A 104,191-nucleotide genomic window follows, 5' to 3' on the forward strand; every position below is an offset into this window, starting at 1 on the left:
GGGCCTGATCGTCTATGCCGCATTGGGTCCGAACTACCTCGAGATCGGGAGCCACTTCGTTGCTGGCGTCAATGCTTTGGCGAAGGAGGACTGAAATGCCGAAGAAGAAAACCCATTACGTTCTCGTCCGTGTGAGCGCCCCGGAGGACATGGGCGCCACTCAGGTTCGCAAAGAGGTGCGCAGCCTTATCAATGATCAATGCAACCATTCGGCAGACGAAGGTGACATTCGTGCTGCCAAAGTGTCGGCCGTGCCGAAAAGCTGGGTTGGCGATAAAGAATAGGAAAGAAAACATGGATAGAAACATTCGCAAATTCCATCTTGCTGTTGACCGCTCGAAGCTGGCGAGCACCATTGTCGAAGCCACGGATGGCCCTGATCTGGCAAAAATTATTGGTCGCGCACTCGGCGAACTGATCGAACACCAGCGCCTGGATGAGGGGTCTTCCGACTTCTTGACCGCGTGTGGTATCACTACCTTCCGACTAGGTAAGGGCACTGACTTTAGAGAAATTAAAGTAGACTATAATAAGCTGTCTGCCTGCTTGGAAGTTAAACGCGCCTTCACACCAAAGCCCTTCGACTCCATCGGCCGACGCATTGTCGCGGCATTTTTGACGGAGTCCAACTTTCAGATTCCGAACACAGGTATCTCACTCGCCTACCTACCAGCACACGAGGCCGTTTAAGGCACAAAAGCAAGACCGAGAACTCTAAGGCGCCACATCGCTAGGGTTCTCGGTATTCTGCATATTTAGCAATCCTTAGTCACAGTTTAACGACATCTATGTAGTGTTCTCCGCAAGACATTTTTCTCTGGAGACTTACAGATGGACACCAACGAACGCGCTATTGAAGGATCTGTTACCCAGATCAAAAAAGCATGCGTCATCAGACCTACAGCACTAATTGAAGGCGCCTGCACCCGAAAGGTAGATGAACCATTAGACGCCGAGAACTGGCAGTACCTAGCTCCCGGTGAGTGCCTTGATATCACAGCGGGGAAAGCGTTCATCTTAAAAAATGGCCACAATTGGATGCTAGCACAGTTTTACGCTGATGGCAGATTTACAGGACCAATCGCTTTCTCTGATACCCAAATTGAAGATCCCCTGAAAGTCTGGGAAGAACACACCAGAGCAGGTTACAATGCATCAGAAATACGGGTAAGCCTATGCCAATTATTGCTTGCCGCCTTCATTTTGTCGTTAGCATTTTCTCTCAAAAATATAGATGCAACTGAGCTTCTATTCTGTGTAGTGGCCTTCGTGGTATTTACACTTCTTGGTGGCGTAAGACTTTGGGATACTTTACGGCGAGATGGTATCAGCGCATTTCGAGAATCCTTTCCATTGATCATACGGAACAGGAGCGCGGCTAGAAGATCAATTATTAAAGAGACCAAATCCAAGAAGATCAAGGTCAACAACCCAGTTTTCTTTGACCTCTGATTTGATATTCGCGCAGTCCCATAGGATTCACATAAGCCCCAATGGAACGAAAATTAAGGCATCCCGATAATCGGGATGCCTTAAAAAGCCAAATTGTAAGAAGACTTAGGCCTCGACAACGCCTTTCGGATTGGGGCCCCAGTCGATCTTCTTCGCTTCCCGCTCATCAAACATCTCTTTCGCATGCGCGATGAACTTCTTAGCGCGCTCATACCCTGCGTCACCCTCTGTATAGATAAGCATCGGCATGGGATCGAGCATCAGCCACCCCTTCGGCTGCTTGCCCAAGGCCATCGCGTTCTTGTTGCGATACTGCTCCTTGCTCATAGCATTGATTACGCGACGGGCCATGTCGACTTCTGCAATATTGAAGATAAACACGCAGTTGTATCGTTTGAGGCCGTACTTGATGCTGCCACTGAGGCGCGCGAGTTCGGTTGCATCGTAGAGACCACGACGTGCCTGAAGCGTGGCGCCAAACTCATACTCTGCCGCCCCCATGTACTCATAGTTGAAGCCGATGTTCTCGTCTTCCTTCAAACGCTGGCACAAAGTATAGTACATGGATACTCCAATGATTATCGTATTTGATGTCTGCATGCTTAACTCGATTAGCATGAATTGTCAACATTAGATCGCACTGAAGGCCAACGGACTGCCGGAAGGTGACACTTGCACCTGCCCTCAAGCTCACGCTATAAGAGAGCTTGGGGAGCCTCTCCTGGCCTGCTGCTGGGCCCAAGCGGGCATTTGATGGAAGACCTACCGTACATGTCGTGCAATCGACGTGGGGTAATCGGCAGCACCGCGTCTCAGGAACACGATATGACAGCAGTAAGAATTTGCCCGAAGACCATCAAACTCGTCAAAAGAGAACTTCAGAACTGGGCACCTGAGTTCAAGTCAGCACATCTGACGGAATCCCTGGCGGCCGGTCTAGGCTACAGTAAGCACGCATCCTTGGTCGCTGACTATCAGGATCCGCCTCGTTATCGGATCCTGTATATGCCCGATCTCGCCCAGCGCCTCGAAGAGCTTACTGACCTCGAGGTGAAAGATATCGATGACGATTTTTATTATCTGCTGGAGAGCCAAAACATCGAGGGTGTCATGCCACTTGGACGCGATACCCCGCATGTAAGAGACGCTCGCTCGATTGAGATTATGGCTTGGCGCCGTATTGCTGTGGCTGGCTTGAACCGAATGATTGAAGCAGGTCACTTTCACGTCCATCCCGGTCACCAGCCCTGGGATCTGGATCCTGCTACCCGTACGGTTGGCATCTATACTGTCATTCAGGCCATCCCTGCATATTGCATGATCTCTGATGCCGGGCATGGTGAGACCCACCTTCGGGTCGTGCTGTGGCCAACCAAGGATGTTGAAACGGAAGCCCGCATGGTGATCTTCGACGACCAACAGGCTCTACGCTCTGGCCACGTCGTCGCTGATACTTGGGTGCAACGGGAAAACTCTCTCTATCTGGCGACACCGAACCTGCACGCTTCCCCGGGGATGCAATCCAGGATCCTGAGAGAAGTGGTGCTTGAGCGCCCAAAGGGATTTGGCCCCGACACAATCTATGATGATGTCATTGAGTTTGAGAGAGACCTGACATCTGGGTCCTGATAGCTCCAGAAATATGAATGGCGGACCGAGATATTCTTCGGCCGCCATTCAAGAATTAGTGTCAGATCCCTGATTTAAGGAGCCGGTGCGCTGGGCGTCTCTTCTACAGGTGTCACCGAACCTAAGGCAGTATCGAAGCTGCCGTCTGGCTTTTTTACCGTCTCCATCTGAGCAATGACTTTCGTGAACTCTATGCCGTTGAAGGTTATCTCTCCCTCACCAGAAAACTCAACGTTCTCGTCGATGTAGCACTTGATGCCATCGAACAAAGCACCCGAATTCAGGGACTCATTGTTAAGCTCTAGACCACGTACCTCATGTGACTGATTGGTCTTCATGAAAACGCTGCCATCTTGCATGCAAACCATATCGTATTCGATATCTCCAAGTTCCCCGGTTTGCATCGTGAACGTTGCTCGCCTCGAGATCGCCTGGCCATCGATATACCAATCGCTGTCCGTAACAGGATCGTTGGCCGCACTCTTGTACGAAGCAAACTCGTTAACGATCTCTTCGGCGATTACTGCGCCCCAATCTTTATCCATTTTTATAGTCTCCTTTTTCATATTTTTTAGCGCAGGCCCGGCATACTAGCACCCGGTGCAAGCTCATTGACAAGATCCACCATAGGCGACACCAAATCGCTTATAGGGCCAGCCTTGAAGTTGATATCGGCGGCATAATTCTCTGGTGTGTGAAGGCGATCAGGCGCCCGAAGGATGGCTCGCGCATTATTACATACAGTGAGGATCCATAGATCTTCCGACTTAGACCAATCGTCCCCTGCCCCGCCCAGCGCGAAGCATGCCCTCGCAGAGCTGTAAGCAGTCTCACTTGCAAAGGATATGCTCTCAGGAATGATTGAAACCCCCTGCTCCTGTAAGGCATCAATAATCTCATCAGAGACATCTTCCAGTGGATCTCTGTCGACCATTCGGATGCCACCGGTTAACTCTGGGTGGGTCTTGTCGGAAAACTCTCGAGCTTGCGCATAGTTATACTTTAGCGTCGGCCCCTCGATCTCCTCAAGGAACATCCCGCGCTGGAGTTCCACTATACGACCGGCTTCCGGGTTCGCGCCGTAAGACTTCTCGAACAGACCCTTAGAAGGCACCATCTGAATATGATGAGTTTCCCCGGTGTCCGCACAGACATGATGAAGTCCTCCAACCAGGTCATGGATCTCGTCACCAGGCTGAGCGGTAGTCGATAGCAAAACTGGGGTGCATGCCCGGGATCGACCAATATAGGTGTTCGATGGGCTGCTTCCGACATTCTTCAAAATGCGAAAGTGGTCCTTCACCACAAAATACTTGTTACCAAAACCTGGCATGATGATCTCCACTCCAACCGTTAGTGAGAACATGTGAGGTTTAGAGCAAGCAACAATATGGGGTATTGCTTCCTTTATCATGGCAACAGGAACCCAGCTTTAATCTAATACTGGTACACTGGTGCTTGTCATCGAGCAGTGTGCGAAGGCTCTAGCATTAGTTTCTTGCTGCTGATGCTCGAGTACGCCACCGCAGCGTGTTGACCAAGTGCTTTTAAAGCATTCACCTCGGTCTGCTTGATGACGACCCTCTCTCAGTCGTGAGTAATCAGCATCAGGCGCTGCGTATGCAGCTGATATGAGTGATACCCTTAACCATGACTAAACATGCCTCTGGTAATGAATTTGGCACGAGCAATCGACATTTTCGTTACCAGCATTACAGGCTTTATTTTGACGGGCACACCTGACACACCGACATCTACCGGATGGACACATATCACGGGCTTCGTGCAAGGGCTCCGCCAGAGATGGCAAGCAAGGCAGAAGAGAGCGCAGGCTAAAGAGGAAGCGCGGTCTCCATCTGAAAGGCGCCGCCGCAAGTGGATTGCAAAAACAGCCTTCTACAGCCTAATGCTGTTTGCGTTCTTTCTTACAGGTGGTCCAAAAGGGTGGCGTCTCAACTACGATCTCGTCATGACAGGTATCGCTATTGGCGCTGTGATGGATGTCGAACTTGATGAAGCCGCGCGCAGAAAGGTTATACATGGCGCATTGCAGGCGCTTGACCGGAACTCTCGGGTCTTAAGTACGACGCATGAAGAGGTGGAGCGACGAGATAAAGAAGGTACCAAGGAAGGCAACCTAGGCTTCAGTGTGGCTAAATCCCCTCGCATTACGGTAACCAGTGTAAAACTCGGAGGCCCAGCAGACAGAGCGGGGTTAGAGGTGGGCGATACCATTATCGCTCTGGGAGACCTCACGCTAACCAATAAGATTATACGCCCTCAATCGGTCATAACTTATTATATTAGAACCCTGAATGAGGTTGATGAGATCGATGTAACCGTCGAGCGCGATGGAGCCCTCGTTAACCTCTTGGTTGCAATCGAAAAGTCACGTATAGATTGGGCACATCGAGTAGGGAACTTCGATGGCATCCTACAAATCTTAGTCACCAAATTTAGCCCAGGAATGACGGCTCAAGTTCGCCAAATTATTGATGCAGAACGAGTTAAAGCTCCGATACGAGGCGTTCTGTTCGACATGCGCGGCAATCCCGGCGGATGGTCTTCGGAGACGGCCGAGCTGGCATCTCTTTTTTTACCCGAGAGAACCGTGATCGCCCACAGGACAGGTCGAGCAATTCACTTCCCTTTAGATAGTGAAACAACCACCAGTGAGCCTGAAGCCTACCCTGATATCAAACAGGTAGGCGTGATCATCAATCGAAATTCCGCATCTGCTGCCGAGCAGTTCTCAGCCATGGTGAAGGACTACGAAATGGGGCCTGTAGTTGGTGAAGTCAGCTACGGAAAGGGATCCAGCCAAAAGCAATTCACCTACCCTGGCGGTCCCGTATTTAGGCTAACAACTGCGCGGTTTACTGGTCCAAAAGGCACATTAATCGACGGAGTGGGCGTCAAACCTGACGTCCTGCCGACATCAGAGGATGGCAAGGTCGAAAACTGGGATGAGGTTATAGAGAAAGCCCGACAAGATATGCTTGCCAAAACGCTCCCCTAGTGCATGTGGCGGTCAATTTTATGAAATGGCCATCTGCGGCCTGAGATATTCACATGCGGCCGTACCCGGCACCCCAACTAGGAAACCCATACTCTGCATTCGAGCCAGCTCTCGGCTTGGGTGCATCCTTGCCGAATCCGGTCTCTGCAAAATGATAAAGCTCGCCGTCTTCGTGATCCTCACTATATGTCTGCACTGTTCCGCCCTCGCCCCGCTTCCACTGATACTCTCGGCCCAAGTATTCGCTCATGATTATCTTGCTGACCGGATGCTGACACGCACTGTCAGCCGCGTGATTATTCTCAGCGACGTGCCATTTCAGGAGGTTGTCCTCCCCCATCTCGAGTGAGCAACCATAGAAATAGAAGCTGAGATCCTTATCGGTGGACTTTGGTTTTGGAAACGCGCTCTTGCGTGGCTTACACAGAGCACCGCCCTTACCTCTGAAAATTTCCCTGGACAATGACCAGAGATCTTCGCTTGTCAGGTACATTCTATTCGAGCAAGGGGAGTTCTTGCGTAATGTCATGCGGGATGGCTCCCATCCTCTACGAGCTTGAAAGCTTACAAGCTCTCTGGCACCGTTTGAGCTCTGCTTGGACTTTGGTAAGTCCTTGAGTTGCTCATATAACTCAAGCGCAAAACTGTAACGCAAGTCCTGCCAGTTCGCCTGCACATTCTTGATCTTCTTCATCACCTGGCGGGCGCCATTTTTAGTGAATTTGATGTATCCAGTTTCAGTTTGATTTGTCGACATTGTAAGACCTCCGCTTAGAGATTAAGTAACCCGACGTAAGAAATCTTCACCCCGCATTTTTATGAAGCCCTGTATTCCCTTAGTATCCGATCCTCAAGGCTTCTTGCAGTGCTCTAAGTTTTTGGCCGCGAAGTGTCCTGATGTGGACAGAGTGGAAGTGAGCGATACGGCCGGTGCAGTCCTGCGACTTTTGCAGTCTCCTTCAGACCTCCAGACCACAGAGGCGGCAATCACATCTAGGTTTGCAATCGAGCTACACGGCGCATATTGCACGCGTGACCATATACAAGACTGCACCTCTAACATGACCAGATTCCGTTTACTTTCGCTAGTAACCTAAGAAGTGCACTGTCAATCTTCATAAAACGAAAACACGTAGGCCGCATTAGCGAAGAAGAATACGGCAATCATCGCAGTGTCAGGGATAGAAATTTCTCCCTGCCCTGCACCGATCAAAATAATGATCAGATAACAAGCACCAACCACGCCCACCATCATCAACAGGATGTAATGTGCGATGGTTACCAAGAATACGAAAGGAGAGAGCAGAGTGTTTCGATCCGGTACGATGTAATCGTGACGCACTGCCATCACCCGCAGCATTGCAATCATCAGGACCAGTGAAGCCGCCATTGGAATGAAACCAATCATTCCCTCCATATATGCCATAGCTGCCCCTACAGGAATTACCAATGAAGCAGGTGGAAGGAGGAAACCAACCAAGTCTTTGAAGTAATCCTTAGTTCTCGACGCAACGCTCATAAAAACCTCCTCAAAACTCAATCATTATATAGCCTTAGCTAGAAAAGCGCTTCAAGACAAAAATTACTGATCAAAATCGCAGCGGAAAACCCGAACCACCTTAGCGTCTTCATCTGCCAGAAACGGGACCAACTCATCTTCGTTGTCGTTCAAGCTATATTTGTGGGATCCGTAATTGATCAGCTTCCCTGACTCGGCATCCTCCATCAAAGCTTTCGCGAGATTGAAAAAGATTGGAGACGTATAGTAGCCAAAAATATCCGTTTTGCGCTCAGCGATATCTCTAGCGGATCTCAGCGTTAGAGAACGAACGCCTGAAGGCAGCACCCCAGTATCGGTGTCCCAATCGTAGCCAGCTGTCCAGATACGCTTAATATCAGCGTTCATGACAAGCGCAAAGCGGCGGTATGCCTCCAGCACCTTACCCGCATCCAGCTTGTATTCCTCGACAGCACTGACAGTCGACCACGAATAGATATCGCCAATCTCCTCGTCACCGACGAAGTAATCCTCAATGAGAACCGCCTGCCCCATGTACTTTGAGATCAACTCTTCGCTGGGAACTTCGGTTTGAGGGCAATGACGGAAGTGACCAAGCGCATGATCCCCTGAGATAGTGACCCGATCATCTTTGATCAGACCCCGGCTTTCCAGAACACGCAATGCACGACCATCTACCTTTGCGGCAGGGTTGTGATACTTGGCTTTCAACTGGCTCTTCTGAAAAGGGGTCATAAATACTCCGAAATATATTCTTTGTATAAAAACAGTATGCTTTGACTATTCTTTTGTCAACATTCATTAATGTTCGGATTACACCAATGAAACATCGGTTTCTCTAAAAGTTCTTGTTGGGACGCACTCACAAGCATGCTGCTTTCACACCCAGCATCATGCAAACGACTGCCAAAATGGACAATACACAACATGGTTGCACAATTTACCGTGCAGTGTACGTTCGAAGGATATCGACGCCTACTAAGGAACATATTGTGGAAGCTACCAAAGAACGGACGAACCTGGCGCTGGAGACCGCACGCTTCAATATCAAGATGGCCTGCACTCTGCGGGACATGTCGCTATCTGACGTAGCAGAGAAGTCTGGCTTGGGTCGAAACGCTGTCTCTCAGTTTTGCTCGGGCAGGAGCGCTCTCACCTACCCGAATATGCTTGCTGTCTGCGAGACACTCCGCGTGCCGATCTCCATCATCCATCAAGAAGACTCCATCACACGAACGAATATCGCGAACTGGGATCGACTACAAAGAATGAGTGCGAAAGAACTGGAGCGCGTTCTGAGGATCGCTGATGCGGCCGATTAAGGTCCTTGATCAGTGCCGAACCAATGGATTGGCACCGACATCTAAATTCAGTCGCACCAAGACTTCTTGGGTGCGCAATCAGGGCATTCAGCAAAGCAGCTGGCGCAGTAAGAGCATCCGCATGCCTTGCAGTGTTTGGGCGGCTGCTTTTTCTTTGTCGTTACCTCAGCCATAGGACTCGACCTCGGCCATCTGCTCAAGGGTGTTAGCCATGAACTTTTCTGCCCGCTCTTTCCCGTCGCTGCCGTCCAGATAGCAGAGCATGGGAACCGGATCGAGGATCAACCAACCTGCGGGGGGCTTATCGTACATCATTGCGCCCTTATTGATATTTGTGCCATCAGCGAGCGCCCGCATGACCGGGATTGCTTTCTGCTCATCGCCATTTTTCATAATGAAGACACAGGAGACGCTGCGCTTACCCTCTTTGACCCGACCGGAAACCAAAACTGTCTCCTCAGCCTTCGCGAGATATACACGCGCCCGCCAATTGGCGCCGAACTCATACTCGGCCGATCCCATGTAGTCGTAATTGAAGCCGATATTCGGATCCTGGGTCAAACGCTGGCACAGAGTATACATTCGCTAATCTCCTGATGTCGAAATATATACATGATTAGTAATGAACACTACAACACTTGTCAACATTAGCTTTGCGTTGAGCATAGGTGACGTGTAGATACTCCACCAACCTAAGTGTCGGCCCCATCACTTGAAACTGATCGGGCCCTTTCTCTCCAGTAGAAGAAGATACCTGACCCAACACTTACACTCATCGCGATAGTAGCTCCTGCAACAGTGGAGTGCGCCCCGACTACGAGACCGAAAGAAAGCCATAGGACTTCCGCCAACGAGAATACCACTCTGTAGAGGTAAGGCCGATTTCTTGTCATAGGAACGAATGACTTCAGAAGATTACCACCGAACGCTAGGAGCATCGGCAGCCCCGACATCGAGATAAGGATAAATATTGAGGCGGTTACTGCCTGCCCGAAGCATAGGTGTCGAACAGACTTGTCGCTGGCCCATGCACCTCCCAAGAGAACGAAAATATAGGTAAGGGTCACAAACATTGGTCCCCATTGGGAGATCGATATAAAATATGCCACCCACATCGCGCTTGAAGCAGAACTGATCACCATAATCTGACGGGGACCCTTCCAGATATAAGCCAGCGCCCCTATTATGATCGCCATAATTCCCAATATTTCCATCTATTAAGGTTCCATACATCAGATTGTTTTGTGGATCCTGCACATTTTTGGTGCGAACCTTAGTTCGATGTAGGAGAATGAACTTAATGAAAGTGCATTAATCGAATAATTAATCGAATATGATCAAGATGTGGATTCTGAAAACTTATTGGGATCTGGCAAGGCATTATCAGTGCGCTCTCTCCAGTAGAAGAAGACGCCAGATACCACTATTGCACTCACCGAAAGAGCGGAGCCCGCAATAGTGGAGTATAAGCCCTCTACTATGCCGAACATGATCCAGCTTAGCTCTCCTGATGCGAAGGCAATTCGGTACAAATAGGGATGACGCCTCAGAAGTGATCCAAATGTCTTCAATAGGGTTCCGCAGATCACCAGCACCATAGGGATGCCTGACATCGTGAATAATAGGAATGGAAGGACGACTGCAAATCTCGCGGCGGCTATGTATCTCGCGGCGGCTATGTATTTCGCGGTCCTAGCCTGAGCATAAGCCCCTCCCAACAACACCAGGATGAAGGTGCAGGTGACGAACATTGGCCCCCATTGCGAGTGCGACATGAAGTACAAAACCCACGTTGCACTCGAAACGGCGCTGATCACCATAATTTGCTGTGGCCCCTTCCATATATAAGCCATGGCGCCAATCAGGATGGCTGCGAAGCCTATACTCTCCATATCCGGACCTTCCACCAACGCACTGATCAGTACGGGTGTACTTGTCAGGAAAATATGAATTACTGCTTAAACTCCAGTGGCTTTGGCATTCTAGACACCGACAAAACTTCAATATCGTCAGGATCTAGGACAACGCGTGTGGATGCGGAACCATCACTCTCGACAATCCAGAGCTGCCCAAATCCCTTATCAATCAACGCTACACGAATGCGATCATAAAATCTGATAGCCGCCTCTAAACCCTGATTGTCCTCGATGTCTCTCGCCTCATCGTGCGTCTTCATGAGCCACTGTAGGGGAACTTTTTTCACCGGTTTATCAGCGATCAGAAGCTCATAAATGAAGCCTTCATCCTCGGTGAATGTCGATGCGATATCAATGTCAGGTGTGACCCAGATGCCGAGACCACCATTACTTGACCGGCCTTTCTGACCAGCGGAAGCGAGAGTAAACTCCTCGAAGAATCTTCCTGATCCGTGATAGATGGATTGAGGCATATTAGCGACTGAGAGCTGTGGCTGGCTCATCGCTTTCCAGAGCCTCCAGGGCCGACATGACCTTCTCTTTCTGACCATTGAGGATGTCTTGATCCACCTTCAGCTTGCCTTCATGGACTGGTTTTAGGTCCTTCACGATAGCTCGTCCTGTCGTTGAGAGGATCTTCTCGAAATCATCCGGATATTTACACCAGCGGGGTTCCATTGTCGTAATACCCAGCGTGCCTTCTACGACGGGGATACCCTCAACGCGAAGCTGGAAGCATCCTTCATCTTCTCCGTTGTAGTAGAAGCCAAGATCATACGATGGCTCCTTACCCTCATAGTAGACGACATGAATATCATCACCTGGCTCAACACGGATATCTTGACGCTCGCAAAGACGGTCGATCTCTTCCTGAACAGATAGGGGTTGGCGGTTGATGAGATTTTTGCCCGCGATAAAGGCCCCCTTCTCAAGATCCACCGACCCGTTATCTACATCCAGACCAACGATAGCTTCACCGTAGGTTCCCGCATCATTCACGGCCTTGCTTGCGTCGGTCATAATTTTGAAAACATCACCAACAATACTACTGAGACTTTGGCTCATCTCCAGCTCTTCCGCGAGACCGTTCTCATCCACATCAGGGAGCGTGCTTCGGCTATGTCCGTCCAGCTCCTCGAAATCTTTAAATCCAACCATAATTTCATACCTTTTCTTTTATAGGTAACGAACCCTTCAGGGCTTCCACATTTCAAAATTTAATATAACCCGGGGAACGATAGTAACCATACGTTAGTAACCCGGAATGTACTTGCTATCCTTATACACTAGCAAAAGAAGCCTATCAATACGCAAAGGATAGACTGACTACTGAATAAAGTTACACTTGCCTTTATCTTATCTATTGACCCCTGCCCCCAAATTCGATACATCATTAGATGTGAACGGAATGCAGCTCTTAGAGCGTGGCACCTTCGGATCTTTTGATTGTTCACTAATTCGACTTTGCCGGGCTCATTGGACTGTCGGATTTCTACCTTCTTGCTGGATCTCCAGCACATACATCATACCGAACTCCTTTTTTCACAGGTGGGCGGAAATGAAGAGCCCAGTTTTATGCTTGCCTAGTAAAAGAAGGAAGACCGCTATGACGACTAATGACACCCTTATTGTGATGACTGCCGACCAATTGAAGGCAATCATCAATAAAACGCTCAAGAACGCCAAGAATGGCAAGGAGAGCAACCAGACCAGTCTGACTGACGCAGCCAAGTTGCTTGGCGTAGACGGTAACTGGGGCACAGCCCTTAGCAAAGGCTCAGTGATCGCCCCTGGCGTTGATCTAGCAAGCATCGCTGCACCCAGCGCACCAGCCCAGCCCTCCTCGTTTAAAGTCTACCTCAATGGCTTTGACCTTGATGGCAAATTTTCGATGTCGGCCCATGCCACCCAAGAAGCGGCTGATCGGGATGCTAGAAATTGGCTGAAGGGTCTCAAGAATGACTACCCAGAAGTCGACTATGATCAAGAATACGTTGATGATATCATCGAAGAGATGAGAGAAGTCAGCGATTACGCCATCCGGGTGATGCAGGAAAACTTTGAGTTGTCTCCTCCTCAGCAGGGCCCTGAGGCACCCGAGGATGGCCGCATCGAAGCAGAACAGAAGGCCATCGAAAATGGTGAGGTCGACTACTTGCAGTGCGATTTTATTCCCCAGGAGTTTTTCGGCCGGAAGGGTGATGACATCCGTGGTGTTGGGGTTTCCGAAGACGCTGAATGGAAGATGACTGTGGAGGAAGCTCTACAGCTCACGAACCTGTCGAGCGTCGAAGACATCCAAGAGAACTCGTACGATAGTGATCATCTCCGCCTGTCCCGTCATGCTCCCGAATGGGTCAGAGATTGGGATGGCCCCTTCGAAGTCGAGTTCGTCGTTCACAAAGCCACCCCTGCTCATGAAAGCATGACCGCTGAGGATCGCGTTCGTGATGCAGCCGATGATGCTTTCATCCATATTCAGGAAGCCGAAATGGACGAAGATCTGATGCGAGAGCTCGATATTACTAGTGACGCGTTCAGAAAGAAGGTCGTGGACGAATGGATGAAGCTATATGGCGACGATCTTGCGATGCGGATCGACTACGAAGGCGCACAGATCGTAAACGACCATGTTTATGATGGCTCCTATACTCTTATGGAAGACGAGCTTCAGGAGATGCTGGACGCCAAAAAAGCTAGCAATCCAGCTCCGTAAAAGAAACCAGGTAAGGGGTGAAAGCCCCTTACCTATCCCTATAGCGTCACCTTCCCCTCTATACTTGAGAAAGCACTAATACTTGACGAATAGACGCCGCCAATATAGACTAATACAAGAATAGGTATTCATATTAAGTGCTTTGCAGCATTTCATTTACCCTACGAGGCAAGAATGATCCCCACACGCTCCGTCACAGACGATGACATTCCCAAAACCTGGGACGACAAACCCGCAGAAATCTTGGTATCGTTCTTTTACGAAATGAAGGCTTCTCAGTTCATCGGTTCTGGATGGAGGCGACCACGTAAGGTACGCGGACAATGGGTCGTCAGAAAGTGGGCTGATCGAAAGCTGATGCTGCGCACCGACCGCACTGGTCTCACACAATTTGTGGTGTCGGTATGAAGTCCCTTTGGTGTCGCCTTTTCCATCAGCCCCATTATGGTTGGTGCCATTGGACCCCGGAACGACGCTCTGTAGCCCAGTGCCGATGCCGTCGCTGCGGGAACGAATACGAAATCAATGTAGAGTAAGTAGAGATGACCAAAAACTTACCTCCCGACATCACCCCTGAAACCCACCCCGACCACCATACAGTCGGGCAAAGGTTCCGTGCGTACAACATCAAATACGACAAGCCAGACACGTTCTATTGCGATAGCCACGATGCTTCGGGCTACAACATGAAGAGCGAAACCACTGATCACCGCACGAACATCAGCGAGCGTGCTATCGGCCGGACTTACCATCAAATTCACTGATCCCACCTAGACAGACCTAGACAGAAAAAGGCCCCGGAAAATCCACTCCGGGGCCTTCATATTTTTAACTTTACGTTGGCGGCCTTTAAGGCGCCGGGGCACCAGCCAGGTTAGCTTTCATCTCTTCGGCCGCTTTCTGCGCCATAGATGTGGGATCGAAATACTGAATGTCTTTGCGGCTGATGGCAACCGATCCGCCACCATAGGCGCCGATCTGGAAGCGGCTCGATGTCAGGGCATAATCCAAAATGATCACTTCATCAGAATTTGCTGCCTCGAGGATGTCTGAGATCATCGTCGCTGCAACCTCAATGCTCGCATTTTCGTCAGAAAAGACGACAACCTGTGATCCATCTGGGCCTTCAAAATCAACCTGGAAACCAAGCTCATCTTGGATCGCGCTGTTCTCTAGCGCACCTAACAGCTCCTCCGATAGAGAGTGATCCTCACCATCAAAATAGTTTTCTACATCACAAACAATGTTGTTTGCTGCATCTGAAATCTCTTTTCCTTCGGGAAGAGAGACGCAAAACTGCGTATAATTAGTAGCCATATTTTTCTCCTTAATGACTTCTATTAAATGCTTAGCTTGATGAAACCCACCATGCTCGATCAGGCATCTTCATCGTCTTTGAGGCGGTGGTAGTCCTTATCATCACACGTGATGTGGTATCTGTCCTCATCGACCAGAACTGTGTGACCAAGCTTATCCAAAGCCATCACCAGAAGGTCAGCAGGGCTGTAATTCCTACCACCCATGCAATAGGCAACTGCCGGTTTATTGATGATTTCCTTGCCGTCGATTAATACGCTACCACCTTCGGCAAAGTCGGTGCCACAAGTATCACACTCTGAGGTGTCTCTATTGGTTCTGATTTCGATCTTCATATTTTTGATATCCTTAGTTCAATCCTGCTCAACTTGAACGATCTCGAAGCCAATCTGGAGCAAGATCGCCTTCAACGTTTCCCAAACGTATAGACCCTGAAGTAGATGTCGTCAAATCTTTGATGTCTCGATTAATCCATTATTTCGTCTATTTAATATTGACGAAGCAACTACTGTTCGGTATCTATGCATGGCAACCTGCGTTCATTCTGGAGCGAGCGTTGGCTGCTTCTGTTTTGTTCACATCTCCAGATGCATTTGTATTAGCCGTCGATACAAATTAAGATAAAGTGTAGTCCATGGCGAAACTTAGGGCGGCCTATACTTCATATTTTATCGAGAAGACACTTCACATGTTCAAGCATCAGACCATTCCAACCACGAACGAGCGAACCATCAACAGCGTTGCTGACTTCAAGGATTACCACTTGAGCCACGATGGCAGTAGTATGAGTGCTTATGGTTGTGAGACAACAGCACTGGTCCTGAAGAACACCGTGTTCTTTGTACTGAAGGGTGACCATCGGGATGCAATGCAGGCGTTGGCCGAAAAAGACGGCCTACAAGGATGCTTTGATTACTTCCTAGAGAAACTGTCTCTCGCCCATAAAATTAGTGAGCACCACAACGTTGTGGCGGACAACGACCAGTTCAGCATCGCAAGCAACGCACGTAAGTACCTGGGACACGATAATATTACGCGCCTCAAGGAAGCTGCCCGCAAATTGAAAGAGGATCACTGAAAGGATTAATAATGCCTGAGAAAACATACCTTGAGCGCATGGAGGAAGCCAAGCGTCTCATTTGCGAAGCTCACGATCTTGTCGTGCCAGACGGTGATGTAGTCGACATGCGTTATAAGCTGTCCGACGCGCTGGCCCGCGTCCTGTCTGATGCGCTGGTCCGGGCCAACAGCGTCATCCAAGAGGAACGCGAAGCTCTCGAGGCCGAAAACAAACTCACGGCCAATTAAGATGTTTGGGGCGAGAATTTCAGACTTGATCGATGGCTTCTCGGCAACCGCAGATGACCTGATCCAATGGGCCTAAGAGTTCCAAACGGAAAACGCCGATTACGAAGACGAAAAGTAAGGAAGTAATATGTCACATGAATTTATTGATCGTATCGAGAAAGCTAAACGCCTCATTGGGGAAACTCTTGGGATCGTCGAGGCTGACTTGCCAGTAGAGCGGGATTTGATCGAAAGCCTATCTGACGCCTTGACCAGCTTGAAAGACATCGTGAAGGATGAGCGCAAGGTCCTTGAAGCCGAAAATGCCATCTTAGCTAACGATCCTAAGCCATAGGCTCCTGACATGACCGAAGAAACCTACAGCACTGACGGAGCGGAGTGCCCGTATTGTGGACATGTAGATGACGCCGACAACAGTGATGGCGCCCTTTACTCCGACGACATGGATGAATGGACATGCGGCTCCTGCAATAAACCGTTCAAAGTCTCCCTCTACATTCACTACACATGGACGGCCACTCCATACGATGACGTAGCCCATCCCGAAGATCCTGAGGGAGAGCATAATGACGCTTAAATTTGAGAGCGATATTCCGATTGAAGCTGCCGGTCTCATGCTGTGCAAAATCGTGGGAGAAGACGACCTTAAAATCTCGGAGACAGTGACCTTTCAGAACGGCCGTCCAGCGGTGATGGCCACCCTCAATCGAGCCAGCATTTCTGGCCATGTTGGAGGCAGCATCGACAAGAACACGCGGTTCTGGGCTGACGTCATTGATGAAAACGGTGATGGTATTGGTGAGATCAAGCTTGATCGGGGTAGCTGGACCGCCCTAAAGACAAAGTGGATGCCCTGCAAAATGCTAAGCTCCCAATAATCGAGAGCTGAAGACCCCCTAGCCCCTGTCAGAACCCCGGCGCCATTGCTGGTATCTCATATTCTATCCCTGCCTCGTCCAAGACCTCGTAGATCTCGTCATCTGTCATCGTTGCAATATGACTGCGAACAGCCCGCTGACGCAGTATGGGCTCCATCTGATCATATTTATTGGGCGCCAGATCATTGATGGCTGATAACCGGATGTCAGGAACATCGATCTCAATGACCTGATCGTGGTCGTTCACTTCATCTTCAGTGATCGCACGTTTGGGATAACGGGAAACAAACACGCTACGACAGGTCTCTGCGTCACGAGGATGGAGATCTTCTCGATCAAGAATGGCGGCTGGAAAATATACCTTCATGCTGACCTCAAGGCGCTGGGCTTGCGGGCCAGTCGACATCATCGACCAGATCGGAACGGTGCGCTTCCATGAAAGCCTTCAGCTCAGCGGTATCGAACTGAAATCCCCTTGTATAAACGTCTTCTATAATATGGGAATGCGATGGGTTTTCTGCCTGTTTCAGTGCGTCCAGCACCGTTTCTGCAAACAAACCCGGTTCTTCATACATCTCATCTACATCCCAACGATCTGCCATTTTCAAGTATGTGCCGATGTTGACCAGTGGACCGAGGTCACCAGTTCCAACGAGGAATACCGGAGTCGTACCAAGGGCTTCTTCAACGCTAAGCCAGAAGTAACCGTTCGGGAGATATACATCCTTGTGAGCGTCAGCCTCGAAAGGCACCTTTTCGTACAAAGCCATATTTGGATTCTTTAGGGCAACATGTACGGGCAACATCTGGTCACCCTTCTTATCAAGGATGTTGACCTCGCCTGCATCATTCATGTGCGCAATCATCCATCCAGACGCATGGTCAGGATCAGCAGCAAAAAAATTGCAGTGCATTTTGAAGTATTCTTTGGGGTCCTTCAGTAGCAGATCACGCTCTTTTTCCAGTTGACGAAGAGCGACTTGTTGGGCGGCAGCCAACTGGCTCTCATCATTGAAATCCAGATCCTCGTCTGTGCCAGCAGCAGTAATTGTGCCGTTTCTATCGTAGTGATGAGTTATATGTGTGCTATCGGGCATCTTGGGCATCCTTAAAGTATCTGTTTCTGTTGCGAGTCAGATACCCATACGGCATGCAAGTTTCCCGAAGGTTTAGGCGATCATATTTTTAGCGTGAGGCAACCACAGTCCCATCGTCGCGCACATCCTCAACCAAGACTTGATGCCATTTATCGCCTTCAGATTCCTTGATGCGGATCCATTTACCGGCTTTCATCTTTTTCTTGTCGGCGCCATGAACTAGAACGACCTTCGGGATCGTCCCCAATTTCATAGGCGTCAAATCTTTATCGTACCAGTTCACTTCAAAACCTATTGAATTAGAATGCCCAATATTAGCACATGAAAGAGGCCCTTATCAATGGAAATCCTTGATTACCTCAATATTTGAACTTACCCGGGGAAGAAGCGGCGCCCAACTCCATCTCGATACAACCTTCTAGAAGCGCATAGGATCCTCCCCCAAATGAGGCTACCTCATCGCAATAAGACTGGGTGGCTGCCGGAATACGTGACCAGGCACTCTTCAGGCCATTATACGCTGTCTGCTCCATGTCTATACAGCCATTATAAAGCATCGCAGACCCACCTCCAAAATCGGAAACCTCCTGACAATAAGCTTCCACACCATAACGAGGAATGCTGCCTGCTTCCGCCGCACTCGAGAAAGATAACAGGAGCCCCAAGCTTAATACCGATATCCCGGTCATCAAGTAATGGCGGCCTGTACTTAAATTGCAGTCTGTCATATTTTCTCCCCTGAAAGCTACTATATCTATTCGACCACCTGAAATTAGGCATGGCCTTCTGCATTGCGTTAAACGCACGATATTGTTGGAAGCAATCAATAAGGATGTCAACGATGCAACGAGAACCGAGAACCTTCTTTTCTGACTGCGTTGGCTGGCCCGATGAGCTTGTCGACGTACCTGGCGGTCTCTGCGATTGCCGTAGTGATGCCAATGACATGAGACCTCATGACTTTTTTCAGAATGTCGACATCGACACCATGACTGATCACGCCCATGCGCTGGGATACACCGGTCCCAGTAAGGCGTACAACGATCCCGAGCATCAAGATCACAACTCAGACAGCTATGGTAAATCAATGGAAGAAGACCCGGCAGTCGACTTCTTCAAAAGTGAGCTATTCGGCAAGACTGTGTACTTTTACCGTCATAGCGGCATCGAACACGTCTTCATTGAGCCCGGTTGGACGCCTTCACTTGAAGATGTTGACTGGGGCGATGAGCCGGATCAGGGTTCGGCGTTCTCCCCCTAAAACAAATTTATCTTGCGTAGGACCGATTAATTCATTAACTAACGAAGCTGAATAGTGCGCAGTCAAGGATAGCCTACTTTATCCTGTGCCCGTTCATACACCTATGTCCATGGCAAAGCCATGCTTTATGCAACCCTTTTTAAGGAGTATTCAACATGGCCCTGTCGCGCCGAGTCCTAATGATTATCGAAAAACCAAGTATGGTGCAGTACGTTGTACCACACTGGCTAGATCAATTCCCCCACGATCATATCCACCTTTTTTGCACCTTGCGCCGAGCAGCACTCCGGTTCAAGTTGAACAGAAATCTGCCGCTTTCCGCAGCCCCTCTTATTACAGAGCCTGTTCTTGAGAGAATTCCCTCTGAGGAATGCTACTACTGCAATGGCGACTTTGGCGAGGAGGCTAGAGCTGCGGACCATATTATTTGCGCTAACGGATTTGCCCCTCACCACAGTCGGAACCTTCTTGACCTAATGACAGAGCATGGCATTGAAACTCCACTGTCTGAAGTATCTTGGGTTCCCATTGAAGGGATTGATGCTGAGGAGATCAAATCCAAGATTAAACTGGGACTCCGAGCAGACCACCCCGACTTCACTCGTATGGCTTCTATTGGTCACGCGAGAAGGTATTTCAACTATCTTTATCTGGTTAACGCTTTGCCCGTCTTTGGTCTTGCGCTTAGGTCCGCAGGCATCGACACAACAGGTAATCTTGGCTTTATTTCAAAATATACTCTTCAGTCACTTCTACTGCTTGATCGGGCTGATCCAGGGCCGCTTCTCTGGAATGACATTGTAAAGCTCATGCGAAACAATCCTGCTTCAAAGACGCCTAGCCCGATTGGAACAGTATATTCGCGCGAAGCGCTCATTACTTGGCTTTGGGACAGCGGTTGCCTAACATCCGACAATGGAAAAAGGACCGGGCTTCTATCTTTGTCAGATCGTGGACGACGCCTTGCATCACTATTCCACAAGGACTGTTTCGACCCTCATTTGTCTAGCCGCTTCGAGGGGTGGGGTGAAAATTGGCCTGCCAGCAAACCCGCAATTGATCGGTATATCAGGAGCTTCTTTGGCAAAGAAAAAAGGTTCCTTCTCAAAAGAAGCTGACGTTAACCGTGCTGCACAGGCATCCCCTGAAAATTACAGGCAACTTGAGCTGTAGTTTTCAGGGCTTTTATTGAGACCCGTGTTCTAAAGTTGCCTGCTTAGGGCTCGATGAGACTACCTTGGCCATCTTTTAACATCTTCCCCGTCCTGAAGGACGAGGATTTTCGGCCTGGTCTACGCGACCTTCCGAGGAGTTGACGTTTCCGCACTAGACGACCCTAGACCGCCTAGCTCCACGTCCGTGGATACCGCGTGGTATCCCGACGGAGTGCTCCCCCGCCGTAGAATATACACCGCTGCATTTTAGCAGCGGTGTATTGGAAGCTTCAGTATGTACAGAGAGACAATCCTTGGTTTTCGCGACCGCCTATCTGCGTAAACTTCCACATGCTGTTCAGCATGTTTCGCTATGTCTACTGTAAATCAAATAGCTTGTAAAGAACAAAATGAGAACAAGGGCTACCTAAAAACGCATTCCTCCCTTCAGGGCAGGGAGGAATGCGGAGATTTTATGAGGCAATGCATCCAGAACCCCGAGATAGATGTAGTCCAACGAAATGCCGTATCTCTCGTGCAGGCGGATAGCACCGTCAACGGATACCCTGAAGTCACCGCTTTCCCATTGGCTGTAGGACTTAGGCGACACATTTGCCTGCTCTGCGTATTCTGCTGAGCCGAGATCATAGTACGCCCTCACCGCGCGCAATCTATGTGCAATATCAGCATACCTTCCGGTTACAACTTTTACTTCGCGCTTGGACATCTAATCCCTATTCAATCGCTAACTCTATCAGGCATTGATACCATCGAAGTTTGCCAAAGGAAATGCACCAGGCTACGCCGCACCGAGCTCATCTATCGAGGTGCAAACGTCACCGGCAAGTCGATGGAGGGAGCCCTTGCGTCCCTCCATCGTATAGCTCCATACTGTCAGAAATCGTCGCTTTCTTTATGATGTCTATTTTTCTTGGTGATCCTGGACTTCTTCAATGCACCAAATATTCTGACTATTCTATGTTTGGTATTAGAGGTAAAATACCAAAGGTTAATCATCGTATGAATAAGATCAATTATGGTTCCCGACGATAAATCCTGCGTGGAAAATATTCTCCATATGATGTAATTATACTCTGAATAATGCTCCCAAAACTTGATGACCGCATACAATAGTTTAATAATTTCGTAGAGCAAAATAATGCCTTTCGTTTTTCATTAGTGAAGGCCCTATTGCCTTCTATCTTGGTAGTTGCGAGCTCTGTCAAAAAACCAAAAAAGAAATCCAAGAAGCTTACGTTCGGGCACCCTCCGCCACCCAACTATGTGATTTACCCTAGCCCTATCCTTTGGTAGTTTTCGGCCATGAATATCAAAGTATCCGACACCCCGATTAAGCATGGCTCCTAGGTCGAGGATTGGCTCCCTCCAAAGGAGCTGAAGAAGTATGTTCGCAAGATGGGAAGACGGCTGATCGCCACCCAATCCAAGCGCATTGAGGAAAACCCCAACCTGAGGTTTGTGGCAGTCACCTCTTCTGACAAGCGGCCGACGGATGCCATGATCTTTCATTCCGATGACGGCATCACCTGGGTCGGCCAGCCCGGCCTAATCGAGGGCATCCAAGACTTCGCGCAGGTTTACCCGCAAGACTTCAACAAAGGTGCTGACCGCCTAGATGGGGATCCGGCAATTGACCACGCGCCGACCCGAAAGAACGCCCTGCTCAGACTTGGTGTAGGTGATCTTGTGCTCGGTGATGATGAAACCCTTCAGGCGTCCGTGGATCGTGAACTGAATGAGATGCGCGAGGAGATCGGTCATATTTTTGTTGAGGGAGCCAAGAGCGATGAAGGCAAAGTAGGCCGCGAAGCCACTCTGATGACGATCAATCGAACAATTGATGAGATCTCAGAAAGCCTGAAGGACACGGTTCCTCAAAAATATGAGCCCAGCGCCCCAAGCGGAGAACAGTATAAAGGTGCCTTTCTAAGAGACATGGAGGAGGCCAACGACCTTGCCGGGGAGTACGAGCTCTTCCTGGCAAAGAAGAGACACCCCTTTCTTCGCGATCTGGCACCTATGGGTGATGGACATAAGGAAACCAAGGCAGAGCGCAGGAAGCGCAAAGCTGGTTTCTGGGCTGATGCCTGTGGTCTGCCTCGAGATGCCCACCTCAAAGAGATTTACGGCCGCCTGATCGCGATCTCTAAAGGGCACCCTATCTTTGGTGATGATCACTTCAATCGCCTGGCCGGTCTCCTTCAGGAGTGCCTGGAGCGTGGGGAGCACGTGGTTCTACTGGGGGACCGCCTGTTTGTCCGGCGCGACGACCGGTGGAGGGCTGCTCATAGGGATGAGGAAGGGGCACCGACTTGGACAGAAGGCGTGGTCCGATCCAACAATCATGGCCGCCTGATTGTGCCTCCATTTTACAGGGACGGCGAACTACAAGACGGGTATACGCGCAACAGTGCCGGTGAAGGGAAATCCAAGCCACGTGCCGAACCTGTAATCTGGAAAGTTGCTCACCGAGAGCTTGCACCCAGTGATCTGGCTTGGATTCATGCGCTGCATGAGTGGGATCTAGGGCAACAGCCTAACGATAACGCGCAACGGCCTTAAATATCCGCTTACCTATAAACGCCATTTAAACCGGCACGTGAGAACTTCTCAGGGGATCAAAAGAGAGGCATGATTTCATGAGAGAATACGTAGAAATATTGAATGATTACCACGATATGCAAGAAAAGATTTCTGAAGCTATCAACTATCTCAATATTTACAAGAAAATTGGCAAGGCTATCCCCCCAGAAAAGGTTGACGGTTTTTACAAGATGCACCCTAGTTACATAGACGCAAAGGATTCTCTAGACAAGCAAATTGCAGTTTCCAAATATGTGGTAACACCAGAGCTCAATCACGCATTTGAAATATACAAAGCAGCTGGTGAGGCCCTTTTGGAAGGAATCAACTAGGCGCCGCCAGTTAACAATGGAAGACAAAATATGAGCCAACCACCTTTTGAACTAGGTGATCGAGTTGGACATGCAAAGATCGGTCTCGCGTCAGTGTGTGAGCCACCTGAGGGTGGACCAATCGTTTGGAAGGTCACAATTAGACCTGACGACCCCGATCTAACTGTCAAAACCATTATCCACGCGCGTGATCCCAAAGCAAGGTTCCTGAAACTAATCAGTTCACCGGATTGCAAAGGTGAGAGATACTGGCGCTTGAAGTATGAAGACTTGGTAGCTGCTGCGGAGGAAATCAGACAGAGGAAGACACTCTTTCTGAGACAGTCTTTCCGGAGCTGCGAACCTGGAGATTTTCTGAGTAAGCTGAAAGACCTTCAGAGCGAGGAAGCTGTGGCTGAAGAGGAAATCGCTGTGTTCATCAAAGATGATGAAGACGGGAAGCACCCTTAGCTTGGATGCTAATCATATTTTCTGGGAGCGGCCAACTAGCGGCCGCCCCAGATAGCTTTTGACGGCTTATGCAGTCTTAGCGGCAGAACGGATACCCTTGGGGTACACGGCACCTTTGATAAGGCGGCCAAGCTTTACGAGCGAGCCACGGAAGGCTTGTGCGCGAATGCGGTGAGCTTCTTGGATCATCAGGTTGATCTCATCCGCAGATGGTTGTTTAAATTCGATTTTCGATTGCATGATATTTTCCTTTGTGTCGCCATAGCGATCTATCTGATTGCGCTTGGTACATAGGAGGGGAACTCTGGGAATACTAATCATGTCCGACCTGCGTTTTTTGCAAGGCTTCAGATGCCGTTGCTAGCAAGCCTGCGACGTATATTTTCTACCCACCCGAAGACATGAAGACTGGACGCGATCTATTAATTGACGCCCCTGATCACTGAAGGCTAACTAAATGCATGACAAAGCTCGCCAAAACACTCTCCGATAAGATTGACCTGAACCCACGGATCGCCTCCTTGAAGACTGACCGGCGCGGCTTCCCAGTCCCCTTTATTGTGCTCCACGTAGAGGGCCGACCTCCTGATTTCACAGTCAACGATGGCCAGCTCACCGGAAGATGTGTGGAGGAAGGCCTATGTTCTATCTGCGGAGATCACCTAGGGAGCGATGTCTGGTTTGTTGGGGGCCCAGGTAGCGGCCTCGATCCCAGAGGGTCCTATCGCGATCCCCCAGTCCACCACCAATGCGGTACCTTTGCCCTACAGGTATGCCCTTATCTGGCAGTCCGCGCCTATACTGGCATGAAGCCGGAAGCCCGTGACAAGCTTCTGCGAAATATTGCCAGCACCGGCCAAGCAGCAGCATTCGCGGATAGAACGATCTCTGATGAGAAGCCTAAGCGGTTCATCTTTGCAAAAGCGACCGGGTATCACAGCTCGGGGCCCAGCCATGCATATTTGCTGACTCCAAACAGACCATTTGAGGAAATCGAAGAGTGGATCGACGGAAAGCTAGTTAATGCCGCGCGACCCGGTGATGTCGACTACGAAGACAAGTTGAAGTCTTATCGGGCCCAGGGCCTGCAAAATATGAAAAGAGATCGTGTCACGTTCTCGAAGCTCCCAGCGCATAAGAAGGCTGCCTGGTTGGGTAAGATAAAAGGAATCTTTCCGTGGCAATGACAAGGTTCGCACCAGATTTTTTCATATCTGAAACCTAGGTGTGATTATAATCAAGAGAACAAAAAGGTATTGAACATGAGCTACGGTGACAAACTCAAAGAAATCCACAAAATTTATGAAGAAGCCGGTGTTACACCAAGCGCAAAATACAGCCCAGATGAGCTGCTCGCGATCAAAGATAAAATCGAGCTTATGCTAGAAAGTCTGCGAGCAAAAATTACTGTCGCAATTGATGCGGGTGAAGTACCCACGATCAGGATGAATGACAGCAACGAGATGTCCTGGATGCTGGCCGCAGATCAAAGCAAAGGTCTCTACGCAACACTGTGGGCTGAAGAAAAAGAATGGTTTCAGTCCGAAGGACTCGACGTTGCGCTTTCGACTAAACACGATGTCGGAGGGATGAAAGAATGGTTGGTGGTCAAAGTGACACCTGCTGACCCTGTCCCCGTACCTCGCATGTAAAGGCCTACAACCTTAGAGTTCTTCTTAGTAATCCAGCCCAGCGCGTCCAAATAGGCTTTCTAATGGGGCGCTGGGTAGCAAGAAATCCTTCGATCTTATCCATCTCCGCCATGTACTTCTCATGCTCTCCGGCCGCCGGATTATAGGCAGGCTCATCGGGCTCCACCCAAGTATCTAGGTCATCAGGTGACGTTTTCTGATAGGTACGGCCTTTGTACTCGTGCTCAAACCATCTGACATCTTCCATCAGGTCTGGCGTAAGCTTTTCATTTATCAACTTGTAGAGGTGACCCGGTATTTTCTGATAGTAGGCGCCTGCAATACCTCCAGCGATACAAGCCACCGTATCCGCATCACCTCCAAGCGATATCGCAGTCTTGATCGTGTCTTCATAATTTTCGCAATGCAGAAAGCAGATGATCGCTTCAGGCACAGTCTTCTGACAGGAGACCTCAAAGTAGTAGCGCTCCCGAACCTCATCAGGGGTGCGTTCGAGATCGTACCCATAGATGCGTGAGATCGCGTTCTTGATCTCTGCCTTCGTCCAGCCTTCTAGAGCCATCCTACCGGCTACAGCGGTCGCCTGAGCCCCTCTGACGCCCTCTCAGTGGTTGTGAGTGATATCTGCGGACTGCTTCGCCAGATCGGCCGCATGAGCAATGCTGGTAGCAAAATATGGAACCGTAGAGACCCGCATGGCCGCACCATTACCCCAGCTCCCATAGGCTTCAGGTTTGTCCTCGATAACCCAGTGCAAGAAATCGAGACCATAGCCGCGTTCGAGATGTTTGATGCAGAGATCTTTCATTGTGCGGGCGAGATCGCCGTCACCTTGTAGCCAACGCGTTACAGCTATAGTGCAAACCGTGTCGTCAGTGAATTTGGATTGCGGATGGATCATCTGGATCGCAGATTTATCTTTCTCCGCCGCCCACTCGTATGGAGAGCCACAGATATCCCCGATTATTGCACCAATCATTCAATATCCCCCATTGGTTATGAACAGATTGCACTGAAAGGAATCATTGCAACAATAAATTTACGAAATCTCACTATGCTGCAAATTTATTGTTGACCTATGTTTGTGAGTGCATTAGATACTTAATTCTCAGGGGCCGATCTGAGTTTACTCATCCGGGCCTCGCCGTGGTCAGAAGTTGAAATGTCGTGATCGCAGAAAAGTCGCCCTGTATTGGCCGGGGCGGTGGTTCAATAGGAGGGTTGCTTACGTCATCCTCTAGGTCAATTATAGTGGGTTCCCCCATCTTGGGGCGGGGGGCTCATGTAATTAGGTTCCCAAGATGCTACTGTGTTGGTCGTCGGCATGGTTCAAGACAAAGTGGAGCCGAAGCGGCGAAGCTTAGGGCGGCCCAAATTTCTGCTAGCTTTATGCTTGCAGACACGAGGTCCGTCGCCGGGGATAGAGTCCCGGTCGGCCACCCTGATAGCTTGGCCCTTCAGCTTGACGGGATATAGGTGACAGCTTCCTGAAAGCTGCTTGTTGGGTCGGTAACTCTTCTAAGCCGCCACCCCGATAGAGTGGCCCCGGCTGTGGCAACCGGGAACTTCCTCCTCAGCTTAGCTCGATGATCCCTAGGTCATTCTTGTGCCTTTCAGGTTGCCTTCAAATCTTTATTGATGGAGGCAGTAAAATATGACGAACGACCCCTTTCCTATGGATGCAAGCGAACTTGCCGATCTGATCGACATCCCACTCGAACGCTGGCCTGGGAACTGTCATGGCATTGCCTTGGAAATCCTACACATGGTGCCGGTCGAAGGCATGAAGCTCGTACGCGGTCACTATCTTGGCTACGTGCATAGGGATTCCGTTTATGGAGGTGGCCCTCAACAACACAGCTGGCTTGAGCTCGAAGATGGAAGGATTTTGGATCCTACGCGCTGGGCAATTGAGAACCCCTCCAAGCCTTCGATCTATCTCGGGATCAATGACGGATATGATGCTTACGGCGCCCAACTGAATGCTTCCATCCCACCCGGATTTGGATCCCCTGGACAACACCTGATCCCGATCATCAAGAGGCTGTCTTCTGACCAGTTTGCTGGCATATTCCCTGGTGCGGAGAAGCCGAAGAAAGATGATGACCGTAGCTGGGAGAACTATGCCAGCAGACTGCACTTTGACATCAAAAAGGTGCCAGAACATCTGGAGTCCCCAGCTGAGTTTTATGGTGCCTTAGAACAAGCAGGGCTGAAGTATTTGATCCAGATCGATAAGTGGATCGATGTCATGCTGCCGGAGACCGTGACCTGCAAGACGGATGCGAACCGCTACTTTGATCTACCCCCTCGGGAAGAGCTGACGGATACGGCGGCCCTACAGAAGGTGTTCGACCGGTTCCTATGCATCGAAGACAGAGAAAATATCGAAGAGGAGCTGGAAGAGATTGGGTTCTCTTTAGAGAGAGACCTATGGGATCCTCTCAATAAGATGGATCGCTACTACAAGAACGAGCCTATTGAGACCCTGCCCGGCTCTGTGACCAACACACTATCTGTGATCGCCGGTGACCTACTTGGAAAGGGCTTCGGTAAGGAGCTTGAGGTTGAACGCTTTGCGAAATCTATTGGCTACCCCAGGAACGATCTTAAAGAACTCCTAGAGAAGTTTGGTCACCGCTGCGGCTACGACCTAAGCTGGTGAAACTGACTAGGGACATAGCTAACGTTGCTTAAAAAGGTCTCGTGTATGCTCTGAACTGTAATCCTAACTGAGACAGGCCACCCGATGACACCTAAGCGCTACAGATTATACTCAGGCCTCCTCCGGGCCGCTACATTTATCACCGTGATCGCTACGATGGGAGCCTCAGGATACTTCATGTTGGCGCCTGCTCTTGAGCTGGCAAAATAGTCTCACTATTCCGGTAAGGGCCACCAACCCTCAAGCCACTCATCAGGGAACCCGCCACGGCCCAAGGGACCTACATAACTCCAGCCCCGGATATCTCCGTAGCTCTGCATCACCGCGTGCAGACCGCAGAACAGATAGGTATCCCCGATACCATCGGATGAAACCCCAAACTCTGATAGGTCATCCTTCACCTTAACCAGAACGGGCGTGCCGTCCTTCGGGGCGTCAATCATGAGCTTCATCATCGCGCCATCCGATAAGTTGTGACGGTTTTGGTCTCACTCTTAATGTAACCGAGTTCCATACCTACTTTGATCCAGCCATCTCCCAGCCATTCAATCGGATCGGAATCTGTATGTCCGCTCCGGCTCTGCGCATGACTGACGGATTCCAACGCAACATCATAGATGTCCTCAAGACTATTGATATCGAACTCAGTGTCATACCTGGATGTACCATGCAGACCATTAGACCCATCCGTGATTTTCAGCGTTCCGTACTTCCCGGGAAGGCTGACCGAGTAGGTCACCAAATCATAGTCATCCAGACCCAGATCAACAGAAATGCCCCCTTCTGAGACCTTGATCAGCTGAAGCAGGATTGGGGGTACTTTTCGGTTCGTAAGGCTCATGAATATTACTCCTTGGTATTCTCTTCAGGCAGTTCGAAAACTCTCGTCAGGTACGATGCCTGTTCGGCCTTACCTGCGTCCTCATATTTTTTGACGGTAGCCCTCTGCTGATCGCGCATCGACTTGAAAGCTTCAGAGGCTTTTGACGGGCCCTTACCGCTCAACGCTTCGGGCGACCTTGCTTTGATCTTGATGGCTTTCATTACTGGGCACCTTGGTTCCGCTCAGCGAACTCGTGCTGGTCACAAACATCCATCTTCAGATGCCGTTCGCTATGAAGCAAACATGAGATTGCCTGGGTGCCGCGCTCACAGACACTCGCCGAATGTGCGCAGGTCACACACATCCTGGGAAGGGGGCCATTATACCGAACATCTTTAGTAGCCTTCATCTCATAGCTGCCTCCTTTTACACTGAGCATAAGAACGCGCCCGTCAAAGAGAGCGATATGCCAATTATGGGCAGCCATATTTGCGGCACGGCCGACGACATTGGGATGCTTTTCTCGCAGCTCACCCCACAACGCCTTCTCCTGCTCGGCCGCCATCCGCTTCGCATAGCGCACCCATGCCGAGAGCCTATGGTTTTCTGCACTATAGTTATTGCGGGTCTCTCGCACCTTATGAAGACGATCCGTCAGCTCACGGATCCGCTCATTGGCTTCATTCAAATTCAAAAGTTTCATATTTTCTTACCTTAAATCTTCATACCAGGGGCAGCATCAGGTTCATAGGCATCCGCCAATGCGCGTGCCTGATCCCAAGACAGAATGCACCCTGCCCGGTCACCATCTTTCCATGTTGAGGGTTCGGCGAGGTGGACATGCTTCATATGACGGATCGCGACACCTTCGATCTTGCAGTCGCTGACCTTCCCAGTCGCCATACCGTGACCCATGAAACCGCAAGGGAAGGCGCCACCAATAGGAGTGAAGCCAGGACCACCTTCCAGCAGAGTTAGACCTTCGTCTGTCTCCATAAAATCCAGAGTGAAGGAAAGATCATCACGCGGGAACTGATCCGCGATCTCCTTGATGGCCTTATGTTTGGCCGACCGTGCAAGTTCGATGTCCATCAACCTAGTCTGGATCCTCATATTCTTAGCTTCCGCCAAAATCTTTTCTGCTTGAGTGACAGCCTCAAAGGCGAAATGGCACGCTTCCGGCGTTGCTGCTTCCGTCCACGGGTAATAGCTCGAGACCCCAACTACCTTCCCGTGCTGGATGAAGACCCGCCACTCACATGGCCAGCGCCCAAAATCAGGCATGCCGGAACCTGCGCGATGAGGATCGACCCCTTCACGATGGCGACTGGCGGTAACCCAAGGGCGTGCCATAAAATGGATTTCGGATTTATGACCACCTGCGAACGTCTTGATGATCCGGTCATCCTTCGTGTCGATGCAGCGACGGTTGCCAAAGCTTACATAGCCGGGCCCTACCTTGATATTCTCATCAATTTCCATGTGTTCATCGGCACTCTCCAAAGTCCCTGTACCGGCCAGAGCTTTCAGCTGCGCACCACCAGAGAGATTGGACCGCACCATATAGCCCGAAGGAACGTCATCCATCGCGGTGTAGAGTTTATCGACTACACGGCTATACATCTGGTCATCTACCTCTTTTGGCTCTTGTTCCGCAGGCATCAGTTCATGCGCTTCGAGCTTCTTGCGAAGATTGTCGCGGATGAACTCAGGGATATGGATCTCACCACTCACCAAGCCGAACTCATCTTCGGAAAGTGTCAGAATTTGACGCGCTGGGATGGTAGGCACGCCAGCCTTTTCAGCCAACAGCAACCAAAACCGAAGATCGCAGGCATCAATCGGGTTTGGCTCCGTATCCGACAGTGTATCTGGATCCCGCCAACTTGCAGCCTCCTTGTCGTGAAGCTCGGCGATCTCGTTGAATACCGCCAGGGCCTCCAGTGCCTTCTCCTTGGGCTTGCGCAAGGTGGTAGCCGTAGACAGGGCCAGTTTACGCAGAGACTTCACCGCTGCTTCCTGACCGGCCGCTACAGTGATGCGACCTAGAAAATTATGAAGTGGGTTTTTGCTCACAAGGGATGGCCTCTGTTTGTTGCAGACAACTTATAGCATACCAATGGATAGTTCAAACGATACTTGAATTAATCATGCTTAAAATCCATTCGTTAGCATCTTGGGGCTTTTATCATCTGGATGGCGTAAGACTGAAAGTTGTTGCCTTAAATTCTATAAGTCCCTTAACCTGAGTCCAAATTTTAGGGGACTATTGAAAATGAGAAGCGATGATAACCAAGATGATCTGAAGCCAGACTACATACGAGGGAAATTAGCGGCGATTGATAGCCACTTGGCCTCGATTGCGTTATCAGATCGGAATGCAGGAAGGTACCTCATCGCAAGCTTTCTAGGCTTCACCGCAGTACTAGGGTTTGGAGTATACCAGTCAGGCAATATCGAGGAGGTCGTATCAAGCGCAAAGAAGGAAGTGCGAGAGATCGCGGGGACTATCCACCCAGACCATGTTGGTTTCGGACGCATTGAACCCGGGGATTCGAGAAAACTCGTATTTTTCCTGTCGATATATCGTTCTCGACCGAACGCGGAGTCGTGGCGAGTCCAACTTGAAACAAGTCCCTACGTAGAAGTTGAAGGAAATCGTGGGTCATTCATTGGGTGGAGATTTTCTCTGGAAGGTGAGCTTCTGGACTGGATCACAGGAAGCAATACTTTCAAATCGGGCCCCATGAGACCCGGAGAAGAAAAATACCTCGGATATCAGCGGGCTGATTGGGCCTTCGGCCGGGTATCCCTTCATAACTTTGGCGAAGATAACCCAATAACCGTGACCCTCATTCCAGGTAACCCATATTCGAACACTCTGACCCTTCATAAACCTTACGCAACCTGCGAAGAAGCTATTCATGTCGCTGAAATTCTCATGGAAGCTGATTTTTATGGTACTGGGGTTAACGGAATACACCTAGCACCGTTGGTCATCCAATACCCTGTCGAAGGGAAGCGGTTTCGTGCGGAAATAGTGCCTATTGGAGATTACGAAGGATTATGCAGCGAAGAACCTTCTGACGCGTCAAAAAAGATCGATGAGGCAGATCACATCTAAAGACTAGGAGAGGCAGATTCACTCTTCATAACTGGTGGAGAGGGAACATCTAGATCGAACGAGAACCGATCCACTCGCAACAAGAGACCAGTATCTAAAGGAATGTCAGCCCAAATCTGCTCTTCTTGCTCATCGCGAGCCTCGTCCCCAAAGAGGGTGTCATGGAATGGCACGAGGTCATATCCAGCATTAATGAGGTCTGCACGCCGGAACACGAAGACCCCACCTGTTTCATCATATTCCTCGCGCTGCATGACCGCGAAGTACTTTGCCACGTCCAGCGAACGGGTGAGACTTACACATTCGTAACCCAAAACCGCCCGCTCAAGCACTCCATCGCGAAGGATTTTGTCCGGCAAGCAAGTCCCGTGATATAGAAGGTCGCTATCAGTGCCCATAACGCTCACCGTGGCGCTGGACCGGGAGCAACTTCAGGTTCATCTGGAGTGCGCTCAAAAGACGCCGTGATAGCACGCTCATCGGCAAAATAGGCACCTTGCTGTGCCTTCCGAAGGAACTCCAACAGGAGTTCAGATGTGCTTACGGGAATATTTCGGCTCGCATAGATGCGCCACAGCAGGTTTTCGTCAGCCTCGTCTTTGGCAGCGATGTACCCCTTTTTGACATCAGACACGAGATGCACCCCGGCAACCATGCCTTCGACAGCGCCTTCCTCAATGTACCTACGAAGGCTTTCCTTCACATCAGAAATTTTGCGTTCGATTAGAGGGTTATGCTTGGTCATGCCAACTATCCTTAGAGTATAGGAATTTATTACCAACTATATAAACAAGTATCAATACCTAATCATCTCTTATTCTTAGCGTGGCGCGCGATCCGTACCTGGGGTCGATTTCTAGTACTCGTCACTTTCCTCTGAGATGCGTCTGGATCCGCTTCCTTAAGCGCTTCGTCTAACGGGACCCCGTGAAGCCCCTCCAGCTCATCGACAAAAGTAGACTGATTGCCCTTTCGGAATAGCAACTGCACTGAAAGTTTTGCGCGTGTTAGCGCTACGTATAAGATACGCCTCTCTTCGGCATAGCTAAAACTCTCTCGCTCAGGTAACACGCATTCCAATATTGGATCATTCTCTTTCATAGAGGGAAAACCTGATTTTCCCTTCTCGACACCAGCAATGATGACATGATCGGCCTCAAGTCCTTTTGATGCATGTATCGTCATGCATTTTATATTTGCACGACCCTCAAAACCCATAATGCATCCTGAGTAAGGCATAAGATATCTATATCTGAACAATATTAGTATAGAAGGCAAACTTTGTGATTGTGCATGTTTACAAAGAATCTCTGATATCAGAATCTCTATATTACTCTCTAAATCGCCATCGACGAAAGATACTAACCTAATCGGCAACCTATCGTCTTTCCTAAATGCGTCAACCGTTTTTGGTATCTGATCGCTGTTTCTCTCTATGAAGTTCTTGGCAACCCTACATATAGTCTCTGAGCATCTAAAGGATTTTCCGAGGTCGATAGTCTTATATACGCCGCTATCACCCAACAAAGAAACACCGAACTCATCCCCAAAGTTCTTCATAATGCTAACGTCAGAACCCGCAAATCGGTATATAGATTGCCAATCATCACCGACAGCGAAGAACTCACTACCTTTATATTGATCCTTAAGCGCATGGACTAATAAAGATCTGCTTCTTGAAATATCCTGAAACTCATCAACAATAATAGTACTATATACTGAATTAAAGAGCCCTTCATTGACATACATTGCAGCTTTCGATATCATATCTTCGTACTCAATTTCCTCCCCCATATACTCAGTATATTCCTTGTAGAAAGCTTCGAATATGGTCATAAAAAGGCTCGCTCGGGACTGGTTGAAGGTCTGATCTCGATACATAATTTCGGATCCTTCATCACTCATTTCGAGCATTTCAGGAGCCACCTTCATCTTGCACTCCTCCATGCTCATGCCGGACATTTTGAAATTATTCAAGAAATCCCCTATAAGCTTATTTAACGGCTTTACATCTAGGTGGCTATTTAAGTTGTCGAACAGTGATCCACTAAAATCTTCATTAATACACTCATATTCCATGACTTGACGCTTTAAGCTCTCTAAAAGTATTCCTTCCTGCCTTTCGTAACTGTACGTGCAAATAAGCTTTGTGCCCTTCTCAGCGTGAAGCTTCTTCTTCCACTCCATGTCTGAAATATATTTATCTCTATCGATGTCGCGTCTTGTTTCTAAAGAGAAACTTCCGTCATCGTTTATTTCTTTTCTTACTCCAAAATGCTCGATATAGACATTAGATCTTTCTAAAAAGAAGTCTGGTCGATACCTTTCATTTGAATCTGTCTTATACAATTCTTCATCTGGAGTTCTGTAATCAGCTTCGTATATGTATGGTACATTGTTAAAATATAACCAGTTCGCTATGAGGAGTTCCTCATAACTCTTCACAAGGTGACCCTTAACCGTTCTCAGCTCCTGCTTACTAACGTGATCATCATACGCTTGAATGGAATCTATGGAGTCGCCGCTCGACGGTATTTCGCGGTACATTTTGGAGGTTGTCAACCAGGTAAAAAGAGCATCTGTTATGCGATTATCCTTCTCCGAACATGACCTTAAGATATTGCCTATAACAGCGCTGAATCTTTTCGGATCGTTCGCATGATCGGTAAGTCTAGGTGCCACCCCTTCGACTTCTTTGATTATACTTCTCCCAATACCATGAAATGTATGAATCGTAGGAATTTCGTCGATTTTCTCCGACAATCTCTCCCTTAATTCCTCTGCGGCTTTTCGATTGTATGCTAAAACAAGGATTTCACGCGGATCTCTACCTAAATTTATCACGTTATGAGCAACTTTTGCCACTATCACGCTTGTCTTTCCGGATCCAGCGCCAGCAAGTACTAGACACGCATCATCACTTGTTAGCACCGCTGATCTCTGCTGTTTCGTTAACGGATTCGATTCTATTTCATCGAGAAACTTTTTGTGTGTTTCTTTCTGGACTTGCAGGTATCTAATCTCCCAAAACCTTTTCATCCCCAGAATGCAAACACCTTCGAAACTTAGTATTTTTCTATGAGCAGCCAGTTCATCCGAGTTAAATACATCCAGAGGTACATTTTGAATCAAAACATCACTATACTGTTTTATATCGCAATCTAAATTATCAATTATATAAGATGATGGATAAACAAAACCTTTCTGTAAATCATGCAGCTGTTTTTTTATCTTCCCCTGTACTTTAGATAGATTATACCTAAGATGCGCCCATTGCGCGATTAAAAGAGTCTCAAACTCATACGCCTGTCGTTTTGTTAGGTTTCTAATGCGTATCTTTTTGCGGCTATAGGTCTCTATGTATATGGAGTATATGCCATTTCTACTACCTACTATTGAAGGTCTACGCTTCACCTCATAAAGGTATATATTCTCCTCTCTCCGCACACTACTGATAGTGAGCATGTCATCTTTAATAGATATTTTATAGGTGAAATCGAAGGAGAAAATCCCCCTCAAAAACTGTTTAGACCCTTTTACAATCGAGAAATTCAAGTACCGCATCCTTCTGCCCTTGCAGATATGCGTATTTTGTAAAATTTTATTTAATATCGCGGGTTTGCAAGCGAATAAAATTGCAGATTTAGGTATTGCGATGATACATCCACGGCTCGCATACGCCTCACTAATAGCCTGCACAACCTGAATTCTGGGGACCTCCTGCGAGTTTGTCTTCTATGATGACAAAAATCCAACGACTATCAAAGTAGGAACATGTATATAACATGATCAAAGCGGACGGACATTCTTGACGTCCAGATCATCTATCCTTAAGATGTCACTAACAGACAAGGATAGAACATGAGACGACTATCAGAGCATTATGGCATGCCCCGACTTAAGTGGAAGGTCAGCCCGTATGTATACAGCCTTATGGAGATCGCGACCACACCTCTGGGCCCTATCAGGGTGCGCCAGGAACGTGATGGCAGTGGGGCTACAGCGATCCTGCCTCCAAGCTTGGCCCAAGGCGCTCCATCAAGCATGAGTGAGGAGCGACAGCTCATCAACCGGCCGACAATGAATGATGCCAAGCTTGCAGCTCAAGAACGGTACTTTCTACATGTGCGTAGCATCCTCGGCGGTAGCTGGCAGAACATCAAATGGAAACGGAAAGAAAATTGCGTCGGGGAACACTACGTAGGTTACTCCCACATCGGGCGCTGGCAGATCGGCTTTGCCTACGATGATGGTCCCCGTATGGGATACGTGTCTTCTCCAACGATGATAGATGATCCACGCTCCCCGCGTCCATATTATCCCCATGCGAGCCTGGATGACCTAAAAGAGATCGTCAGTGATCTTAACGTAGAAATCACAAAAAAGGCTGTTGTCGGGATCGAAGACGCTTATCGCTCGATGATCAATAAACAAGGCATCCTCAAAAAGATGGAGTGGGAAAGCCTTGGAAAACGATCTCGTCTGAACGCGGCGGTAGGTGAAATTGTGATCACCCCAATCTCAGACGATGATCCTGAACCCACCTATGTCTGCGACCTGCCCTGGATGGTAGCTGAGCATGCAGAAGACATGGCAGTGATGCCTGACAAGGATATGGCAGCGATCAAAGTTCGAGTTCAGGGAATCCTTCAAGTATTGGCGGCAAGGTTTACCGAATAAAATTCGATCACCAACAATCTATCCATTGCAAAACACACCGCCAATTGGTAATCTTAAGTAATAAAATTATAATTCCATTATTAGGAAATAATATGCTTACAACAGATCAGATTCGCGAGAAAGCTCGCACCATGCGCTCGATGAAAGCTGCAACTATTGATGCTTACGAGCTGGACGAGATTGCAAATACCATCGATGAGATGAAGACCGCCATCAAAGACTTGATCGACGCCAAAAATGGACCGGACCATCGCTGGGTCGAAGCCAAACACCAAGCGGAGTATATTTGTGAGCGATAAAACAGCACGAAAAGCCTTCACCGAAGGCGACGTGAAGCAGAAGGCCGAGTGGACCCGCACTATTGCGACCAGCCCCAGCTGGGATCCTGCCACTGTAAAAGCAGATAACCTGCCTGACCTCCATGAGGTCGCGGATATGCTAGAAGAACTCGCAACCGTTAAAGCGGCCTCGACCAAGGGTATCAGCCTCATCACGACCCTTACGAAGCTGAAGCCCACCGAGAGCGGCATTGAAACGCGTTATCCTCGCTGCGTCGGCTATCTTTTTAACCAAGAAGAAGCTATCGAAGCGGTGAAAGCAAACGCCGGAGATATCAACGAAGCCGGGTACTACCCGTTTTGTGTTGTCGAAACTCTTGGGGAAGGTATCTACCCAAATACTATCTCCACTGTATGGTTCGAGTGGGATCAGGATAAAGGTGGTTACCAAGAGATCGATGGCCCACCCAAAGATCTAAAGGGTGTCTGCGGCTTTAGTATTGGATAAAAATTTATGATCCCGGTGGTGCACTCAGGAAATTTGGCTTTTCCCTGAAAAGTTATGGATGCTCTCAAGTCCAAAACGAAATACTTAATAAAGGAAACCATAGGATCTTGAAGATGAAAATCCCACACCTGACAATCGCCGCATGCTTTGCTGCATCCATTGCGTCGCAAGCGAGCGCCTTGCTTTGCATGCCCCCTTCGCTCGATCAGAGTTTCGACTTGGCGCGCGATGCGGAAGAAAACTACGGGATTTTCGTAGGTTCGGTAGATGTGAGCGAAGAAGAGGTGAAACAGCTTTCAAAAGACGGTATGACGAGCTTCGAGACCATCGCCCAGTTTTCTGGACACTCTCTCTTCGTAGACGGGCTGACGCCACCGTTCGAACGGGAAATCACGGTTCGGGTGGATTGCATGGGAGAATGGTGCGGGAGTGCCAGCGATATCGATGACGCTGTCTTTTTTGGCAAGATCGAGCCATCCGGAGCCGTCGAGTTTATGAGTACCGCATGTGGTGGCGACTACTATGATGCTAGTAAGGAGAATATCGCGCATCTGACCGACCGGATTCAGGAATAGAATTGATAGCTCCTCGGAACCTCACCATAGAAGTCTTCGTACAGGTTCAGACCGGCCGCCTTCAGACCTAGGATATCTGTTTCAAACATCGCACGCTGAAACATTCTTCCTGAATCCCGTTGATCCAACTCTAAGGCTTTCTCGTGTACCCGCAGAAAGTCTTCCTTTGACGGCTGCCAAATGAACCCAACAAAGCGCGTCTTGCCAGGCTCCTCATTGTAGTACGGGATGTGGTCGATGTATTCTTCGCTGCCTCTAGCATGAAAACAGATGTCATCACGCGCCTTTAGGTGCTCAACCAGACCCTCAAGATCCCAGTTGCCGTTATGGGTATCGAGACCAGAGTAGTAGTCCACGCACTGCGCAAGTGGCAGGAGGTCTCCGGCCGCAGTCCTTAAAGACTGGGTGTTACCATCAATGAACAAGAGATTGTCAGCTGACCACTTACCCGCTTTGAAGTCATCATAGGCAGTGAATGCACGGTTCTTGAAATCGCACTTTCTGACCGCATCCGACCATGGCAGAAGCCGGAAATTCTCCAGGTCTTCTTCAGTGCAGATGAAGGTATTCTTCAAGCCAGGGACCGACGCAGGATCCACACCCTTTTCGATCTCTTCCAGCCCCTTAAGGTTCACGAGCCCCTGCTTGATCAACTCGACTTCCGAATGGTTGCTCTCGCCATCATGTGAAATTGTCTTGTTGGATACCCGGCGGTAGACATGGATGTCTTCCATGACCTGCTCAGCGTTCACGGTGATTTCTTCGGTAGTGTACGTTTTGATCTGAATGGTTTTCGTCATATTTTTAGCCCTCAAGTGCCGATTGATCTTCCCGCAAGATGTTTGGCGGCTTCCGTTTGAAGTATCGGGAAAGCCACTCCTTGCCTCGGGCGGCCCGGTTCTTGATCCGCTCGTCTGCATCCCACTTTTCGATGGCGCGAACCATAGTGGCCAGAAACTGGACAGCATCCTTCTCGTCACGACCGGCAGCCTCTCCACCGGGATCTTGGGTAACACGTTCGACCTCGAGCATCTGCTCAACGGAATTAAGATAGATACCAATCTCACGAAGCTTTTCTGCTGCTTCCTGAACAGAAGGCATGCCTTCTTCGGTGCTGGGCACATCCCACGCCAACCCGTCGAGCATGGATGCAATCTTCTCTAGATCATCCTGGTGCGCCTGACCTCGATCAATACTCACAGGACACCTACCACTTCGCTGTTGAGCTTGGAGAGGTCCGCAACAAAACCGATGTGCGTGTTGCCCTGCTTACGCTCTTGAGAGAACGCCTTCATAACAGCAAGGCCCCTGCGCAAGACATCCTCCCGAGAGCATCCAACCTCGGCAGAAACCTCATCCAGTAGAGTATCAACCTCTTCGCTGATCTTCATCGTAACTGCCTTAGGCATAGTCGTATTCCTCAATCTAGATTAGCAAACAGGTCAGGCGTCTCAGGTGCTTCAGGTGGCGCCGGTCGACAGGTAATGCAGGTTTCGTCATAATCCTTGCCGCTCTTCTTGCGCATCAGCATGCCGATATCTCGCATAGTCACCTCGATAGCTCCCGCTTTCACTGCAAGGGCTCGCTTAGACATGGCGATGTCGAAATGCTCACGATGTGTGCCACGGTACTGGATCCACTTGCGGGCAACGCCGATGCGATCAGCCATAGCCAAAAGCTCTTCTGAAGTATCAGCCATCATATGGCACATCTTCATGTTGCCAAAGTTGGCCTTCATTGAATCCACGTAAACTGACATGATGATACCTCCGCTCTACCACTCGACCCTTATACGCCGTTCCAGTTAAAATTATGATTAACTGGCAAAGGTCTACTACTTCTAATGATCAAATGGTGGGCAAGCTAATGATCATTCGGTGAGAGCCGATTTGATGTGTGGATATGCAAACCGATCCGAAGAAAGTTCGGGTCCTGCCTCAGCAAGCCGTAGCGCTTTTTCAGTCTCGGGCGTCTGTTCTTTCAGTTCGGACAGCATCTCTTTGACCCGGGCATAGCCGGTCACGTCGTTTGCAGCGAAGGAATGATCGCACTCTTGAACAATACTCTGGATGATTTCTTGATCTGACATATAGATTTCCTCTTAAATTACATGGTTACGGGCGTCGGGGGATCGCAATGGCGCCCCGGTCGTATCTTGCCCCAAGGTAGACACGAAGCTGCGCGTTCGGATCCTTCTTGAGTGTGCTATACGCCTTGGCGCCATACTTTTCTCTCGCTGCATAAACCTCGTCGTCATAACTGGCACCTTCAGGCAAATCCAATGGTCCTAGATACCTGATTACTTCTTCACCCTGACCATTCAGGTTGGGCTTGGAGATGTGAACGTACAGCTTCATTTCGTGCTCGGATTAGTAAATTAGGGATTTCACGAGGGCAGCAAATTGATCGTTAGCCGCTTGCTTGGCCGTAGGCATGTCTAGGTGGTAACTCAGAATATCATCCTGCGAGTCATTATCCCAGATATGGCGACGGATCACCGTAAAAGCTCCATTAATATTGCTTGCCCAAAACTCCCCAAGATGGGTTTGAGCCTTGACGCTTTCCCTTCCCGGGGTGCGAGACACAACTTTCCATTTCAGCTTCTTAACTCGTGCCATCCTATCTTACGCCGCCTTACCGGATCGGGATCCACGCTCTGAAAACAATGGCTTCTTGCGGTAGAAGTCAGACTTCAAATTGATCATTGCACCCGCACAAGCAAGCTCAAGCGTATCACGATCAGCGCCTTGATCGAGAAGCTTTTGAAGCGTCTTGTTCAAGACCTCATCAATCTTTTCGCGTTTCATAAAAACTTATCCTTTTGCCTTGAGGTCAAGCATTGTTTAGACAACTAAACATGTTGCAGCAGGGAATGTCAAACTAAATAGCCGATACCTAATGATTAAACTTTTCAGTGTTCAAATACAGATTTCAGGCACCCTACTATTGCGCAAGAATTAGAAGAAACTATATTTGAATAGCCGTCACAGATCGACTGAAATAGGGCGGCCTTCCCAGAGGTGGGATCACCGCAATGGTGGTATGACCGGAAACTATAAAAGATGTCGAGGTAGCCGAGGGGCGTTAGATAATGGCGCCCCTCAGGCGTTCAATCAACCGGCCGAAAGATCACTTCCTTCGGGCTGATGCCCACAAAATCGCATCCTAATGTTCTGCGCCACCTAATTACCTCAGGTTTGGGGGCTTACCGCCTCGTAAACGTAGGCACCCCTATGACGCCGTGAACTGCTCAGGCTTTTCGGACAACAACGAATAAGTTCTTCTGCGCATGCCTGAGTGATCTGCTCGCGAACAAATTCCGGATTAGTGGATCGGAACCACTCAACGATCTGCTTCTCGCTGACAGGGTTTTGTCTGGGGCCACGGATACCGACACAGAATTGTTGGATCTGTCGCCGCAACATGGCAGCCCCATCCCCTTTGATATTGGGTGCGCCATAGTCGATCAGCCGACTAATATCTGTGCGACTAGCCATCATAACATCTTCCCCTGCTCAGCTGCCTTCGCTCATCTCAGCGCCATTAATCTTAGTGAGGCTAAGATTGATGACTTCAACCTCGCGCTCCTTTGTTTCGTTCAAGCCACGAATATGGGCGATACCCTCGGGAGGGATGATAGCACCACCGGCGGTCGTGTAGGTGATCACATGTGGAACCTTCTTATAGTAAACGATCCGGTCTTCATTGCAGGCTTTAAACGCTTCAGTGAAAGTCATTTCTTATCCAATACATTTTGTAGCTGACGTTTAGCATAGTTGATGCATGCCCGGTTAATGGAAGTCACAAGAGCCTTAGCATCCTCACGACTCTTCCCTGGAATGGATACCCCAGAGGACGCATCCCGTGCATTAAACCAATTTTTGGTCCCATTACCTGATTTAGACAACTGGAACGGCCCTGCGTCCAGCTTCAAAGCGTCATCTAGGGTATCTTCAGGGATCATCTTTTCGAGGTACTCCTCGAGACACTCTGGGCTCGGTCGGCCATCTCTTTTGAAACCGCAAAACGCCCTGAAATGATTATCCCAGGAGCGCAACGTGTCACGCTCTCCCTTGAGGTCTTCGACATAGGTTGCCAGCGTCCGTGCATCCTCTGCACTGAGGCTTAGGGGACCGGCCAACGCCTGCTTCAAAATCTCACCTACTCGCTCCATTATTCTTCCTCGTCCAAATCTTTGGTGGTGATCGTAACTTGATCACCCTCAAGAGTAACATCCAAGATCGCAACACTATCCGCAGAATTACGATCAGCCACCCATACTGGTGTATTTTCGTTCATCATATAGTCACCGCCTTTGTAGCCAACGAACTCCGTCCCAATAGCATCCTGAAGCATCTCGATGAATTCCGATAGCGGCTTACCCTTCCCAGACGGAACCGGGCTGATAGCGAGGTTCGAATAGCAGCAACGCCAAGTGTGAAGATCGCCGGGGTAGGTCTCGTTGTCAAAATAGACAGAAGGGTCTGCTTTCGAATTTTGAGCTTTAACTTCAGAGGCTACCTCTTTGGCCTTTTCCACCAGCTCACCGAGATTAAGAGGCATGATGAAGTCGTCGTCCATTGGTAATATCCCCGAACTTAAAGTAACCTTTGTCAACATTATTACCAGGAGTGATATGCATAAGCAAGACTATAAATGGATTGGCGCCTATATTAATCCGATTTAAGATAACTATTATTGCCATTACTTGATTGCTTGTATATAAGTTCCTCAACTTACCGACCAATCTACGCATTAAGGATAGCTATGACGAGCGCCCCAGATACCATCGTTCTCTGGAAAGGGATGGAAACGGATTTTTATCCAAACCCAGTATTTCTTGATGCACTGATCGGAAAGAGGATCCGCAATAGAGGTTTTGGCGGAGGTCGCTCGAAAGGTAAGTGTACATTCGCAAGCACCAATCGGGCACAGGCAGAAAACTACGCGGATACCGCCAAGGAACTCCGGCATGTCATCCCTGCGGCTGGCGCCACGATCACTTGGGCTCATAACACCGGTGATCTCATTTTAGAGTTTGAGAACTTTCTCAGAGATCTTCAATGGGGCACCCTGCATGTCAGGTGGCCTCTGAAGTCCATTCAGACCCTGCTAGACGACGTGCAGGGGGATATCAGCACCCTTGAGGTGTACCTGTCTGAAAATCGCATGAAACGCGCCATTACTGTGATCGTAGACCGTTTCCTTGATGGCCTCGACCTGCGTGAGGTCGCATACTCTGATGACGGAAAATATGAGAACCTACTAGCCGAACATAAGGGTGAAGTATGGATTACGGGACCATGTGAGTTGCGCGCGGTCTCTTAAGCAGCATCAGGGTCCAGGAGATGGCTGTGGCTCGTTACTAATCTCATAGTAGTCATCTTCATCATCAAAACAGTCTCCAAAATCTCCCGCGTTGATACCCGCCTCCCATCGCTTGAAGAACTCCAACTGAAAAAAGCTCTCAACGCCCTCTGGATGCTCGCAGTCATAGTGTTTGCCGTCGCAATATATCCAAACGTGCCCAGGACCAAGGAATGCGATCTTGTCCAGATGTATGCGATCCACCCAAGAAGCCTGGATACCGTAATGTTCTCTCAAAAGCTCCCAATCCCATTCTCCGCAGTCCTCGCTAACGAACAGCTGCTCAGTACAGAGGGTGTGCCATCCATGACGGCCTTCTTGGTGAACCCAATCGCTGCCAAAAGCTTCTTCAAGAACCTCATGGGCGAAATTTTCGCAAAGACCATTGCCGATATCGAAGAGACTGATGCCGCGCTTCAAATAGACCTGTCGGAATTTAGAAACAGCATTGGAAATTTTGATCGCAGCATCAGTCATGATTTACATCATCCCGGCGTAGGTAGAGTTGAGTTTTCGATGTCCGGATTTTCATCCGGATTATAATTAGGGTTAAAGGCACGTACTTTACCGTGTTCAGCGTACACCTCAGTAACCGCCTTAACCTCACCTTCCGTCACCCGATATTCGGATGTAGCCGCCTTTCCGTGCTCTGAGTGAAGTTTACCACCAACATACTGGGTAACCTTCAACTTATCTTTCCACCCCGCCTCAATTTCAACAAGAAGGTTCTCACCCTTATTGAACTCCTTCTTGAATTTTTTGTATTCTTCGGGGGTCATAACAGATGGTGAATATGAACCATCCAGAGAACGCTCATTCACAAGCCATAGTCCACCCTTTATCTCGGTTACGATAGCATCATGATCCATTTTTTCCCGGATCGCATCCACAAAATCATTTGGTATTTTGTCCGGGTCAAGGTTTCGGCTCTCCATGAAGCCATCAAAAGCGTTGGCACCTACATACATGGCTATCGCAGCACCTGCCGCAAGTCCAGCTATTGAGGGCGTCCCGGACAACGCGGAAGTGGCTGTTCTGACTCCCAAGTATGCTATGAAAGCCAAGTTGAGAGGTGATATCTTAACCTCTGCCCTTCCCCGTGCATCCTCTTTCATGGCGCCTATAAGACCCCAGCTATCTTTATGAGCAAATTCCATACAGCATCTCCTTTCAGCTTTCAAAAGTATAAATAGCTCCTGAGTATGAATAGAACCCAAAAGAGCGCGAAGACAGCAAGAAATCAATGCTAGATCACAAAGTGTGCTTTACTAATCTTGTCGTTCGAACTAAAAGGGCGGAAATTCTTGCAGAAGAGAGAGCATATACGATGAAAATTTCTGATCTGATTTCCCGCATCGGCGATGAGAACGTCGAGATTGAAAACCTTGATACCAGCTTTGATCGTGCGAAAGCCAAGCCAGGAGAGACCACGATCACGTTCAAGACTAAGCAACCCATGAGCAGCAAGGGCACTGAAAAGGTCGGCATGATCGTCTGGATGGACCGAGATGAAGTTCAGAAGGCTGTTGGGGAATATCTCGAAGAGAACCCCTTGTGACCGTCCTACTCGACAAAAAACTTACTGCACGGCAGCAATGGGCCCTCGAATACCTCTCCGATAAAGGATGGGTTCCCGGTGTCACTGCATTCGAGGGCGGCGATGAGTTTGTAGGGGCCTATAGCGAAAAATTCGGGATCAAAGACAACAGTAAAGCACAAAAGTCTCTGGCGCGCGTTTTACGGCCGCTGGAACCTATGGGACTGATCGAAATCGGGAAAGCCTGGGGAAGTCGAACGTACTACCCTGATTGTGGCCCCACACACTGCAACGAATACAAGATCACCAACCGGGGCAAGAGAGCCGCTATCTCGCACGACACCTATGACTGAGCTGCTAAACTCAGTCTTAATTGTATTCCGATAATAACTTCTCAAATTATCGTTTTTAGGAATTATTATGAAAAATATTGCATTATTCTCAGTCGGCATCATCCTTGCTGGATTTGGCGCTGCGTGGCTTAATGGCTCCCCCACGGAAAGTCGAGAAAACCCAAATTACGTTTACAAGGAAGGCATCACTCTAGAACAGAAAGATGAGGATGTCTTTACATGCAAAGTTGAAGTCGGAGGGATCCTATCTCAAGATCTACGACTGGAAGCAAAAGATCGCTGCCTCAAAGATAAGGGCTATAAGCTGACATCTTTTCCTATCCCGAAGTGCGGCCCCAAACACGTTCAGGAAGGATTCATTACCCCAGAGACACCGATTAGAAAGCCTGCCAAGGGCGCGTGTTGGACAGAGGGTACAAAACATGCTTCTGTGGTGATCTTTCCTGAAGCTGTTGAATAAGACCAGTACACTAGCTAAGCCGATACCTAGAAATTGAATATTGGAGAACTTCCTTGAAAATATGTGGTTGTGAGATTTCCGCGCAAGAAATCAGGCTTGCAGTGTGCCAGTTGGATGATGACGGCGCCCCCGTCATGAAACCGATCAAACAAACACGGATCGAGATTAAAGACGACAATGATGACGCGCAGCTAAGCGCTTGCCTGGATGAAATCCGCGCATTCTCGGCTGAACATCAGATTGACCGCTTTGTGATTAAGTCCCGCGCTCGCAAAGGCCGCATGGCAGGTGGCCCTCCTACCTTTAAGCTGGAAACCCTACTCCAGCTCAATGAGAGCACTGATACGCGCTTTGTGCATGCCGCAACTCTGGCGAGCTTTGGTAAGAAAGCTGACATCGACTATCCAGAAAAGCTTCCGATCTATCTGAAGAATGCCTTCCTGGTCGCGGCCTATGGGCTGAAACAGTAGGACCCCGGGGTCCTATCATGGCAAAGAAAAAGGCGTGGGATCAAACACCACGCCTTTTTTACGTTCAAGTGGTCAAGACTACATCTTGGGTCCAGTCGCGCCGAAAGTGTTCGTTACCGCGTCTTTGATTTCGTCTTCGCTCACCCCAAAATTTCCCAGCATAGCAAGCAACATCGGATTGCTATGCAGATCTTTCATTAAGCGCTGTCCATGCTCTTCGAGAGATGTCATTTCTTCCCGGAAGAAGGCGTCCAGTTCCGCTTCAGAAATCTCCACTTCAGTGCCGTCTTCCAAAGAGATTTTGGCTGCTGTTTCTTTCTTCATAGTCTTCCCATCCTCTTCAATCGAATTCTCTGTCTTGGCAATAATGATCAGGTAACCGGTTCATACCGTGTTCCTGCCTAGGAGTAATGGAAACGGTATACCCCTCACCATCGGTCGCCATCATCTCAACAGACACGGTCTGTCCTTCGGGCTTCTCGGACGCCGCGATACACGCCTCTCCCAGCCTCCGTAGGGCCTCAGGGGTGCCGTAAACTTGCGCGTCTTCGTGCTCCCATTTTTGCCCATAAATCAACAGCAACTTAGGCAGTACGGCGGCGGGCCAAATCTTCTCAGGCAAATCCCTAGTCCCCTTACTTCGGCTCTCTTATCGAGATGGATAAATGAATTCTTAGCTAATTATTATACCAAGAAGAATACAGTTTCAACATGTTTATGCTTTACAATGATCAAGTATATCCTTTATGTTGTCATCAACTGCAATAGTCATTCAGCGAGTATATCATGAAACCAGAAACCACCGCACAACGCATTGCACGCGAAGCCAAGCTGAAAAATCTCTGCGAAGACCTTGGCCTGAAGGTGGATGGTTCCATCGTTACCGTACCCTTGGGAAACAAGCCTGTTGAGGTAGACGCCAGCATTATCAATTTCGATCAGCTGGTGCCGTGCCTGATGTATTTGGCCTACCAAAAGGGCGCGGTTGATGGCCGCCAAGATGTATTCAAAGAGATCAAAGATTTTGCAAATGGCTTGAACGCCGAATAAGGACATTCGCATGCAACTTAACTGGCAACGCGCTGACCTGCTTAGCTGGGGCGAGTACATCGACACTCCTCATGGGAAATATCGCAAGACTTGGGGCTACTTCGATACAGCCCAAAATCCAGATGGCTGCCTATTCAAGCTAAGTTTTAATGGCGAGGTCCTGGCAGAAAACATTGACGGACCGACCATTGATGACGCTGAAGACAAGATTGATCTGCTCGTAGCGAAACACCAAAAAGAAATGGCCTCACGGCTGCCTGCATAAAGGAACATATTTATGAAATTGACTTGGGAATGCCTGGACAAAGATTTTTGCTTCCGAACACCGGCTCCGCTGTTTGGTAACATCCGTGTGGAACGCTACAGTGAGAACAAGCCGTGGAGTATCGACTGGTCCGTTCCAGGCTACGGCGCCTCTCTCACCGACGATAAGTGGGACACCGCAGAAGAAGCAATGAAGGCGGCAGAAGACTACATTGCTGAGGCCTGTGCCAAGTTCTTGGGCGTCACCCCAGATCAAGGATGGCGCTCAATGGATGATGCCCCGACCGATGGCACGCCCGTAGAGGTCTATGCCGGTGCTCAGGGATGGGATGGCAAAGGCGTGGTCTGCGCTGCCTTCTATGGGCGGCAATGGCGCATCTATGGGGTCATCAACGGCATGCCTGGCCCCGACCGCAATCAGCATTCCGTGCAATGGCTTTCAGAAATCGAACCTGAAATGTGGCGCCCCCTGCCAGCTGGTCCCGAGAACTGATCGTGTTCTGGCGGAAGAAGCCTAAATCTCCCCCTGAGACGCCAAGAGAGATCGAAAAGGTGGGCTACAAGGTAGCAGCAGACGGAAGCGTAGTATGTGCGACCTGTGGTACTTATTGCGGCCAATGCGGTGGCGATCACAGCGCCGATAGTGTGGATGCCTTCTTCAAGAAAATGAACCGCAGGAAGACAAGTTGATTTCCGACATTACTGAAAGAGAAAGCCGATGAAACATCTAACACTGGCCAGGGAATGTCGTGATTTCGCCACTGCATTCCCTGAACTTGCACCCGATCTTGAGCGTATCGAAAGCCACTTTCTACGAGGACTTGTGGAGAAGCAAGCTCTCTTCAGTCATCTACGTACGCTGCCGATCCGTCGCATCGAGATGGGACCAATGGTAGACTTGATGGCCGACTTGCAGCGTGCGCTGACCTTCCGTACGAATGGCCTTCAACCAGACATTAAGCCCCTCAAAGATCGCGCAAGAAAAATTGCCGACGATCTCGAGGCTCTGCGTGAGACATCACAAAACAGCAAAGATCACTATGACACCAACAAAGAGCGTCTTCGACAAGCTGCTGCACTGCTCTCCCCAACGCCACGCGACGAAGTGGCCTCCATGCCTGAATGGTTTAGTCTTCTTGGGGACCGCAATCCGAGAACGTGGAGCCATAAGCGCCTCGACCGCAGCCTGAAGCTTCTCGAGCGCAATCAGCACCTCTCATTCTATAAATTGGAAGAGCTGATTATTGGCGAGTTCGGCTCCAATATGCTCGGGAGCTATGGCTCTCTTGGTGAGTTCATGTATGAGGCTTGGGCATATCGCAACTCCCCATGGTTCTGGAGAGCAGATCCAGGTACCACTGAAAAATATAAAAACCTCATTTCGGCGGCGATTGGGAAAGTCGGCGTCCAAGGTAATGATGTTCTGCATGTTCTCTGGAAACATCCCAAGGTCTGGCGCGACCTGACATCCTCCCTTGCGGCCGCACAGGCTATGGTGGAGGCCATCTTATCAATCTGCGATGCCATCACCTTCTTTGCTGAACACGAAGTCGCATTTCCTGAGGAATCCATGCCAGTAATCAGCATGAACACGGCAATTGATAGACTTGAGGAAGCGGCCAAAACAATGCGCGACGAGGTCTCCAAGGCCTTCCCTAACCGGGTTAAATTTAGCAGAAATCCAGAACTTGGCGTAGATGCCGACCCCATGCTTTCGAAAGTACTGGACGCACGAGGGCCCACTATCGTTGTTAGGTCATTTTTAGAATTTCTTCATTCAAAGAGCGACAGGCCATTATGTAAGCCATATTATTTGGAAAAGGTCTTCGACTGGTATTCTGAAAGACCGAGCACAAAAACTCTACCGAGAGCAGCTTAACGCTTTCCCAGCTTGCGAAATCACTTGCGTATAAATCGAAATTTTGGAGATCAAAAATAGCGGTGGAAGATATGAAACTTGAACGTGCTACCAAACCAGGGCGCCTTGCGAACGGAGTTGGGCGCGATAGAGGGCCCGTTGTGCATCTGGTCCCCAATCCAGACGGCAAAGAAATTCATAACTTGAGCGAAGCCCTGTGCGGGACCTATCCAAAGCATTTCTGGAGCGACTGGGCACCGGATAACTTTAAGGTCTGCCCGAAATGCCAGAAGAAGGCTGACAAGCTTAATAATGAGAATTCAGGAACAACCACTTTGCCGATGCCGTAGATTGTCTTGCTAGGCAACAACGGCATCGGCGCTCTAGATAGCATTAAATATAATTATGAGGGAAGCCAACATGACACTAAAAACTGGATGGCTAAAACAGGCAATCTCCAAAAGATTTGACCGCGATATTGCCGAGTCCAAGGCCGCTATCATTCGGGACGAGCTTTCGGTTCGAGACAAGCCACAGTGATGAGGCTTCATCGAGCACTAGGCAACTTTCATATTTCTGGGCATATGCCATCTAGAAAATAATTGAGGCAACCATGTCTAAAAATCTATCCCACCCCTCCCCCATTGGCGCCGCCACGAATAGCATCGAAAAACTCGCGAATATCTTTCGGGGTATCCACATCGACAAGTTTAATGGAAACACAGACATCTTGATCCGAGAGCTAGGCGGGAAGGTTAAGGATGATCTTCGGGGTGACCTGATCTGGAGCGTGGATGATGGCCAGTTCTATTTCCCGCAATTTACACATCTCAGTATCAGGGCGCGCGAAAAGCAGTATGCGACCATCATCGGCCTGCAAGTGCTGCACTCCCCCAGCTTCAGGGAAGAGCGGCCTGGCGTAATCATGCGGGTGAACTCCTCCGAACCCTCTCTGAAATCCGTCATTAAAGAAGCAATGATCTTCGGTAATGAACTAGTGCTACCGCATAAGTACGTCCTCCAACTCTATGATCAGGGCGGCTGCGATGCCGTGCGCTATGAGCTGAAGACCGGTTTTCTGAGTGCTGAAGAAATCAAAGGCCGTGTAGAATACGCACGCCAGAAAGTCGCTAGAGCAGAAACCCCTAGCCCAGCGCCTTGAGGGCAAAAATATGACAAAGAAGATTTCCATCTCCCTCCACAAATTCGAAGACTTGGTGGATCCGTCCTTTATGAGCGATCTGGAACTGCCAGCGACGAACCTTTCCGGTGAACTGTTCGAGTGGTTTCAAAACGCGTGCCAGGCGGCGGCCGATCATCCGCTGATGCAGCCAAAAAAGATCAACGATCACATCCCTGAGGGTGAGGCCGCGACCATCGAAGTTGTTCTGTGCCATCCGAAAACCTTGGGAGAGGTCTTCGATATCGGACCAAGAGCTCTGGGTATTCATAATATCTCAGTGGCTGACTGTGACCCCTTCGGCGATGACAGTTGCTATACGGACAAACAGCGAGTTCTTATCTCGTGGGATGCGGAGTTTGTCTCCAATCTCATTCAGGAATCGGCCTACGATGAGCAGGACTACCCCAACGCAGCGATGGCTTGGCTGACCACGCTCACACACGAACTACAGCATGTCCGCTTGTTCATGGAGAATGGTAACTTCAATACGCCCAAGGATATCGAGGTCATGGAGGAAGAGATCGGTCACGACCTGTTCGACATCTCTTCGGGATACGGAATCCGATCACTGGACGTAGGAGGTGACGATCACGAACCTGAGGACATGGAAGACGCCCGTGCTCTGATGGAAGAACATGTCGAAGACTACGGCCGCCGGATGACAGATACCCTCTTCACCGACGATCTGTCTCCAAACAAGTTCTTGGAGATCTCAGGGGTGCTTGATTACATGCCCGCCACACTTTCCCTCTAGAAACCTGTTCACCGGGTGGCATCGAGGTCAATTTTGAAATACAAAACAGGGAAGCTAGAGGTTTAATTAATGCCATCTGTCCGTTTACGGCCATCCGTACTTAAAGAGCTTCGCGAGTCCTTCCGCAACCTCCTTCCTGGCGCTGAACAAGGAGCGCTCAATGAAGCCATCGCCTGCGGCCTAGGGTTTGAGACCCATGAAGATCTAAGGCGTGCGCTCAGCGATGGCTCGTCAAAGCTTGCCTTGTTTGTTGAAGATGACTTCCGAGGCCAATTTTTGGTACTCTCAAAGACTGAGACTAACCTCAACATCTTCGACCTCCACAAGGCAATCACCCCGCTGTACGGAGATGACATTCAGCCTACTCACCCAGAGCGCATCACCCCATCCGCGCCGGATGAGTGGAACCTTGTAATGGTGGCTGCCGTCAATACGGCAGTGAGACGCGGACTGGTCGATCTAGAGGTCGACTACACAAACGAGCATCTAGGCCTCCGCACCGTGAACTCAGGGGTCTTCTTCTTCGATCTGGAAGGCCATCCTGCCCATTGCTCCTTCTACGAGGACGTCAATGAGAACATCTATTTTGAAGTGTCCCTAGATATTAAGACAGACGCCTGCAAAGATGCGGTTCGCGCAGCTGGCACGTTAGAGCGCATTGACGGTCTTTGGTTGCAAACCGATGCCTTGCTTTTTGATATCCACAAAGAGCAGCTGGATATCCTCAAAGAGATCGATGTGGAGCGTCCTTTGGGCTACGGCACAAGCAGGTGCTACGATACCCTAAGGCAACGCCGTGTGATGGAAAGCTTACGGCAGCTTTTCGAAGAGAGCGCCCAAGAGATTGAGGATGATTTCGACCAGAGCACACCTCGAGGCGGGATGTAGGCCTACCTACCCTTCTGAAGTGTCTCTCACATGAGTGTCGGGGCGTCTGATACCTTCGGTTTCGTAGGCACGATAAAACCTTGGACGGGTCGCATCACGTTCGGCATCGACATCAATTAGGCCACGCGAGGCGAGACACCCTTGAATAAAGCCCAGCCACCTGCTCGGCTTGTCGATTGGAAGATCCCTGCCCCGGGTGATGATCTCGCGACAAATCCAGGCAAGGTTCTCTAGCGAAAGCCGCTGATCATCGGCAAGCGGGTCATCGCGCTGGGCTTCAATTAGGCCGAGATAGGCTTCAGCCGTTTCGGCCGTGGCAGCTTGCCGATCATATTTTTGGTGTTCTGACAAATCTGGTTACCTCAGGGGCCTGTTTATGGGTTAACTGAACCTGGCGCCTCTTGAGCCTTCTGCTCAGCTACGAGTGGAGCAAACATCAGTTCGACGCTGCTTGCGGCATCACGGAAGGACTCGCCGTCATCCAAGTTGACGAGAACTTCGAGAAACTCTCCGTATGTGCTCGTTTCTTTGATTCCGTATTTGTACACGAGCTTGTCAACGGCCTCTTCATCATAGCCTCCGTCCACACGAAGATCAGTTTTCACCCAGATTGTTGCGTCATATGCGATAGCCATAATTTCGTCCTTTCAAGACTTAGCTGTGATCTTTGTTGCTCAGATGCTGGTCCCATTGGCGTTTCCAGCGCTCACGCTCCAGACGGAGGACAACATCGAGCTGATCTTCGGTTTCAAGTTGTTCGAACCTGCGAGCCCAGCAATGTGAGCAGGCTCGGTAGGCGCCAATTTCCCAATGTAGCCAGTTGAAGGGGCCCGCCCCATTGGCATAGCCGCGCACACGCCAGTCATGGCCATGCTTTTGGCAGTGTGTGTGAAAAATATGATGACGTTCTTCAGCACTCGGAATACCGGTGCCTTCCTGCTCGCCAACAGGTGCAAGATCTCGACACGGATTTTCCAGAGTAAACAACCCCAGATCCGCTTGATCGTCCTCTAAGAAAAGTTGAGCGAGCCACCCCTTCAGAGTAGCTGCGCCCCCACTGATACCTGCAAACATAGAATAACCTCTTTCGGTCATTATTACCGACCACTATTCATAAGTAAAGATGTCTTTGCTTGCGTATAAATGCATTCTTTCATTTTTATTCTTGACCACCCCAGCACCAAGTGCTACCAAGTCCGAGCAAGCAGATCAGCAACGACCTGCAAGTAACCGGATCTTTTGAGAAGGTATCGAGTTCGGGGAATTGACCCCTCGGGACGTGCTGGACGCTACCCCAGCATATCCGGCTACCACAGTTCTCGATGCCTTCTCAAAGGGTCTGACCTTTAAATTATCACCGTCAGGCAAGGCACGTTTAACGGCGTGACGCGCTTAGCAGAAGGATCTGGGCGGTGGCTTTCCTTGGTGCAAATCAGGGAAAGCGTAATTTGCAAGGCGCCAGTTGGCGTCTACGCATGGATACTTGGCCGAGTGGTCGAAGGCGCACGCCTGGAAAGCGTGTAGGCGGTAATACCGTCTCGAGGGTTCGAATCCCTCAGTATCCGCCATTTTCGAGGAAGCGCATCCAAGCGCAGTGAAGTTGTTTAAGAGGATCAAAATGATCATTACTACCGTCACCTTCACCGGTGCAGATGACAACACCGATATTGCTGAGATGATCACTCTCTCCAAGCGCTTTCCTATGATCGAATGGGGCATCCTTCTATCAGAAAAGGCATCTGGAAGCCCGCGATATCCGTCTAAAGATTGGATTGAAGGCCTGCAAAAATCATTCCAAGTGTTGCAAGAGGAAGCTGGATATTTTGTCGCCCAAGAGATGTTCCGGCTCTCAGCTCATCTGTGTGGTAAAACCATGCGAAACTTTATGTCCTCGATGAGAGATGAAGTCGAGAACGGGGAGTGGGTCACAAACCACGGCCTTGATGAACGCCATTTCAACTACATGTTTCGCCGCGCACAAGCCAACTTTAATGCAAAGCGTGAGGGCTTCACCGAAGAATTCATCGCAGACGTCATTGAAGCCTGGCGTGAGAGCATGGATGGCGAAATCATTACTCAACACAACGATAACAATGCTGATGCATGGAAGGCTACCCAGTCAATGATTGGTGGCAACCATACCCGCAAGGATCACCACATCCTAATTGATGCCTCAGGCGGCAAAGGAAAGTCCCCTGAAGCTTGGTCGAAGCCTATTTCCGGCATGTTCACGGGGTACGCAGGAGGTCTCGGACCAGAAAACCTCGTCACTCAACTTGATGCAATCAACGCTCAGGTCGGAGATGGCTTCACCTGGATCGACATGGAGGGAAGCCTTCGGGATGCCGATGATAACTTCTCACTCTCCCGCGTCGAAGAGGTCATGAAAATTATTGAAACTGAAGGCCCTAAACGGGGCTGGATTTAAGTTAACCACTCGCGCCTCCGACATTGAGGCGCCTCTATATTTCAGGGGATGAAATGGATTTTTTCTTACAAGATGGCATGGGGCCGTTTACCTTTGCTGGTACACTAGTTATCGGATTTGTCCTTCTGGAAGTCCTATTCATGCTCATGGGTATCACCACTCAGATCGGTGATGCTGATGCTGGCCTTGATATGGATGCCTCTATGGATGCTTCGATGGGCGACATGCCTGATCTTGAAGTCGACATCCCTGATGGTGTTGAGATCGTCAATGAATCGCCTGAAATGAGCGGTTCCTCTTCGGGTGGCATTCTTGATATCCTTGGGATGCGGAAGCTTCCCCTGACAGTCTGGCTGGCCCTGTTCTCTGCATTCTTTGCGGGTCTCGGTATTGCGCTGCAATCTTTCATTGATGGATTTGTCGGCTTTGTTCTTCCATCCGAAATCGCGATGGCCATTGTCACGACCCCTGCCCTGTTTATGACCCGTCTGTTTGCCGAAACCATTGGTAACTGGATCCCACAAATGGAAACCACAGCGGTATCAGAGCGCAGCTTTGGTCGCCGCAAAGGTGTCATTACTGTTGGCACAGCCCGCCGAGGCAATCCCGCTCAAGTCCGGGTCACAGATCAACACGGCAACCTGCACTACCTGATGGTAGAGCCCCTGTCCGATGACGAAATTCCCGAAGGCAGCGACGTTCTGATCGTGCGCGTTCGAGATAAAAATGAACCCAAGATGGTTTACCGTCTGGTTCCCGCTTAACCACATACACACAAAGGAATATTTTAATGGTTAATTACGTTCTCACTTTCGGCATTCCCGCCGTGCTGGTGCTCCTTGCACTGCTCGTCGCCGGATTCACATTCACTCGCCTCTATCACCGCTCGACGCGTGAAACGAGCCTGGTTCGTACGGGTGCTGGTGGCCGCAAGGTTGTCGTTGATGGTGGCATCTTGGTTCTGCCGGGCCTGCACGAGATCACTAAGATCAACATGCGCACAACGCGCCTCGAAGTACAGCGCAAGGGCACTTCGGCACTCATTACTCTTGACCGTCAACGAGTAGATGTCGGTGTCGAGTTCTATGTAACCGTTCAGAGCAATGAAGACGGTATCGGCCGGGCAGCTCAAACCCTTGGCAACCGTACGGGCGACGTGAATGTTCTTCGTGACATGATCGAAGGTAAACTGGTCGACGGTCTGCGCTCTGTTGCCGCCCAAATGGATCTCGATGATCTCCACGAGAAACGTTCCGACTTCGTTCAGCAAGTGCAGCTGGCCGTAAGCGAAGAGCTGACCAAGAACGGTCTTGAACTGGAAACTGCCGCGCTTACCATGCTTGACCAAACGCCTATGGAAGGCATGGACGAAAACAACGTTTTCAATGCCGCCGGTCTGGAAAAGCAAGCTGGCCGCATCGCTGACTCGAAGAAAAAGCGTGCTGAAATTGAGGCTGAAACAGAAGTTTCTGTGGCTAAGTCGAAGCAGCAAGCAGCAATGCAAACCTACCAACTCGAACAAGAACAGGAAGAAGCCCGCGTTGAGCAGGCTGTAAAACTTCAAGCCCTGCGCACCCAAGAAGAGATCGACCGTGCCAACCGGAAAGAAGAAGAACAACAGGCGGCCGAAGAAGCTCGCATCAACCGCGAAATTGCAATCCAGCAAAAATCGCGTGATGAGAGCCGTGCCAAATCTGAAGCTGACGAAGCACGTGCAGAAGCGGTCAAGGCTGAAGAGAGCGTGATTACCGAACGCGAAGTCGCAGAAGCCGAGCGTAACCGGAAGATCGTACTCATCCAAGCTGAAGAAGAAGCTCAGAAGAATGCTACTAGCATCCGTGTCTCTGCTCAGGTTGAGAAAGAAGCTGCCGCTGACCGTGCTGCTGCAATGCGTGAACTGGCTGAAGCTACTGCTGCTGAGATCACCATCCGTGCGGAAGCTGAGAAGACAGCCAAGCTGGCTGACGCTGAAGGTACACGTGAGCTGATCGCTGCTGAGAACACCCTCTCTGCGGAAATCATCGACTTCCGTCTGGCCACGCAGCGTATCGATGCAATGCCTGGTATCATCTCCGAGATGGTCAAGCCTGCTGAGAAAATCGGTAACATCTCGATCCACAAGCTGGACGGTATGGGCGGCTATGGCGGTGGTGTCTCCACCGGTACAGGCGGCTCCTCCAATGGCGGCGGTGGTGTTGTGAACCAAGCCTTCGATGAGATGCGCAACATGGCCCTCCAGATGCCTATGCTGAAAAGCATTGGTCAACAGGTCGGCATCAACATGGATCAGCCGATGGCAGACATGGTGAGCGATCTGATGGACGTCGAGAAGCCTGCTCCGGCCGTGGTGACTGAGGCAACTGTCGAGGAAGGCTCTGCGGCCACCTCTGAGCCTCTGAAGACCGACAAGGCACCTGAGGCACCTAAGAGCACCTCTAAAGCCAACGGTAAGGCAAAGTCGGCTGCGACTAAGGCGGACACGCCGAAGTCCACGGCCACCAAGAAAGACCCTTGGGCCGACAAGAAGTAAGCTTCTTACCCAATAAAAATATTAAGCCGCCCGAGACATCATATCTTGGGCGGCATTTTAGTTTCTAGAGTTTAGAACTCTGACGTTAGGGTTTAATGCCAGGTATATCCACATCCAGTCTAAGCTGAGCATCGATTTCCTTAGCGATCTTTTGGATCCTGCGACGAGTGCTACCCGCTTCCACGTAAGGGGTCAGTAACCCCTCTTCATGAACAGCTTGAGAAAGTCTATTCGCAAACTCTTCGGCCTGTAGATCGTCTACGTATCTTACCGCACTGATGAAACGGCCGCCACCTTCCTGAACACCATCCGCACTACGATCATATTTTTCGATAATATGTATTTGGGGCGGAATAGCCCCACCACAGTAGACACGAACATTAATCTTATCGTTTTCTCCAAACGACATGATGTCGTCATCCATTTCTTCGTAAGTTCCCATTTTTCACCTCATAATCTAATATCGACCATACTGATCTGCGCGAAATCTTCAATTTACTCACATAGCTAGGGCCGCAGGCTCGCTATCGTCATCCAGGGCTGCGTCAGAGGTCAGTATGTCGGCATAGTGAGCCTTGACCACCGGCCGTAACCAGTCACCCCGCTGGTGGGCTTCTAAGACCTCTTTGCGGTGAGCTGACCTGCGCGATCCAATGCCACCTTCGGAGAAATGGGAAGGGGCCAGAAACGACTTGAAATGACCACCCAATGAACGAAGAAGATCGGCGCCACACCCCTGCCCTCGAAGATCTTTTGGGACAAACGTGGTCCCCTGTATGATCGTGGCTTTGATGGTCTGTACTCCTCCATCAGTCATGATGGCCTGACCATATGGGCTCACGAAAATCCTGCAATCCTCAACGGGGGACTTCCGTATCTCGAGTATCTCGTGATCCTTCAGGAAGCGTTCAGCCCCTTTTGCCGAAAGCAAAGTCTGATAATCGTCAAGCTTTTCTGAAATCTCGGAGATGACATTCTTTTCAAAGGTGCCAAACTGATCCTCTCGAATTACGCGACGGTTCGGATAGCAGTATGAATTATATGTGATGTCTTTCAACTCAATCACGGCAGTATCGTTTAACTGACTCTTTCCGCCAGTGACCCAATCCCGAGTTTCGGGATCTATATAGGGAGCAATGTAGCGATCATAATTTTCAGGATGAACGTTATCATCTTTGTTGAACGCCTCTACGGTCGCTTTCTTGTGAAGCAGCAATCTTAACTCGATATCGAAGCTGGATACACATTCGGATTCCAGATCCAGGAAATCTGATAGCCGATCTTGATTTTCAATCAGATGCTTTAAAACATGACTATCCATCCACCGCGTCAGCACCTTGCCATCTACTAGGTCAGTAGTGTCTACTTGCCATTTATTATCACGGGTTTGGACAAAGAATAGAGCTAGCTTCCCATTGTCATCGGGTATCTCAACAATAGCACGACCGGTGCCCCATTCAGGATCAGGCACCACCGGGATCATGGTGTAATCCCTGTCACCGGCTTTCGCCTCGGAGGCTAGTTCAAACCCACGTTCGCTGGCCTGGCGCCTGATGTCCTGGCCTTCCTTAGACCTGCTATCGAACTCTTCGACAACAGGTTCCATGAATACTTGTAGGGTGATTTCGGATAGGCGCATATGGATATCTCCGCAGACTTTACGGGAACCATATGCGCCTTTTTCTGAAAGCTACTCGCCCCTCAGCAAAGGCATCGCTTCATCAAATGCTTCTGCGAGACCCTCTTGGTTGCAAGCATATTCTTGTTCGATATCGCGCATCATCTCTTCAAATGCCAGCGCTCTGAGAAACATCGTGAATAAATATACAGTTGCGGTAGGTGCCAGAATGCAAAATACAGAAAACATGATAAATCCAATTCTTGTGTAAGCTATACCGTGGATATCGACTACTTCTTCGGCCGCGTGCGGAAGCCATACTTGGGGTCAAAGCCACCTTTGCGAATGCGGTACTTGTCCTCGATCTCCACGGTACTGGCGCCCGGGCTGGGAAGGACGCCAGAGATGAACCGAAAGATCTCCTGGTTCAGCGTGAACCCGTCCATAACTGTCGGGAACTGGAGCGCATCCAAGAAATCGATGTTTTTGTAGAGGACAGCCCGATCAACGTCTTTGCTGAGCAAACTATCGTGATTATACGCAAACCCAGTGACAATCTTGTTTTCGACCAAGAATTCGGTATAGCGATCATGTGCTACAGCGAAGTGGTCATTGATGATCTGCTCGATAGTCCTTTTCCCCTTCCCGAAAGCAAAATCTCGAGCTTTCTTAGGGTCGACCATCGCAGCAAGCTCCATCGCGCGCTCTCGGTCATAGACGATTTCGGTGTCACCATAATACAAGGCAGCCGCTTGCTGGTAGTACAAGGTGAACTTCTCCAGGTAATCTTGATCGGCATATTTATTTGCTTTGGCAAAACGCAGCGCGGGGTAAGTTACGCCTGCAACGAATACCAGGATGGGCTCAAAAACAAGGTAGTTTCCCTCGTTATCTGCCATGGCCCCAAACAAACTGATATGACGAAGACCTTTCGTGATGCCTTCCAGCCTGAACGGGTTTTCGTCGCCTTCCAGGTTAACTACGTCACCGTCGCGCACAAAAGTAACGGTCTCATCAATGCCAGCATGCGCAAAATCGTAATAGTCGCGACCGTGAATGATCTTCATGGCTACCTCTAATTCCTAAACTTATAGATTAAGATTGCACAAAATCTTAATGACCTCAAGTATTACTTGCGTGTTGACATGTTTGTCTTTGTCTGTGCATAAATACGAGGAGGAATTACAGGATAATTTTATGGATACTGGATCAATGATCGCATTTGCTCTTGTGGGCAGTCTCGCTATGGGTGGCCTTGGGGTAACGTACTCAAAAGCAGAGAAAACGCTATCTGTAGAGACAGAAGTCGAAGAATTTTTGAATTTGGTCGATGACAAGTCACCTCGAAGAGATCTAAAAGCGGAAGAGCTGTCTATGGTCATGATGCGACCCAAGGCGTAGTCCTGGGCAACGCGAATGGCGATATTCGACTTTACTGCATCAAATATTTCGACGGAACATCGGCCGCTTTCGTCCATCACTTCAACTTTCGCCGGAAACGGGTCGACATGAGCTACTGCAATCAATCAATGAATGGTTGAAGATCGCAACTTATATTGAAATTTCTAAGACATAAGCAAAAAGCGCAAGGCAACATCATGAAAAACTCGGTTCACAACCCCCCTATGATCGTCCGCAACTACGACCGTGTAGTGGGTATCACTCTAGGTACTGGCGGCTGCGCTGAACACGACAGCAAGCTTGAAGGTTTTCAAGCCATCATGGGATTGGGTCGCACCGAAAATACGCCAGAAGCCGTAGCAGCACTTGAGCAGAACGGGTTCGATCCGAAGCATAAGATCATCGGCGTTGAGAAGTATCTGGTCACGCTGAAGTCCGGTCATCTCGAACAGATTGATGCAAAAGTCGAGAATCCCGATGAAACTCGCCTCCGCCTAGGCAACGCAGTATCTAGTTTTTATAATCACAAGAATATCGCCGTTGACTACAGCGTCTGTGAGAAACCGTTTTCGTCAGCATGGGCCGCCCTATTCAACACAGGGAATGCAGAAATTCGAGCATTCACTCCAGAGGCCCGAGAAGCTCTGACGAATGTCTATGACGCTATGCTAGCAGGTGAAGCCCTGATGGCGGGTCGCGATTACCAGGTCTTTGGAGACCGCGTCCTGGACCCCTATAAGCAATCACCTCTAATTGTTGATCGTCGTGGTCTGACCGCAGAGCAACGCCAAGCCGTGATCGACGAAGACATTGAAGATCTCAAGCTTGAGCGTCGTGTACGGGAGACAGGAATCCCGCAGGCACTCGAAGACGCTGGCATCGAATTTTACGCGTTTCTGCCATCTGAACAGGCTGATGGTAGCATGTCCTTCTTTATTAACCCCAAATCACCGGATCACAATCACGGCTGGTTCACCGGTGAAGAGATCATGCAAATGATTGAGGGCACCGGCCCTGCGGTTAAAGAAGCCCCACCCCAGTCGTTCGGCCGGTAAGCGCAAGGAAGCCTCCGTGAGTAAAGATACCATTACTGACCATCTAGACGTCCTAGGGGTAACCTGGGGAGCGTCCGCAGGTGCCGTTCGCCAAGCTTGGAAGAAAGCCATTAAGGCATCCCACCCTGATGTCATTGGCCACGACGGACATGCTGCGATGGAAAAGATTCAACGGGCCTATGCGGCTCTGAAGGACGGTGCGCCAAACTACCGCAAGCAAACTATCCGAATGAAGCGTGTTAACTTGGGAAGTGATACTTACGATATTTCTTTATCGATTAGGCGAGAACTGCACAAAAACGCCACAGTTAAAGCAGAACAGACATTGGGCATCCATGTACCCCACACCCTGATTACACGTGGGCGGCATTTGAATTTCGTGTTCGATGTAGTAGTTCTCCGGGCAGGCGACAATCTCGTTCTTCCGACTTTGTACTTGGAGAATGAAAGCCTTACAATCGAAACGAAAGACCCAACCTTGTTTGCGGTTAGCTCAGGTATCGGTCGTGGATGGGCGAAAACATTGATCGACGATAACAGCCATAGAGCCATTGTCGGCTACGAGAACATGGCTGTATCGGTCTCTTCTTACGATGAATGATGCCTCATACGCTTGTCCCGCGACTAGGTAAAAACAATATTAAGGATATAAGTGCATTTTATTCAGTTATTTATGAACACACTTGAATAGAAGCTGATTCTATCCTTATGTACCCCTACTATAAGGGGTCTAATACATGAATACCGGAAATGAATGCAATGTGCGAACTGACTTTATTGAAAAGATCGGCTTAATCACTCAAGCGGAAGGGCTGCCTCGCATCGCCGGTAGAGTTTTTGGCATGCTGGTGTTCGACGGTGAGATGGTTTCATTTGGTGAAATTTCAGAACGCCTCCAAGTCAGCAGGGCGAGTGTCAGTACAAGCATCAGGCTCCTCGAAGAGCGTGGTATGATTAAGCGAGTTGCAAAGCCTGGAGACCGACAAGACTTCTTTCAGCTGGCAAACAACCCCTACGAAAACATGCTGAAGCTTGTTCGCTCAAGAGCACGAACAACAAAAGAAGATATCGCCGAGACTATAGCTAAACTCCCAGACGGTGCGGAGCAAATCGAACGCTTGGCGGAGTTTTTCGAATTCTACGATAATATAGAGTTTGCCCTCGGGGTCGCTCTGGCGTGCAACGCCGAAGCTGACGAGCCACTTCGAGGGAGCCACACCAATGACCAATAACTCGAAGGCCGCCCTGCCCGATAATCAGCCCGCGCCCGTGGAATTGGAATTTCAGTCTGATAAGGGTGCTTCCGTATCTACTTGGATCGCTGCCGCACTTGTATTGGCCCTTGTCGGCTGGATGGGCAGTGGCTTTGTGATACCTAGTGAAAGCAGCGAAGAAACCCCCATCAGGAAAGACCCGGATCCCGCCTCTGTCGCCACGCGCACATCCACAGCTGAGACCGTCACTCAATATTATCAGGCTGAAGGTCAAGCGCTGCCGGATAGGGACACAAAAATTAGATCGACGATTTCGGGAGATGTTGTCGAAGTAAGCGCTAAAAAGGGCGATGATGTGCTCGCCGGTCAAGTCATTGCTTTATTGGATGGCACCAACAACACATCCGACCTCAAGCGTGCCGCCGAAGAGCTAGAACGCGCGCAAAGAGAGTACCACAATGCCGAAGAGCTGCTGAAGCGCGGCGTCTCAACGATGGATCGGGTCTCACAAGCAAGAGCGACGCTAGCAAATGCACAAGCGCAAATGACAGCTGCCGAAGAAGCCCAGAAGGACCTAAGCATCACGGCGCCTTTTGCCGGACGAATAGAGAACCTTGATATAAACGAAGGGGAGTTTGTCTCCGCCGGTTCAGAGATTGCTCGTATCGTTGATATTACTCCTCTGAGCGTATCGATCCAGATACCCCAGCAGTCTGTCACCCGCATTTCTGTGGGACAAACCGCCAAGGTTCGCTTCATAACTGGGCAGGAGCGTGACGGTAAAGTCGTATTTATTGGGAGTTCAGCATCTTCCGATACGAGGACATTTCTTGCAGAAATAGAGGTGCCGAATGACGACGGTTCGTTGTCTGCGGGCATCTCTGCTGAGGTCACTATCCCTACTGGTTCAGTGACAGCCCACTTTGTCTCTCCATCCATAATTTCTCTCGATGCAGACGGATCTCTAGGCGTGAAAACCGTCGGGTCAGAGAATATCGTGGAATTCCATCCAATAGACATTGTGAAAGCTCAAGTTGATGGGATTTGGGTCACGGGTCTCCCGGAAACTGCAAACATCATCACTATTGGTCAGGGGTTTGTCCGCGCCGATGAGATCGTCGTCCCCAGCGCCGGAGATAAAGATAAATGAACAGCATTATTTCGGCTGCATTCTCCAGAACACGTGTCGTGATCCTGACACTTTTTATGATTTTGTTGGTTGGCGGGTTTGCATACACCTCGATTCCTAAAGAGGCTAACCCTGAAGTTCCCCTCCCGCTATTCTTTGTGTCTACAGGCCTAGACGGCATCAGCCCGTCCGATGCGGAGCGCCTTCTCATTGAACCTATGGAGGCTGAGTTCGCTTCGATTACCGGCCTCGACAAAATGAGTTCTGATGCCTTTGAGGGTGGCGGCACCATAAAGCTCGAGTTCACCCCAGGCGGTGATAACGACGAAGCCTTTGATAAGGTAAAGGAAGCGGCCGACAGAGCACAGGGTGAACTTCCTGATGATGCTTATGACATCACCGTAACTGAGATCAATACGGCTCTCTTTCCCATCATAAACGCGATTTTATCAGGCCCTGTGCCTGAACGCACACTCAATGAACTAGCGGAAACCCTCAAGCGTGAAGTAGAAGGCCTTCCCGGTGTTCTGGAAGTTGATGTAGGTGGTAAACGGACTGAATTCTTAGAAGTCCTTATTGATCCAACCGTTTTCCAAACCTACAGCCTGTCTTTCGATGAATTGCTTGGACAGATTCAGCGAAACAACCGCCTGATCGCAGCAGGAGCCATTGAGAGCGGCTCAGGTCGTGTCGTTCTCAAGGTTCCGGGCTTGATTGAAGACATAGATGACGTCATGTCGATGCCGGTCAAAGTTCGGGGCAACGCTGTGGTGACCTTTGGTGACATAGCGACCATCCGTCGTACCTTCGAAGACCCAAAATCGTTTGCGCGCATCAATGGCCAGCCCGCCCTTGCGCTAGAGGTTACAAAACGATCCGGCGCCAATGTGATTGAAACCGTTGCCGAGGTTAAAGACCTCGTTGAAGGGCTTCGCGAGGACTGGCCAGAAAGTGTTGAGATCAACTATCTTCAAGATCAATCGAAGACGGTCAAAGACCTCCTAAGCGATCTTGAAGCCAACGTAATAGCAGCCGTCATACTTGTGATGATTGTGATCGTACTGGCGCTGGGCATGCGCTCAGCAGTGCTTGTCGGGCTCTCTATACCGGGCGCCTTCCTTGCCGGGGTGATCGGGCTATGGGCTATGGGATACACGATGAATACCGTTGTTCTCTTCGCCTTGATCCTGGTGGTCGGCATGTTGGTGGATGGTGCTATTGTCACAACAGAACTGGCAGACCGTAAGCTTCAAGAAGGCGCCTCTGCTAAGGAAGCATACAGTTTTGCAGCTCAACGCATGGCGTGGCCTATCATTGCATCTACAGCAACGACACTGAGCGTTTTCTTCCCACTGATGTTTTGGACCGGCATGGTTGGGGAATTTATGAAATTCCTTCCGATCACCGTCATCCTTACCCTCACCGCTTCCTTATTTATGGCCCTGATATTCATCCCGGTGGTTGGTGGCCTGATTGGCAAGAGGCAACCACAGAGCAAAGGTGCTAAGGAATCTATGCACTCTTCCGAGATTGGCGATCCACGTACAATGGGGGGCTTCACAGGAGCTTATGTTCGCCTCCTTGAGAAAGCCATTCTGAAGCCCGGAACCACCTTGCTCTTGGCTATTGCGCTACTCCTTGGCGGGTTCGCTCTCTATGGACAGTTTGGCAAAGGGATCAGCTTCTTCCCATCTGTGGAACCAGACTTCATGCAAGTACAAGTTCGGGCACGGGATAATCTTTCAATTTACGAAAGAGATATCCTAGTGAACTCAGTTGAAGAAAAGCTCCTGCCCTACGATGAGATCGCCAGCATCTATGCAAGATCAGCGATGAGCACAGGGCGCGGGGACGAGGAAGTTATAGGGACACTCCAGCTTGAGTTGATGCCGTGGGATACACGTCGTACGGCAGCGGAAATCGGCGTCGATATTCGTAAGAGCGTGTCCGATATCGCTGGTATCGATGTTCAGGTTCAAACCGAAAGCGGAGGCCCAACATCCGGCAAGCCTATCAGCCTCAAGGTTACCTCCAAAAGCCCTGACGCCCAGCTCAAGGCAGTCCAGCAAATTAAAGACCTGATGGATAGTTTAGGAGGGTTCACGGATGTAACGGATACCGGTCCTACGCCAGGTGTTGAGATATCAGTGCTCGTTAACCGCGCTGAAGCTGCCAGATACGGTGCTGACATTAGTCTTTTGGGCCAGGCCATTCAGATGCTTACACAGGGTATCAAGGTTGCTGATTACCGCCCTGACGATGCTGATGGCCCGCTTGATATTCGTGTTAGATTTCCACAAGCAGACCGGTCTCTTGACGCTCTCTCTAGCCTCCGTGTTCCCACATCATCAGGTATGGTTCCGATCTCCAATTTCGTAACCTTTGAGCCTACCGCGCGAACCGGCGTTATACGACGCATCGATGAAAACCGCGTTATTACTATCGAAGCTAACGTGGCGCCCGGCATACTCGTGAACGATCAAGTGGTTAAATTGACTGCTGCAATCGACACATCCGATCTTCCGAAGGGAGTGGATGTGAGCTTTGGTGGTGAAGCTGAAGACCAGAAAGAAAGCATGATATTCTTGATCGGCGCATTTGCCGCTGCCATCTTTCTGATGTTCATAATCCTCATCATGCAGTTTAACAGCTTCTTCCAAGCATTCATTGTTATGAGCGCGATCATATTTTCCATTGCAGGTGTCTTACTGGGCCTGATCGTGACCGGTCGTCCCTTTGGCGTCGTTATGGGTGGGATCGGCATCATCGCTCTCGCCGGGATCGTGGTGAACAATAATATTGTTCTGATTGATACCTACAACGAACTCCGGGCAGCTGGCCGCTCGCCTCGTGAAGCAGCCCTGCGGACCGGTGCACAACGTCTTCGCCCAGTGGTCCTGACAAGCGTCACAACAGCACTTGGTCTCATGCCGATGGTGATCGGTCTCAATATCAACTTCTTCACACGTGAGATCGTCTATGGAGCGCCTTCTACGCAGTGGTGGACTGAACTTTCATCAGCCATCGCTGGGGGACTAGTTATTGCGACCGTTCTTACACTGATCGTGACTCCCGCGATGTTGATGCTGGGCGAACGTAAGGCGACACGCAATCACCCTAACAAAGGAAATACAACTTGACCGCCACCGAAGACGCCGCCGCTTATCTAGCAACTATATGCACGCATTACGGTGACCACCATCTGCCCGGGGCGCAACAGAGGTCGAGGTCGAGGACATCAGAAGAACCTTCAGCGAACTGGACTTCCCTCTGCCGTCAGACCTTCTAGACGTATACAGAATAACCCTAGCTATAGCTGGTTTGGTCAACCATGAACCAATACTGAGTGCGCCTTGTATATTTAGTGGTCCGCCTATTGGACAGGTGACATTCTTGATCAATGCGGAAGATGATGCTGACAAAGAGGGTGTCTTGTGGCTTGGGACGGGAAATAATAGCGACCTTATCATAAACCGCGACGGCCAGTGCGGCACCGAGCCCGAGTTCCAGAAGGATGGGACTGTCCTGATAAAAAACCCTACCGATTTCGACACGTCTTTTGTTGCTTACGTCCGCAGCCAAGCGGCTGAGATTATCGATGAATTCGGAGATAGTGGCCTTGACGTCTAAAAAAAATGTTGCCTAAAGGTATGCATTTAACTCATAAAAATAAGGGTCTTCATACCGATCTCTGGATGATTGGCAAAGATTGGAACTTTTAGGCACACATTTTTGTTTGATTTGCCACAAACCGATTATTAGTTTTGGTACTCCGGAAGGGATGGATTGGCCATCTCATAACTTAGGAGTTACCTATGAACATCGCACAAGAGATCTCAGGCATTGCCGATCAATATCTCAATGTTGTTCAATCACTTTCATATCTTGAAATTGGACGCGAAGTCGAAGCGCCAAACAATCTGTTGATCTCAGATGAGATCGTTGGAAATAATCAGATTACAACTTTCTATGCGCCATTCGATTACATCAATCCAAACGCACGCCTAGTAATCGTGGGCCTGACCCCTGGAAAGTCCCAGGCAGAGGTTGCCCTTAAGGAGCTTAAGCGCGGCCTGGATGGTGGATTGAGCCACGCAGAAGCACTAATGCGCGCCAAAAATACGGCATCTTTCGCAGGGCCCATGCGCAAGAACCTAATTGCCTGCCTAGATCACCTTGAGGTCGGCCGCATTCTCGGAGTCCCTTCTGTCGAGGGGGTCTGGGATCAGCCCGAAAAGGTGCACTTCACTTCCACTCTTCGGTATCCAGTGCTGGTGAATGGAGATAACTTCACGGGCAGCCCGAATGCTCTTAAGGTACCCTGCCTCCGACACCAGATCGACACCTATCTTGGTGAAGAGATGAGGAAGCTCTCTGACGCTGTATTCGTGCCTCTCGGACCTGTGGCAACCAAATCGGTGATCGAGACTGCAAAGGCAAATGGCATCGATAACGAACAGGTACTGACTGGGATTCCACACCCAAGCGGAGCCAATCAAGAACGCATCAACTACTTCCTAGGTCGCAAAGCACGAGAGACGCTTTCCAATCGCACAAACCCGGATAGCATTGACACCTCCCGGGAAGCGATGGTTCGCAAGATCGAAGCGCTACTTAAAAACCTGAAATCATAAAAATTTCAGTGTCGGCGGCCATTGGTCGTCGACACCCCTACGGACCACAGATTGACCACTGGATGGCTACCTATTGCCTACCAGATGCAACAGTATGTCTCACCAGAAAGGGACCACGATGCCAAACTTCCAGTTTCAGACTACCTATCAGGACGACCCCGCAATCAGCTTCCACGGAGATCTTATTGGGTCCTCTAGCAATGCCGCATATGCATCGGGACGGATCACCGACATAGCCGCCTACCGAACTATCGCAGGAAACGTTGTAGTGGTTAAAACGGCCTCTGCCTTGCACGCAGCAGAAGACGACAGGCGCTGGGTGTATGTGTTCAACGATGAGATGGAGATACCTAGTAAGCTTGGTTATGGGCGCCTTGCTATGGATCTCTACCGCGACCTAGGAATTCAGCAGCTTCAGGTGGCTTGATGGCTTCTTGATATTCTCTAACGAAAGCGAAGATGGTCTGGTATGCGAGAGTTTACCAGACCATCTCCTAAATCTAAGTAATCGGGTGATTGGATCACCGCCATCTGCCGCAATCCAATCACCGCTGTGTTCTATAAGGTTACATTCCCGGACCGCCTGCCCCCGGCTCTTCGTTGCGCTTAAAGATCTCTTGCCAAACCTCTTTATCTGCCGTCCAGGCGTTCAAACGATCTGTCAGGAGGTCAAACTTGTAGTTTTGGATGTGACGCACCACAGCGGCCTTCTCGGGCTCCTTATCGGTATCCAATCGGATAACCTCAGCCATATAGCTTCGACCGCCATAATTTTGCGCATATTCGTCTGCCGCTTCCGAGATGATCTCACGGATCGCCTTATCGGCTTCAACACCAAGTTTCTCGCGCAATAGCTCCCGGCTTTCCTCGCTGACCATCGAGCCAAAGGTCTCTAGAGCCAATGCCTTGACCGCATGGAAGGTAGACTGGGTGTTCGCCTCAATGAGATCATCAAACCCATAATCTGTGTAATCCGTCACGCGCTCTTGCTTAGGAGCTCCGACACCATCACGGGCAGGCAAACTCGCTTTCTGAACGGAAAAATACTCTCCTAGCTCAAGATCTTCTACTTTCGCAAAATACTCATCAGCACCGCGCTCCCTGTCCTCCGGGAAATCCCGATCTGTGAAAACACTGTCCCACCATTCCTCAGCAACATTTTGGCGGCACAGTTCAACCTCTTCCTCAGTCCAGAAGACATGGCGGTCAGCCCCATGAGCGTGTTCGTAAACCACAACAAAGAAATCAATGCTCTCGCCAGATGTATTACCCTGAGCCTGAACGCCCAGCGCTTCTTGAGCGTCCTTACGATCAATGCCTTTGGCAAAGAAGGCGTCCTTGAGGCCCTTCAGAAAGCCCCAGTTGTATTTTGGCCCACAGATCGCTGCTGCGATAATATTGAGAACATGAAGCTTAGTGAGCGGCCCCTTGGCGGCTTGCTTTACGATAGCATCGGCGGCCGTGGAGAAGGTGTCGGTGTTCGAAACAATAGGAGTAATCTTAGTCATAGTCGTATCTTTCCTTTTAGAAAGGTGACGCTCCAAGGAACTGTGGCTCTCGGCTCCGAGATCATCACCTATAAAAGATAAGATATCGGGATCTATGCATTTATCATGGTCACCAACTATCCAATGAGCCCGGATAGCCAGGTCTTGAGATTGGTCTCTTAAACCACTGCGCAAACCCGAAGTCGGTGCATTCAGCTCTCACAAGCATATTTGCACTTAGAGCAGACATCGTCAAGATTAAATCATCATTCCCTACTACTAAATGAAGGAAATCAGGACAGCATGAATGGATATGTGAACTATAAATCGAAAACCCTGGAATGTCGGAGCCGACGTTATTGATCCTCTACTGAAACCCTATCCGGTCCCGGGCTTTGGGTTTGAACTGACATTGTTTTATTGTTCCTCAGTGTGCCAACCATCGCGACACGCAATTTCTTCGGCTCCGCATTTCGCATCACGCAGCCGGGCCCGCTCTTGAAAGACCATCCCCCCTGCATGGCGCGAGGCTTCAAGAAACCACTTGTTTTCGACCTTCTCAATCGTGAAGGACGCGGCGCCATTTTCCGCGTGGTATGACCCGTCCTCTTTGCGCTCCCATCTCAGCATGTCGATCCCCGGATGTTATTGGTTTTGCAACACTTCAACTCGCGAGCTTTCAGAGCGAATGCCCTCGTCCATCAAGGAAGTGGAAAGCCAATACATAGGCGCTCCCACTAAGGCCATTACAAAGAGGAAAGAAAGATGATTGTGGAGTGTCTGGAGGCCATAGTTTGGCTCATTCGCCATCGCCTCAATGAATGGATCTTTGGTCTCTTCAGGCTTCTTGTTCATGGTTTTACTCCGAGGGCTTCTTTGGCAATTCGCTGGCACCATCCCAGGTCGTCGTCCGCGACAGATTTGTAGGCGATATCATGCAGCGCCTTTCGGTGACGCTTTGCATCTTCCGCGAGACCCTCAAGTACAGAACGAGCCTGGGCGCGACAGATGTTTTTCTCTGTCTGCGAGGTCTGCCGGTCCCAGCGCACCTGTTGCAGCTCCTTGAGCTTGTCGGGACCGATATGGGCCGAGCTATGGGGACCATTGATGGTAATAGCGACCTGGTCGATTTGTTCTTTGGTAATCATAGGTCATCGACCCCTTCGGCAATTTTGTCGGCCCTGCTCAATTCCACCGCTGAAGACAGCGCCTCAAGGGAAGCTGCAAGATCACCAAACCGGACGTTGTAGGTCAAAGACTTCTTGCTGTCTGCTTGAGCTGCTTTGCAGGCCACGAGGTCCTTGGCACAACGGATGAGCTTAGCGACGTTTGGCTCTTCCACCGCAGCTTCAGGAGATGCGCCGATAGCAGCCATCACATTGATCGCAGACTCTGCCGCAATGATCGCCCGCAAGCGATCCTCTTGAGTGGTTTGACCTTCCCAGCGCCTTTTACGCATAGCGTGCAAATCTTCGCCGGAAACCTGCTGCCCATCGATCACCATCTCACTGGGACCATTGATAGCCATCGCCACGGATAGAATGTCGTCTTCAGTCATTGGTTTCTTCCTTCTTTTCGGCGTCTGCATTTTTGCCCTTGTTCAAGATGCGCTCTTTGGTCTCTTCCCAAAGGACGCGTTCATCCACTGCCTCCGACATGTCGACGCAGTGAACCTTACCGTACTCACCGAAGCCACCTGTTTGAGTGACCACCGGAACGAGATCATGCATTCGGCACATGAACCCGTAACCAGGAGCCGAATACCGAAGGCGGTAGTTCATATCGAAAGCCAGAACCATTCCCAAGGTGAACCCCACCCCGACAAGGACGGAGACCTTCAGGAACCGTAAGAGCTTGTTAGGGCGCTTCTGAGCGACATCTAGGGCCCCTTCCAGCTCAGTGATGCGCAACTGGGCTTGATGGAGGCTTACAATAGGCTCCTTTGGGGGTGTCCCAGTACCAATCGGGGCAATCAACTCTTGCTTAGACATCGGCTTTTTCCTCTTTGATTTCTTCGACAATCAGTCGCCAGTCACCCTTCGGCTCACCGTTGAGCGTGATACCCTCCACCGTGATGATCATCTCGGTTTGATAATCTTTGCTCATCGCACTGATCAGCAGACAGCCAGCGGCAGTTGTCGCTGAAGGCGCATGTTCGATCTCAGCCTCCTCGAAAGCACGGAAGAAATCGTTGCCGTAGAAAGCCCCTCTCGGGAAGTAGGTCTCGACCAGATAGTTGATCACTGGGCGAAGCACGCGCTGCATAAATGTCAGCTTCATAAACTTACTCCTGCCCTACAGGGCGTCTAATGGGTCTAAAATCATTACCGCAATGACGGCAACCAATAACCAAATCAGTTACTTGCTCCCATGCTGTGCAATCTTGCGACAGCTCTTCATCACCCTTTTGGATCTCGTCACCCTGATCAACCATGCGATACTTAGCCTGCCTGCCAAACAGCAGCCTAAGGCGCCGATTGAGGTCTTCCTGAGCGCAGTTCTTGGCGTCCTCCATACTTTCATGGGGCCGTTTCAAGGTCAGCTGGCTTGGGGCCGTGAAAAGCACAAAAGGCTCTCGTCCCCCTGGATAGGTTTCCGAAATGATATAGAGCCAACCAAACTCGGTTTCAGCCACCAGATCGCCGTTCATCCTCTGGGTCCAGTTCAAGGCAGGCATAGTCATCGAGATCAAATCTGCACACATGGGATTTCCTGTCAAAATAGTTAGATCAGATTTCCGGAAGAGACTTCTTAGCCTCTTCTGCGCTGTCATACAGACGCTCCCAAGGCGCGCAGTAAGGCGCTTCGAAGTCAGCGTCATTCCGAAACTTCTTGGTGATCCTGCGAAGCTCCTTCTTGGACGGCTTTTCTTTGGTCCATGCCAATGGAGATACCTTCCGATCAGTAAGACGAAGCCCAACAACAAAAATAGCACTCATATCAACACCAAATAGAAATCATTTATACCTTCAATCTAGCGCACTAACACAAGCATTGTCAACACTTACCCATTATTAGATTTAAACAGACAAGGATATAATTGGATTAAGAGTCCAGCATAGCCAGACCCCTTAGATGTATTAGATTAGATGCGATCAGTAATCGCTTAGCGCTAAGACTTCTTGCTCAAGTTTGGCGGGTGCTACACTAAAGAACGCGCGAAGCGCATTGCTATTCACTGTCGATAAGGCTTGCGCTGTGTCCGCATAACTCACCACATCCCAGACACCGAGCGAGGTAAGCTCGTGCGACAAGGCTTGAGCATAATCAATCTCAGCCGCCTGATCGACGTCAAGTGAGGATAGATAATCGCGCAATTCTCCCAGGAACCAAGGATGAGTGTCCTGGTCACCAAGTTGGATCATTAGTCTACGACCGACGGATGGCGTCAGGTCTCTCAATCGAAGAGGCATTTGAAGGCTCATGTCTGTGTCCAAAGCATATTTTGTGCGATCACAGTAAATTAAACTGTTTAACTGGGGGTTTCGTAAATCCTATATTTCCGTTGAACATCCATCGACTTATTGCGCCTTTCGGAAAAATACGCACATGCGCCCTTATGAAAGCAAAGGACGCGATATGAAGCTTTGGCACGTCACCCACAAAGAAAACACGGATGCCATCCTGAAAGATGGGTTTGAGGCAAACTGGGGTGACGATGGCTTCGGTGTGTATTTTTTCGATGACCTATCGGCGGCGGAAGATTACGCTCATGATGGCGGCTGGGATGGCGGACTTGATCCTGATGATGCGGTCATCCTCGAGGCGGTAACTGAGGAAGCCTACCCCATAGAGGTGAACCCTGAATGGCCAAACCCGGAAGACTACGAAGCGGTATACGTTGTCTTCCGGGACGAGAGTGATCCATTTTTCAAACCCGATCAGGTAACCTTAGTCGCCGGGGCCCAGCTACCCTCTCCTTAAGATCGATCAGGGACCAGAAAAGCCAGGATTCTGGTCTCCCCGCTTAATTACATCGATTGCTGCATCAGTCATTGCACGAAGGCTACCACCCTCCGCTAGGGATTCTGTTGGATCACCGAAATGATGCAGCTTCAGGTACCCATATACAGGATCCATCGAGACCTCGAAGCGTTGGCATTTGGACACAAAGTCCCCCTCACCACCATCATCATGAGGCTCCCACATGATATCCAGATCGTTGCCAGCAAGGGATAGTTCTGCAAGTACGCTTTCCAGCTGTTCATGGACGGCATCATTGGCTGTTTTTTGATCGAAAGCAGATGCTCTACATTCGGAGATCGCTTTAGTAAGAGCGTCGCCTTTGACACCCTGATCAACCAAGACATCGACACGAGACAATGCCTGCCGCAGACCTTCATTTGCCTTCGAAAACTTCTCGTGAAGCGTTAGAAGATCATTCCACTGGTTTTCAGGTTTCGTCATAATATTCTCCAATATCTCAGTTCTGATTAATTTAGTTCATGCTCAATACCCATAATTATATGGGCATCAAAAGTGCAAATTGATACCTGATGCTACGTGGGTCTACTTGATGCCATGATCTTGGGGATAAGGAAGCGTACAACCGGTGTTCCCACCACCACAAGGAACGCAACCAACGAAGAAATCCACAAAGGTGAGCCGATCATCAGCCCATAGGCCACATAGCAAATCGCTGATAGAGAACAGACGAGCCGGAAGGGGATCTCTCGGTCACGAAGATGGTTAGCTACCGCTCGGATTGGCGCAGCAAGCAATACCACCGCACCCGAGCTATCCACCAAAAGACCGAAGCATACAACGAATGCTGCTGACGCCCAGGTGAACACCACCATCGCCCTTTGCTCCATCCAGGCACCGGCTGCATTGCGAACCGCTGAGGCAACTGACACGATAACGCCTGCCCAAGCACCGATAAGACCGAAGTGGATCACCCACAAAACCCCGGACAGGAAGCTGACTGCCATGATGTGACGCGGATTTCGAAGAATGAAGGCGCAGATCACCAAAACAGCCCCCAGTACTCCGGAGATATCAGTAAGATATGAAATAAATAGGTCCACTAAAAACTCCGAGAGCGAGGCGCCGAGCTGACACCCTATATGGAAACTGGATAATCTATTTTTCACTATCCATCAATAGATATGTTTAGTCGATATTTAATCATGCTATTATTGTTGACAATGGCACTCTTTAGGCTGTAATCTAGCATTAACACGAAGAAGTGGATAACGGTATGAATGGCGACCCAACAAAACCTTGGAACGGACCAGACAAAAACGATCCGACTAAGCCCTGGAATGGCCCTGATGCGGGCAACCCGTCCAAACCTTGGAATAATCCATAAAGGAGACAAAGATATGCCTAGGAAAGATGCGGCGATGATTTTAAAAGCGGCGGGGGCCACTGACCTGCAAACCTCCCAGTTTCTGGGAGCGCGGGATGATATTTCAGCCGAGACGGTCGCCGCTGCTGTGCCGGTCCTGACCGAAAAGAACAACTCGTAAAAGGGCCGAACCGATGCCGATTTCATACCCAGACGGACGAATGGTGACTGACATTTGTTGGGCGTGTCACGGCGCTGGATACACGCTCAAAACCGCCTCGCCTATCACGTTCCGCGTATGCTGGATGTGCAACGGTTGGCGCGGTAAATTCCAACAACGATAAAGGACCCCGTAATGGCATACGCCAATGAAAAAGAATGCGAAGCGGCTGGTCTCGATCCACGGGAAGTAGAAGCCATTTGTCGACGCCTTGAGAGAGCAGGTAAAGACGCGGCCAAACTCGGCATGCACGTTTTCGGTGGTTCCGGTTCCGGCAGTCTAAGGTTTGAGACGGATCGCGGACCTTTGGTGGTTGCGAACATGCTTGGCGGATCATGGGACGGCGGCGACGGGGGCACAGATATCGACGAAGACGGCTTTCTACGTGGCGAATTCAAATGACCAAGGAGTTAGAGAAGACACCTCCTGACGAGCCAAGTGTCCGTCAGAAAAAATGTTGCGGTAAGTGCGCTTTCAAAAAGGGTTCTCAAGAGACCGAAGATGGGTACCAGTGGATTGGTCTAACGGAAGCCTGGAAGGAAGGCACCCCCTTCTACTGTCATGAATCTGTTCCCGGTCACCATCAGGAAGTCTCAGATGATCGACCCCGCTGGCGTACTTGTGCAGGTTGGGAAGCCCACAAGAAGACCCAGTTCCGGAACGCCATGCGCCGCATTGGCATCGATGAAAATGCAACGCATGTAAGCCTTCCTGATGAAGACTTTGATTTTGATGATGGTATCTTAGAATATGAATGAAGCTCAATTCCTACTATCCCTTGGATTTAAGCCGAAAGCGGATGAATCCCCAAACAAGCTGGCATCACCCCCAATCATTCAACCGACGCCTTGTATGGTAGAAAACATGGATCCAAATGGCCTTGTCATTGCTCGCGATCACAACAATGATCCCGTGCCCAATAGTCGGCGCAGAAAGAAATGGGTGTAGAAAATATGAAATTCGAAACACACGGCGTATTGAGCGCAGTCACCGGCAGCCTGTTGGGTGACTTTGCTGCACTCAATAAAGTGGCTGACTATCTTCTTCAGAGACCCGTTTTCTTCCATGAGCTACCGCTCTACGCTGAACGCATGCAGACCGCACTGCTGGTTTGTCACCCTGAGCTTCCTGATGACGCAAATAGCGACAACTGGGAGGAGGTGCGCGATACCTTTGTTGCGAAGTGGGGTGACACGATGGAATTGGATCCCGCCCTGAAGGGTGTGCTGGCCGATGACAAAGATCCTGTTGAGACCCTTAAAGAAATGGGATTTGGGGGCAAAATTATTACTCCGGATGGGAAGCTACATTGATCTTCGAGATGATGGATCTCTATTCCAAACGTCTCGAAACCTTCTCAAAGGATGAGGCGCCGGACTGGCTCACGAGCGCAAATCAAGTTCCCGGATCAACGATGGATAGTAGCTGGTTCTGGGAAGAACATGTGTTGACCCTAGAGCCAGGGCAGTCCGTAAACACCGACTTTAAAAAGATCACCCGCATCCGTTAGGGCGTTGTCTTATTCCACGGTTTGACCACCTACCAGTGGATAGTAGGAGACTTATTATGAGCAACACAATCAAGCTGACATCAGAAAAATATGGAAAGACCTTCACCGCACGGTTCGTAACCAAAGGTGATCTTACCGGTCCCAATATGATGGAAAAGCACAATGACGAACCCATCGTTGAGATTTACGATGCTGAATACGATCTCGCTCGTGATCCTGAAGGCGAGCAGCTCGGTCAGCTCGTATCCACATACTACGCGGAGACCCTTCTGGAAGGCCGGATCGAAGATAAGAAGGCACGCGGCCTTGATCTACACGGCGGCGTTGAAAACTGGACGCTTGATGCGGCTGCATTCAACCAACTGCACGATGCCATCGTAAATTGGGTAGTGACCTATGAAGACGAACAAGCGCCCAGTGCCCCTGCCCCGTAAGAATTCCCGGAGAAAATATGAAACCTGAAGATCTTTCTGACGACGCCATCCGCATGTGGATGGCATACCTTATGAACCCTAAGAGCACCCTTCGTTTTGGCGGTGATCATGCGAAAATGGAGATCACTCCTCGCGCACGAGACGCCCTGAACGAGTTGATCGAGATCGGTGCAGCAGAGGTTATCCCTGCCAATGATCAGTATCCCAATCGGGAACACTATGGCAGCACAGGGATGGACCTACGCGATCAACTTCGTCAGCGCACGCACCTGAACCCATTCGAAGATAAAGAAGATTTCGTCTCATTTCGCAAGAAGGACGACGCAGAACTGGATGGGCCATCCGCCAACATCTCCTTCGGGTCTCCCTGAGCATAACTTTGGCCAGCTTAGGTTAACCACATGCGCAAAGTGGATGCATTCCTCCGTGATCAAGCTATGTCAGTCGTCACTGAACACTGTCGGATCCTTGATTTCGGAGGACGTTCTACCCGCAAGCAGTTTTGGCTACACATAGGCAGCGTTCTGTTCGTAACGGTGATCCTGATCGTTATTGCCTTCGCGATCAGGGCTTCAAATATGTTTGCGGCGATACCCCTACTCTGGGTCATCACAACAATCCCGACACCCCTTATTCGACGCATTCGAGATGCTGGATATCGCCCTTCCATCCTTCTCTTGCTAGTGCTCTTCGCGTGCCTTGCATCAGGCGCCTGGTTCATGTGGGTTTTGATAGCCGCTGCTGGAATGAACCCAGGTGTCTATCTAAACATCGCCAGTAAGGCTCTCACTGGAATGGCCGGAGGCGTACTCGCCCATATTATATGGATTACCCTCGAGCGAAGATCATCGAACTAATTACTTAGGCGCTGGGCGCAGCTGGCTCGGGCGCCTGCTCAAATGACGGCTCACGCATAGGCTTGGCATGCAAAGATTTTGGGCTTTCCTGCTTCAGATCGACGCCAAAGTGCTTGCAATACTTAGATACCAGGCCCGCCAGTGTAGTTGCCATCCTCTTGGTCTCTTCTGCGGTCATAGGTTTCATCGCCTTCCCCGATACGGTCGGATAGCGATAAGTTGTGGCGTAAGCTGTCAGTGGATCCAGGATCCGGAACTTCTCTTTTAGATAACACTCATCCGGAAGCAGATCGACCATGCGATCTAGCTGGTGCTGCGCTGACCCTCGCCACTGTGAATTAGGGATATCTTCGGCTTTGAAGGTAGCCATCAGCAGGTTCTCGGCCGCATAAAACAGGATCATGCAGGAGTTGCGATCCTCAAAACCCAGCGCCTTGACGCTGCACAGGTTGTCGAAGGCGATCTTTACGTGCGCACCGATCTCATTCCGCTTACCCATGATAAGAACTCCTCCTATTAAGAGAGAAGTTCGCGAGATTATGCAGGCTTCAAGGGCATCTTAGGCGTCGAGACGGATGCCTTCATCTTTGATGCTGTAGGCGAAGCTATCCTCATCATCTGAGTTTTCATAAAAAGCTTCATGCTCGACAGCCAGCAAATCAACAGGCAGGTCAACTTTGCGGCGCAGCTCCAGAAGGCGAACAGGATCTTTGCAGTCTTCCGATGCAGCTTCCGGCAAGAGAGCCATGACGTTCCAATTGCTGTTCTCTTCATGATCCCCACGGGCACGGCTTCCGAACAGCCAAACCTCAGTTGCACCCAGCTCAACCTTGCACAAAGAAGCCAAGTCAAACAGGCTCGGGGTCTCGATGCGAAGAGTTTCAATATTGGGTGCAGTCATCTTTGGGCATCCTCCTAGAATGTAAGGGCGATCAGTAATCCGCTACTCCAGCTACAATAAAGAATAGAACAAGTAATGTCAACATTAACACTACCATAGTTTTAGGCCCCCTTCTTAGATCATGTATTTTCTGATCCAATCCTTCAATTCTTCGAACGTATTGGCGGCCTCGAAGCTTTCCATCTTGGTCTCTTCAAACGCCTGGTCGGTACATGGCTGACATTTGCCAGATCGTGTGGCCACTTTCCCGCAATCACATTTCGGCAATGCTGCATATTCGGCCTCATAGGCTTCCGCTCGATGCCTCTTCTCTAGACAATGAGAGCATTCCGCCTGACCGACCTTGGCAAGCTTCCCACAGGCACAGCGAGGCATTGCTTTCTCCCGCTTCTTGGCTTCCTTACGTTTGGCCAGATATTCCTTAAGGTGGGTATCACAGTAGCGCTTTACGGCTCCCGGTACGGCCTCTTCACGACAGTCACTACGCTTACATTTGGGCATCTCAAACTCCTAATGTGTGAGGATGCGCACAATCTGCACGCACCCTCACAAGTTTATTGAAAATTACGGATTACAGCTTTTCCACCCGACAGGTTACCCCGATGTCCTCGACAAGGTGTTCGGCCTGATGCTTTCTGCCAATCTTGCGAGCATATTCGCGCGCAGCACTGATACCATTGACCGTCAACTTATCGAAGGTTTCGATTGAAACTGATGTCGGCACTCGAACGTAAACCGAGAACTTGCTTGTCTCAGCATAAAGGTCGTATCCCTGATCGATGAGGTCTCGCTCGTCGAATGCCTCCTTATCGAGACACTCTACAACCACAAACGTCTCCAAAAATACCGGCTCTTGGATTTCGCCTTCATGAACGGCAACCATCATGAAGTTCTGATGGTCGTTTTCATACGCAGCATCAAGAAGACTTTGAGCATCGTTATAGGTCAGCACCAGATTTTCCGGCTTGTCAGCGTACATCTTTCCATCACGTGTATCGCTTACCTGATAGCCGATGATCCGGCCCTTCTTGGAACCTGCGGCCGGTGCGCCAATGGTTGCCGGAAGCTTACCTGCGTGATAATCGGACGCATCAAAGCTGATTGCATGACCAGGCTGCGAATGAACGGAAACAGGGCTCTCGGCGAGATCGTTGTACATCCGGACACTGAATTTGTCGTTGTAATACTCGACTACCACTTCCTGTCCGTTATCAGTTTTGATGGCAATGCCAGTGTCGCTGGCCGAAACTTTGACATTCAGGGAGTATTTACCCTCGTACCACTCATCCACGAGCTTAACGGGGACCCCATCGATCAGAGAACCCTCTACGGTAGCCACAGGCGCCTCAGAGGAGCGTTTCAGAAGCTCAGAGGCCCGCTGGGACACAACAGGCTTCTTGGCGTTTGTGATGCCTCCCCAGACGGTCTTCGGACCCTGGGTTGCGTCGGCATACATATTCAAGATCTCGTGCTTGGAAAGCGGACGGTCAGAGTTGGCGACCTTCTCAGCAAAAGCTTTGATATCTTCAGTGGTGTTGGTGATCAGTTTAGCATTCGACATTCTTAGTTCTCCATTGAGCGCTACCGACAGCAGGAATGTGGTCCTTGTTCCTCGTCTTCACGCATTCAGAAAAAAGAATGTGGTCAGCGAGTTTTGTTCTTGAAATCAAACGATCCAATGGACCCGGATCTTGTCTGATACGAAGTGGCTTCAAACCTTGTCGCGCAGTCCCGTTACCGGCGCTTACGACCTTCGATGGGTAGACATTAGCGAATGGCAAAGCTGGGTGCAAGCATAAATTACTAACTCTAGGTGAATTCTTCGCAATTCTTGCCAGACAAGATGTATAACTGAGTGGATTTAGACCTCAGAAACTCTTATAACATATACTTAGATGACCAACCTGATCCAACTTGGAGGCCTCATGAATAATATCAGAGAGAGCGAAACAATCTGTCATATTGACCATAGAATTCGCACACACTTAGCCAAGCTCGGAAAGCTAGATGATCGTGATAGGGAGCAATGGTCTAGTGAGTTGAGGTCTCTTAAAGAACGGCGCTTTGAGAAAGTCAGAACTAAGGGGTATGACCGAATGCTGAATGCCCTGAAGTAAAGACGCCAAGCATGTTAGGCACTTGGCGTCTTTAGGCATTTTAGAGGCGAGCCTGGCTAGGCGCCTGTGGTTCGGCATCCCTGCCGACTTTGCTCTCATACTGAGCAACTATAGCCTTCGTATAGTTATCCAAATCCCTGGCAAACCGGTCTTCCGAAGTCACAATTAGATGTCCTAGCTGCGATGCGTTGGAGATCTCATCGTGCTTGATGGTGCTGACAACTATTTCACCGTCGGCTTTACCAACATACATGCATGGCTCATCACCAAGAGACTTTACGAAGTTCTCCATGCCCTCTCTACCGACCACCCGGCTTTTTTCGCCAGTACGCCCGACAAGGAAGGATTCCTCGCCTTTCTGATCCATAAGGCGAAGAACAGCATGGGCATTATTGACCTTTTTGGCGTAGCTCTTGGGAACACCTTCCGCACGGTCGCCTTGAAGAAACTTAGACGCCTTATCGAAGGCCTTCATAATATCCTTGCCGAGTGAGATCACATAAGGCTTAGCTGTCTTATAGGCTAGCACACCACCTGCGAGCCCCGCCGTAAGAGCCGCGCCTCCCGCAACCCCGTTTGCCACCATCTCTATCACATCAGCATGCTGCCAGAGGTTTGTTAAACTTGCATTATTTAGGTCACTTAACTTATGGCCAGCTTCAGACATCATGATCGCTTTGTGGCTTGCCTTGACCCCAAAGTCATAAAGTGCAGGCCCACCATAATAGACAGCAGCACTCAAAGCCGTCAGAGAAAATATCTTCTGAGCTACGTTCATCTCATTGTCGACTTCATCTTGTGAAGGAACCATATCCTTGAAGGACAGATGGCTTTCCTCATTTTCACTTACATATTCAGCACTCATGCTATCACTCCTCATTGTTAATAAATAACATACTGTCCAACGTTGTAAGAAAAAAATAAAGCCCCCTTCATCACATGCGATAAGTTAACAAAATACTTACCCCACAATAATATTTTGTGTTTTCCTATCTTTATGCTTTACAAATCATGCGCCATTACCTATGTTTGGTTTCACGCCCCTGGAGCTCGTTGGTTGAGCGCAGGTCTTCAAAACTTAGAGGTCTGGGTTCGATTCCCAGTAGGGGCACCAACAAACTAACTAAGGAGAACTATACAATGTATTGAGTGCAACAAACCAAACCTAAAGACGATAAATACGACGCACTGCGTCTATATTCTATTCTTCGGTCTGACATCTCTATGTCCACCGGGAAAGAAAACGCCCAAGCAGGGCACGCTTACGTGGATGCATTACTGCATTCCAGAAGCAAAAATCCCCAATATTTCGATCTCTATGCCGAGCTGAAGCCGGGAACCAAGATTTGCCTTGATGGCAAGTCAGAACTCCACTTGCTTGAACTCCATGATCGTTTGGAGCGGGATGGCATTCCCTCAACTCTGATTTACGACAAAGGACACGTCGAGCCTCCGGACTTTGACGGGTCTCGCATCCTTACGGCTCTGGGAGTGGGTCCGATCCTACCCTCCGAGGCGCCAGGATACCTCCGTAAATTGAAGTTGTGGCCTAACCGCAGGGAGGAACCCTCCATGTGTTAGATGCAGCCAATTCCCAATCAGAACTACCAAACCAAACAATCAAAATTGAGAGAAATATTATGACAAACGAAACCAACAACACCGCCACCTACAACGATGCTTTCACATGGGTCAAAAGCGCACGCGCGTTCAACGATCAGTTCGACGGGGTGGATTTCGACTGCTCCCCGGAAGAGATCGCTGATGTTTTTGAGGCGAACGCTTTCAATAGCAAGGAAAGCTACCTGGCCTGGAGAGAAAGCTTCCGCTTCGAGATCGCGGCGGCCGAGAAGATGCGGAAAGCCATCAAGCAGGGTCTTCCTGATGTCCGCCATCTGGGTAAGGACACGATCACACGCATGATCGAGATCCGTAGAGCGTCGAAGATTGCTGCCGGTGTGCAGCGTAAGAAGTCTCTTACCGAAGCGGCCTAAGGCTAACGTGGTGGGCCGCCCGGTGGTCCACCGCCCCTATTATGACCCATCAACTAGACTTGAGAAAAAATATTATGACTGACACGAAAATTACCTTCGACAAGGCTTTAGCCTGGGCAAAGCAAGCCAGAGCGTTCAACAAGGAGTTCAAAAGTTTTGACTTCGAGGGATCTCCCGAAGATATTTGTGAGATCTTTGAGGCTGCCGGTATCCACGACAAAGAGAGCTACTTGGCATGGAGAGATACCTACCGAGAACTCGTAAACTACGGAGCTAAGGTCCGCAAATTTGGCGGTCCGGGCAAAGGCTCAATCACCCGTATGATTAAGATCCGTAGAGCTTCTAAGGTTGCTGCCAGCGCGCAGCACAAGAAGGCATTCACTAGAGCCGCTATTGAAGCTGCCTAATGCTTCCGTGGTGGGCTATATTAGTGGCCCACCACTGAGAGACACTCTCAGGTATTCTCTGGTAGCAATGACTTCTTCATGTATCCAAAAAGATGAAACGCCATGAAGACGCTTGACGAGAAGCAAATCGAAGAGAATACAAAACCAATGCCACTACTGACATCAGATAGCGCCGGGATACGGTCACTGATAAAATTGGTTAAGAAGAAAGCACCGCTGAGAATTGCGATGGTATCCAAAGCCGCCCAAGGCGCTGCCTTTATATAGTGAGTTGGAATTGCTTTAGCTTCTCCAGATAGGGAAACCCCGCTTCTTTCGACACCATTAAACAAGAACACCGCAAAAAGATGGGCAGCAGCCATAATGGCTACGTTTGCTTGCACAGATACGACAGCTGCAAGAAACCCAAAAAACAAAAATAGACCATAGTTTCTGCAAGCCTTCTCCTTAGAATTTCGTTCAATCATCGAAAATATCCTTTCAATCCATCACCCCTCACGGTGCATTCAATCGTCATCGTCGTCATTGGTTTACTCCTTCATTCACAAAGCGGACGAGTTCGTCCAATGCGTAACCCTCTTCGAAAAACATCTCGATGATCGAGTACTCATGCTCATCGGCATCCGATGCTTTGTTGACCAAGGCCACTTCCATACCGGAACGATAAGGCTCCCCACGGTTAGCCAGGCGGACGGACAACCCATTCCTGGTTGCCGTAGGATTGATCCGCTGTGACGCCTTAACCTGTAAGGCCAAGGCAAACTCCTCCAGCTCCCAAGCATCCAAGACGATCACCAACCCCGGCGTATCGGCGTACTTTTCGCGCATCATAATCATCAAGGAACCCGTCTGGTGCGGATCGCTTGAAATGATCATCTCAGCATCTTCATCAGCAAACGACTTAAAGCGGACTTTTTGCAAAACGTTGTTATCAGGATTTGTCATCTTCGCTCCCTTCCGAGTGAAGAGTCAGACTCTTAATCCAAAAGTCCCGGCGCACCACAAGGATAAGCTGTAGAATTGCCATCCCTACACCAACAATGAACATGAACATCATCATGCTGAAGGCGTGCTCCATCGCGCTTGTCATGCCAAAGAGCCAAAAGACCGGTGCAAAAGCACCAATACAAGATAAGGTTTGAATGTTCATCTTGGAAAGCTCACGAATTTTCTTGATTAGAGCCAGTTCTTTGGCACTGATAGCTTTAATGTTCATCTTCTTCCTCACCAAATAATCATGCATTATCGCCAGCAACCGAAGTGCCGCTGGCGATAACTGTTGGATCAATCGTCTCGTTTACCGAAACCCCAGTCAATCATCTGCGCGAACCGTGGTTTGTATCCAGTCGGACCCGGAATATAGCTGATCTTGCACCAGTCAGGCTTATTGCCAGCCTTTACTGCATCCATGAGAGCTTTCATCGCATCTCTGTCTCCACGGATGCCCGCATCACAGGTATCAGTCTCGGTCCACTGGAAGGTCACAGATTTAGCGTGACCATACCAGTTACCGTTACCTTCATGAACTTCAAGGAGCCGGAACTCTGCGTCTTCAAACTCTTTGCGCTTGATAAGGTCGTTGGAGCGACCACCCACCTTATACTTTCGGTTGATGCGCACCATCATGCCTTCGTAGCCGTCTTCCAACCATTCTTGGTACTTTGCTTCGGCCTCTTCGAGAGAGTATACTAGAACCGTTTCAACGAACTGAATGCAGTCCACCCCCTCAAAGCGCTCCTTCAACTCTTCCATGAACGCAAGCCGCTCTGAGAAGTCGCCCGGATGGGAGGCGACATCATAAATATGCAGCTGGATCACATCATAGATCGCAGTCAAATTTTCGGTCGTTGGCTCTTCACGGCGAAGGATGCCAGACAGCTTGTTGAATTTGTCTTTGTACTCGTGATTGTAGAGCTCGCCATCAATAGCGAGCTCGGGCTGCTCCGCGTGAGTTTCAGCCAGGGCTTCCTTAACATTCGGTGCGTTATGCTGCTCCATACCAGACCGTTTGTAGTTAGCTTCGGCCTGCGCGACATTGCGGAAACCATCCAGCTTGGGCTGGATGTAGACCCCCTCTTCCCATTTGATCTTGTCTTTACGCTTTTTCCATTCGGCGGCAAGCATAGGGGAGACGAAGGTCAAGCTGTCGATATCATCACGGGAGACGAAATACTCTCGATCCAGCTTCCTCTTGTACTTGTTTTGCACCTCAGCCTCGGCTTGCTGGTGAGAGCTTGTCTCATTCGCCTTACCGATATTCTTGGGCTGCGAATGCGTCCACCCGGTGACTGCCTGCTTGCCCTCTTCCAAACCAGAGATCACCCGATGACCTGCATCAGTGTCGTCATTCCAGCCAAGCTGCATCTTCAGGATGCGAACCTTACCCTTACTGTCGCGCTTATAGATCGGTTCGTACTCAACCACATTGGCAAAAGTGTCATCACCGACAATCTCAGCATTCAGGGTGGCAGCGGGGGCGATCTTGGCAATTGCGTTCATGGAAGGTTTTCTCCTTATGTTGTCAACATTAGTACACGTTATAAACGCTCAAGACAAGTCAGAACTATGTATAAACAAGCATTAGTTGAAATCTATTCATCTTAAGCTTTCATATAATCTTCTTCTGAATTTCTGAGGTGCTCTAAGCAGGCGACCAAAATATCGCTCGCCATGTCTGGAGTAATCTTCTTGTTACTGGACATGCCGCGACCGCAACGCTTGTACCAGGAGATCTCGATGTCTCCGAACTTGAAGTTCCAAGGCTGCTCTTCGTCTTCATTCCAAGAGTAGGCATGCACCGAGAACACATCACTGTCGTAGTTGTCCTCAGAACCGTTATTCCCGAAAGGGCAAGCAATGTCCTTCTGGTGACGGTTCCAGTACACACGCTCCATCTCGCAGCTGATCGAGGTGAGCGCAGCAGTCATAATTTCTGGAACCTCATAGGTCTTGTAAGGTTGCCCGAACGCTGCCTGACCCAGTTCAGGTGTAAAATCATTCATGTTTTCTTCTCCCTAATCAGCGCCAGCCATTCAGAGGGCATCATGTCGCCCTTCTCATTGTTGCACAGCGCACAACACCATATTTTCCCTGTCCGCCCAGCGCTGATCGAGCGTACGGCCTTGGGCCAGATGTGATCACGTGTTGGGTGACGCCTGGGGTCTCCATGAACCATCAACTCCCCACAATAGGCACACGGCATCTGAGGCGCCAAATCACGCAGAGCGTCGGCCGCTTCATAATCCTTGGGGCCTGCGCTCACTTCCAATCCGCCTCGGGATCATAAAGATCGTCCGCCATCCTCTTCACACGTTGCTTACGAAGAACGTCATGCCAGAGGAGCCAGTAGATGGTGTCGGCCGCACGTGGGCATGTTTTCTCAGCTTCTGCCATCACTTCACGAAGGTGGTTCCAGTTCTTTGCCTCATGCTTACCAACCAGCGCTGGGCGATCCGGCAGTTCCTTGAAGATGGCTTCCAAACCTTCTCTCGCGAAAGCCTCGTCCTTCTGGAGGATGTCTTTGAACTCATCTAGCGTCATTTTTATACCTCATCCCGCATACTGAAATCCCAGCGCCTCAAGCGTTTCCCATTTCGCTTGCGCCCGTAATGTGGAGATCGCTGCTTCTGCCTTGTCCGTATCGGAGAAGACCTTGCAATACTCGACATCCTGAAGGCCAATCACACGAGCCTTGATGGGATACTCGCAAGAAGGAGTGAGGTTTTCCTCAACAATGGCATCCAAGTAGGAAGCAGCAATTACATCTTGCCACCACTGTAGATCAGGCACTGACATCTTAGCTTTTAGACTGTTAATTTCCTGGTCGGTTAACTGAGATGCCCACTCACCAGAACAGCTCTCAGACTGCTTGCACACATACAGATTGCGAAAGCTAGAAGGCAGATTGCACGCTGATCTAGACACCCGGTCCCAAATCTTTTGCTGTCTCGCATCGACTGTCTCGATCCCAGGCACCAAACTATAGTCGCTCACCACACAAAGGACGTGGCCACCTGGCCAAGTCCCTCCCCATGCAGACACCCTGCCCTTCCAATGAAGGAAATCTGCCGAGACGAGCCTAGGATCCTTGGCACTCTGTTCTGACTTTACTGCACCAACAGAGTATAGGGCGCACTCAAGTGATCTTGCTGAAAGAACACCGCTTGGCGCATCGGTCCCGATATTCATATTGACAGCATTCATGACTACCTAAATTTCCCAAAAATATGACTTTAGAACACGCTCTTTCGAGCAAATCGCCCAAGCATAAAAACAAGACCCAACGAGCTAAAAAAACCGGCTAAAAGCAGGGCACCACTAGCTGCGAACTGCTGCTGCGTGGTGACCCCACCTGAAAGGAGAGAAACCGTTAGACTCCCCGCAAAAGATACCGCTACTGCATCCACAACCGCAGAAGGTAATGACCGAAGGTAATGGATAGGATTACTTCTGGCTTCATCCTCTAACGATACGCCACGGCGCTCTACACCGTTAAACAGAAACGCAGCAGCGGTAAACAAGACAGCCGACACAAAGTCACCCGCCTGCGAGGCGGCACCGGCCCACCAGAAGCCCAAAAAAATGATGGTAACGTAGTCTTTAAGCGCGACCTGATGCATGTCCGTAGAACTCATTAATCTATCCATTAATATATGACGCCTTAGTAAGGATAGTCTAAATTTATGTCAACGGTCTACTTGTCTATACTTATGATATGCGTTAAAGAGTACTTAACGCTACGGAGGCACCATGCAAAAGAAGAAACTAGTAGACATTCTGCGTCGATGGATCTTGCGCGCCATGTCGATCCGCTGGTCGACCATCGGATATCTTTTCGCGGTTCACTTCGCGCTGTCATTTGCAGCCTTCAGTTGGGCCGGTGAAGAAAGCCTGACCAACAGCCTCATCGACTACCTCTATTTTTGGGTGACCACCGGATCCACCGTGGGATACGGCGACCTCAGCCCATCGACACAATGGGGACGCCTCTACACGAGCTTCCTCTTCCAACCGGGCGCCAACGCCCTCTTCCTGCTCACCTTCGGCAAGCTGGGCACTGAACTTTTGAACATCAGGGATATGATTATGAACGGCTTCGGCAATTTCGCAGACAAAGAAGACCACGTGGTGATTATCGGCTATCAACCCGGACGAACTGATCGCCTCATCTCAGAAGGCGGGTCTCTTATGAAAGACGCTGATGTGGTCCTAGTTACGGCCTTTGACGGCGACGTTCACCTGCGGGGCGCCACCCATGTCGTAAAGACTGCCAACCTGTCCGATACAGACGCCCTCGAACGCGCTGGGGTGAAGGGCGCCCAACGTGTGGTCATCATGCCAGCAAACGATAGTGACACGCTCTCTGCGGGCCTCGCAGTGATGTCTTTGAAGCCCCAAGGGCATGTGATCGCCTATTTCGAAGAGCCACGTCAGGCAGAACTGCTTGAACGCCACTGCCCAGAGATCGAGAACGTGGTGTCGACCAGCGTCGAGCAGGTCAGCCGCGCACTCACCGATCCCGGCTCCTCTCGAGTTCTCTATGATCTCGCATCCTTGAACACCGAGTTCACGCTCTACTCTTCCCCGCTTCCGGATGGCAATAGCGTGAACGCCGAGACACCAGATGCCAAAATCAAGGAAGCTGGTGGAAATATGATTGGGTACCGTCGTCACGATAGCGAAGACATCAACTTCTCTTTCCAAGGTGACTGCACGATCAATCCTGGCGACATCATTTATTACATCGCCCGGGAACGCCTAGACTGCTTGGGCTGAACCTTAGCTTAGTATTGCGAAATGCAAAGCATCGGCAAATGTTTATGCTATACCAATGGAGATCGAAGCATGCCCAAATGCAGAACTTGTGATGGCGGATACAGTGAAGGTGGTGACGGATACGATGGAGAATGCCCATCGTGCGCGGATAAGTCCTACGAGGATGAGTTGAAGGAAGGCCTTACTGATCTGGGCAAGCTGGCCGTGGATCATGGTATGGATGTTCACGAGGCCGATTTCGACAATGACAACGAAACGATGCCAGACACCCTGGCATACCTACAAACTGTCGAGGGTAACTTAAACGAAGCTGAGGCTACCCTCTATCAGGAGTGGAAGGCCAGATGCCAAACGGCACCTAAGCCCTAATCAGACCTCAGGACCATCCGGCGACTCGTTGTCCATCGAGTTCATCCGCTTAGCGATTTGTGCAGCCCTCTCAAACACCGCTTCTCGAGCCTGGCTCCCCACTTCTTGGGGCGCCCAATTAAAGGGTACCAGAGGACGCCTTAACTCCATCTCAGCGAGCCTCAATAAATGAGCCCTCATAAGGAGGGTTTTGGCGTTCTCAATCTTTTCCTTGCTTTCAAAGGCATCGCGAAATGTGCTTTCGGACCCAACCCAGGTACCGCGTGCATAATCCTCCAGAGCTTCATGCACTGTAAGTGCGATGGGAGCCAACAAATCTTCTATGCCTTTTGCGGCCGCTCTGTTGAAAAACTTTTTGTCATCTAATGCGATAGACACGCCATCATTCTTCGCCCGAAGATATGACCCGAAAGTATCTCCGGCATCCATTTCGACATCTAGAAGACCATCAAATATATCCGGGTGGACGAAGACACGCTTTGTGTCCTCTTCTTCATATTCATCACCAACTTCTAGACCAAGACACGGAACGTCCTCAGTAAGGGTGATCCCCCCATAGCCATCATAAATCCCTTTGAGAGGAGGCCTTTTGATATAATGGCCTTCATATTCTATCTGCCGCTCAGAGAGCGAAGCCATATAAACCGGATCGCCTTCCATTATCTCCAGGCCTGTCAGGACGCATCCAACGTTCCTGCCACCCATTACATGCCACCCGGCGCTGGGCCACCTACTTCATCATCCAGAGTGGGCTCAGGCGGCGCAATACCTCGTAGTTCAGTTGCCACCGCATCGAACGCGGCTGCATGTGCGAACACCCACTCATAGATATCGTCGCTCTTGTCCTTGTCGCCTACCTCGTACCGCATGCGGAGAGTCATGTATTCTCTCTGCTTCATCGCGACCCAGTGGGTGAAGTCATCAAAGGATCCTACTCCGGCATGCTTCATCCACTTTTCCATCTCGCCATGGCTTTTCAGCATTTTGGAGAGCGGGATCATCCCTCTGGCTTCCATCTTAGCGTCCAAAGCAGCAAGCTCGTCATCTGGATCAGGCATCCGATCTCGAGCCGCCCGCTCGATGTCAACAACATCTAAACCGTAATCATCAGACCGGTCTTGGACCTCATTATAAAATTGAAGAAGGAACTCAGGCGTCAAAGTATCGGGCTTCATTAAAATATCCTTATAAATATCTAGGACGAAAACAGGGGCTTCGTTACATGATAGCCAAACAACTACCTATCGAAGCCCCTAATCGTAGTCATACTTGTTTGTGTTTATACCTTGGGGCCGCTATGAGCGTTTGGATCGACCTCATCAAGAGCACCAGCAAATTCGCGATTTTGTGCCGCCTGAAAGGACTCCTCAAAATTAACCATTGCCGCTGAAAAATCTGCTTCAGGTATAACAACTTCGGCACCGATACTCTTTTCCCCGGAAAATGGGATCACCGACATATCAGGCCCGTTGCTTTCAACTCGGAGATAGGGCTTATTGCCAAGCTCATTCTTCACGAATTTCTGCATACCCTTCTCGTCAGTGACTCGCCCACGCTCACCCGCTTTCCCGACAAAATAGGCCTTTTGACCCTTTTCATCCATCATAGTGAGGACTGAATCTATATTTTTAAGGTCTTTTTTAGCCCTGTCGGTAAAGGCGTCCGGATTCTCTTTTGAGAAGCCAAATATAGATTTGATGGAATCTCTTAGGTCTTTACCCAACGATACAACCAGAGCCGCACCATCTTTCGTCAAGGGGCCAAGCGATGATGCGGTATATGATCCCATTGCTAGTGCGCCAGCAGCAGCCATAACCTGTATTGTAGGTGGAATGTGGTCCGCAAATGCCATACAGCCCATGAGATAGCTTACCCCACCTCCCAAGACGGCGATAGAGGCGACAAGAGGAACGCCTCCGACCAGCTCAACTAGTTTCTTATTCGTTGTATACTCTTGGTCATACGCTTCCAAACTAGTTCTGAAGCTAATTTTTTCGTTTATATGATTCGTTGAAACATCTGTCATAATACAGTCTCCTAATTTCTAAAATTATTATAGGCACATATGCTTAATACAAGTTGGAGGTATCAAATGCTTTGTATGACCAAGGCACCACCTTTGACTTCCAGAAGCTTTTCCTCAAGTTCAGATCGCACCTCCTCCATCCAAGCCTCCACCTCCTGAGCATAGCCTTCATCATCAGGAAATGCGCTGACGACGGGACTGTAGTAGTCATCTTCAACTCGCTTCTCATTCCATGTGCGAATTGCTATCAAAGCCTTCGACATAGCAGCTTCCCGGCTTTCAGCGGAAACCAGTACAGAACTCTGATAAAAACCCTTAAGGGCCTTCAGGTTTGCATGCCATAGCGCTGCTTCCTTGTCGGTGATACTCATGTAGAAATCCCGAAAATATTATCTGTCGAGCGCAATGTCGTTATGGAAGTTTGGTCTCTTTATTCAATCTTTTCGGACGCCCATCAATCATCGGGACAAAACCAAAGATTACGACCGACATCATGATAAATCCAACTGCGATTAGCGGCCAGTTCGATTCTCCATCGGCAGCTCCAATACCCATCAGGATTCCGGCCATCCACGCAAGCATGCAAGTGCTCTTAACTAGTGACATAGTTTTACCTTCTAAATTAGTTACAACCCCGGTTCAGAATTATTCTTGGCCCAGTGTGTTTGCCAGCGGTATTTTTCGATCTTCATGACATCTCCCAGCTGCTTTTTGGTATCCAAAAGCTCAAATTTCCGCATAAAACAGTGCTTGCACATCATGTAGAAGCCTTTTCCAATAGAAAGGGATTTGTACGTTGCTGAAATTATTCTGGGCTCGAATCTTCTTAGGAGCCAAGTCGTACAAGGGATACTCTAAGGTTGTTGGAACAGCAGTCATGCTAGGCGGCCTCTTTATAATTTGATAGGTGACTATCAGAATTTGGGATTTCCAGCAGCCAACGCCGCTTTCTATCAATCTTTCCCGATACCGGCATGCAGTCTTCCAAAGAAGGTAGGACAGTAGCCTTTTCACGTAGGTCTGGCATGATAAAAATGAATGCCTGGGTTCTCAGCGCCATTGCATAACTGATGGCCTCAATCAAATCATCCGCGTAAGTCACCGTAAGGGTATCACTGTCGAGTAGATGTGTGGACTCATGGATAAAGCTCTTACCAAAATAGTGTCCGATACATGTTGGGCAAGGAAGGTCTAAAAGTCGCGTATCGAAGTTGTCGTTTGATGGATCCACCGTGAACTTTCGGGTACCTGAATACGATTTCTCGCCGCATTCACTGTCTAGCGTCAGGAACGCGCGCATAACTTCAGGATCCCACGGGATGTCGATGACACGAATTGTTTTTTCCTGTTTCCTGAGGGGAGTACCGCGCTTTGTCCCTGTAGGATTATTAGAAGCAGACCTTTTGGACCTCTTCGACGCAATATCTGCGGCAATCTTTGGGGCTTTCTTTTTCGCCTTCAGACGCATAATCTCAAGGAAACCCTCCCCGAGAACCTCATCAGTCTTCATAAGGTTGCAGCGAGCGCAGGATGCCGCGTAGTTTTCCAAATGGTCCTTCCCACCGCGTGCGCGTGGGAAAATATGATCCACGTGCTCAGCTGGGTTCACCTTACAGTAAGCGCATACATGTCCCCAGGCATGAAAGACCGCAGTGCGGACATCTGAGTTAATGGCAACCTGCATGTTCATCAGGCTCGGCCACCACGCATATCACGCGCCTTCTCGTACAAGGCATCCGCTTTCTTTTTGGCCTCGCGAGCGTCTTCCAAGACTTGGTCGTACTCTTGGTTGGCGACCCGCTCAGGATATTTGCAGCTCTCATAGCGGCTACAGGTATGACACCCATTATTGAAGCGCGCGGCGGACCAACAATTCACTCCAAGTGAACTGGAACTAACAACGGCAACTTTCATAATATCAATCCTTTTGCTGTGGTTTGTCGCTCACCACACTAATATCGTAGGCAACCTCTAATGTCGGAATGTGACCTGTCTCAAGAGCATGGTTCCTAGCATCGCGTTCTGCATAGCGTCCATCGGACTGGAAGTTGCATTCATGACAAGTTGCCAGTTTGTGTACTAGGTACTTTTGAGTTGTTGTCATGGTAACTTCCACTCCTTAGGTTTCGGTTTCCGGAGAATACCAGCGGGCATCATTCATAAGATCGAAATCCGGCTTATCAAACATCGGTGATCGAACAAGGATCCAGCCTTCAATCTTGTCGCAGTTGTCAAGAAACCATCTGAACGCCATCGCACGACTGATTGGTCTTGGCCACTTATCGTCGTCTCCACTAGCCTTCTCATGCTCTTCCATGTCGGCAATCACCGCCTTAACCGGCAGCTTCCAGGTCGTCCCATCTTTGAAGTCAGCTGCAAAGTATTCTGTTTCCGCGTCGTCCTTCTGCACTTCATCTGCAAGTCGCTTGGCTTTGATCAACCACGAACTATGATCGACACCCCCGTGCGTCATGTTTGTAATCTCAATCTCGACACTTCCACCTGGAGCAACAGTCTCCACCAGAGCACTTGTCATAACCATGCTCCCTAGGATCTCAGTACTCAGGCGATTTGGATCCTCAGTATGATCTTTGGGAGCGTATTCATCTGGGAAGCCTTTCGGTGTATATACAACACCAGGTGTCATGTTGGCCAAACGGCTGATCATCTGACGCAATTCGGATTTGTACTTTGCAGTGAGAGCCTGCTCGATCTCTTCCACCGAAGCTTCAGAAAGCTTGATTTCATCCGACATAATGCGTCCTTCCTCAATATTCCTAATGAATAAATCAACAATGTTGACATCACATTAGACCTTTATACATTAGGACGCAAGCATAAACATAGAAAGCTAATGCTATATGACCGCAGGCTTCACATTAGAAAAGTAGCTTAGAATAGATACATCTATTCCGAACTTTCGGCGCATGATCACAGACATGGTTACGAAAAAGAATGTTGTTGAAGCCACCAATGTCATCGCGGCGCCCAATGCCCCATAGTAATAGATCGCTACAGGATTAAGGGCTGCATTCACGATAGCCGAAGCCAAGAGCACCTTGAAATTTATGATCTGATCTCCGGTCATAATAAATACGCCACCCACCATGCCGGAAGCCGCTGAAACCGTCAGAGCGAAAATTATGACAGACATCACTGGCGCGGCGTCTGCGAAGGCAGGCCCATAGAGCGCCGACAAAATATGATGCCCCCAAAGCAAACTTACGATGAGAAACAGTGCCCCGATAGATGATGATATCGCTGCGACAGGTCGACAGGTCTTCTGAATGCCGATGTAGTCTTTGTTCTGATGCAGAGGCGGTACCTTATGACTTATCAGAACTGCCAGCCTCACCCGAACAATTGAGAGGAATGCTGCGAGCTTCAGTACGGCCGAATAATAGCCTGCCTGTACGGGCCCCGCGAGCGCACCTAGCATTACGACATCAATACTGGAGTTGATCACCCCCACAGCTGCTGTACCGGCCACAGGAAGGCTCTGACGTCTTAGGAAGGCTGCATAGGTCTTGTCCCTGCTAACCCCACTTCGATCACTCATCAGACAGTTCCGGCGCCAGTGAAGGATGATGGTCGTTAGCATGAGGCCGCAACCATTCGCCCAGAGAGCCAAATTCAGCGTCATTGGGCAGCCGTGAAGCCAGAACGCAAGCAACCCTCCCCCGGTAAGCACAGGTGGCACTGAGAAGGTCACAAAATGGGAGAAATTGCTCGCACCTAATCCTTGAAGGGCTGCTGATCGAAGCGAAATCATAACCAGCGCAATAAGCTGTATACCAATAGCCAGGATCGTCCCCTTACCGGCTTCCTCGATCCCGACATACCAATAAATGGCACCCCCGATTAACATGCTCATCTATCTTCCCGCAGGATACCCCTTCCTTCAGGTGGGGGAGGAATGCGGGGTAGGTAACCCTCAGTTCCTGATTTGTTCTTTACTTAGTTCAGTAAACTCAGTATATTAAAGACAACATGCAGATAACCAGACACTACAAATACAAGCTTAAACCGACGCGAGAGCAAGAATATCTCTTTCGTGAATGCGCCGGTGTTTGCAGATTGGTTTATAATCTGGCGCGGGAACAGAGGCGGATTTGGGGAAAATCCCATGGCTGTAATTTCCACACCGCTGCGGCTGATCTGAAAGATTTGCGTAGGGAGTTTGATTTCGTTGGGGCAGTGTCTCAAACAGCGCAACAACAGGCTCTCAAGGATCTGGACAAGGCTTTTCAGAGCTTCTTCGCAGGTCGGGCTTCGTTTCCTTCACCCCGGAAGAAATTCGTCAATGACTCGTTCCGATTTGTTGGACGTGAGATCAAGATTGAGAAATTGAACCGACGCTGGTCTCAGGTAAAGCTTCCCAAGATCGGCTGGGTTAAGATGCGCTTGTCTCGCCCAGTTCAAGGTCAGATCAGAAACGCCACGGTAAAGCGCGATGCACTGGGGTGGCACATTTCAATCTGCACGATGCGGGAGATTAAGGATCAGGCGCCGATTAAAAGAGCATGTGGGGTAGATAGGGGTGTTACTGTCCCGGCAATGACCAGCGACGGTGAGGCATTCTACATGCCCGACGAGCTTAGTAAGTGGGAGCGCCGCCGCCGTAAGGTGCAACGTACCGCCTCGAAGCGTAAGCGAGGTTCAAAACGACACGCCAAGGCCATGCGTCGTGCCTCCCGCATCTCATCCAAGATCAGTCGCATCCGTGACCAGTGGCAGCATGAAACAGCGCTAAAACTAGCGAAGATCTATGGCGTTGTCGTGCTGGAGGATCTTCGCACCAAAAATATGACCCGTTCAGCCAAAGGTTCTGTCGAAGAGCCTGGACGAATGGTGAAGCAGAAATCTGGCCTGAACCGATCCATTTTGAATGTTGGGTGGTTTGGCCTCCAGATGAAACTGAAATACAAACTCGAGGAGCGAGGCGGTCACCTCCAACTCGTCGATCCTAAACATACATCGCAATGCTGCTCAGCATGTGAAACCGTGGACAATAACAGTCGCAAAAGCCAAGCTCTGTTTCTTTGTACCAGTTGCGGTTTCCATGCCAATGCTGACCACAATGCAGCGGTGAATATTCTACGGCGGGGGAGCACTCCGTCGGGATACCTTTCGGTATCTACGGACGTGGAGCTAGGCGGCCTAGGGTTGTCTAGTGCGGAAACGTCAACTACTCGGCAGGCCGCTTAGGTCAGACCGGAAATCCCCGTCTTTCAGGGCGGGGAAGATGTTAAAAGGGTCGTTGGCATCACCATAAAGTCCGCCGTCGACCACAGACTATGCGGGTTACGCTCCCCACTCTTCTTGAGGGCTGCCGTCTCGCGGAGCACGATGGGCCCCATCCCCAAAGCGCCCAGCGCACTGAACATAAAGAGCATGGACAGAATGGTAGAGTAGATACCGAAGGTTTCTAAAGGGAGGAGCCGCGATACAATCGCAGTGAGAGCCACGGCAACGACAGTCTCCAGGACTGACAAACCGAGGCTAACATAGCTTTTCATAGCATCCGAAGGCGGTCGCTTAGGCATCACACGTATTTTCCGGATACTGTCATTTCAGAAAATATGACATCTATAGATTGAACCTGTGTTAACGAGCTTGCATCTAAGAGGCTGCCCTTAACCTTACTGCCTCTTCTGCAACATCACCTTTGAGAGCGAGCAGCGCTGAAATATCGATGGGATCAACTTTGCTTGCAGGGTTCACGCTCTTGAACACGTACCCCTTACCAACGACTGCCATCTCCTTGTCACTCTTACGAACAGGGATCGAGCCTGCCTTAACGCCCTCAAATAGATCTGCGATGCTTGGCTGCATATCAGCATAAGCCATGAAGGCAGGCATGCGATCTTGCAGGGATTTCCGAGTGGGAATTGCATTGGCAGACTCAACAACCGCCGGAAGCGCACAATCCATCACGACCAGCTTGCGCCGTGCCACATCAATGTAGGCCACGAACTTCGTCATATTATCGCCATTGACTGGCAGCGAGATTTGCGCACGTCCAGGCTCATAAAGCTTTCCTTCTTGAGGCTCGACGCCGGTCTGCAATGTTGCGACCACATCTTCTGCCTGATTGAAGGACTTCTTGCTAAAGCACATGATGCTCCAGACAGCATAGGCCACCCCCTGCTCTGCAAGGTTATCGAGATAGAGGTCGATCATCTGTGCGCCCCGCCCTTCCATCTCTTTGGAAACGGTCGGATCACCTGAAAAAATCGCTCCAGATGGCTTGTCCCCCTTACGGAACGGGAACTGATGAGAGTTCCAGCATACCGCGCCCATTGGCTTCCAGTCCGCCTGAAAGAAATTCCAACCGTTATCAAAATAGACGTTACCGTGACCTGGCATCTTCCAGTAGCTGGCTGATCGGATAAAGCGAACATCATCCCCAAGGGCGATTTCCGTCCCACGGCCAACATCGATTTCCTGACCATTCGAGGGCAAGTTAACAGTGATGACTTCCGGATCGAGGTCGACCCCCTCCGGCAGCGCTGCATTCATGCGACGAGCCACCTCTGCTCGAAGATCACGGGCCAAGCCGGTCGCGGCATCCGCATCAAAATGAACCGTCTTGGCGATCACTTGAGACTTTTCCCAGTTCCCAGACGGGCGAATGAGCCGCAGCTGATTATCGCGACACTCCAAGTAACGGGCAGTGCGCAGCAACTGATCTACAGTAAGCTCATGGATAATATCTTTGAAAGCCACCACAGCTTTGGAGCCGAAAACCTTATAGGCTTGGTTGAGGGCGCGCATAAAGATGCCGGGGCGCGTTTTCAGCAGCTCTAGGACACCTTCATCCTTATTTGCGAACCCGCGCTCCAGACGAGCGTTAAAACGCTCTGTGGCGCCGTTATAGAGCTCGTTATAGGCAGCCTGAACCCGAGGGACATCGTAATCACCGGGATGCAGCCGGGACAGAAGGCGCTTCCATACTTCACGGTTACGAGCAAAATCCTCTACGAGATCACTGCACCCCTCCAAGAGAGCAAACAAGGAACGACGTTCTGCGCGAGTAAACGGCGAGAACCAAGGCTTGGTGCGCATCATCGGGTCCATGTCAGACAGCACCAAAGCAATGCGCAGCACATCGGTTGCAGATGAGGTCCGTACACGGTGACCTTCACCATGGTCAATCAGGTACGCAGCGAACCGTGCGCCATTCGCCCGAAAACCAAATTCCGAAAGATCAAACGTTCGCTGATCGCAATTCTCCAAGAGAGCATGACATGCGGAGATTTCTCTCGGCGTCATCTCTGTTCGCTTTGCAACGAGGTAATCGATCATCATGGTTGTAGGATCACTTGGAGCAATCTCCAAGGTTTTGAGGTCCAGCTTTTCAGTCAGAGGATCCCGGTCATCTGCCACCTCGGTCACCATTTCGTTTGGGAAACCGATGTACATGATGATTTGGCGAACCCAGTATTCGGCCTCGGACATCTCAAGAACCTCACGCGGGAAGTTCTTGTAGACAACGAAATCACTGATATCGCGGTTATCTACTGTGATCTCAGCCAGAAGTGGATCGAGAGCACGCCAGAAGTCAGCGAGAACTTCCGCCGACAGACGCCGCATGCGATCCATCATTGTGACGGAAGGCGCGTACCCATAGTACGCCATACTAGCCAAAACAGTGCCCAACTGCGTATTGTCCGCAGGCTTCTCGGATGCCTCAAGAGGTACGCTCGCATAGCCCATCTGAGTAAGAAGAACATTTGCTGCATTCAGAGTGCGCATGGAAGCATCCTTTGGTATGGAAAATTATGTCTCAATCTAGAAGAAGACTTGAGACGAGACCTGGCGGAAAGCGAAGCAGAGTTCTCTTTTCATAAAATTAGAAGGATCCACGTTCATGGCCGCCAGGCCCCGACTTAAGTCTTCTTCGATCCTCTATTTAAAGCATTAAAGCAATACGGAAGAATACGCAAGCATAGTTTCACGCATTATAATGATTTTCTTATCTTTGGAGCGGCTGAGCTTGGTAGCTGATGTTATCAGACTGCAAACTAAACGTGCCTTGATTGAAAACTGACTTAATATTCTTGGAGTCAAACACGATGTAATGCGTTGTGCTACTATCCATTCCAGACATGTTAGAGAACTTGCTCGAAACCGTGTGGTCGATTATTCCGTCGTACCCCATATCCTCAAGAGCGTGTCTCACAATTTCCCCTGCGGCATAGGCACCTATGTGCAGATCATTCTCCGGCTCAGCCTCCTGGATATCCATCAGCATTTCGCTAGTAAACAGGTCAATCAGATCTACGACCTTGCAGCCCTCCATCAGATACTCATGCATGGTATCGAAAGAATTCGCTATGTGGGGTGACACCTTTCCTCGCCCCCTTAGCGCGTCAACCACTTCCCTGAGCCCGTAGTAGTCCTCACTTATGTTCTCCAAAGAATCCAAGAATTGTGACACCTCTCCGGGGTTAACGTCACCATTGTCCATCGCCCGGTCGCGGGCAAGCTGCTCAACCTCATATTCTTCTACGGGATCCTCATCGTAGTTGGACATCTCCAACTCTTCGCGGGCTTCATCCATGTATTGCTCAAAATCATACTCATCCGGCTTAAAATAGGTGGGATTGTCTCCGCCTATGATGATGGGGTTCGTCATCCGCAAAAATACTGGAATGATAGCACCGTCATGAGATACTAAGCTCTCCCTGACCTCAGCCTCGATCTCAGGACTATTGTAGTCAGCTTCCTCACCGGTCTCGGCCTCTATGCGATCAGCAAGCTTTTCACAAAGTAAATCGATCTTGTTTTTCAGGTCAGGGCCTTCTGGGGTCGCGTAATTTGTATGAACATCTGACAAGGTATTTGTGAAATAGAACCCTCGGCCATAGGCACATTCAGGATGTGTTTTCGATGCGTCGAATGACGAAAACTCTTGCGTGGTACCGTGATAGAGCATCATCGGAGGGATCTTGTTGCCCTTACTCCACTCCCAAAATCCAGGTTGCTCTTGCGCCCGACGTAGAACAGGAGACAGCTCTTGCTCGATGTCAGAGTGACGTTGGGCAGCTTCTTTCATCACATCGATAGGCGCCACTCGGGTACGTGAACCTATCTCTCCTCGAGACACCTTTTGAAAGAGGGCTTCAGATGTCGAGACACCATGCCCACGCAGAGTTCTCTTTACGGCAGTGAAGACTGCACGGATCTTGCTAAACGCCTTTGCAACCAAACGAGGAAGCCCTCGTATATGGCGACCGTCTGCACGCTTACGGTAGTCTGCGTAAGCTTCAGCTACTGCTTCCTCAACCATCGCATCTCTGGATAGGTTTTCGTACCTTTCCGGTATGTCGTATTGCTTCAGCCAGGATTGGTTTGCTTCCTGGGTCAACGCATCCCACTCTTCGTCCGTGAAGAGGTTGCGCTTACGAAGGATGTGGATCGCCTCATGGTCTATCGTGGCCTTGGCATCCAACGACTTCCCTAAAAATATGATAGCTTCACCAGTATCATCCAGCCGCATTCGGCCCTGCTTCTGCTCAGCCGGATCCCTTAACAGCTGGAAGCGGTCGATACCCATCTTTTTCAGGCGACCCTCCAGATCGAAAAGAAGGCCAGCAGACCACGGCAACCGTGTGATGGGTTTCCCGACATTCATGCCGTACTGAGAGAATGAGAAGACTGTGTTTTCCATATCAATGGATATGGTCTCAGAGATGAAAGAATTTACTACGGAGCTTTAAGTGTACCGATGCTTTTATACCGAGCATATGGCGCCCAATATTGAAGATATTTATTGCGTCCTACGTCCTAGGACAGCGGACAACCTGGTGCGAGATATGGAACCCGCACCAGGTCATAAATTTAGATGCCCGGAATGATCGGCACGTTTACGAATGGGATGCCGCAAGCTGACAGAGCCAAGAGGCCACCGAGTACGATAACTGGACGAATAAGTTTTTTCATTGTGTGTTCCTTAGTAGGTTATGTGTTGAACTCATTATGTATACGATGGAACTTTTATTTTTCGGTAAAAACTGCAATTCTATAATTGAAAGAGGAGCTTTTTATCCATGGCTAGTGAGAACATAACCGATACCGAGCATTATTACGCGTATGGATGCTGTCATATTTTTGCGGCGGCCGCGCTGGAGTTCTTCGAGGAGCACTGCATCGGAGGTCACTTCTTGGTGCTCTCCGACCCAGATGAACTCTACTATGAGGGTGAAGACGGCGATGACGATGTTTTGGCCGTCGTACATGTATATGCGGTGATAGAGACCAACGAAGGATCCAAAGCCGTGGATATCTTTGGCATGCACCCTGAAGCCAATGCCGAAGCTCTGGCCAAGGATCGCTACCATGTTCACGACTTAGTGCAAGACAGGGAGCCTAATCGAGAAACAATGATCGAATATTTCGTCCAGCAGGATGACGAGGACGATGATTATAAGCCCCTATCGGCCTTCGGTGATGACGACATTGAAGAAGCGAAAAAGATCGTTTCTGATGCTTACCTCGACAAGATCGAAGAACTGCGTCCTAGAGCTCTTGCGCCTGTATAGAGACCCAAGTGTTTAAGGTTTAGGCGCCACAGGCTCAGGGTCTTCGTCGTTATCCTGCACACCAGCATGCTTGTTGAACTCTTTCAGATCATGTTTGGCGTCGTCCAACTTAAATACGATATCATCCATATCATCGGGATCGAGAAAGCGATTTAACGTCTTCGCCATCTCGTTTGCCGCCTCCACATACTCTTTGCTTACAGACACAGACGTGTCAGGTTCCAGCTTAATCCCGACAAGATCAAACAGGACATGATCTTTCCAGTCCTCACCATTGGCCAGCAAGGCGCCGACAAGTCTGTGCCCGATAGTCGACATCGCCTCATCTGCGCTGTCAGCTTCAGCGATGAACTTAAAGAGAGCATCGCGATCCATCGAAAGCTTGAAGGGCGTTTTATCTGACATGGGCTTTACCTAGTTTGTGTTCTGTAAATGTTCGGGTCGTGACGAAATCTTCAAACAGGATCAAGCTCAGCATTCTCGAAGACGAACTCGCCGTTCTCTTTTTCGACTACTTGGATGTCTTTTGCTCCGGCCTTCCCGTAAGCAGCGATCTCATCGGCGGTCAACTGACAAGCATTTGCCAGCTTAATCTGAAGGTACACGATCTTCTGCAAATGCACTTCCGGGAGGTTGAAGAACACTTTGTGCGCATCGGGATGGTGGAGCATCCCCGAAATTCGACGCAGGATGCGCAGAGAGGCCGCAAATTCAAGATTGTTCATTTCCGTCATTTCAAAGCCTCAAGGCGTCATCGTAAAATTCGTCAGCCTGGATCTTCCCGTACCCGATGACAATTAGGAGCCAGCAGATCCACAGCAATGTGACGACAAGCAGGTAAGGAATAAGCCTTCTTAAAACAGTAAGAAGATGCACTCTGTGTTGACGGTCTGGCATCAAGACACCTTGGCGCCGCGCTGTTCAGCTGCTTCGATATGGCTGCTGAAAACAGTCGCCAAAGCAACGATACTGGCAAACGTCATGCCATAGTTGAAGTCACCCAACATCTCAGATGCAGCAACAATGTAAGGATAAACCAGGTAGAGGGCTGCGTAAGCGACCACGAAGGAAACAACCTGCACAACGACGTGTGCAATCCCATAACCAGACTTATTGCGGTCGATTGCCCACATGAAGGTCATGCCAGCCAGAGATCCGAATGTCGCGAAAGCAAAAGGGTCACCCGGGATGCCGCCATCGGCAAGCACAGATACAGCCATTCCACAAATTGCGGTGAAGATAACTGCGGTTCGGATGATGTAGATAGCAACAAGCATGATATGCTCCCTTTAGTTAGCTCAATATAAGCACAACCCACCTATGTTGACAAGGGTATTTCTTGCTTAACCATAAATGTTCGCTCGTATTACTTAGATTTAAGCATACTCATGTAAGATTTCAGGGAACTGGAGGAATTATACATGAACGCAATAAAAGATATCCCGGCGGTAGGTTCCATTATGAACCACGGGGCGATCCCCACATTGTTTGAAGATGATCACATGAAGATCACCTATTTGGATGGCGATGGCGATTTTTGCATGGTCACTTTTGTAGGAGTGGGCCTTGGGCAAGGCGGCGTGGACATCCAGAATGAAGAGTTCAAAAAGCTCGATCCCAATCTAGGCCCACAAATATTCGTATTCGACAAGAACCGGAGTTGGGGAAACGCTATCGACTTCGAGAAGATGGCAAGTGTCATTGCCCCTATCAGTGAGAACCGACGGGTGATCACCATGGGCCTGAGCATGGGTGGCTTTCTGGCGGTCGTAGCCTCAAAATACC

Annotated in this window: 156 protein-coding genes, 1 tRNA gene and 1 pseudogene (2 of these 158 running past the window's edge); 69 read left to right on the forward strand and 89 right to left on the reverse strand. The window is 49.8% G+C overall.

The genetic code is table 11. The features are described 5' to 3' along the window. The 4 genes from J7392_RS01450 to J7392_RS01465 all read left to right on the forward strand — a co-directional run. On the forward strand, window positions 1-94 hold the 3' portion of the coding sequence (locus J7392_RS01450; protein ID WP_209215809.1) for a hypothetical protein. 194 nt of this gene lie to the left of the window's left edge; 94 of the gene's 288 nt are visible here — the last part of the coding sequence; the start codon falls outside the window, past its left edge; the stop codon is at window positions 92-94. 1 nt (window position 95) lies between these two features. After that, window positions 96-284, forward strand: coding sequence for a hypothetical protein (locus tag J7392_RS01455; RefSeq protein ID WP_209215810.1), 189 nt, complete (start codon window positions 96-98; stop codon window positions 282-284). Window positions 285-294: 10 nt separating this feature from the next. Next, a complete protein-coding gene (locus tag J7392_RS01460; RefSeq protein WP_209215811.1) occupies window positions 295-690 on the forward strand; it encodes a hypothetical protein in 396 nt (131 codons plus the stop codon). Window positions 691-831: 141 nt separating this feature from the next. After that, window positions 832-1,452 carry a hypothetical protein gene (locus J7392_RS01465; RefSeq protein ID WP_209215812.1) on the forward strand — a complete coding sequence of 207 codons (621 nt, stop codon included), beginning with the start codon at window positions 832-834 and terminating at the stop codon, window positions 1,450-1,452. 105 nt (window positions 1,453-1,557) lie between these two features. Here J7392_RS01465 and J7392_RS01470 read toward each other — a convergent pair whose 3' ends face one another. Beyond that, the gene (locus J7392_RS01470) at window positions 1,558-2,016 is read right to left on the reverse strand and encodes a hypothetical protein (RefSeq protein ID WP_209215813.1); all 459 of its coding nucleotides are present in this window, start codon (window positions 2,014-2,016) and stop codon (window positions 1,558-1,560) included. A gap of 261 nt (window positions 2,017-2,277) precedes the next feature. On the opposite strand from J7392_RS01470, the gene J7392_RS01475 reads away from it, so the two are divergent. Continuing rightward, the gene (locus tag J7392_RS01475) at window positions 2,278-3,081 is read left to right on the forward strand and encodes a hypothetical protein (protein ID WP_209215814.1); all 804 of its coding nucleotides are present in this window, start codon (window positions 2,278-2,280) and stop codon (window positions 3,079-3,081) included. 74 nt (window positions 3,082-3,155) lie between these two features. Here J7392_RS01475 and J7392_RS01480 read toward each other — a convergent pair whose 3' ends face one another. Together J7392_RS01480 and J7392_RS01485 are read right to left on the reverse strand one after the other, a co-directional pair. Beyond that, complete coding sequence (locus tag J7392_RS01480) at window positions 3,156-3,626, reverse strand: hypothetical protein (protein ID WP_209215815.1); 471 nt, start codon at window positions 3,624-3,626, stop codon at window positions 3,156-3,158. 26 nt (window positions 3,627-3,652) lie between these two features. Then, a complete protein-coding gene (locus J7392_RS01485) occupies window positions 3,653-4,495 on the reverse strand; it encodes a hypothetical protein (RefSeq protein ID WP_209215816.1) in 843 nt (280 codons plus the stop codon). A gap of 246 nt (window positions 4,496-4,741) precedes the next feature. On the opposite strand from J7392_RS01485, the gene J7392_RS01490 reads away from it, so the two are divergent. Beyond that, window positions 4,742-6,100 (forward strand): S41 family peptidase, encoded by a 1,359-nt coding sequence (locus tag J7392_RS01490; RefSeq protein WP_209215817.1) that lies wholly within the window; start codon window positions 4,742-4,744, stop codon window positions 6,098-6,100. Between the two features lie 49 nt (window positions 6,101-6,149). Here J7392_RS01490 and J7392_RS01495 read toward each other — a convergent pair whose 3' ends face one another. The 3 genes from J7392_RS01495 to J7392_RS01510 all read right to left on the reverse strand — a co-directional run bounded on the left by J7392_RS01495 (window position 6,150) and on the right by J7392_RS01510 (window position 8,354). Next, a complete protein-coding gene (locus J7392_RS01495) occupies window positions 6,150-6,857 on the reverse strand; it encodes a hypothetical protein (protein WP_209215818.1) in 708 nt (235 codons plus the stop codon). Window positions 6,858-7,208: 351 nt separating this feature from the next. Then, entirely contained in the window at window positions 7,209-7,619 is a 411-nt protein-coding gene (locus J7392_RS01505) for a hypothetical protein (protein ID WP_209215820.1), read from the reverse strand. Between the two features lie 63 nt (window positions 7,620-7,682). Further along, window positions 7,683-8,354, reverse strand: a complete 672-nt coding sequence (locus J7392_RS01510; RefSeq protein ID WP_209215821.1) for a hypothetical protein — start codon at window positions 8,352-8,354, stop codon at window positions 7,683-7,685. 257 nt (window positions 8,355-8,611) lie between these two features. Here J7392_RS01510 and J7392_RS01515 point away from each other — a divergent pair, with 257 nt between their 5' ends. Next, window positions 8,612-8,941, forward strand: a complete 330-nt coding sequence (locus J7392_RS01515) for a helix-turn-helix transcriptional regulator (protein WP_209215822.1) — start codon at window positions 8,612-8,614, stop codon at window positions 8,939-8,941. Window positions 8,942-9,106: 165 nt separating this feature from the next. Here the strand turns inward: J7392_RS01515 and J7392_RS01520 are convergent, their stop codons facing one another. The 4 genes from J7392_RS01520 to J7392_RS01540 all read right to left on the reverse strand — a co-directional run bounded on the left by J7392_RS01520 (window position 9,107) and on the right by J7392_RS01540 (window position 12,015). Continuing rightward, a complete protein-coding gene (locus tag J7392_RS01520) occupies window positions 9,107-9,523 on the reverse strand; it encodes a hypothetical protein (protein ID WP_209215823.1) in 417 nt (138 codons plus the stop codon). Window positions 9,524-10,278: 755 nt separating this feature from the next. Further along, a complete protein-coding gene (locus tag J7392_RS01530) occupies window positions 10,279-10,833 on the reverse strand; it encodes a hypothetical protein (RefSeq protein WP_209215825.1) in 555 nt (184 codons plus the stop codon). Between the two features lie 59 nt (window positions 10,834-10,892). Next, window positions 10,893-11,360 carry a hypothetical protein gene (locus J7392_RS01535; protein ID WP_209215826.1) on the reverse strand — a complete coding sequence of 156 codons (468 nt, stop codon included), beginning with the start codon at window positions 11,358-11,360 and terminating at the stop codon, window positions 10,893-10,895. Further along, window positions 11,332-12,015, reverse strand: coding sequence for a hypothetical protein (locus tag J7392_RS01540; protein WP_209215827.1), 684 nt, complete (start codon window positions 12,013-12,015; stop codon window positions 11,332-11,334). Before J7392_RS01540 ends, J7392_RS01535 begins: the two co-directional genes overlap by 29 nt. A 448-nt stretch (window positions 12,016-12,463) precedes the next feature. Here J7392_RS01540 and J7392_RS01545 point away from each other — a divergent pair, with 448 nt between their 5' ends. The 3 genes from J7392_RS01545 (at window position 12,464) to J7392_RS01555 (ending at window position 14,337) form a co-directional block, all read left to right on the forward strand. Then, on the forward strand, window positions 12,464-13,573 hold the full coding sequence (locus tag J7392_RS01545) for a hypothetical protein (protein ID WP_209215828.1): 1,110 nt from the start codon (window positions 12,464-12,466) through the stop codon (window positions 13,571-13,573). A gap of 174 nt (window positions 13,574-13,747) precedes the next feature. Then, the gene (locus J7392_RS01550) at window positions 13,748-13,981 is read left to right on the forward strand and encodes a hypothetical protein (protein WP_209215829.1); all 234 of its coding nucleotides are present in this window, start codon (window positions 13,748-13,750) and stop codon (window positions 13,979-13,981) included. Window positions 13,982-14,115: 134 nt separating this feature from the next. Continuing rightward, the gene (locus J7392_RS01555; protein ID WP_209215830.1) at window positions 14,116-14,337 is read left to right on the forward strand and encodes a hypothetical protein; all 222 of its coding nucleotides are present in this window, start codon (window positions 14,116-14,118) and stop codon (window positions 14,335-14,337) included. A gap of 85 nt (window positions 14,338-14,422) precedes the next feature. Here J7392_RS01555 and J7392_RS01560 read toward each other — a convergent pair whose 3' ends face one another. Both J7392_RS01560 and J7392_RS01565 read right to left on the reverse strand, forming a co-directional pair. Beyond that, on the reverse strand, window positions 14,423-14,890 hold the full coding sequence (locus J7392_RS01560; protein WP_209215831.1) for a hypothetical protein: 468 nt from the start codon (window positions 14,888-14,890) through the stop codon (window positions 14,423-14,425). A 59-nt stretch (window positions 14,891-14,949) separates the two neighbouring features. After that, window positions 14,950-15,225, reverse strand: a complete 276-nt coding sequence (locus tag J7392_RS01565) for a hypothetical protein (RefSeq protein ID WP_209215832.1) — start codon at window positions 15,223-15,225, stop codon at window positions 14,950-14,952. Between the two features lie 353 nt (window positions 15,226-15,578). Between J7392_RS01565 and J7392_RS01570 the strand changes: the two genes are divergently transcribed. The 5 genes from J7392_RS01570 to J7392_RS01590 all read left to right on the forward strand — a co-directional run bounded on the left by J7392_RS01570 (window position 15,579) and on the right by J7392_RS01590 (window position 17,076). Beyond that, window positions 15,579-15,968, forward strand: coding sequence for a hypothetical protein (locus J7392_RS01570; RefSeq protein WP_209215833.1), 390 nt, complete (start codon window positions 15,579-15,581; stop codon window positions 15,966-15,968). An 11-nt stretch (window positions 15,969-15,979) separates the two neighbouring features. Beyond that, complete coding sequence (locus tag J7392_RS01575) at window positions 15,980-16,198, forward strand: hypothetical protein (protein ID WP_209215834.1); 219 nt, start codon at window positions 15,980-15,982, stop codon at window positions 16,196-16,198. A gap of 127 nt (window positions 16,199-16,325) precedes the next feature. Continuing rightward, complete coding sequence (locus tag J7392_RS01580; protein WP_209215835.1) at window positions 16,326-16,532, forward strand: hypothetical protein; 207 nt, start codon at window positions 16,326-16,328, stop codon at window positions 16,530-16,532. Between the two features lie 9 nt (window positions 16,533-16,541). After that, the gene (locus J7392_RS01585) at window positions 16,542-16,775 is read left to right on the forward strand and encodes a hypothetical protein (protein WP_209215836.1); all 234 of its coding nucleotides are present in this window, start codon (window positions 16,542-16,544) and stop codon (window positions 16,773-16,775) included. Further along, a complete protein-coding gene (locus tag J7392_RS01590) occupies window positions 16,765-17,076 on the forward strand; it encodes a hypothetical protein (RefSeq protein ID WP_209215837.1) in 312 nt (103 codons plus the stop codon). The genes J7392_RS01585 and J7392_RS01590 overlap by 11 nt, the downstream gene beginning before the upstream one ends. Before the next feature lie 28 nt (window positions 17,077-17,104). Here J7392_RS01590 and J7392_RS01595 read toward each other — a convergent pair whose 3' ends face one another. The 4 genes from J7392_RS01595 to J7392_RS01610 form a co-directional block, all read right to left on the reverse strand. Beyond that, complete coding sequence (locus J7392_RS01595; protein ID WP_209215838.1) at window positions 17,105-17,443, reverse strand: hypothetical protein; 339 nt, start codon at window positions 17,441-17,443, stop codon at window positions 17,105-17,107. Window positions 17,444-17,450: 7 nt separating this feature from the next. Continuing rightward, complete coding sequence (locus tag J7392_RS01600; protein ID WP_209215839.1) at window positions 17,451-18,173, reverse strand: hypothetical protein; 723 nt, start codon at window positions 18,171-18,173, stop codon at window positions 17,451-17,453. 88 nt (window positions 18,174-18,261) lie between these two features. Further along, window positions 18,262-18,456, reverse strand: a complete 195-nt coding sequence (locus tag J7392_RS01605) for a hypothetical protein (RefSeq protein WP_209215840.1) — start codon at window positions 18,454-18,456, stop codon at window positions 18,262-18,264. 76 nt (window positions 18,457-18,532) lie between these two features. Continuing rightward, window positions 18,533-18,901, reverse strand: a complete 369-nt coding sequence (locus J7392_RS01610) for a hypothetical protein (protein ID WP_209215841.1) — start codon at window positions 18,899-18,901, stop codon at window positions 18,533-18,535. A 113-nt stretch (window positions 18,902-19,014) separates the two neighbouring features. Here J7392_RS01610 and J7392_RS01615 point away from each other — a divergent pair, with 113 nt between their 5' ends. After that, window positions 19,015-19,434, forward strand: a complete 420-nt coding sequence (locus tag J7392_RS01615) for a hypothetical protein (RefSeq protein ID WP_209215842.1) — start codon at window positions 19,015-19,017, stop codon at window positions 19,432-19,434. Window positions 19,435-19,589: 155 nt separating this feature from the next. Further along, window positions 19,590-20,552: a hypothetical protein gene (locus tag J7392_RS01620; RefSeq protein WP_209215843.1), complete on the forward strand. Its 963-nt coding sequence runs from the start codon at window positions 19,590-19,592 to the stop codon at window positions 20,550-20,552. A gap of 463 nt (window positions 20,553-21,015) precedes the next feature. Here J7392_RS01620 and J7392_RS01625 read toward each other — a convergent pair whose 3' ends face one another. Continuing rightward, on the reverse strand, window positions 21,016-21,315 hold the full coding sequence (locus tag J7392_RS01625) for a helix-turn-helix transcriptional regulator (RefSeq protein WP_209215844.1): 300 nt from the start codon (window positions 21,313-21,315) through the stop codon (window positions 21,016-21,018). Window positions 21,316-22,004: 689 nt separating this feature from the next. Here J7392_RS01625 and J7392_RS01630 point away from each other — a divergent pair. The 3 genes from J7392_RS01630 (at window position 22,005) to J7392_RS01640 (ending at window position 23,974) form a co-directional block, all read left to right on the forward strand. Beyond that, window positions 22,005-23,171 (forward strand): hypothetical protein, encoded by a 1,167-nt coding sequence (locus tag J7392_RS01630; protein WP_209215845.1) that lies wholly within the window; start codon window positions 22,005-22,007, stop codon window positions 23,169-23,171. 77 nt (window positions 23,172-23,248) lie between these two features. Continuing rightward, entirely contained in the window at window positions 23,249-23,524 is a 276-nt protein-coding gene (locus J7392_RS01635; protein WP_209215846.1) for a hypothetical protein, read from the forward strand. Between the two features lie 30 nt (window positions 23,525-23,554). Further along, complete coding sequence (locus J7392_RS01640; protein WP_209215847.1) at window positions 23,555-23,974, forward strand: hypothetical protein; 420 nt, start codon at window positions 23,555-23,557, stop codon at window positions 23,972-23,974. A gap of 66 nt (window positions 23,975-24,040) precedes the next feature. Here J7392_RS01640 and J7392_RS01645 read toward each other — a convergent pair whose 3' ends face one another. Continuing rightward, window positions 24,041-24,214, reverse strand: a complete 174-nt coding sequence (locus J7392_RS01645; RefSeq protein ID WP_209215848.1) for a hypothetical protein — start codon at window positions 24,212-24,214, stop codon at window positions 24,041-24,043. Window positions 24,215-24,435: 221 nt separating this feature from the next. Between J7392_RS01645 and J7392_RS01650 the strand changes: the two genes are divergently transcribed. Both J7392_RS01650 and J7392_RS01655 read left to right on the forward strand, forming a co-directional pair. Continuing rightward, window positions 24,436-25,161 (forward strand): hypothetical protein, encoded by a 726-nt coding sequence (locus J7392_RS01650; protein ID WP_209215849.1) that lies wholly within the window; start codon window positions 24,436-24,438, stop codon window positions 25,159-25,161. A 75-nt stretch (window positions 25,162-25,236) separates the two neighbouring features. Continuing rightward, entirely contained in the window at window positions 25,237-25,626 is a 390-nt protein-coding gene (locus J7392_RS01655) for a hypothetical protein (protein ID WP_209215850.1), read from the forward strand. A 4-nt stretch (window positions 25,627-25,630) separates the two neighbouring features. Here J7392_RS01655 and J7392_RS24175 read toward each other — a convergent pair. Then, window positions 25,631-26,605, reverse strand: a pseudogene (locus J7392_RS24175) (ADP-ribosylglycohydrolase family protein). Between the two features lie 675 nt (window positions 26,606-27,280). On the opposite strand from J7392_RS24175, the gene J7392_RS01670 reads away from it, so the two are divergent. Continuing rightward, on the forward strand, window positions 27,281-28,291 hold the full coding sequence (locus J7392_RS01670; protein WP_209215853.1) for a hypothetical protein: 1,011 nt from the start codon (window positions 27,281-27,283) through the stop codon (window positions 28,289-28,291). A 215-nt stretch (window positions 28,292-28,506) separates the two neighbouring features. Here the strand turns inward: J7392_RS01670 and J7392_RS01675 are convergent, their stop codons facing one another. From J7392_RS01675 to J7392_RS01695, 5 genes are read right to left on the reverse strand one after another with little or no spacing between them, the layout of a single operon-like run. Next, complete coding sequence (locus tag J7392_RS01675; protein WP_209215854.1) at window positions 28,507-28,734, reverse strand: hypothetical protein; 228 nt, start codon at window positions 28,732-28,734, stop codon at window positions 28,507-28,509. Window positions 28,735-28,742: 8 nt separating this feature from the next. Further along, window positions 28,743-29,132: a hypothetical protein gene (locus J7392_RS01680; protein WP_209215855.1), complete on the reverse strand. Its 390-nt coding sequence runs from the start codon at window positions 29,130-29,132 to the stop codon at window positions 28,743-28,745. Window positions 29,133-29,137: 5 nt separating this feature from the next. Then, window positions 29,138-29,335, reverse strand: coding sequence for a hypothetical protein (locus tag J7392_RS01685; RefSeq protein ID WP_209215856.1), 198 nt, complete (start codon window positions 29,333-29,335; stop codon window positions 29,138-29,140). Further along, window positions 29,335-29,817, reverse strand: a complete 483-nt coding sequence (locus J7392_RS01690; protein WP_209215857.1) for a hypothetical protein — start codon at window positions 29,815-29,817, stop codon at window positions 29,335-29,337. The genes J7392_RS01685 and J7392_RS01690 overlap by 1 nt, the downstream gene beginning before the upstream one ends. Before the next feature lie 11 nt (window positions 29,818-29,828). After that, window positions 29,829-31,190 (reverse strand): hypothetical protein, encoded by a 1,362-nt coding sequence (locus J7392_RS01695; protein ID WP_209215858.1) that lies wholly within the window; start codon window positions 31,188-31,190, stop codon window positions 29,829-29,831. 199 nt (window positions 31,191-31,389) lie between these two features. On the opposite strand from J7392_RS01695, the gene J7392_RS01700 reads away from it, so the two are divergent. Further along, on the forward strand, window positions 31,390-32,238 hold the full coding sequence (locus J7392_RS01700; RefSeq protein ID WP_209215859.1) for a hypothetical protein: 849 nt from the start codon (window positions 31,390-31,392) through the stop codon (window positions 32,236-32,238). Here J7392_RS01700 and J7392_RS01705 read toward each other — a convergent pair. The 3 genes from J7392_RS01705 to J7392_RS01715 form a co-directional block, all read right to left on the reverse strand. Then, entirely contained in the window at window positions 32,235-32,597 is a 363-nt protein-coding gene (locus tag J7392_RS01705; protein WP_209215860.1) for a hypothetical protein, read from the reverse strand. The genes J7392_RS01700 and J7392_RS01705 overlap by 4 nt on opposite strands. A gap of 44 nt (window positions 32,598-32,641) precedes the next feature. Further along, window positions 32,642-32,983: a hypothetical protein gene (locus J7392_RS01710; RefSeq protein WP_209215861.1), complete on the reverse strand. Its 342-nt coding sequence runs from the start codon at window positions 32,981-32,983 to the stop codon at window positions 32,642-32,644. A 62-nt stretch (window positions 32,984-33,045) separates the two neighbouring features. Continuing rightward, window positions 33,046-35,793, reverse strand: coding sequence for a UvrD-helicase domain-containing protein (locus J7392_RS01715; RefSeq protein ID WP_209215862.1), 2,748 nt, complete (start codon window positions 35,791-35,793; stop codon window positions 33,046-33,048). Between the two features lie 306 nt (window positions 35,794-36,099). Here J7392_RS01715 and J7392_RS01720 point away from each other — a divergent pair, with 306 nt between their 5' ends. The 4 genes from J7392_RS01720 (at window position 36,100) to J7392_RS01735 (ending at window position 38,279) form a co-directional block, all read left to right on the forward strand. After that, window positions 36,100-36,918 (forward strand): hypothetical protein, encoded by an 819-nt coding sequence (locus tag J7392_RS01720; RefSeq protein ID WP_209215863.1) that lies wholly within the window; start codon window positions 36,100-36,102, stop codon window positions 36,916-36,918. A gap of 92 nt (window positions 36,919-37,010) precedes the next feature. Next, window positions 37,011-37,217, forward strand: coding sequence for a hypothetical protein (locus J7392_RS01725; protein WP_209215864.1), 207 nt, complete (start codon window positions 37,011-37,013; stop codon window positions 37,215-37,217). Then, a complete protein-coding gene (locus tag J7392_RS01730; protein ID WP_209215865.1) occupies window positions 37,207-37,704 on the forward strand; it encodes a hypothetical protein in 498 nt (165 codons plus the stop codon). The genes J7392_RS01725 and J7392_RS01730 overlap by 11 nt, the downstream gene beginning before the upstream one ends. Window positions 37,705-37,817: 113 nt before the next feature. Next, a complete protein-coding gene (locus J7392_RS01735) occupies window positions 37,818-38,279 on the forward strand; it encodes a hypothetical protein (RefSeq protein WP_209215866.1) in 462 nt (153 codons plus the stop codon). Here the strand turns inward: J7392_RS01735 and J7392_RS01740 are convergent. The 11 genes from J7392_RS01740 to J7392_RS01790 form a co-directional block, all read right to left on the reverse strand. Then, complete coding sequence (locus tag J7392_RS01740) at window positions 38,270-39,079, reverse strand: hypothetical protein (RefSeq protein ID WP_209215867.1); 810 nt, start codon at window positions 39,077-39,079, stop codon at window positions 38,270-38,272. The genes J7392_RS01735 and J7392_RS01740 overlap by 10 nt on opposite strands. A gap of 4 nt (window positions 39,080-39,083) precedes the next feature. Beyond that, on the reverse strand, window positions 39,084-39,479 hold the full coding sequence (locus J7392_RS01745) for a hypothetical protein (RefSeq protein ID WP_209215868.1): 396 nt from the start codon (window positions 39,477-39,479) through the stop codon (window positions 39,084-39,086). Beyond that, window positions 39,476-39,688, reverse strand: coding sequence for a hypothetical protein (locus J7392_RS01750; RefSeq protein ID WP_209215869.1), 213 nt, complete (start codon window positions 39,686-39,688; stop codon window positions 39,476-39,478). The genes J7392_RS01745 and J7392_RS01750 overlap by 4 nt, the downstream gene beginning before the upstream one ends. A gap of 11 nt (window positions 39,689-39,699) precedes the next feature. Beyond that, window positions 39,700-40,038 carry a DUF4031 domain-containing protein gene (locus J7392_RS01755; RefSeq protein ID WP_209215870.1) on the reverse strand — a complete coding sequence of 113 codons (339 nt, stop codon included), beginning with the start codon at window positions 40,036-40,038 and terminating at the stop codon, window positions 39,700-39,702. A gap of 111 nt (window positions 40,039-40,149) precedes the next feature. Beyond that, window positions 40,150-40,368, reverse strand: coding sequence for a hypothetical protein (locus tag J7392_RS01760; protein WP_209215871.1), 219 nt, complete (start codon window positions 40,366-40,368; stop codon window positions 40,150-40,152). A 25-nt stretch (window positions 40,369-40,393) separates the two neighbouring features. Then, window positions 40,394-40,636: a hypothetical protein gene (locus tag J7392_RS01765; protein ID WP_209215872.1), complete on the reverse strand. Its 243-nt coding sequence runs from the start codon at window positions 40,634-40,636 to the stop codon at window positions 40,394-40,396. 12 nt (window positions 40,637-40,648) lie between these two features. Further along, a complete protein-coding gene (locus J7392_RS01770; protein ID WP_209215873.1) occupies window positions 40,649-40,897 on the reverse strand; it encodes a hypothetical protein in 249 nt (82 codons plus the stop codon). A gap of 6 nt (window positions 40,898-40,903) precedes the next feature. Continuing rightward, on the reverse strand, window positions 40,904-41,086 hold the full coding sequence (locus tag J7392_RS01775; RefSeq protein WP_209215874.1) for a hypothetical protein: 183 nt from the start codon (window positions 41,084-41,086) through the stop codon (window positions 40,904-40,906). A 708-nt stretch (window positions 41,087-41,794) separates the two neighbouring features. After that, window positions 41,795-42,016 (reverse strand): hypothetical protein, encoded by a 222-nt coding sequence (locus J7392_RS01780; RefSeq protein WP_209215875.1) that lies wholly within the window; start codon window positions 42,014-42,016, stop codon window positions 41,795-41,797. After that, window positions 42,013-42,453 carry a hypothetical protein gene (locus J7392_RS01785; RefSeq protein ID WP_209215876.1) on the reverse strand — a complete coding sequence of 147 codons (441 nt, stop codon included), beginning with the start codon at window positions 42,451-42,453 and terminating at the stop codon, window positions 42,013-42,015. The genes J7392_RS01780 and J7392_RS01785 overlap by 4 nt, the downstream gene beginning before the upstream one ends. After that, entirely contained in the window at window positions 42,453-42,860 is a 408-nt protein-coding gene (locus J7392_RS01790) for a hypothetical protein (protein ID WP_209215877.1), read from the reverse strand. Before J7392_RS01790 ends, J7392_RS01785 begins: the two co-directional genes overlap by 1 nt. A gap of 186 nt (window positions 42,861-43,046) precedes the next feature. On the opposite strand from J7392_RS01790, the gene J7392_RS01795 reads away from it, so the two are divergent. Beyond that, window positions 43,047-43,607 carry a hypothetical protein gene (locus tag J7392_RS01795; RefSeq protein ID WP_209215878.1) on the forward strand — a complete coding sequence of 187 codons (561 nt, stop codon included), beginning with the start codon at window positions 43,047-43,049 and terminating at the stop codon, window positions 43,605-43,607. Window positions 43,608-43,613: 6 nt separating this feature from the next. On the opposite strand, the gene J7392_RS01800 is transcribed toward J7392_RS01795, so the two are convergent. Continuing rightward, complete coding sequence (locus tag J7392_RS01800; protein ID WP_209215879.1) at window positions 43,614-44,123, reverse strand: hypothetical protein; 510 nt, start codon at window positions 44,121-44,123, stop codon at window positions 43,614-43,616. Window positions 44,124-44,131: 8 nt separating this feature from the next. Continuing rightward, a complete protein-coding gene (locus J7392_RS01805; protein WP_209215880.1) occupies window positions 44,132-44,803 on the reverse strand; it encodes a hypothetical protein in 672 nt (223 codons plus the stop codon). 170 nt (window positions 44,804-44,973) lie between these two features. On the opposite strand from J7392_RS01805, the gene J7392_RS01810 reads away from it, so the two are divergent. The 4 genes from J7392_RS01810 (at window position 44,974) to J7392_RS01825 (ending at window position 46,466) form a co-directional block, all read left to right on the forward strand. Continuing rightward, window positions 44,974-45,204, forward strand: coding sequence for a hypothetical protein (locus J7392_RS01810; protein WP_209215881.1), 231 nt, complete (start codon window positions 44,974-44,976; stop codon window positions 45,202-45,204). After that, window positions 45,201-45,536 (forward strand): hypothetical protein, encoded by a 336-nt coding sequence (locus J7392_RS01815; RefSeq protein ID WP_209215882.1) that lies wholly within the window; start codon window positions 45,201-45,203, stop codon window positions 45,534-45,536. The genes J7392_RS01810 and J7392_RS01815 overlap by 4 nt, the downstream gene beginning before the upstream one ends. A gap of 67 nt (window positions 45,537-45,603) precedes the next feature. Next, window positions 45,604-45,996 carry a hypothetical protein gene (locus J7392_RS01820; RefSeq protein ID WP_209215883.1) on the forward strand — a complete coding sequence of 131 codons (393 nt, stop codon included), beginning with the start codon at window positions 45,604-45,606 and terminating at the stop codon, window positions 45,994-45,996. A gap of 53 nt (window positions 45,997-46,049) precedes the next feature. Further along, window positions 46,050-46,466 carry a DUF3010 family protein gene (locus J7392_RS01825; protein WP_209215884.1) on the forward strand — a complete coding sequence of 139 codons (417 nt, stop codon included), beginning with the start codon at window positions 46,050-46,052 and terminating at the stop codon, window positions 46,464-46,466. Between the two features lie 78 nt (window positions 46,467-46,544). Here J7392_RS01825 and J7392_RS01830 read toward each other — a convergent pair whose 3' ends face one another. Both J7392_RS01830 and J7392_RS01835 read right to left on the reverse strand, forming a co-directional pair. Then, on the reverse strand, window positions 46,545-46,790 hold the full coding sequence (locus J7392_RS01830; RefSeq protein WP_209215885.1) for a hypothetical protein: 246 nt from the start codon (window positions 46,788-46,790) through the stop codon (window positions 46,545-46,547). A gap of 16 nt (window positions 46,791-46,806) precedes the next feature. Then, complete coding sequence (locus J7392_RS01835; protein ID WP_209215886.1) at window positions 46,807-47,088, reverse strand: hypothetical protein; 282 nt, start codon at window positions 47,086-47,088, stop codon at window positions 46,807-46,809. 164 nt (window positions 47,089-47,252) lie between these two features. Between J7392_RS01835 and J7392_RS01840 the strand changes: the two genes are divergently transcribed. The 8 genes from J7392_RS01840 (at window position 47,253) to J7392_RS01875 (ending at window position 52,463) form a co-directional block, all read left to right on the forward strand. Next, window positions 47,253-47,516 carry a hypothetical protein gene (locus J7392_RS01840; protein ID WP_209215887.1) on the forward strand — a complete coding sequence of 88 codons (264 nt, stop codon included), beginning with the start codon at window positions 47,253-47,255 and terminating at the stop codon, window positions 47,514-47,516. A gap of 10 nt (window positions 47,517-47,526) precedes the next feature. Further along, window positions 47,527-47,781, forward strand: a complete 255-nt coding sequence (locus tag J7392_RS01845) for a hypothetical protein (protein WP_209215888.1) — start codon at window positions 47,527-47,529, stop codon at window positions 47,779-47,781. 12 nt (window positions 47,782-47,793) lie between these two features. Beyond that, window positions 47,794-48,273, forward strand: coding sequence for a hypothetical protein (locus tag J7392_RS01850; RefSeq protein WP_209215889.1), 480 nt, complete (start codon window positions 47,794-47,796; stop codon window positions 48,271-48,273). Between the two features lie 225 nt (window positions 48,274-48,498). Continuing rightward, entirely contained in the window at window positions 48,499-49,659 is a 1,161-nt protein-coding gene (locus J7392_RS01855; protein WP_209215890.1) for a hypothetical protein, read from the forward strand. Window positions 49,660-49,730: 71 nt separating this feature from the next. Next, the gene (locus J7392_RS01860) at window positions 49,731-49,988 is read left to right on the forward strand and encodes a hypothetical protein (protein WP_209215891.1); all 258 of its coding nucleotides are present in this window, start codon (window positions 49,731-49,733) and stop codon (window positions 49,986-49,988) included. A 263-nt stretch (window positions 49,989-50,251) separates the two neighbouring features. Next, window positions 50,252-50,800, forward strand: coding sequence for a hypothetical protein (locus J7392_RS01865; RefSeq protein ID WP_209215892.1), 549 nt, complete (start codon window positions 50,252-50,254; stop codon window positions 50,798-50,800). A 10-nt stretch (window positions 50,801-50,810) separates the two neighbouring features. Beyond that, on the forward strand, window positions 50,811-51,575 hold the full coding sequence (locus J7392_RS01870; protein ID WP_209215893.1) for a hypothetical protein: 765 nt from the start codon (window positions 50,811-50,813) through the stop codon (window positions 51,573-51,575). A 69-nt stretch (window positions 51,576-51,644) separates the two neighbouring features. Further along, window positions 51,645-52,463, forward strand: coding sequence for a hypothetical protein (locus J7392_RS01875; protein ID WP_209215894.1), 819 nt, complete (start codon window positions 51,645-51,647; stop codon window positions 52,461-52,463). Window positions 52,464-52,469: 6 nt separating this feature from the next. Here J7392_RS01875 and J7392_RS01880 read toward each other — a convergent pair whose 3' ends face one another. From J7392_RS01880 to J7392_RS01890, 3 genes are read right to left on the reverse strand one after another with little or no spacing between them, the layout of a single operon-like run. Beyond that, window positions 52,470-52,814 carry a hypothetical protein gene (locus tag J7392_RS01880; RefSeq protein ID WP_209215895.1) on the reverse strand — a complete coding sequence of 115 codons (345 nt, stop codon included), beginning with the start codon at window positions 52,812-52,814 and terminating at the stop codon, window positions 52,470-52,472. A 23-nt stretch (window positions 52,815-52,837) separates the two neighbouring features. Continuing rightward, entirely contained in the window at window positions 52,838-53,098 is a 261-nt protein-coding gene (locus J7392_RS01885) for a hypothetical protein (RefSeq protein WP_209215896.1), read from the reverse strand. 19 nt (window positions 53,099-53,117) lie between these two features. After that, window positions 53,118-53,537, reverse strand: coding sequence for a hypothetical protein (locus J7392_RS01890; RefSeq protein ID WP_209215897.1), 420 nt, complete (start codon window positions 53,535-53,537; stop codon window positions 53,118-53,120). A gap of 403 nt (window positions 53,538-53,940) precedes the next feature. Here J7392_RS01890 and J7392_RS01895 point away from each other — a divergent pair. The 4 genes from J7392_RS01895 to J7392_RS01910 all read left to right on the forward strand — a co-directional run bounded on the left by J7392_RS01895 (window position 53,941) and on the right by J7392_RS01910 (window position 57,421). Further along, a tRNA-Ser gene (locus J7392_RS01895) sits at window positions 53,941-54,031 on the forward strand. A 50-nt stretch (window positions 54,032-54,081) separates the two neighbouring features. Then, on the forward strand, window positions 54,082-54,891 hold the full coding sequence (locus tag J7392_RS01900) for a hypothetical protein (RefSeq protein ID WP_209215898.1): 810 nt from the start codon (window positions 54,082-54,084) through the stop codon (window positions 54,889-54,891). Window positions 54,892-54,944: 53 nt separating this feature from the next. Beyond that, window positions 54,945-55,655 carry an OB-fold-containig protein gene (locus tag J7392_RS01905; RefSeq protein WP_209215899.1) on the forward strand — a complete coding sequence of 237 codons (711 nt, stop codon included), beginning with the start codon at window positions 54,945-54,947 and terminating at the stop codon, window positions 55,653-55,655. A 26-nt stretch (window positions 55,656-55,681) separates the two neighbouring features. Further along, window positions 55,682-57,421: a flotillin domain-containing protein gene (locus J7392_RS01910; RefSeq protein WP_209215900.1), complete on the forward strand. Its 1,740-nt coding sequence runs from the start codon at window positions 55,682-55,684 to the stop codon at window positions 57,419-57,421. Window positions 57,422-57,506: 85 nt separating this feature from the next. Here the strand turns inward: J7392_RS01910 and J7392_RS01915 are convergent, their stop codons facing one another. Genes J7392_RS01915 through J7392_RS01930 form a run of 4 tightly spaced genes read right to left on the reverse strand, consistent with a single transcriptional unit; the run spans window position 57,507 to window position 60,106 of the window. Continuing rightward, on the reverse strand, window positions 57,507-57,863 hold the full coding sequence (locus J7392_RS01915) for a hypothetical protein (protein ID WP_209215901.1): 357 nt from the start codon (window positions 57,861-57,863) through the stop codon (window positions 57,507-57,509). A gap of 57 nt (window positions 57,864-57,920) precedes the next feature. Next, the gene (locus J7392_RS01920; RefSeq protein WP_209215902.1) at window positions 57,921-59,060 is read right to left on the reverse strand and encodes a hypothetical protein; all 1,140 of its coding nucleotides are present in this window, start codon (window positions 59,058-59,060) and stop codon (window positions 57,921-57,923) included. 51 nt (window positions 59,061-59,111) lie between these two features. Beyond that, the gene (locus J7392_RS01925) at window positions 59,112-59,288 is read right to left on the reverse strand and encodes a hypothetical protein (RefSeq protein ID WP_209215903.1); all 177 of its coding nucleotides are present in this window, start codon (window positions 59,286-59,288) and stop codon (window positions 59,112-59,114) included. Between the two features lie 41 nt (window positions 59,289-59,329). Further along, entirely contained in the window at window positions 59,330-60,106 is a 777-nt protein-coding gene (locus tag J7392_RS01930) for a hypothetical protein (RefSeq protein WP_209215904.1), read from the reverse strand. A gap of 130 nt (window positions 60,107-60,236) precedes the next feature. Between J7392_RS01930 and J7392_RS01935 the strand changes: the two genes are divergently transcribed. The 9 genes from J7392_RS01935 to J7392_RS01975 all read left to right on the forward strand — a co-directional run bounded on the left by J7392_RS01935 (window position 60,237) and on the right by J7392_RS01975 (window position 68,899). Further along, entirely contained in the window at window positions 60,237-60,440 is a 204-nt protein-coding gene (locus tag J7392_RS01935) for a hypothetical protein (RefSeq protein WP_209215905.1), read from the forward strand. Window positions 60,441-60,637: 197 nt separating this feature from the next. Continuing rightward, window positions 60,638-61,495 carry a hypothetical protein gene (locus J7392_RS01940; RefSeq protein ID WP_209215906.1) on the forward strand — a complete coding sequence of 286 codons (858 nt, stop codon included), beginning with the start codon at window positions 60,638-60,640 and terminating at the stop codon, window positions 61,493-61,495. A gap of 16 nt (window positions 61,496-61,511) precedes the next feature. Next, window positions 61,512-62,096 carry a J domain-containing protein gene (locus tag J7392_RS01945; RefSeq protein ID WP_209215907.1) on the forward strand — a complete coding sequence of 195 codons (585 nt, stop codon included), beginning with the start codon at window positions 61,512-61,514 and terminating at the stop codon, window positions 62,094-62,096. A 136-nt stretch (window positions 62,097-62,232) separates the two neighbouring features. Then, complete coding sequence (locus J7392_RS01950) at window positions 62,233-62,727, forward strand: MarR family transcriptional regulator (protein ID WP_209215908.1); 495 nt, start codon at window positions 62,233-62,235, stop codon at window positions 62,725-62,727. After that, the gene (locus J7392_RS01955) at window positions 62,717-63,859 is read left to right on the forward strand and encodes an efflux RND transporter periplasmic adaptor subunit (protein WP_209215909.1); all 1,143 of its coding nucleotides are present in this window, start codon (window positions 62,717-62,719) and stop codon (window positions 63,857-63,859) included. The genes J7392_RS01950 and J7392_RS01955 overlap by 11 nt, the downstream gene beginning before the upstream one ends. Next, window positions 63,856-66,978, forward strand: a complete 3,123-nt coding sequence (locus J7392_RS01960; RefSeq protein ID WP_209215910.1) for an efflux RND transporter permease subunit — start codon at window positions 63,856-63,858, stop codon at window positions 66,976-66,978. The genes J7392_RS01955 and J7392_RS01960 overlap by 4 nt, the downstream gene beginning before the upstream one ends. 253 nt (window positions 66,979-67,231) lie before the next feature. Beyond that, entirely contained in the window at window positions 67,232-67,468 is a 237-nt protein-coding gene (locus J7392_RS01965; protein ID WP_209215911.1) for a hypothetical protein, read from the forward strand. A gap of 185 nt (window positions 67,469-67,653) precedes the next feature. Then, a complete protein-coding gene (locus J7392_RS01970) occupies window positions 67,654-68,472 on the forward strand; it encodes a transposase domain-containing protein (RefSeq protein WP_209215912.1) in 819 nt (272 codons plus the stop codon). Between the two features lie 118 nt (window positions 68,473-68,590). Continuing rightward, complete coding sequence (locus J7392_RS01975) at window positions 68,591-68,899, forward strand: hypothetical protein (RefSeq protein WP_209215913.1); 309 nt, start codon at window positions 68,591-68,593, stop codon at window positions 68,897-68,899. A gap of 139 nt (window positions 68,900-69,038) precedes the next feature. Here the strand turns inward: J7392_RS01975 and J7392_RS01980 are convergent, their stop codons facing one another. The 10 genes from J7392_RS01980 to J7392_RS02025 form a co-directional block, all read right to left on the reverse strand. Beyond that, window positions 69,039-69,980 carry a hypothetical protein gene (locus J7392_RS01980; protein ID WP_209215914.1) on the reverse strand — a complete coding sequence of 314 codons (942 nt, stop codon included), beginning with the start codon at window positions 69,978-69,980 and terminating at the stop codon, window positions 69,039-69,041. Between the two features lie 396 nt (window positions 69,981-70,376). Next, entirely contained in the window at window positions 70,377-70,589 is a 213-nt protein-coding gene (locus tag J7392_RS01985; protein ID WP_209215915.1) for a hypothetical protein, read from the reverse strand. Between the two features lie 15 nt (window positions 70,590-70,604). Continuing rightward, window positions 70,605-70,814 (reverse strand): hypothetical protein, encoded by a 210-nt coding sequence (locus tag J7392_RS01990; protein WP_209215916.1) that lies wholly within the window; start codon window positions 70,812-70,814, stop codon window positions 70,605-70,607. Next, window positions 70,811-71,107: a hypothetical protein gene (locus J7392_RS01995; RefSeq protein WP_209215917.1), complete on the reverse strand. Its 297-nt coding sequence runs from the start codon at window positions 71,105-71,107 to the stop codon at window positions 70,811-70,813. The genes J7392_RS01990 and J7392_RS01995 overlap by 4 nt, the downstream gene beginning before the upstream one ends. Then, window positions 71,104-71,517, reverse strand: coding sequence for a hypothetical protein (locus tag J7392_RS02000; protein ID WP_209215918.1), 414 nt, complete (start codon window positions 71,515-71,517; stop codon window positions 71,104-71,106). The genes J7392_RS01995 and J7392_RS02000 overlap by 4 nt, the downstream gene beginning before the upstream one ends. After that, window positions 71,510-71,950: a hypothetical protein gene (locus J7392_RS02005; protein WP_209215919.1), complete on the reverse strand. Its 441-nt coding sequence runs from the start codon at window positions 71,948-71,950 to the stop codon at window positions 71,510-71,512. The genes J7392_RS02000 and J7392_RS02005 overlap by 8 nt, the downstream gene beginning before the upstream one ends. Then, the gene (locus tag J7392_RS02010) at window positions 71,943-72,239 is read right to left on the reverse strand and encodes a hypothetical protein (RefSeq protein ID WP_209215920.1); all 297 of its coding nucleotides are present in this window, start codon (window positions 72,237-72,239) and stop codon (window positions 71,943-71,945) included. The genes J7392_RS02005 and J7392_RS02010 overlap by 8 nt, the downstream gene beginning before the upstream one ends. 4 nt (window positions 72,240-72,243) lie before the next feature. Then, window positions 72,244-72,609 (reverse strand): hypothetical protein, encoded by a 366-nt coding sequence (locus J7392_RS02015; protein WP_209215921.1) that lies wholly within the window; start codon window positions 72,607-72,609, stop codon window positions 72,244-72,246. A gap of 79 nt (window positions 72,610-72,688) precedes the next feature. Continuing rightward, window positions 72,689-72,844 (reverse strand): hypothetical protein, encoded by a 156-nt coding sequence (locus tag J7392_RS02020; RefSeq protein ID WP_209215922.1) that lies wholly within the window; start codon window positions 72,842-72,844, stop codon window positions 72,689-72,691. Window positions 72,845-73,054: 210 nt separating this feature from the next. Further along, complete coding sequence (locus J7392_RS02025) at window positions 73,055-73,384, reverse strand: hypothetical protein (RefSeq protein ID WP_209215923.1); 330 nt, start codon at window positions 73,382-73,384, stop codon at window positions 73,055-73,057. Between the two features lie 154 nt (window positions 73,385-73,538). Between J7392_RS02025 and J7392_RS02030 the strand changes: the two genes are divergently transcribed. Beyond that, on the forward strand, window positions 73,539-73,883 hold the full coding sequence (locus tag J7392_RS02030; protein WP_209215924.1) for a hypothetical protein: 345 nt from the start codon (window positions 73,539-73,541) through the stop codon (window positions 73,881-73,883). Between the two features lie 6 nt (window positions 73,884-73,889). On the opposite strand, the gene J7392_RS02035 is transcribed toward J7392_RS02030, so the two are convergent. After that, entirely contained in the window at window positions 73,890-74,366 is a 477-nt protein-coding gene (locus tag J7392_RS02035; RefSeq protein ID WP_209215925.1) for a hypothetical protein, read from the reverse strand. A 92-nt stretch (window positions 74,367-74,458) separates the two neighbouring features. Then, entirely contained in the window at window positions 74,459-74,986 is a 528-nt protein-coding gene (locus J7392_RS02040; RefSeq protein WP_209215926.1) for a YgjV family protein, read from the reverse strand. A 297-nt stretch (window positions 74,987-75,283) separates the two neighbouring features. Between J7392_RS02040 and J7392_RS02045 the strand changes: the two genes are divergently transcribed. From J7392_RS02045 to J7392_RS02075, 7 genes are all read left to right on the forward strand, one after another. Beyond that, the gene (locus tag J7392_RS02045) at window positions 75,284-75,430 is read left to right on the forward strand and encodes a hypothetical protein (RefSeq protein ID WP_209215927.1); all 147 of its coding nucleotides are present in this window, start codon (window positions 75,284-75,286) and stop codon (window positions 75,428-75,430) included. Window positions 75,431-75,604: 174 nt separating this feature from the next. Then, window positions 75,605-75,871 (forward strand): hypothetical protein, encoded by a 267-nt coding sequence (locus J7392_RS02050; RefSeq protein WP_209215928.1) that lies wholly within the window; start codon window positions 75,605-75,607, stop codon window positions 75,869-75,871. Further along, window positions 75,868-76,227 carry a hypothetical protein gene (locus J7392_RS02055; RefSeq protein ID WP_209215929.1) on the forward strand — a complete coding sequence of 120 codons (360 nt, stop codon included), beginning with the start codon at window positions 75,868-75,870 and terminating at the stop codon, window positions 76,225-76,227. The genes J7392_RS02050 and J7392_RS02055 overlap by 4 nt, the downstream gene beginning before the upstream one ends. A gap of 195 nt (window positions 76,228-76,422) precedes the next feature. After that, window positions 76,423-76,782, forward strand: coding sequence for a hypothetical protein (locus J7392_RS02060; protein WP_209215930.1), 360 nt, complete (start codon window positions 76,423-76,425; stop codon window positions 76,780-76,782). Further along, window positions 76,779-76,979 carry a hypothetical protein gene (locus J7392_RS02065; protein WP_209215931.1) on the forward strand — a complete coding sequence of 67 codons (201 nt, stop codon included), beginning with the start codon at window positions 76,779-76,781 and terminating at the stop codon, window positions 76,977-76,979. Before J7392_RS02060 ends, J7392_RS02065 begins: the two co-directional genes overlap by 4 nt. A gap of 56 nt (window positions 76,980-77,035) precedes the next feature. Then, window positions 77,036-77,413, forward strand: coding sequence for a hypothetical protein (locus tag J7392_RS02070; protein WP_209215932.1), 378 nt, complete (start codon window positions 77,036-77,038; stop codon window positions 77,411-77,413). Window positions 77,414-77,430: 17 nt separating this feature from the next. Continuing rightward, on the forward strand, window positions 77,431-77,784 hold the full coding sequence (locus J7392_RS02075) for a hypothetical protein (RefSeq protein WP_209215933.1): 354 nt from the start codon (window positions 77,431-77,433) through the stop codon (window positions 77,782-77,784). Between the two features lie 490 nt (window positions 77,785-78,274). Here the strand turns inward: J7392_RS02075 and J7392_RS02085 are convergent, their stop codons facing one another. From J7392_RS02085 to J7392_RS02105, 5 genes are all read right to left on the reverse strand, one after another. After that, the gene (locus J7392_RS02085; protein ID WP_209215935.1) at window positions 78,275-78,769 is read right to left on the reverse strand and encodes a hypothetical protein; all 495 of its coding nucleotides are present in this window, start codon (window positions 78,767-78,769) and stop codon (window positions 78,275-78,277) included. Between the two features lie 60 nt (window positions 78,770-78,829). Then, the gene (locus J7392_RS02090; protein WP_209215936.1) at window positions 78,830-79,171 is read right to left on the reverse strand and encodes a nucleotidyltransferase domain-containing protein; all 342 of its coding nucleotides are present in this window, start codon (window positions 79,169-79,171) and stop codon (window positions 78,830-78,832) included. A gap of 114 nt (window positions 79,172-79,285) precedes the next feature. Next, window positions 79,286-79,672, reverse strand: a complete 387-nt coding sequence (locus J7392_RS02095) for a hypothetical protein (protein ID WP_209215937.1) — start codon at window positions 79,670-79,672, stop codon at window positions 79,286-79,288. A 70-nt stretch (window positions 79,673-79,742) separates the two neighbouring features. Beyond that, window positions 79,743-80,732 carry a hypothetical protein gene (locus J7392_RS02100; RefSeq protein WP_209215938.1) on the reverse strand — a complete coding sequence of 330 codons (990 nt, stop codon included), beginning with the start codon at window positions 80,730-80,732 and terminating at the stop codon, window positions 79,743-79,745. 596 nt (window positions 80,733-81,328) lie between these two features. Beyond that, window positions 81,329-82,153, reverse strand: a complete 825-nt coding sequence (locus J7392_RS02105; RefSeq protein WP_209215939.1) for a hypothetical protein — start codon at window positions 82,151-82,153, stop codon at window positions 81,329-81,331. A 775-nt stretch (window positions 82,154-82,928) separates the two neighbouring features. On the opposite strand from J7392_RS02105, the gene J7392_RS02115 reads away from it, so the two are divergent. Next, complete coding sequence (locus J7392_RS02115) at window positions 82,929-83,282, forward strand: hypothetical protein (RefSeq protein ID WP_209215941.1); 354 nt, start codon at window positions 82,929-82,931, stop codon at window positions 83,280-83,282. A 74-nt stretch (window positions 83,283-83,356) separates the two neighbouring features. After that, window positions 83,357-83,689, forward strand: coding sequence for a hypothetical protein (locus J7392_RS02120; protein WP_209215942.1), 333 nt, complete (start codon window positions 83,357-83,359; stop codon window positions 83,687-83,689). Window positions 83,690-83,736: 47 nt separating this feature from the next. Here J7392_RS02120 and J7392_RS02125 read toward each other — a convergent pair whose 3' ends face one another. The 8 genes from J7392_RS02125 to J7392_RS02160 all read right to left on the reverse strand — a co-directional run bounded on the left by J7392_RS02125 (window position 83,737) and on the right by J7392_RS02160 (window position 88,323). Continuing rightward, window positions 83,737-84,156, reverse strand: a complete 420-nt coding sequence (locus J7392_RS02125; protein ID WP_209215943.1) for a hypothetical protein — start codon at window positions 84,154-84,156, stop codon at window positions 83,737-83,739. Between the two features lie 55 nt (window positions 84,157-84,211). After that, window positions 84,212-84,634, reverse strand: a complete 423-nt coding sequence (locus tag J7392_RS02130) for a hypothetical protein (RefSeq protein WP_209215944.1) — start codon at window positions 84,632-84,634, stop codon at window positions 84,212-84,214. Continuing rightward, window positions 84,621-84,905 (reverse strand): hypothetical protein, encoded by a 285-nt coding sequence (locus J7392_RS02135; protein ID WP_209215945.1) that lies wholly within the window; start codon window positions 84,903-84,905, stop codon window positions 84,621-84,623. Before J7392_RS02135 ends, J7392_RS02130 begins: the two co-directional genes overlap by 14 nt. Window positions 84,906-84,973: 68 nt before the next feature. Then, entirely contained in the window at window positions 84,974-86,188 is a 1,215-nt protein-coding gene (locus J7392_RS02140) for a hypothetical protein (protein ID WP_209215946.1), read from the reverse strand. A 101-nt stretch (window positions 86,189-86,289) separates the two neighbouring features. Then, window positions 86,290-86,691, reverse strand: a complete 402-nt coding sequence (locus J7392_RS02145) for a hypothetical protein (RefSeq protein ID WP_209215947.1) — start codon at window positions 86,689-86,691, stop codon at window positions 86,290-86,292. 256 nt (window positions 86,692-86,947) lie between these two features. Then, entirely contained in the window at window positions 86,948-87,229 is a 282-nt protein-coding gene (locus J7392_RS02150; RefSeq protein ID WP_209215948.1) for a hypothetical protein, read from the reverse strand. A 9-nt stretch (window positions 87,230-87,238) separates the two neighbouring features. Continuing rightward, the gene (locus J7392_RS02155; protein ID WP_209215949.1) at window positions 87,239-87,484 is read right to left on the reverse strand and encodes a hypothetical protein; all 246 of its coding nucleotides are present in this window, start codon (window positions 87,482-87,484) and stop codon (window positions 87,239-87,241) included. 437 nt (window positions 87,485-87,921) lie between these two features. Continuing rightward, window positions 87,922-88,323 carry a hypothetical protein gene (locus tag J7392_RS02160; protein WP_209215950.1) on the reverse strand — a complete coding sequence of 134 codons (402 nt, stop codon included), beginning with the start codon at window positions 88,321-88,323 and terminating at the stop codon, window positions 87,922-87,924. Window positions 88,324-88,438: 115 nt separating this feature from the next. Here J7392_RS02160 and J7392_RS02165 point away from each other — a divergent pair, with 115 nt between their 5' ends. Together J7392_RS02165 and J7392_RS02170 are read left to right on the forward strand one after the other, a co-directional pair. Beyond that, the gene (locus tag J7392_RS02165; RefSeq protein ID WP_209215951.1) at window positions 88,439-89,464 is read left to right on the forward strand and encodes a potassium channel family protein; all 1,026 of its coding nucleotides are present in this window, start codon (window positions 88,439-88,441) and stop codon (window positions 89,462-89,464) included. Window positions 89,465-89,533: 69 nt separating this feature from the next. After that, a complete protein-coding gene (locus J7392_RS02170) occupies window positions 89,534-89,833 on the forward strand; it encodes a hypothetical protein (RefSeq protein ID WP_209215952.1) in 300 nt (99 codons plus the stop codon). Here the strand turns inward: J7392_RS02170 and J7392_RS02175 are convergent, their stop codons facing one another. The 10 genes from J7392_RS02175 to J7392_RS02220 all read right to left on the reverse strand — a co-directional run bounded on the left by J7392_RS02175 (window position 89,834) and on the right by J7392_RS02220 (window position 95,733). After that, a complete protein-coding gene (locus tag J7392_RS02175) occupies window positions 89,834-90,538 on the reverse strand; it encodes a hypothetical protein (protein WP_209215953.1) in 705 nt (234 codons plus the stop codon). Next, entirely contained in the window at window positions 90,538-91,008 is a 471-nt protein-coding gene (locus tag J7392_RS02180; RefSeq protein WP_209215954.1) for a hypothetical protein, read from the reverse strand. Before J7392_RS02180 ends, J7392_RS02175 begins: the two co-directional genes overlap by 1 nt. Window positions 91,009-91,112: 104 nt before the next feature. Next, window positions 91,113-91,859, reverse strand: coding sequence for a hypothetical protein (locus tag J7392_RS02185; protein ID WP_209215955.1), 747 nt, complete (start codon window positions 91,857-91,859; stop codon window positions 91,113-91,115). Window positions 91,860-91,921: 62 nt separating this feature from the next. Further along, window positions 91,922-92,230, reverse strand: a complete 309-nt coding sequence (locus J7392_RS02190; RefSeq protein WP_209215956.1) for a hypothetical protein — start codon at window positions 92,228-92,230, stop codon at window positions 91,922-91,924. 40 nt (window positions 92,231-92,270) lie between these two features. Continuing rightward, complete coding sequence (locus J7392_RS02195) at window positions 92,271-92,441, reverse strand: hypothetical protein (protein ID WP_209215957.1); 171 nt, start codon at window positions 92,439-92,441, stop codon at window positions 92,271-92,273. A gap of 298 nt (window positions 92,442-92,739) precedes the next feature. After that, window positions 92,740-93,549: an HNH endonuclease gene (locus J7392_RS02200; protein WP_209215958.1), complete on the reverse strand. Its 810-nt coding sequence runs from the start codon at window positions 93,547-93,549 to the stop codon at window positions 92,740-92,742. After that, window positions 93,549-93,773 (reverse strand): hypothetical protein, encoded by a 225-nt coding sequence (locus J7392_RS02205; RefSeq protein ID WP_209215959.1) that lies wholly within the window; start codon window positions 93,771-93,773, stop codon window positions 93,549-93,551. Before J7392_RS02205 ends, J7392_RS02200 begins: the two co-directional genes overlap by 1 nt. 4 nt (window positions 93,774-93,777) lie before the next feature. Then, window positions 93,778-93,963: a hypothetical protein gene (locus J7392_RS02210; protein WP_209215960.1), complete on the reverse strand. Its 186-nt coding sequence runs from the start codon at window positions 93,961-93,963 to the stop codon at window positions 93,778-93,780. Window positions 93,964-93,978: 15 nt separating this feature from the next. Continuing rightward, window positions 93,979-94,614: a hypothetical protein gene (locus J7392_RS02215; RefSeq protein ID WP_209215961.1), complete on the reverse strand. Its 636-nt coding sequence runs from the start codon at window positions 94,612-94,614 to the stop codon at window positions 93,979-93,981. 102 nt (window positions 94,615-94,716) lie between these two features. Continuing rightward, window positions 94,717-95,733, reverse strand: coding sequence for a polysaccharide biosynthesis C-terminal domain-containing protein (locus J7392_RS02220; RefSeq protein ID WP_209215962.1), 1,017 nt, complete (start codon window positions 95,731-95,733; stop codon window positions 94,717-94,719). A 116-nt stretch (window positions 95,734-95,849) separates the two neighbouring features. Between J7392_RS02220 and J7392_RS02225 the strand changes: the two genes are divergently transcribed. Beyond that, window positions 95,850-97,067: an RNA-guided endonuclease TnpB family protein gene (locus J7392_RS02225; protein ID WP_209215963.1), complete on the forward strand. Its 1,218-nt coding sequence runs from the start codon at window positions 95,850-95,852 to the stop codon at window positions 97,065-97,067. A 414-nt stretch (window positions 97,068-97,481) separates the two neighbouring features. On the opposite strand, the gene J7392_RS02230 is transcribed toward J7392_RS02225, so the two are convergent. Next, entirely contained in the window at window positions 97,482-99,617 is a 2,136-nt protein-coding gene (locus tag J7392_RS02230) for a hypothetical protein (protein ID WP_209215964.1), read from the reverse strand. Window positions 99,618-99,837: 220 nt separating this feature from the next. Beyond that, window positions 99,838-101,535: a hypothetical protein gene (locus tag J7392_RS02235; RefSeq protein WP_209215965.1), complete on the reverse strand. Its 1,698-nt coding sequence runs from the start codon at window positions 101,533-101,535 to the stop codon at window positions 99,838-99,840. 379 nt (window positions 101,536-101,914) lie between these two features. Between J7392_RS02235 and J7392_RS02240 the strand changes: the two genes are divergently transcribed. After that, window positions 101,915-102,406, forward strand: a complete 492-nt coding sequence (locus J7392_RS02240; RefSeq protein WP_209215966.1) for a hypothetical protein — start codon at window positions 101,915-101,917, stop codon at window positions 102,404-102,406. Window positions 102,407-102,418: 12 nt separating this feature from the next. Here J7392_RS02240 and J7392_RS02245 read toward each other — a convergent pair whose 3' ends face one another. The 3 genes from J7392_RS02245 to J7392_RS02255 form a co-directional block, all read right to left on the reverse strand. Then, entirely contained in the window at window positions 102,419-102,811 is a 393-nt protein-coding gene (locus J7392_RS02245) for a hypothetical protein (RefSeq protein ID WP_209215967.1), read from the reverse strand. A 50-nt stretch (window positions 102,812-102,861) separates the two neighbouring features. Continuing rightward, complete coding sequence (locus J7392_RS02250; RefSeq protein ID WP_209215968.1) at window positions 102,862-103,140, reverse strand: hypothetical protein; 279 nt, start codon at window positions 103,138-103,140, stop codon at window positions 102,862-102,864. Window positions 103,141-103,302: 162 nt separating this feature from the next. Next, entirely contained in the window at window positions 103,303-103,683 is a 381-nt protein-coding gene (locus J7392_RS02255) for a hypothetical protein (RefSeq protein ID WP_209215969.1), read from the reverse strand. Between the two features lie 144 nt (window positions 103,684-103,827). Between J7392_RS02255 and J7392_RS02260 the strand changes: the two genes are divergently transcribed. Next, a protein-coding gene (locus tag J7392_RS02260; RefSeq protein ID WP_209215970.1) for a hypothetical protein crosses the window boundary here: on the forward strand, window positions 103,828-104,191 show its 5' portion. The gene runs 377 nt beyond the window's last position; only the first 364 of its 741 coding nucleotides appear in the window; it begins with the start codon at window positions 103,828-103,830; its stop codon lies off the right edge, out of view.

It is taken from the genome of Sulfitobacter sp. R18_1 (assembly GCF_017743915.1).
Classification (GTDB): Bacteria; Pseudomonadota; Alphaproteobacteria; order Rhodobacterales; family Rhodobacteraceae; genus Sulfitobacter; species Sulfitobacter faviae.

Coding starts and splice junctions, on each gene's coding strand:
- J7392_RS01455 (WP_209215810.1), top strand. CDS start 96: ATGCCGAAGAAGAAAACCCATTACGTTCTCGTCCGTGTGAGCGCCCCG.
- J7392_RS01460 (WP_209215811.1), top strand. CDS start 295: ATGGATAGAAACATTCGCAAATTCCATCTTGCTGTTGACCGCTCGAAG.
- J7392_RS01465 (WP_209215812.1), top strand. CDS start 832: ATGGACACCAACGAACGCGCTATTGAAGGATCTGTTACCCAGATCAAA.
- J7392_RS01470 (WP_209215813.1), bottom strand. CDS start 2,016: ATGTACTATACTTTGTGCCAGCGTTTGAAGGAAGACGAGAACATCGGC.
- J7392_RS01475 (WP_209215814.1), top strand. CDS start 2,278: ATGACAGCAGTAAGAATTTGCCCGAAGACCATCAAACTCGTCAAAAGA.
- J7392_RS01480 (WP_209215815.1), bottom strand. CDS start 3,626: ATGGATAAAGATTGGGGCGCAGTAATCGCCGAAGAGATCGTTAACGAG.
- J7392_RS01485 (WP_209215816.1), bottom strand. CDS start 4,495: ATGATAAAGGAAGCAATACCCCATATTGTTGCTTGCTCTAAACCTCAC.
- J7392_RS01490 (WP_209215817.1), top strand. CDS start 4,742: ATGCCTCTGGTAATGAATTTGGCACGAGCAATCGACATTTTCGTTACC.
- J7392_RS01495 (WP_209215818.1), bottom strand. CDS start 6,857: ATGTCGACAAATCAAACTGAAACTGGATACATCAAATTCACTAAAAAT.
- J7392_RS01505 (WP_209215820.1), bottom strand. CDS start 7,619: ATGAGCGTTGCGTCGAGAACTAAGGATTACTTCAAAGACTTGGTTGGT.
- J7392_RS01510 (WP_209215821.1), bottom strand. CDS start 8,354: ATGACCCCTTTTCAGAAGAGCCAGTTGAAAGCCAAGTATCACAACCCT.
- J7392_RS01520 (WP_209215823.1), bottom strand. CDS start 9,523: ATGTATACTCTGTGCCAGCGTTTGACCCAGGATCCGAATATCGGCTTC.
- J7392_RS01530 (WP_209215825.1), bottom strand. CDS start 10,833: ATGGAGAGTATAGGCTTCGCAGCCATCCTGATTGGCGCCATGGCTTAT.
- J7392_RS01535 (WP_209215826.1), bottom strand. CDS start 11,360: ATGAGCCAGCCACAGCTCTCAGTCGCTAATATGCCTCAATCCATCTAT.
- J7392_RS01540 (WP_209215827.1), bottom strand. CDS start 12,015: ATGGTTGGATTTAAAGATTTCGAGGAGCTGGACGGACATAGCCGAAGC.
- J7392_RS01545 (WP_209215828.1), top strand. CDS start 12,464: ATGACGACTAATGACACCCTTATTGTGATGACTGCCGACCAATTGAAG.
- J7392_RS01550 (WP_209215829.1), top strand. CDS start 13,748: ATGATCCCCACACGCTCCGTCACAGACGATGACATTCCCAAAACCTGG.
- J7392_RS01555 (WP_209215830.1), top strand. CDS start 14,116: ATGACCAAAAACTTACCTCCCGACATCACCCCTGAAACCCACCCCGAC.
- J7392_RS01560 (WP_209215831.1), bottom strand. CDS start 14,890: ATGGCTACTAATTATACGCAGTTTTGCGTCTCTCTTCCCGAAGGAAAA.
- J7392_RS01565 (WP_209215832.1), bottom strand. CDS start 15,225: ATGAAGATCGAAATCAGAACCAATAGAGACACCTCAGAGTGTGATACT.
- J7392_RS01570 (WP_209215833.1), top strand. CDS start 15,579: ATGTTCAAGCATCAGACCATTCCAACCACGAACGAGCGAACCATCAAC.
- J7392_RS01575 (WP_209215834.1), top strand. CDS start 15,980: ATGCCTGAGAAAACATACCTTGAGCGCATGGAGGAAGCCAAGCGTCTC.
- J7392_RS01580 (WP_209215835.1), top strand. CDS start 16,326: ATGTCACATGAATTTATTGATCGTATCGAGAAAGCTAAACGCCTCATT.
- J7392_RS01585 (WP_209215836.1), top strand. CDS start 16,542: ATGACCGAAGAAACCTACAGCACTGACGGAGCGGAGTGCCCGTATTGT.
- J7392_RS01590 (WP_209215837.1), top strand. CDS start 16,765: ATGACGCTTAAATTTGAGAGCGATATTCCGATTGAAGCTGCCGGTCTC.
- J7392_RS01595 (WP_209215838.1), bottom strand. CDS start 17,443: ATGAAGGTATATTTTCCAGCCGCCATTCTTGATCGAGAAGATCTCCAT.
- J7392_RS01600 (WP_209215839.1), bottom strand. CDS start 18,173: ATGCCCGATAGCACACATATAACTCATCACTACGATAGAAACGGCACA.
- J7392_RS01610 (WP_209215841.1), bottom strand. CDS start 18,901: ATGACAGACTGCAATTTAAGTACAGGCCGCCATTACTTGATGACCGGG.
- J7392_RS01615 (WP_209215842.1), top strand. CDS start 19,015: ATGCAACGAGAACCGAGAACCTTCTTTTCTGACTGCGTTGGCTGGCCC.
- J7392_RS01620 (WP_209215843.1), top strand. CDS start 19,590: ATGGCCCTGTCGCGCCGAGTCCTAATGATTATCGAAAAACCAAGTATG.
- J7392_RS01625 (WP_209215844.1), bottom strand. CDS start 21,315: ATGTCCAAGCGCGAAGTAAAAGTTGTAACCGGAAGGTATGCTGATATT.
- J7392_RS01630 (WP_209215845.1), top strand. CDS start 22,005: ATGGGAAGACGGCTGATCGCCACCCAATCCAAGCGCATTGAGGAAAAC.
- J7392_RS01635 (WP_209215846.1), top strand. CDS start 23,249: ATGAGAGAATACGTAGAAATATTGAATGATTACCACGATATGCAAGAA.
- J7392_RS01640 (WP_209215847.1), top strand. CDS start 23,555: ATGAGCCAACCACCTTTTGAACTAGGTGATCGAGTTGGACATGCAAAG.
- J7392_RS01645 (WP_209215848.1), bottom strand. CDS start 24,214: ATGCAATCGAAAATCGAATTTAAACAACCATCTGCGGATGAGATCAAC.
- J7392_RS01650 (WP_209215849.1), top strand. CDS start 24,436: ATGACAAAGCTCGCCAAAACACTCTCCGATAAGATTGACCTGAACCCA.
- J7392_RS01655 (WP_209215850.1), top strand. CDS start 25,237: ATGAGCTACGGTGACAAACTCAAAGAAATCCACAAAATTTATGAAGAA.
- J7392_RS01670 (WP_209215853.1), top strand. CDS start 27,281: ATGACGAACGACCCCTTTCCTATGGATGCAAGCGAACTTGCCGATCTG.
- J7392_RS01675 (WP_209215854.1), bottom strand. CDS start 28,734: ATGATTGACGCCCCGAAGGACGGCACGCCCGTTCTGGTTAAGGTGAAG.
- J7392_RS01680 (WP_209215855.1), bottom strand. CDS start 29,132: ATGAGCCTTACGAACCGAAAAGTACCCCCAATCCTGCTTCAGCTGATC.
- J7392_RS01685 (WP_209215856.1), bottom strand. CDS start 29,335: ATGAAAGCCATCAAGATCAAAGCAAGGTCGCCCGAAGCGTTGAGCGGT.
- J7392_RS01690 (WP_209215857.1), bottom strand. CDS start 29,817: ATGAAACTTTTGAATTTGAATGAAGCCAATGAGCGGATCCGTGAGCTG.
- J7392_RS01700 (WP_209215859.1), top strand. CDS start 31,390: ATGAGAAGCGATGATAACCAAGATGATCTGAAGCCAGACTACATACGA.
- J7392_RS01710 (WP_209215861.1), bottom strand. CDS start 32,983: ATGACCAAGCATAACCCTCTAATCGAACGCAAAATTTCTGATGTGAAG.
- J7392_RS01720 (WP_209215863.1), top strand. CDS start 36,100: ATGAGACGACTATCAGAGCATTATGGCATGCCCCGACTTAAGTGGAAG.
- J7392_RS01725 (WP_209215864.1), top strand. CDS start 37,011: ATGCTTACAACAGATCAGATTCGCGAGAAAGCTCGCACCATGCGCTCG.
- J7392_RS01735 (WP_209215866.1), top strand. CDS start 37,818: ATGAAAATCCCACACCTGACAATCGCCGCATGCTTTGCTGCATCCATT.
- J7392_RS01740 (WP_209215867.1), bottom strand. CDS start 39,079: ATGACGAAAACCATTCAGATCAAAACGTACACTACCGAAGAAATCACC.
- J7392_RS01750 (WP_209215869.1), bottom strand. CDS start 39,688: ATGCCTAAGGCAGTTACGATGAAGATCAGCGAAGAGGTTGATACTCTA.
- J7392_RS01755 (WP_209215870.1), bottom strand. CDS start 40,038: ATGTCAGTTTACGTGGATTCAATGAAGGCCAACTTTGGCAACATGAAG.
- J7392_RS01760 (WP_209215871.1), bottom strand. CDS start 40,368: ATGTCAGATCAAGAAATCATCCAGAGTATTGTTCAAGAGTGCGATCAT.
- J7392_RS01765 (WP_209215872.1), bottom strand. CDS start 40,636: ATGAAGCTGTACGTTCACATCTCCAAGCCCAACCTGAATGGTCAGGGT.
- J7392_RS01770 (WP_209215873.1), bottom strand. CDS start 40,897: ATGGCACGAGTTAAGAAGCTGAAATGGAAAGTTGTGTCTCGCACCCCG.
- J7392_RS01775 (WP_209215874.1), bottom strand. CDS start 41,086: ATGAAACGCGAAAAGATTGATGAGGTCTTGAACAAGACGCTTCAAAAG.
- J7392_RS01780 (WP_209215875.1), bottom strand. CDS start 42,016: ATGACTTTCACTGAAGCGTTTAAAGCCTGCAATGAAGACCGGATCGTT.
- J7392_RS01785 (WP_209215876.1), bottom strand. CDS start 42,453: ATGGAGCGAGTAGGTGAGATTTTGAAGCAGGCGTTGGCCGGTCCCCTA.
- J7392_RS01790 (WP_209215877.1), bottom strand. CDS start 42,860: ATGGACGACGACTTCATCATGCCTCTTAATCTCGGTGAGCTGGTGGAA.
- J7392_RS01795 (WP_209215878.1), top strand. CDS start 43,047: ATGACGAGCGCCCCAGATACCATCGTTCTCTGGAAAGGGATGGAAACG.
- J7392_RS01800 (WP_209215879.1), bottom strand. CDS start 44,123: ATGACTGATGCTGCGATCAAAATTTCCAATGCTGTTTCTAAATTCCGA.
- J7392_RS01805 (WP_209215880.1), bottom strand. CDS start 44,803: ATGGAATTTGCTCATAAAGATAGCTGGGGTCTTATAGGCGCCATGAAA.
- J7392_RS01810 (WP_209215881.1), top strand. CDS start 44,974: ATGAAAATTTCTGATCTGATTTCCCGCATCGGCGATGAGAACGTCGAG.
- J7392_RS01820 (WP_209215883.1), top strand. CDS start 45,604: ATGAAAAATATTGCATTATTCTCAGTCGGCATCATCCTTGCTGGATTT.
- J7392_RS01830 (WP_209215885.1), bottom strand. CDS start 46,790: ATGAAGAAAGAAACAGCAGCCAAAATCTCTTTGGAAGACGGCACTGAA.
- J7392_RS01840 (WP_209215887.1), top strand. CDS start 47,253: ATGAAACCAGAAACCACCGCACAACGCATTGCACGCGAAGCCAAGCTG.
- J7392_RS01845 (WP_209215888.1), top strand. CDS start 47,527: ATGCAACTTAACTGGCAACGCGCTGACCTGCTTAGCTGGGGCGAGTAC.
- J7392_RS01850 (WP_209215889.1), top strand. CDS start 47,794: ATGAAATTGACTTGGGAATGCCTGGACAAAGATTTTTGCTTCCGAACA.
- J7392_RS01855 (WP_209215890.1), top strand. CDS start 48,499: ATGAAACATCTAACACTGGCCAGGGAATGTCGTGATTTCGCCACTGCA.
- J7392_RS01860 (WP_209215891.1), top strand. CDS start 49,731: ATGAAACTTGAACGTGCTACCAAACCAGGGCGCCTTGCGAACGGAGTT.
- J7392_RS01865 (WP_209215892.1), top strand. CDS start 50,252: ATGTCTAAAAATCTATCCCACCCCTCCCCCATTGGCGCCGCCACGAAT.
- J7392_RS01870 (WP_209215893.1), top strand. CDS start 50,811: ATGACAAAGAAGATTTCCATCTCCCTCCACAAATTCGAAGACTTGGTG.
- J7392_RS01875 (WP_209215894.1), top strand. CDS start 51,645: ATGCCATCTGTCCGTTTACGGCCATCCGTACTTAAAGAGCTTCGCGAG.
- J7392_RS01885 (WP_209215896.1), bottom strand. CDS start 53,098: ATGGCTATCGCATATGACGCAACAATCTGGGTGAAAACTGATCTTCGT.
- J7392_RS01890 (WP_209215897.1), bottom strand. CDS start 53,537: ATGTTTGCAGGTATCAGTGGGGGCGCAGCTACTCTGAAGGGGTGGCTC.
- J7392_RS01900 (WP_209215898.1), top strand. CDS start 54,082: ATGATCATTACTACCGTCACCTTCACCGGTGCAGATGACAACACCGAT.
- J7392_RS01905 (WP_209215899.1), top strand. CDS start 54,945: ATGGATTTTTTCTTACAAGATGGCATGGGGCCGTTTACCTTTGCTGGT.
- J7392_RS01910 (WP_209215900.1), top strand. CDS start 55,682: ATGGTTAATTACGTTCTCACTTTCGGCATTCCCGCCGTGCTGGTGCTC.
- J7392_RS01915 (WP_209215901.1), bottom strand. CDS start 57,863: ATGGGAACTTACGAAGAAATGGATGACGACATCATGTCGTTTGGAGAA.
- J7392_RS01920 (WP_209215902.1), bottom strand. CDS start 59,060: ATGCGCCTATCCGAAATCACCCTACAAGTATTCATGGAACCTGTTGTC.
- J7392_RS01925 (WP_209215903.1), bottom strand. CDS start 59,288: ATGTTTTCTGTATTTTGCATTCTGGCACCTACCGCAACTGTATATTTA.
- J7392_RS01930 (WP_209215904.1), bottom strand. CDS start 60,106: ATGAAGATCATTCACGGTCGCGACTATTACGATTTTGCGCATGCTGGC.
- J7392_RS01935 (WP_209215905.1), top strand. CDS start 60,237: ATGGATACTGGATCAATGATCGCATTTGCTCTTGTGGGCAGTCTCGCT.
- J7392_RS01940 (WP_209215906.1), top strand. CDS start 60,638: ATGAAAAACTCGGTTCACAACCCCCCTATGATCGTCCGCAACTACGAC.
- J7392_RS01950 (WP_209215908.1), top strand. CDS start 62,233: ATGAATACCGGAAATGAATGCAATGTGCGAACTGACTTTATTGAAAAG.
- J7392_RS01955 (WP_209215909.1), top strand. CDS start 62,717: ATGACCAATAACTCGAAGGCCGCCCTGCCCGATAATCAGCCCGCGCCC.
- J7392_RS01960 (WP_209215910.1), top strand. CDS start 63,856: ATGAACAGCATTATTTCGGCTGCATTCTCCAGAACACGTGTCGTGATC.
- J7392_RS01970 (WP_209215912.1), top strand. CDS start 67,654: ATGAACATCGCACAAGAGATCTCAGGCATTGCCGATCAATATCTCAAT.
- J7392_RS01975 (WP_209215913.1), top strand. CDS start 68,591: ATGCCAAACTTCCAGTTTCAGACTACCTATCAGGACGACCCCGCAATC.
- J7392_RS01980 (WP_209215914.1), bottom strand. CDS start 69,980: ATGACTAAGATTACTCCTATTGTTTCGAACACCGACACCTTCTCCACG.
- J7392_RS01985 (WP_209215915.1), bottom strand. CDS start 70,589: ATGCTGAGATGGGAGCGCAAAGAGGACGGGTCATACCACGCGGAAAAT.
- J7392_RS01990 (WP_209215916.1), bottom strand. CDS start 70,814: ATGAACAAGAAGCCTGAAGAGACCAAAGATCCATTCATTGAGGCGATG.
- J7392_RS01995 (WP_209215917.1), bottom strand. CDS start 71,107: ATGATTACCAAAGAACAAATCGACCAGGTCGCTATTACCATCAATGGT.
- J7392_RS02000 (WP_209215918.1), bottom strand. CDS start 71,517: ATGACTGAAGACGACATTCTATCCGTGGCGATGGCTATCAATGGTCCC.
- J7392_RS02005 (WP_209215919.1), bottom strand. CDS start 71,950: ATGTCTAAGCAAGAGTTGATTGCCCCGATTGGTACTGGGACACCCCCA.
- J7392_RS02010 (WP_209215920.1), bottom strand. CDS start 72,239: ATGAAGCTGACATTTATGCAGCGCGTGCTTCGCCCAGTGATCAACTAT.
- J7392_RS02015 (WP_209215921.1), bottom strand. CDS start 72,609: ATGAACGGCGATCTGGTGGCTGAAACCGAGTTTGGTTGGCTCTATATC.
- J7392_RS02025 (WP_209215923.1), bottom strand. CDS start 73,384: ATGAGCCTTCAAATGCCTCTTCGATTGAGAGACCTGACGCCATCCGTC.
- J7392_RS02030 (WP_209215924.1), top strand. CDS start 73,539: ATGAAGCTTTGGCACGTCACCCACAAAGAAAACACGGATGCCATCCTG.
- J7392_RS02035 (WP_209215925.1), bottom strand. CDS start 74,366: ATGACGAAACCTGAAAACCAGTGGAATGATCTTCTAACGCTTCACGAG.
- J7392_RS02045 (WP_209215927.1), top strand. CDS start 75,284: ATGCCTAGGAAAGATGCGGCGATGATTTTAAAAGCGGCGGGGGCCACT.
- J7392_RS02050 (WP_209215928.1), top strand. CDS start 75,605: ATGGCATACGCCAATGAAAAAGAATGCGAAGCGGCTGGTCTCGATCCA.
- J7392_RS02055 (WP_209215929.1), top strand. CDS start 75,868: ATGACCAAGGAGTTAGAGAAGACACCTCCTGACGAGCCAAGTGTCCGT.
- J7392_RS02060 (WP_209215930.1), top strand. CDS start 76,423: ATGAAATTCGAAACACACGGCGTATTGAGCGCAGTCACCGGCAGCCTG.
- J7392_RS02070 (WP_209215932.1), top strand. CDS start 77,036: ATGAGCAACACAATCAAGCTGACATCAGAAAAATATGGAAAGACCTTC.
- J7392_RS02075 (WP_209215933.1), top strand. CDS start 77,431: ATGAAACCTGAAGATCTTTCTGACGACGCCATCCGCATGTGGATGGCA.
- J7392_RS02085 (WP_209215935.1), bottom strand. CDS start 78,769: ATGGGTAAGCGGAATGAGATCGGTGCGCACGTAAAGATCGCCTTCGAC.
- J7392_RS02090 (WP_209215936.1), bottom strand. CDS start 79,171: ATGACTGCACCCAATATTGAAACTCTTCGCATCGAGACCCCGAGCCTG.
- J7392_RS02095 (WP_209215937.1), bottom strand. CDS start 79,672: ATGCCCAAATGTAAGCGTAGTGACTGTCGTGAAGAGGCCGTACCGGGA.
- J7392_RS02100 (WP_209215938.1), bottom strand. CDS start 80,732: ATGTCGAATGCTAAACTGATCACCAACACCACTGAAGATATCAAAGCT.
- J7392_RS02105 (WP_209215939.1), bottom strand. CDS start 82,153: ATGAGTGCTGAATATGTAAGTGAAAATGAGGAAAGCCATCTGTCCTTC.
- J7392_RS02115 (WP_209215941.1), top strand. CDS start 82,929: ATGACAAACGAAACCAACAACACCGCCACCTACAACGATGCTTTCACA.
- J7392_RS02120 (WP_209215942.1), top strand. CDS start 83,357: ATGACTGACACGAAAATTACCTTCGACAAGGCTTTAGCCTGGGCAAAG.
- J7392_RS02125 (WP_209215943.1), bottom strand. CDS start 84,156: ATGATTGAACGAAATTCTAAGGAGAAGGCTTGCAGAAACTATGGTCTA.
- J7392_RS02130 (WP_209215944.1), bottom strand. CDS start 84,634: ATGACAAATCCTGATAACAACGTTTTGCAAAAAGTCCGCTTTAAGTCG.
- J7392_RS02135 (WP_209215945.1), bottom strand. CDS start 84,905: ATGAACATTAAAGCTATCAGTGCCAAAGAACTGGCTCTAATCAAGAAA.
- J7392_RS02140 (WP_209215946.1), bottom strand. CDS start 86,188: ATGAACGCAATTGCCAAGATCGCCCCCGCTGCCACCCTGAATGCTGAG.
- J7392_RS02145 (WP_209215947.1), bottom strand. CDS start 86,691: ATGAATGATTTTACACCTGAACTGGGTCAGGCAGCGTTCGGGCAACCT.
- J7392_RS02150 (WP_209215948.1), bottom strand. CDS start 87,229: ATGACGCTAGATGAGTTCAAAGACATCCTCCAGAAGGACGAGGCTTTC.
- J7392_RS02155 (WP_209215949.1), bottom strand. CDS start 87,484: ATGTCAGTGCCTGATCTACAGTGGTGGCAAGATGTAATTGCTGCTTCC.
- J7392_RS02160 (WP_209215950.1), bottom strand. CDS start 88,323: ATGAGTTCTACGGACATGCATCAGGTCGCGCTTAAAGACTACGTTACC.
- J7392_RS02165 (WP_209215951.1), top strand. CDS start 88,439: ATGCAAAAGAAGAAACTAGTAGACATTCTGCGTCGATGGATCTTGCGC.
- J7392_RS02170 (WP_209215952.1), top strand. CDS start 89,534: ATGCCCAAATGCAGAACTTGTGATGGCGGATACAGTGAAGGTGGTGAC.
- J7392_RS02175 (WP_209215953.1), bottom strand. CDS start 90,538: ATGGGTGGCAGGAACGTTGGATGCGTCCTGACAGGCCTGGAGATAATG.
- J7392_RS02180 (WP_209215954.1), bottom strand. CDS start 91,008: ATGAAGCCCGATACTTTGACGCCTGAGTTCCTTCTTCAATTTTATAAT.
- J7392_RS02185 (WP_209215955.1), bottom strand. CDS start 91,859: ATGACAGATGTTTCAACGAATCATATAAACGAAAAAATTAGCTTCAGA.
- J7392_RS02190 (WP_209215956.1), bottom strand. CDS start 92,230: ATGAGTATCACCGACAAGGAAGCAGCGCTATGGCATGCAAACCTGAAG.
- J7392_RS02195 (WP_209215957.1), bottom strand. CDS start 92,441: ATGCTTGCGTGGATGGCCGGAATCCTGATGGGTATTGGAGCTGCCGAT.
- J7392_RS02200 (WP_209215958.1), bottom strand. CDS start 93,549: ATGAACATGCAGGTTGCCATTAACTCAGATGTCCGCACTGCGGTCTTT.
- J7392_RS02205 (WP_209215959.1), bottom strand. CDS start 93,773: ATGAAAGTTGCCGTTGTTAGTTCCAGTTCACTTGGAGTGAATTGTTGG.
- J7392_RS02210 (WP_209215960.1), bottom strand. CDS start 93,963: ATGACAACAACTCAAAAGTACCTAGTACACAAACTGGCAACTTGTCAT.
- J7392_RS02215 (WP_209215961.1), bottom strand. CDS start 94,614: ATGTCGGATGAAATCAAGCTTTCTGAAGCTTCGGTGGAAGAGATCGAG.
- J7392_RS02220 (WP_209215962.1), bottom strand. CDS start 95,733: ATGAGCATGTTAATCGGGGGTGCCATTTATTGGTATGTCGGGATCGAG.
- J7392_RS02225 (WP_209215963.1), top strand. CDS start 95,850: ATGCAGATAACCAGACACTACAAATACAAGCTTAAACCGACGCGAGAG.
- J7392_RS02230 (WP_209215964.1), bottom strand. CDS start 99,617: ATGCGCACTCTGAATGCAGCAAATGTTCTTCTTACTCAGATGGGCTAT.
- J7392_RS02235 (WP_209215965.1), bottom strand. CDS start 101,535: ATGGAAAACACAGTCTTCTCATTCTCTCAGTACGGCATGAATGTCGGG.
- J7392_RS02240 (WP_209215966.1), top strand. CDS start 101,915: ATGGCTAGTGAGAACATAACCGATACCGAGCATTATTACGCGTATGGA.
- J7392_RS02245 (WP_209215967.1), bottom strand. CDS start 102,811: ATGTCAGATAAAACGCCCTTCAAGCTTTCGATGGATCGCGATGCTCTC.
- J7392_RS02250 (WP_209215968.1), bottom strand. CDS start 103,140: ATGACGGAAATGAACAATCTTGAATTTGCGGCCTCTCTGCGCATCCTG.
- J7392_RS02255 (WP_209215969.1), bottom strand. CDS start 103,683: ATGCTTGTTGCTATCTACATCATCCGAACCGCAGTTATCTTCACCGCA.